This is a genomic window from Psychrobacter sp. Rd 27.2 (genome assembly GCF_001921755.1).
Classification (GTDB): Bacteria; Pseudomonadota; Gammaproteobacteria; order Pseudomonadales; family Moraxellaceae; genus Psychrobacter; species Psychrobacter celer.
The window spans coordinates 115,344-230,686 of sequence record NZ_MRYB01000003.1 but is presented as its reverse complement, the minus strand read 5'-3'; the positions used below and the strand labels follow the sequence as shown (position 1 = coordinate 230,686).

Annotated in this window: 90 protein-coding genes and 1 tRNA gene (2 of these 91 cut by a window edge); 30 read left to right on the top strand and 61 right to left on the bottom strand. The window is 46.9% G+C overall.

Features of this window, described 5'->3' with window-relative positions; all coding sequences use genetic code 11:
- Nucleotides 1-205: the 5' end (the start) of an OmpA family protein gene (locus BTV99_RS04680; RefSeq protein ID WP_075101207.1), read on the bottom strand. The gene continues 752 nt to the left of window position 1, outside the view; only the first 205 of its 957 coding nucleotides appear in the window; it begins with the start codon at nucleotides 203-205; its stop codon lies beyond the left edge, outside the window.
- Between the two features lie 406 nt (nucleotides 206-611).
- On the opposite strand from BTV99_RS04680, the gene BTV99_RS04675 reads away from it, so the two are divergent.
- Nucleotides 612-1,271, top strand: coding sequence for a hypothetical protein (locus BTV99_RS04675; RefSeq protein WP_075101206.1), 660 nt, complete (start codon nucleotides 612-614; stop codon nucleotides 1,269-1,271).
- 251 nt (nucleotides 1,272-1,522) lie between these two features.
- Here BTV99_RS04675 and BTV99_RS04670 read toward each other — a convergent pair whose 3' ends face one another.
- From BTV99_RS04670 to BTV99_RS04650, 5 genes are all read right to left on the bottom strand, one after another.
- Nucleotides 1,523-2,692 carry an HlyD family efflux transporter periplasmic adaptor subunit gene (locus BTV99_RS04670; protein WP_075101205.1) on the bottom strand — a complete coding sequence of 390 codons (1,170 nt, stop codon included), beginning with the start codon at nucleotides 2,690-2,692 and terminating at the stop codon, nucleotides 1,523-1,525.
- A gap of 11 nt (nucleotides 2,693-2,703) precedes the next feature.
- Complete coding sequence (locus BTV99_RS04665) at nucleotides 2,704-4,941, bottom strand: type I secretion system permease/ATPase (RefSeq protein ID WP_083608528.1); 2,238 nt, start codon at nucleotides 4,939-4,941, stop codon at nucleotides 2,704-2,706.
- A gap of 47 nt (nucleotides 4,942-4,988) precedes the next feature.
- Complete coding sequence (locus BTV99_RS04660) at nucleotides 4,989-6,437, bottom strand: TolC family protein (protein ID WP_075101203.1); 1,449 nt, start codon at nucleotides 6,435-6,437, stop codon at nucleotides 4,989-4,991.
- A 292-nt stretch (nucleotides 6,438-6,729) separates the two neighbouring features.
- Nucleotides 6,730-7,401 carry a cupin domain-containing protein gene (locus BTV99_RS04655; protein WP_075101202.1) on the bottom strand — a complete coding sequence of 224 codons (672 nt, stop codon included), beginning with the start codon at nucleotides 7,399-7,401 and terminating at the stop codon, nucleotides 6,730-6,732.
- 45 nt (nucleotides 7,402-7,446) lie between these two features.
- The gene (locus tag BTV99_RS04650) at nucleotides 7,447-8,310 is read right to left on the bottom strand and encodes a universal stress protein (RefSeq protein WP_075101201.1); all 864 of its coding nucleotides are present in this window, start codon (nucleotides 8,308-8,310) and stop codon (nucleotides 7,447-7,449) included.
- Nucleotides 8,311-8,552: 242 nt separating this feature from the next.
- Between BTV99_RS04650 and BTV99_RS04645 the strand changes: the two genes are divergently transcribed.
- Nucleotides 8,553-9,086 carry a DUF2058 domain-containing protein gene (locus tag BTV99_RS04645; protein WP_075101200.1) on the top strand — a complete coding sequence of 178 codons (534 nt, stop codon included), beginning with the start codon at nucleotides 8,553-8,555 and terminating at the stop codon, nucleotides 9,084-9,086.
- A gap of 123 nt (nucleotides 9,087-9,209) precedes the next feature.
- On the opposite strand, the gene BTV99_RS04640 is transcribed toward BTV99_RS04645, so the two are convergent.
- From BTV99_RS04640 to speB, 4 genes are all read right to left on the bottom strand, one after another.
- The gene (locus BTV99_RS04640; RefSeq protein WP_083608526.1) at nucleotides 9,210-10,709 is read right to left on the bottom strand and encodes an aldehyde dehydrogenase family protein; all 1,500 of its coding nucleotides are present in this window, start codon (nucleotides 10,707-10,709) and stop codon (nucleotides 9,210-9,212) included.
- Between the two features lie 90 nt (nucleotides 10,710-10,799).
- A complete protein-coding gene (locus tag BTV99_RS04635) occupies nucleotides 10,800-12,206 on the bottom strand; it encodes a YjiH family protein (protein WP_075101199.1) in 1,407 nt (468 codons plus the stop codon).
- 136 nt (nucleotides 12,207-12,342) lie between these two features.
- Nucleotides 12,343-14,046, bottom strand: a complete 1,704-nt coding sequence (locus BTV99_RS04630) for a 5-guanidino-2-oxopentanoate decarboxylase (RefSeq protein ID WP_075101198.1) — start codon at nucleotides 14,044-14,046, stop codon at nucleotides 12,343-12,345.
- A gap of 85 nt (nucleotides 14,047-14,131) precedes the next feature.
- Nucleotides 14,132-15,100: an agmatinase gene (gene speB, locus BTV99_RS04625; RefSeq protein ID WP_075101197.1), complete on the bottom strand. Its 969-nt coding sequence runs from the start codon at nucleotides 15,098-15,100 to the stop codon at nucleotides 14,132-14,134.
- A gap of 185 nt (nucleotides 15,101-15,285) precedes the next feature.
- Here speB and BTV99_RS04620 point away from each other — a divergent pair, with 185 nt between their 5' ends.
- Nucleotides 15,286-16,203, top strand: coding sequence for a LysR family transcriptional regulator (locus tag BTV99_RS04620; protein ID WP_075101196.1), 918 nt, complete (start codon nucleotides 15,286-15,288; stop codon nucleotides 16,201-16,203).
- Here BTV99_RS04620 and BTV99_RS04615 read toward each other — a convergent pair.
- Together BTV99_RS04615 and BTV99_RS04610 are read right to left on the bottom strand one after the other, a co-directional pair.
- Nucleotides 16,200-17,990, bottom strand: coding sequence for a potassium/proton antiporter (locus tag BTV99_RS04615; RefSeq protein ID WP_075101195.1), 1,791 nt, complete (start codon nucleotides 17,988-17,990; stop codon nucleotides 16,200-16,202). The two genes, BTV99_RS04620 and BTV99_RS04615, sit on opposite strands and share 4 nt — an antisense overlap.
- A gap of 443 nt (nucleotides 17,991-18,433) precedes the next feature.
- Complete coding sequence (locus BTV99_RS04610; RefSeq protein ID WP_075101194.1) at nucleotides 18,434-20,104, bottom strand: alpha-keto acid decarboxylase family protein; 1,671 nt, start codon at nucleotides 20,102-20,104, stop codon at nucleotides 18,434-18,436.
- Between the two features lie 282 nt (nucleotides 20,105-20,386).
- On the opposite strand from BTV99_RS04610, the gene BTV99_RS04605 reads away from it, so the two are divergent.
- A tRNA-Gly gene (locus tag BTV99_RS04605) sits at nucleotides 20,387-20,461 on the top strand.
- 497 nt (nucleotides 20,462-20,958) lie between these two features.
- Here BTV99_RS04605 and BTV99_RS04600 read toward each other — a convergent pair.
- The 6 genes from BTV99_RS04600 to BTV99_RS04575 form a co-directional block, all read right to left on the bottom strand.
- A complete protein-coding gene (locus BTV99_RS04600) occupies nucleotides 20,959-21,636 on the bottom strand; it encodes a hypothetical protein (RefSeq protein ID WP_075101193.1) in 678 nt (225 codons plus the stop codon).
- A 49-nt stretch (nucleotides 21,637-21,685) separates the two neighbouring features.
- Nucleotides 21,686-22,510 carry a M23 family metallopeptidase gene (locus tag BTV99_RS04595; protein ID WP_075101192.1) on the bottom strand — a complete coding sequence of 275 codons (825 nt, stop codon included), beginning with the start codon at nucleotides 22,508-22,510 and terminating at the stop codon, nucleotides 21,686-21,688.
- Between the two features lie 96 nt (nucleotides 22,511-22,606).
- Nucleotides 22,607-24,103, bottom strand: a complete 1,497-nt coding sequence (locus tag BTV99_RS04590) for a hypothetical protein (RefSeq protein WP_075101191.1) — start codon at nucleotides 24,101-24,103, stop codon at nucleotides 22,607-22,609.
- Nucleotides 24,104-24,121: 18 nt separating this feature from the next.
- The gene (locus BTV99_RS04585; protein ID WP_075101190.1) at nucleotides 24,122-24,892 is read right to left on the bottom strand and encodes a hypothetical protein; all 771 of its coding nucleotides are present in this window, start codon (nucleotides 24,890-24,892) and stop codon (nucleotides 24,122-24,124) included.
- Between the two features lie 31 nt (nucleotides 24,893-24,923).
- A complete protein-coding gene (locus tag BTV99_RS04580; protein ID WP_075101189.1) occupies nucleotides 24,924-26,402 on the bottom strand; it encodes a DUF2345 domain-containing protein in 1,479 nt (492 codons plus the stop codon).
- Between the two features lie 248 nt (nucleotides 26,403-26,650).
- Nucleotides 26,651-26,926 carry a hypothetical protein gene (locus BTV99_RS04575; protein WP_075101188.1) on the bottom strand — a complete coding sequence of 92 codons (276 nt, stop codon included), beginning with the start codon at nucleotides 26,924-26,926 and terminating at the stop codon, nucleotides 26,651-26,653.
- Nucleotides 26,927-27,038: 112 nt separating this feature from the next.
- On the opposite strand from BTV99_RS04575, the gene BTV99_RS04570 reads away from it, so the two are divergent.
- A complete protein-coding gene (locus tag BTV99_RS04570; RefSeq protein ID WP_075101187.1) occupies nucleotides 27,039-28,025 on the top strand; it encodes an SUMF1/EgtB/PvdO family nonheme iron enzyme in 987 nt (328 codons plus the stop codon).
- Nucleotides 28,026-28,045: 20 nt separating this feature from the next.
- On the opposite strand, the gene BTV99_RS04565 is transcribed toward BTV99_RS04570, so the two are convergent.
- Nucleotides 28,046-28,264: a hypothetical protein gene (locus BTV99_RS04565; RefSeq protein WP_075101186.1), complete on the bottom strand. Its 219-nt coding sequence runs from the start codon at nucleotides 28,262-28,264 to the stop codon at nucleotides 28,046-28,048.
- 112 nt (nucleotides 28,265-28,376) lie between these two features.
- On the opposite strand from BTV99_RS04565, the gene BTV99_RS04560 reads away from it, so the two are divergent.
- Nucleotides 28,377-29,360 carry an SUMF1/EgtB/PvdO family nonheme iron enzyme gene (locus BTV99_RS04560; RefSeq protein WP_075101185.1) on the top strand — a complete coding sequence of 328 codons (984 nt, stop codon included), beginning with the start codon at nucleotides 28,377-28,379 and terminating at the stop codon, nucleotides 29,358-29,360.
- A gap of 22 nt (nucleotides 29,361-29,382) precedes the next feature.
- Here the strand turns inward: BTV99_RS04560 and BTV99_RS04555 are convergent, their stop codons facing one another.
- Entirely contained in the window at nucleotides 29,383-29,598 is a 216-nt protein-coding gene (locus tag BTV99_RS04555; RefSeq protein ID WP_075101184.1) for a hypothetical protein, read from the bottom strand.
- 112 nt (nucleotides 29,599-29,710) lie between these two features.
- Between BTV99_RS04555 and BTV99_RS04550 the strand changes: the two genes are divergently transcribed.
- A complete protein-coding gene (locus tag BTV99_RS04550) occupies nucleotides 29,711-30,694 on the top strand; it encodes an SUMF1/EgtB/PvdO family nonheme iron enzyme (RefSeq protein ID WP_075101183.1) in 984 nt (327 codons plus the stop codon).
- A gap of 22 nt (nucleotides 30,695-30,716) precedes the next feature.
- Here BTV99_RS04550 and BTV99_RS04545 read toward each other — a convergent pair whose 3' ends face one another.
- The 8 genes from BTV99_RS04545 to BTV99_RS04510 form a co-directional block, all read right to left on the bottom strand.
- Nucleotides 30,717-33,812 carry a hypothetical protein gene (locus BTV99_RS04545; protein ID WP_075101182.1) on the bottom strand — a complete coding sequence of 1,032 codons (3,096 nt, stop codon included), beginning with the start codon at nucleotides 33,810-33,812 and terminating at the stop codon, nucleotides 30,717-30,719.
- On the bottom strand, nucleotides 33,812-36,742 hold the full coding sequence (locus tag BTV99_RS04540) for a contractile injection system protein, VgrG/Pvc8 family (RefSeq protein WP_075101181.1): 2,931 nt from the start codon (nucleotides 36,740-36,742) through the stop codon (nucleotides 33,812-33,814). Before BTV99_RS04540 ends, BTV99_RS04545 begins: the two co-directional genes overlap by 1 nt.
- Before the next feature lie 325 nt (nucleotides 36,743-37,067).
- Nucleotides 37,068-38,096, bottom strand: a complete 1,029-nt coding sequence (locus BTV99_RS04535; protein WP_075101180.1) for an ornithine cyclodeaminase family protein — start codon at nucleotides 38,094-38,096, stop codon at nucleotides 37,068-37,070.
- Nucleotides 38,097-38,245: 149 nt separating this feature from the next.
- Nucleotides 38,246-39,532, bottom strand: a complete 1,287-nt coding sequence (locus BTV99_RS04530) for an FAD-binding oxidoreductase (RefSeq protein WP_075101179.1) — start codon at nucleotides 39,530-39,532, stop codon at nucleotides 38,246-38,248.
- A 12-nt stretch (nucleotides 39,533-39,544) separates the two neighbouring features.
- Nucleotides 39,545-41,005 carry a Na+/H+ antiporter NhaC gene (gene nhaC, locus BTV99_RS04525; RefSeq protein WP_083608524.1) on the bottom strand — a complete coding sequence of 487 codons (1,461 nt, stop codon included), beginning with the start codon at nucleotides 41,003-41,005 and terminating at the stop codon, nucleotides 39,545-39,547.
- Between the two features lie 151 nt (nucleotides 41,006-41,156).
- Nucleotides 41,157-42,647, bottom strand: coding sequence for an aldehyde dehydrogenase family protein (locus BTV99_RS04520; protein WP_075101177.1), 1,491 nt, complete (start codon nucleotides 42,645-42,647; stop codon nucleotides 41,157-41,159).
- A 155-nt stretch (nucleotides 42,648-42,802) separates the two neighbouring features.
- Complete coding sequence (locus tag BTV99_RS04515) at nucleotides 42,803-44,242, bottom strand: VOC family protein (RefSeq protein ID WP_372046473.1); 1,440 nt, start codon at nucleotides 44,240-44,242, stop codon at nucleotides 42,803-42,805.
- A 343-nt stretch (nucleotides 44,243-44,585) separates the two neighbouring features.
- Entirely contained in the window at nucleotides 44,586-45,533 is a 948-nt protein-coding gene (locus tag BTV99_RS04510) for a LysR substrate-binding domain-containing protein (RefSeq protein WP_075101175.1), read from the bottom strand.
- Between the two features lie 246 nt (nucleotides 45,534-45,779).
- Here BTV99_RS04510 and BTV99_RS04505 point away from each other — a divergent pair, with 246 nt between their 5' ends.
- Nucleotides 45,780-47,009 (top strand): SIP domain-containing protein, encoded by a 1,230-nt coding sequence (locus BTV99_RS04505; RefSeq protein WP_083608523.1) that lies wholly within the window; start codon nucleotides 45,780-45,782, stop codon nucleotides 47,007-47,009.
- A gap of 40 nt (nucleotides 47,010-47,049) precedes the next feature.
- On the opposite strand, the gene BTV99_RS04500 is transcribed toward BTV99_RS04505, so the two are convergent.
- From BTV99_RS04500 to BTV99_RS04455, 10 genes are all read right to left on the bottom strand, one after another.
- Nucleotides 47,050-47,700: a glutathione S-transferase gene (locus BTV99_RS04500; protein ID WP_241900661.1), complete on the bottom strand. Its 651-nt coding sequence runs from the start codon at nucleotides 47,698-47,700 to the stop codon at nucleotides 47,050-47,052.
- 195 nt (nucleotides 47,701-47,895) lie between these two features.
- Nucleotides 47,896-49,215: a short-chain fatty acid transporter gene (locus BTV99_RS04495; RefSeq protein ID WP_075101173.1), complete on the bottom strand. Its 1,320-nt coding sequence runs from the start codon at nucleotides 49,213-49,215 to the stop codon at nucleotides 47,896-47,898.
- A gap of 97 nt (nucleotides 49,216-49,312) precedes the next feature.
- On the bottom strand, nucleotides 49,313-50,452 hold the full coding sequence (locus tag BTV99_RS04490) for a CaiB/BaiF CoA-transferase family protein (protein ID WP_075101172.1): 1,140 nt from the start codon (nucleotides 50,450-50,452) through the stop codon (nucleotides 49,313-49,315).
- Complete coding sequence (locus BTV99_RS04485) at nucleotides 50,445-52,628, bottom strand: 3-hydroxyacyl-CoA dehydrogenase NAD-binding domain-containing protein (RefSeq protein WP_075101171.1); 2,184 nt, start codon at nucleotides 52,626-52,628, stop codon at nucleotides 50,445-50,447. Before BTV99_RS04485 ends, BTV99_RS04490 begins: the two co-directional genes overlap by 8 nt.
- 64 nt (nucleotides 52,629-52,692) lie before the next feature.
- On the bottom strand, nucleotides 52,693-53,907 hold the full coding sequence (locus BTV99_RS04480) for an acetyl-CoA C-acetyltransferase (RefSeq protein ID WP_075101170.1): 1,215 nt from the start codon (nucleotides 53,905-53,907) through the stop codon (nucleotides 52,693-52,695).
- Between the two features lie 101 nt (nucleotides 53,908-54,008).
- Nucleotides 54,009-55,178, bottom strand: a complete 1,170-nt coding sequence (locus tag BTV99_RS04475) for an acyl-CoA dehydrogenase family protein (protein ID WP_075101169.1) — start codon at nucleotides 55,176-55,178, stop codon at nucleotides 54,009-54,011.
- A 199-nt stretch (nucleotides 55,179-55,377) separates the two neighbouring features.
- Nucleotides 55,378-56,013 (bottom strand): hypothetical protein, encoded by a 636-nt coding sequence (locus tag BTV99_RS04470; protein ID WP_075101168.1) that lies wholly within the window; start codon nucleotides 56,011-56,013, stop codon nucleotides 55,378-55,380.
- A gap of 340 nt (nucleotides 56,014-56,353) precedes the next feature.
- Nucleotides 56,354-56,938, bottom strand: a complete 585-nt coding sequence (locus BTV99_RS04465; protein ID WP_075101167.1) for an alpha/beta hydrolase — start codon at nucleotides 56,936-56,938, stop codon at nucleotides 56,354-56,356.
- A 65-nt stretch (nucleotides 56,939-57,003) separates the two neighbouring features.
- Nucleotides 57,004-57,918, bottom strand: coding sequence for a hypothetical protein (locus BTV99_RS04460; RefSeq protein WP_075101166.1), 915 nt, complete (start codon nucleotides 57,916-57,918; stop codon nucleotides 57,004-57,006).
- Between the two features lie 721 nt (nucleotides 57,919-58,639).
- Nucleotides 58,640-59,344: a hypothetical protein gene (locus BTV99_RS04455; RefSeq protein ID WP_075101165.1), complete on the bottom strand. Its 705-nt coding sequence runs from the start codon at nucleotides 59,342-59,344 to the stop codon at nucleotides 58,640-58,642.
- A gap of 339 nt (nucleotides 59,345-59,683) precedes the next feature.
- Here BTV99_RS04455 and BTV99_RS04450 point away from each other — a divergent pair, with 339 nt between their 5' ends.
- The 3 genes from BTV99_RS04450 to BTV99_RS04440 all read left to right on the top strand — a co-directional run bounded on the left by BTV99_RS04450 (nucleotide 59,684) and on the right by BTV99_RS04440 (nucleotide 63,470).
- Nucleotides 59,684-60,883 (top strand): sugar transporter, encoded by a 1,200-nt coding sequence (locus tag BTV99_RS04450; RefSeq protein ID WP_075101164.1) that lies wholly within the window; start codon nucleotides 59,684-59,686, stop codon nucleotides 60,881-60,883.
- A gap of 314 nt (nucleotides 60,884-61,197) precedes the next feature.
- Nucleotides 61,198-62,460: an MFS transporter gene (locus BTV99_RS04445; RefSeq protein WP_075101163.1), complete on the top strand. Its 1,263-nt coding sequence runs from the start codon at nucleotides 61,198-61,200 to the stop codon at nucleotides 62,458-62,460.
- Between the two features lie 425 nt (nucleotides 62,461-62,885).
- Nucleotides 62,886-63,470 (top strand): TetR/AcrR family transcriptional regulator, encoded by a 585-nt coding sequence (locus BTV99_RS04440; RefSeq protein ID WP_075101162.1) that lies wholly within the window; start codon nucleotides 62,886-62,888, stop codon nucleotides 63,468-63,470.
- Nucleotides 63,471-63,557: 87 nt separating this feature from the next.
- On the opposite strand, the gene BTV99_RS04435 is transcribed toward BTV99_RS04440, so the two are convergent.
- Nucleotides 63,558-64,412 carry a CoA ester lyase gene (locus BTV99_RS04435; RefSeq protein WP_075101161.1) on the bottom strand — a complete coding sequence of 285 codons (855 nt, stop codon included), beginning with the start codon at nucleotides 64,410-64,412 and terminating at the stop codon, nucleotides 63,558-63,560.
- 125 nt (nucleotides 64,413-64,537) lie between these two features.
- On the opposite strand from BTV99_RS04435, the gene BTV99_RS04430 reads away from it, so the two are divergent.
- Nucleotides 64,538-65,734 (top strand): amino acid aminotransferase, encoded by a 1,197-nt coding sequence (locus BTV99_RS04430; protein WP_075101160.1) that lies wholly within the window; start codon nucleotides 64,538-64,540, stop codon nucleotides 65,732-65,734.
- A 192-nt stretch (nucleotides 65,735-65,926) separates the two neighbouring features.
- On the opposite strand, the gene BTV99_RS04425 is transcribed toward BTV99_RS04430, so the two are convergent.
- The 4 genes from BTV99_RS04425 to BTV99_RS04410 all read right to left on the bottom strand — a co-directional run bounded on the left by BTV99_RS04425 (nucleotide 65,927) and on the right by BTV99_RS04410 (nucleotide 70,693).
- On the bottom strand, nucleotides 65,927-66,691 hold the full coding sequence (locus BTV99_RS04425; protein ID WP_241900660.1) for an SDR family oxidoreductase: 765 nt from the start codon (nucleotides 66,689-66,691) through the stop codon (nucleotides 65,927-65,929).
- Nucleotides 66,692-66,861: 170 nt separating this feature from the next.
- On the bottom strand, nucleotides 66,862-67,644 hold the full coding sequence (locus tag BTV99_RS04420; protein ID WP_075101158.1) for an SDR family NAD(P)-dependent oxidoreductase: 783 nt from the start codon (nucleotides 67,642-67,644) through the stop codon (nucleotides 66,862-66,864).
- A 3-nt stretch (nucleotides 67,645-67,647) separates the two neighbouring features.
- The gene (locus BTV99_RS04415; RefSeq protein ID WP_075101157.1) at nucleotides 67,648-68,667 is read right to left on the bottom strand and encodes an NADP-dependent oxidoreductase; all 1,020 of its coding nucleotides are present in this window, start codon (nucleotides 68,665-68,667) and stop codon (nucleotides 67,648-67,650) included.
- 220 nt (nucleotides 68,668-68,887) lie between these two features.
- Complete coding sequence (locus BTV99_RS04410) at nucleotides 68,888-70,693, bottom strand: acyl-CoA dehydrogenase (RefSeq protein WP_075101156.1); 1,806 nt, start codon at nucleotides 70,691-70,693, stop codon at nucleotides 68,888-68,890.
- Between the two features lie 201 nt (nucleotides 70,694-70,894).
- On the opposite strand from BTV99_RS04410, the gene BTV99_RS04405 reads away from it, so the two are divergent.
- Nucleotides 70,895-71,917 (top strand): GlxA family transcriptional regulator, encoded by a 1,023-nt coding sequence (locus BTV99_RS04405; RefSeq protein WP_075101155.1) that lies wholly within the window; start codon nucleotides 70,895-70,897, stop codon nucleotides 71,915-71,917.
- Between the two features lie 27 nt (nucleotides 71,918-71,944).
- On the opposite strand, the gene BTV99_RS04400 is transcribed toward BTV99_RS04405, so the two are convergent.
- Complete coding sequence (locus tag BTV99_RS04400; RefSeq protein WP_075101244.1) at nucleotides 71,945-73,174, bottom strand: LD-carboxypeptidase; 1,230 nt, start codon at nucleotides 73,172-73,174, stop codon at nucleotides 71,945-71,947.
- Between the two features lie 337 nt (nucleotides 73,175-73,511).
- On the opposite strand from BTV99_RS04400, the gene BTV99_RS04395 reads away from it, so the two are divergent.
- Nucleotides 73,512-73,988 carry a YkvA family protein gene (locus tag BTV99_RS04395; RefSeq protein WP_075101154.1) on the top strand — a complete coding sequence of 159 codons (477 nt, stop codon included), beginning with the start codon at nucleotides 73,512-73,514 and terminating at the stop codon, nucleotides 73,986-73,988.
- Nucleotides 73,989-74,148: 160 nt separating this feature from the next.
- On the opposite strand, the gene BTV99_RS04390 is transcribed toward BTV99_RS04395, so the two are convergent.
- Both BTV99_RS04390 and BTV99_RS04385 read right to left on the bottom strand, forming a co-directional pair.
- The gene (locus BTV99_RS04390; RefSeq protein ID WP_075101153.1) at nucleotides 74,149-74,454 is read right to left on the bottom strand and encodes a hypothetical protein; all 306 of its coding nucleotides are present in this window, start codon (nucleotides 74,452-74,454) and stop codon (nucleotides 74,149-74,151) included.
- Nucleotides 74,455-74,610: 156 nt separating this feature from the next.
- Complete coding sequence (locus tag BTV99_RS04385) at nucleotides 74,611-75,162, bottom strand: hypothetical protein (RefSeq protein ID WP_075101152.1); 552 nt, start codon at nucleotides 75,160-75,162, stop codon at nucleotides 74,611-74,613.
- Between the two features lie 477 nt (nucleotides 75,163-75,639).
- Here BTV99_RS04385 and dnaQ point away from each other — a divergent pair, with 477 nt between their 5' ends.
- The 8 genes from dnaQ (at nucleotide 75,640) to BTV99_RS04345 (ending at nucleotide 84,856) form a co-directional block, all read left to right on the top strand.
- Entirely contained in the window at nucleotides 75,640-77,229 is a 1,590-nt protein-coding gene (gene dnaQ, locus BTV99_RS04380) for a DNA polymerase III subunit epsilon (RefSeq protein WP_075101151.1), read from the top strand.
- Nucleotides 77,230-77,391: 162 nt separating this feature from the next.
- Nucleotides 77,392-79,074: a hypothetical protein gene (locus BTV99_RS04375; RefSeq protein WP_075101150.1), complete on the top strand. Its 1,683-nt coding sequence runs from the start codon at nucleotides 77,392-77,394 to the stop codon at nucleotides 79,072-79,074.
- Nucleotides 79,075-79,244: 170 nt separating this feature from the next.
- Nucleotides 79,245-80,195 carry an NAD(+) diphosphatase gene (gene nudC, locus BTV99_RS04370; RefSeq protein ID WP_075101149.1) on the top strand — a complete coding sequence of 317 codons (951 nt, stop codon included), beginning with the start codon at nucleotides 79,245-79,247 and terminating at the stop codon, nucleotides 80,193-80,195.
- A 410-nt stretch (nucleotides 80,196-80,605) separates the two neighbouring features.
- A complete protein-coding gene (locus tag BTV99_RS04365; RefSeq protein ID WP_075101148.1) occupies nucleotides 80,606-81,448 on the top strand; it encodes an RnfABCDGE type electron transport complex subunit B in 843 nt (280 codons plus the stop codon).
- A gap of 55 nt (nucleotides 81,449-81,503) precedes the next feature.
- On the top strand, nucleotides 81,504-82,199 hold the full coding sequence (gene nth, locus BTV99_RS04360) for an endonuclease III (protein WP_075101147.1): 696 nt from the start codon (nucleotides 81,504-81,506) through the stop codon (nucleotides 82,197-82,199).
- Nucleotides 82,200-82,691: 492 nt separating this feature from the next.
- Nucleotides 82,692-83,858 carry a methionine adenosyltransferase gene (gene metK, locus BTV99_RS04355; protein WP_075101146.1) on the top strand — a complete coding sequence of 389 codons (1,167 nt, stop codon included), beginning with the start codon at nucleotides 82,692-82,694 and terminating at the stop codon, nucleotides 83,856-83,858.
- A 143-nt stretch (nucleotides 83,859-84,001) separates the two neighbouring features.
- Complete coding sequence (locus BTV99_RS04350; protein WP_075101243.1) at nucleotides 84,002-84,298, top strand: DUF3144 domain-containing protein; 297 nt, start codon at nucleotides 84,002-84,004, stop codon at nucleotides 84,296-84,298.
- Between the two features lie 204 nt (nucleotides 84,299-84,502).
- Nucleotides 84,503-84,856 (top strand): hypothetical protein, encoded by a 354-nt coding sequence (locus BTV99_RS04345; RefSeq protein WP_241900659.1) that lies wholly within the window; start codon nucleotides 84,503-84,505, stop codon nucleotides 84,854-84,856.
- Between the two features lie 190 nt (nucleotides 84,857-85,046).
- Here BTV99_RS04345 and BTV99_RS04340 read toward each other — a convergent pair whose 3' ends face one another.
- The 12 genes from BTV99_RS04340 to BTV99_RS04285 all read right to left on the bottom strand — a co-directional run bounded on the left by BTV99_RS04340 (nucleotide 85,047) and on the right by BTV99_RS04285 (nucleotide 102,085).
- Nucleotides 85,047-86,699 carry a BCCT family transporter gene (locus BTV99_RS04340; RefSeq protein ID WP_075101145.1) on the bottom strand — a complete coding sequence of 551 codons (1,653 nt, stop codon included), beginning with the start codon at nucleotides 86,697-86,699 and terminating at the stop codon, nucleotides 85,047-85,049.
- Nucleotides 86,700-86,962: 263 nt separating this feature from the next.
- Nucleotides 86,963-88,591, bottom strand: a complete 1,629-nt coding sequence (locus BTV99_RS04335; protein WP_075101144.1) for a BCCT family transporter — start codon at nucleotides 88,589-88,591, stop codon at nucleotides 86,963-86,965.
- A 196-nt stretch (nucleotides 88,592-88,787) separates the two neighbouring features.
- On the bottom strand, nucleotides 88,788-90,437 hold the full coding sequence (locus BTV99_RS04330) for a BCCT family transporter (RefSeq protein ID WP_075101143.1): 1,650 nt from the start codon (nucleotides 90,435-90,437) through the stop codon (nucleotides 88,788-88,790).
- Nucleotides 90,438-90,524: 87 nt separating this feature from the next.
- Nucleotides 90,525-91,793, bottom strand: coding sequence for a PQQ-dependent sugar dehydrogenase (locus BTV99_RS04325; RefSeq protein WP_075101142.1), 1,269 nt, complete (start codon nucleotides 91,791-91,793; stop codon nucleotides 90,525-90,527).
- Nucleotides 91,794-91,997: 204 nt separating this feature from the next.
- On the bottom strand, nucleotides 91,998-94,595 hold the full coding sequence (gene clpB / locus BTV99_RS04320) for an ATP-dependent chaperone ClpB (RefSeq protein WP_075101141.1): 2,598 nt from the start codon (nucleotides 94,593-94,595) through the stop codon (nucleotides 91,998-92,000).
- 263 nt (nucleotides 94,596-94,858) lie between these two features.
- Complete coding sequence (locus BTV99_RS04315; protein ID WP_075101140.1) at nucleotides 94,859-95,437, bottom strand: murein L,D-transpeptidase family protein; 579 nt, start codon at nucleotides 95,435-95,437, stop codon at nucleotides 94,859-94,861.
- Between the two features lie 99 nt (nucleotides 95,438-95,536).
- Nucleotides 95,537-96,313 carry an SDR family NAD(P)-dependent oxidoreductase gene (locus BTV99_RS04310; protein WP_075101139.1) on the bottom strand — a complete coding sequence of 259 codons (777 nt, stop codon included), beginning with the start codon at nucleotides 96,311-96,313 and terminating at the stop codon, nucleotides 95,537-95,539.
- A gap of 180 nt (nucleotides 96,314-96,493) precedes the next feature.
- A complete protein-coding gene (locus BTV99_RS04305; RefSeq protein WP_075101138.1) occupies nucleotides 96,494-98,191 on the bottom strand; it encodes an AMP-binding protein in 1,698 nt (565 codons plus the stop codon).
- Between the two features lie 304 nt (nucleotides 98,192-98,495).
- The gene (locus tag BTV99_RS04300; RefSeq protein WP_075101137.1) at nucleotides 98,496-99,656 is read right to left on the bottom strand and encodes a DNA topoisomerase IB; all 1,161 of its coding nucleotides are present in this window, start codon (nucleotides 99,654-99,656) and stop codon (nucleotides 98,496-98,498) included.
- 193 nt (nucleotides 99,657-99,849) lie between these two features.
- Nucleotides 99,850-100,134 carry a pyrimidine/purine nucleoside phosphorylase gene (locus BTV99_RS04295; protein ID WP_075101136.1) on the bottom strand — a complete coding sequence of 95 codons (285 nt, stop codon included), beginning with the start codon at nucleotides 100,132-100,134 and terminating at the stop codon, nucleotides 99,850-99,852.
- Nucleotides 100,135-100,177: 43 nt separating this feature from the next.
- Nucleotides 100,178-101,273, bottom strand: a protein-coding gene (gene prfB / locus BTV99_RS04290; protein WP_143507060.1) for a peptide chain release factor 2 whose coding sequence is annotated in 2 segments (ribosomal slippage) — nucleotides 100,178-101,200 and nucleotides 101,202-101,273 — 1,095 coding nt in all. Because the reading frame shifts where the segments join, the coding sequence is not laid out codon by codon here.
- 104 nt (nucleotides 101,274-101,377) lie between these two features.
- Complete coding sequence (locus BTV99_RS04285) at nucleotides 101,378-102,085, bottom strand: HAD family phosphatase (RefSeq protein WP_075101135.1); 708 nt, start codon at nucleotides 102,083-102,085, stop codon at nucleotides 101,378-101,380.
- 165 nt (nucleotides 102,086-102,250) lie between these two features.
- Here BTV99_RS04285 and BTV99_RS04280 point away from each other — a divergent pair, with 165 nt between their 5' ends.
- Nucleotides 102,251-102,697: a hypothetical protein gene (locus BTV99_RS04280; RefSeq protein ID WP_143507058.1), complete on the top strand. Its 447-nt coding sequence runs from the start codon at nucleotides 102,251-102,253 to the stop codon at nucleotides 102,695-102,697.
- A 98-nt stretch (nucleotides 102,698-102,795) separates the two neighbouring features.
- Here BTV99_RS04280 and BTV99_RS04275 read toward each other — a convergent pair whose 3' ends face one another.
- Nucleotides 102,796-103,332, bottom strand: a complete 537-nt coding sequence (locus BTV99_RS04275) for a gamma carbonic anhydrase family protein (protein ID WP_075101133.1) — start codon at nucleotides 103,330-103,332, stop codon at nucleotides 102,796-102,798.
- 447 nt (nucleotides 103,333-103,779) lie between these two features.
- Here BTV99_RS04275 and carA point away from each other — a divergent pair, with 447 nt between their 5' ends.
- The 7 genes from carA (at nucleotide 103,780) to BTV99_RS04235 (ending at nucleotide 114,417) form a co-directional block, all read left to right on the top strand.
- A complete protein-coding gene (gene carA, locus BTV99_RS04270; RefSeq protein WP_075101132.1) occupies nucleotides 103,780-105,012 on the top strand; it encodes a glutamine-hydrolyzing carbamoyl-phosphate synthase small subunit in 1,233 nt (410 codons plus the stop codon).
- Nucleotides 105,013-105,164: 152 nt separating this feature from the next.
- Nucleotides 105,165-108,428, top strand: coding sequence for a carbamoyl-phosphate synthase large subunit (gene carB, locus BTV99_RS04265; RefSeq protein WP_075101131.1), 3,264 nt, complete (start codon nucleotides 105,165-105,167; stop codon nucleotides 108,426-108,428).
- Nucleotides 108,429-108,838: 410 nt separating this feature from the next.
- Nucleotides 108,839-109,318 (top strand): transcription elongation factor GreA, encoded by a 480-nt coding sequence (gene greA, locus BTV99_RS04255; RefSeq protein WP_075101129.1) that lies wholly within the window; start codon nucleotides 108,839-108,841, stop codon nucleotides 109,316-109,318.
- A gap of 347 nt (nucleotides 109,319-109,665) precedes the next feature.
- Entirely contained in the window at nucleotides 109,666-110,550 is an 885-nt protein-coding gene (locus BTV99_RS04250; RefSeq protein ID WP_075101128.1) for a hypothetical protein, read from the top strand.
- Nucleotides 110,551-110,757: 207 nt separating this feature from the next.
- Nucleotides 110,758-112,026 (top strand): putative DNA modification/repair radical SAM protein, encoded by a 1,269-nt coding sequence (locus tag BTV99_RS04245; RefSeq protein ID WP_075101127.1) that lies wholly within the window; start codon nucleotides 110,758-110,760, stop codon nucleotides 112,024-112,026.
- A 12-nt stretch (nucleotides 112,027-112,038) separates the two neighbouring features.
- On the top strand, nucleotides 112,039-112,911 hold the full coding sequence (locus tag BTV99_RS04240; RefSeq protein WP_075101126.1) for a TIGR03915 family putative DNA repair protein: 873 nt from the start codon (nucleotides 112,039-112,041) through the stop codon (nucleotides 112,909-112,911).
- Between the two features lie 39 nt (nucleotides 112,912-112,950).
- Nucleotides 112,951-114,417: a glycosyltransferase gene (locus tag BTV99_RS04235; RefSeq protein ID WP_241900657.1), complete on the top strand. Its 1,467-nt coding sequence runs from the start codon at nucleotides 112,951-112,953 to the stop codon at nucleotides 114,415-114,417.
- Nucleotides 114,418-114,430: 13 nt separating this feature from the next.
- Here BTV99_RS04235 and BTV99_RS04230 read toward each other — a convergent pair whose 3' ends face one another.
- Nucleotides 114,431-115,222, bottom strand: coding sequence for a cupin domain-containing protein (locus tag BTV99_RS04230; protein WP_083608520.1), 792 nt, complete (start codon nucleotides 115,220-115,222; stop codon nucleotides 114,431-114,433).
- Nucleotides 115,197-115,343: the 3' portion of a gamma-glutamyl-gamma-aminobutyrate hydrolase family protein gene (locus BTV99_RS04225; protein ID WP_075101125.1), read on the bottom strand. 594 nt of this gene lie beyond the right edge of the window; 147 of the gene's 741 nt are visible here — the last part of the coding sequence; the start codon falls outside the window, past its right edge — the gene reads right to left on this strand; it ends in the stop codon at nucleotides 115,197-115,199. The genes BTV99_RS04230 and BTV99_RS04225 overlap by 26 nt, the downstream gene beginning before the upstream one ends.

Genomic DNA, 115,343 nt, shown 5'->3' with positions numbered 1-115,343 from the left:
CATCACGAAAGAACACCACTCGGCTTTCATTAGTTGCCAACACACTATCGTCAGGCGGGCCAAACGCGTCTCCACTGGTAACCCAACTGGCTTGATATATCTGTGTACGGTTTAGCTCTGATGGATTATTTGCGAGAGTTTGACATCCTAATAAGCCAGTCATTGAAAACAACACCGTTGATAACGTCGCTATTCTAATATCCATATCTCCTACTCCTTATTAGCATGTATGATTTCTATCTTAAATGATTTTTGACCGACTCTTTTATTACCATTTATCATAGGTATTTATGTTTTTTGTAAATATCATGACTATAACCTCAGTATAGCGTTACAAAAAAATAATGCAAACCTTGAATAATCATTATTATTCTATCTAAAAAACCCTACTCTTATCATTGCTTTTTTATTTTTATAGAGACTATGATTATATATAAAATTTATTTATATTCGTTTAAAAGCATATATAAAGTACACCATACTTCTTTTAATGACTATCATTTATATTTTTTATACGATACCTTTATAATGATACTGGTAGTAGCCGCAATTACTTAGGGATTTAGATAATACTAGCAAAAACTTTGGCACAAAAAGGTAAGAGCTATAGAATGAAAAGTTTTGATAAGAAGCATCTAAAAGCCCTGTGTCTAGCGATACTGGTGCATATAGCCGTATTCATTGTGTTTTATCTGACTGTACATACACATGACTCAGCAAAAGTGGCTGACAGTAGCTCTAATACAGTTTTTCCTTCTAGGATTAATATTACAGACCCGGACATACCTCCTTTTAAATCAAAGACTTATATATCTACGCTTAGTAGCACACAGACCATCGCGAAAAAAGACAGTGATGTTCAAAACGGTCATACGAAAACCTCTACAAAAAACTCGGAAGCGCCTGATGAACCAAAAACTGATAACACGGCAATCTTGGAGGGCTCTCAAAAGATCATTCATAAAGATAGCGCGGCCTCTGTCTCAGTCAGTCAAAACACACAAGAAAAAGATGCTCCAGATAGCCAAAGCAACGAGAATCTGATGCCTATAAAAAAAGAAGACCTTGCAGAATTAAAAGATATAAAAAATCATGCCGGACTATTAGAGATGGATATCCCTAATACAAAAAATAATATAGTAATAGATGATGAGCATCTATCAATAAAGTCAGAAGTAGAGGAGATAAACAATCAGTTAAGTCAAGCAATCAATGAAATAAAAAATCTAAATCAACAGAAAATTAATGAAATAGAAAAACAAAAAAATTAGCAACTAGCATTTATAAAGAATACTTTTCAGCCACCCTCTTCTATAAACAAAAAAGTAATAAGCATTTAAAGACGACAAATAAAAACCCCAGCATATCGCCGGGGTTTTTATTATATATGGTTAAGTCCTTATAAAGTCGATATTACTTTTCAGTGAGCGGCTTGATAGCTCTGTATCTGTTTTATTTAGAACAGACTATAAATACGTCAGGATAAAAGAGAGGTAACACTGGCATCAGTTAATGTGTCTTATCATCGCTCGCCTAAGCCCTCTGACAAGGTTTTGGTGATAGGCTTGGTCAAGTAAGACAAGACAGTGCGTTCCATAGCCTTGATATCAACTGACGCTGTCATACCAGGTTTGATGACAATCTCATCGCCCCTGCCTGCAAACTCGGCACCATTGATGACAATTAATACTCGATAATAAGGCTCTTCGCCCTTAGGCGTTTTTTCAATAAGCGTATCTGGACTAATATAATTCACCGTCCCTTTCATTGCGCCAAAAATAGAATAATCATAAGCATCGAGCTTTACGGTCGCGTATTGGCCTTCTTTGACATACGCAATATCGGCAGGGCTCACTTTTGCATCAATGATTAGATCACTACTGGTCGGCAAAATCTGCATAATGATCTCGCCTGGCTTCACCACACCGCCGATAGTGGTCACATTGATGTTTTTGACCTTGCCTTCTGTCGGTGCCATCAGACGTTTTTCTTCTAGTACTTGTGAGCGATCTCGTAGCTGCTCAAGCTCCGTATCAAGCTCTTCTTGGGCTTTGGTCATTTCAGCTTGCGCTTCCTCAAAGTATTTATTGCGCTTATTGTTGATTTGCGCTTCGATATCAGCCACTTGACGGCTCAGCTTGATCACATCTGCCTGACTGACATCCCCATACTCTAATAAAGGCTCATTCATGCTCAGCTCCTGCCGCGCCAACACCAGCATTTTTTCAAGAGAAGAGACGTCTTCATTGATCGCCCGGCGGCGTCGATCATAAAGCGCTTTTTGGTTTTGTACGTATTCAGGGTAGCTTTGTAATGCCTTTGGGAAAACTAAAGGTTTTTCGAATATCTCAGCATTTAGTCGCGCCAGCTTTGCTTGTAATGCTGCTATTTTAGACGCGGAGTTATCGACCGCGGCCTTGGCTCGCTCCTCTTCTAACACGACAAGCAACTGACCTTTTTTGACTTCTTGCCCTTCTGCCACAGCAAGCCGAGTTAGCACCCCACCCTCTGAGGCTTGAATTTCTTGTGTACGAGCGCTTGCGATAACGGTAGCTTTGGCACGAGTTACTTGGTCTATTTTGGCGTATGATGCCCATATGATTAAGACAATTATCCCAATTAAGGCAATCCAAATACTTAACCTTGAGCGATTTACATTGGGGGTGGTGGGTGTGTATTTATACTCTGACATGCCTGCTTACCTTAATTGTCTGGTGAGTCTTTATTGATCTGATCGGTCGTTTTTCCTCTTTTTTTGATGGTGTTTTGATGTTGAGCTTGTTCGTTTCTTTTTAAGCTATCAAGCACTGCTTGTTTTGGTCCGTCTATCACTATGCGTTGATTGTCCATGATAATCAATCTATCGACTAAGTCTAAAAGAGCGGTTTTATGCGTAGAGACGATAAAGGTCTGGCCTTTTGTCAGCTCCTGCTTTAGCACTTGTAAACAGCGCTGCTCTTGGCGATTGTCCATGGAGGCGGTGGGTTCATCTAATAAAAACACATCCGGCTTTGTTAGTAATAAGCGAGTGAAGGCAACCAATTGCTTTTGCCCGCCTGATAAGCCTTTACCGCCTTCACTAATGGGCAAATCAAGGCCGCTTGAGTGGCTAGATACAAGATTGATAAGCCCTGTTTTATTTAGGGCGTCTTGTAGGACATCATCATTGGGCGCTGCCATACCAATCAGTAGGTTTTCTCTTAGCGTGCCTTGAAACAGCCTGTGGTCTTGCTGCAAATACCCCACGCGCTCACTTAACGTCTCACGACTGATTTGATGGATATCTAGACCATCCAACAGTACTCGGCCTTTGGTCGGTGCATACAAGCCCGCGAGTACTTTTAGCAAGGTCGACTTCCCTGAACCAATGGGCCCCAAGATCGCAATGCGCTCTCCTGGTTTGATGCTTAGCTTATCAATCGCAAGCGCTGATCTGTCATTGCCTTGGTAATTAAACACCAAACCATCACACTGGTAGTTGCCATTGATACGAGTCGGTGATAAGGGATAAGCGACTCCTTGATTGTCTTGCTCAAGCGAAAACAGCGTTTCGATATTGAGTTTGGCGGCTTTGGCATGAGAATACTGTACCAGTAGGTTGGGTATAGCCATTACTGGAGCCAACACTCGGCCACCCAAAATAGAGCAAGCAATCAGGCCACCCATGGTCATATCACCTTGCATCACGACAAAAGAGCCCACTATCACAATACCCACATAGCTCACTTGCTGCAGCATTTGAGTAAAGTAAGTTAAGTTGTCATTGGTATGTTTCATATCCAAGTCGTTTTTGACGGTGATATTCATCACATCAAGCCAACGAGACAAGAACTTCCAACTGCCCGCCCCCGCTTTTATCGTCTCCACCCCCTCAACGGCTTCTACCAAAAGACCTGTTTTATAATAAGAGGCGGTCGCACCTTCTGCTGCAATGATATCGATGCGTTTACGGGCAAACAGCCCCATCACGATCGCGACTAGTGCAGCCACGACTGGGACGGCCGCGACCAGTGGTGAGCCAATAAAAGCCACCAAGCTGATAAATATAATAGTCATGGGTATATCGACCAAACCAAACAGCGTACTGGCCGTAAAAAAACCACGCACTTGCTCATATCCACGTAGCTGAGCGGCCATAGAGCCGACCGAACCTGGCATCTGATCGATGCGTACCTTTAACAAACGCTGAAACACTTCGCGTGATAAATACTGATCAAGACCAACCACGACTTTGTCCATGATTTTTGAGCGCGAAAACTTCATAAAGGCTTCGAATAAAATCACCAACATGACGCCGCTCGCTAAAATAATAAGTGTGTATTCGCTACGGGTCGGGATAACTCGGTCATAAACCTGCATAGAAAATAAAGACACTGCCAGTGCCAACATATTTATGAGAAAGGTGGCAATCACGGCTTCAAATAACACGCCTTTGTAATTACTGAGATCTGATTTTAATAAATCAGAAAATGAGGCCGTCCGCTGCTTGATATGATCCTCTTTTAGACGGACACGTAAGACAAGCGCTAACTGTTCAGTGCGCGTCGGGGTGCTGGCATCCTCTTGTCTAAACCGCCAGTTTTTTTGTGGGGTTTGGCCATCGACCACCCCCCAGCCCATATCTGGTCGATAAGCAAGCAAAGGCAAAAAAGCAGCATCTGGCTCTTGCAACACCTCAGGAATATCTTTGACGCCAATATCATCAAATATCGCCAACACACCACTTAACTCATGAAGACTTTTACCTTGCCTATCAAACAGCTCCTGATGACGCTCAATGACATCATGCAGACGTATATTATCGACCGGATAGCCTTGCTGACCCAGTAGATGTCTCACCGCATCTATCAGTGTTTTAGTCAACTCACTCTGCACAGGGCTTGGGGCGGCTTGATTTGGCATTACAGATTGGGAGGATGTCACTTGCGAATTTGTGCTCATATTAATCACTTATCTTATCGTTAAGAGATACCTTTATCTAAATCCTTTTAGGGCGTGATAAGGTAATCCTCTTCTAGCATAATATACTGGCCGTTGTTGAGATCATCCTCAGCGCTCGCGGGCAATCTGATATTGATATAGTCCTCTGGTCCTTGTGCTTGATAACCGAGCGCTTTGCTATCTGCGTTTTTACTTTTTTTACCCATCCAGTTGTTGACGCTATCTAATGGTTTAAATAAGTTGACAGGCGCTCGGTTGGCGGCAAATTTTTGCCACGGCATCACGCCAAAATCAATTTGTAACTTATAAAAGGCTCCTAATAAGCTGGCTCGAGTTTGCACCAGCTGTACTTGATAATCATTGTGTTCACGTACAGCATTTAGCACCTCTAGCCATGATTTACGACCAGCGATAAACTGTCTGCGATACGAGCTGACCACGATTTGCGCGCCCGCCGCCGCCGCGACCAGTGAGGTTTCTCGGTCTTTGGCACTGACAAACTGCTGGTACTGCACCTGTATATCTTCTATCACTCGACGGCGCGCCGCTTCTTGGTTTTGAACCAAGCTATTGACTTGCGCTTGAGACGCGCGCGCGAGTGCCAAGTTAGAGAACCCAGCACCTGGAGCATAGTTTAATCCCAAAGAAAACTTGCCTGTATCTGTGTGGTCGTCGTGATAGTAAGCGTGTTCGTATTGCGCATATACTGTGGGATATCGTGCCGCTTGTTGGGCTTCGACGCCTTGTTTGGCAGACTCAATCTGAAAGTGCTCTTTTACAACAGTAGGGTTATAAAAGCTGGATTGGTCAAACGCCATACGCTCAAAACTGGCAGACTGTTGTTTTGCTTGATCCACCAAAATTTTGATCTCAGGTAGGCTCATAGCACTACTGCGAGACAAAGGCTCACCGATGATTTGCTCAAGTCTGGCCACGGCTATACGCTGCTGCTCAATAGCAGCTTGATAAGCGTGCTGCTCTTGCAAAATGCGATTGGTTACCAAATCAAGCTCGATACGCGCTGAAACCCCTTGCTTCACGCGGCGCTGCATCATCGCCTCAAACTCATGCAGCTGCTCTAAGGCATCAGCATGAATACGCTGCTGAGCGATGGCCTGAATGTATCCTTGCCATGCCTCGATGGTTGTTTTGGCAACCAAGTTTTGTTGCTCGTAGATGTGCTCTACGGCAGCTTTGTCATCGAATATGGCTTGATTGACATCCGCTGTCAGCTTACCGGCCGTCCATAGCGGTTGACGTATGGTGACTTGTGACACAAATTCATTATCAAGGTCATAACCTGAAGATATGCTGGGCGTCGGCAACAAGTTTAGCTTAGCGGCATTGATACCTTCTGTGGTTGCCTCCTGTTGCGCCCGGGCTGAGCCTACCAAAGGATGCGTTTCAATAGACTGTTTGATCAGACTATTGATCTGTAAGTCTGTCACTACCGCATAGGAGCTGACAGAAACCCAAGCACCTATCATTAGTAGCATAGCCTGACGACATCGTGCGAAAGTAAAACTGTACTTTTTTTTATCTAAGAAATTTGTCATATAAGGTTTTAGGCATTAGCATTGAATGATATTGATCAATCGTTTGGTTTTATGTCTCAAACCTTACTAAAGCCTATCTGAGAAATCAATCAAAGAATAGCTATTAAAAAGGCCTCCATGACGGAAGCCTGTTTAATATCAGTTTTTAGCATGTATACATCAATAGCTATGTATAATTGTTATTAAATATAGTCATTAAGCGTCTCTCAATCTACAACTACTTTTTAGTTGACTAGCGCACGCCAATGACCTGCGCCAGATGCCCCGTCTTGATATAGACGGTCGCGCCGCTAGGGCCAGATACCATCTCTAATGGCGTTTCGGTCGGCAGGCGTATCCAGCTATAGCGCGAAAAAGTCTCACCGTCAGCGTACAACTCGCCTGCCAGCACCATGATTTCGGCACCGCCGCTGATGGCCTCAGTAAATAGCAGCTCACCTGCGTCCAAGCGCTGCAAGCTGACGTGCTCATAGTCACTAGCAAACAGCTGGCAGACACTGCGCGAGCCTTGACGCTGCCAATTGCTTGCTTTATTGGTATCGATCGCCACATAGCGTGTCTCATCTACTGGCATCTGCCATAGCTTTACAAAGATCATCGCTCCCTCATCACTATAAGGCCTATGACCTGAGGCTGGCGGATTCCGTAAATACCAGCCTGCTGGATAATGTTTGTCATCGGCAGAAAACGTCCCTGCCAGCACAAATATCTCCTCACCGCCCGGATGGCGGTGATGCGGAAAGTCAGACTGAGGAGCATAACGCACAAAGCTGGTGGCACGAGCTTTTTCTGCACCCACACGATCGAGCATGATGCGCTCTATCCCCTTTTGCGGTGATTTTACCCATTGCTGCTGCTTGGGTAGTGAGGTGGCGACGCGAGTAAAATCTGCATTAATCAACATAGTATACTGTCCAAAAACTGCGTATTATCCCAAAAAAACAAACGGCTAACGTAGCAAAACCACAGGCGACAACGTGCTGGCGATAATCTCTGTGGTGGTGCTGCCCAAAAACAACTGCTGTAGTTTTGAATGCCCGTATGCGCCCACCACCATCATATCGATGTCATTGTCTAATTGAAACTTTAATAGACCATCGACCGCATCGGAGGCCGATAAATGATGCGCCTTTACGCTAAAACCCGCCTCTTGTAATTGGGCAGCGGCCGCGCTTAGGCTTTGTTTGGCGGCATCATTATGATTGCCAATCATCACGACATGGCTATCGAGACCTTTTAACATAGGGCTTTTAGCCACCATTTGTACCGCCTTTATGGCAGTCTTGCTACCATCAAACGCAATCATATACGAGCGCGGCTCTTTAAACGTCTCTGAGCAAATCACCACGGGAATATCAGAGGCACGGGCGACCGTCTCTATCTGACTACCAATATTGATGCGGCTATATTTGTGATCTTCTCCGCGGCGACCCATCACGATGGCGCGGTTTGCTGTGGCAAAATGCTCAATGGCTGGCAGTAACTTGCCTCGTCTTTGATAAATAAGCACCTCAAGATCACCAAACTTATTACGAATATGGCTTTTGGCATCCTGCACCAGCGCATTGCTATAGCTATTGACCACCTTAGCTCTTTGCTCGTCTAACTGCGCCAGCTCCTCTAACAAAAACTCACGGCTATTAATCCCTATCGCCCCTGACAGATCACGTCTAAACGACGCTGGCACATCGCTGACATGCAGCAGACCAACGGGTAAGTTTACTCGATTGGCGTACCATGCGGCATAATCACAGACGGATGCGGTCACGGCCGAGCCATCGATACAAGCCAAAATGTGCTGCGATGTTGTCATAATCTGTCCTTAATCATCGTTATTTACCCCGATACCGCTATTTATAGCTATATAGCTCGTTTAATATGGCCAGATGCTAAAACCTCAGCCACTGCCTTGATGATACCCAATTTGGCCTATATCATCCAGCGATGTCTGACAGACTCACACCCCATCTCTTAGCAAATTTTGCTACAATACAGGGCTTGGATGTTGTAAGTGACATATCGCGGTTTCAATGAGTGGATTTAGGTGAGTGAATTATGGCAAAAAACGCCCTTCAGGCTCAATTATTAAAAGCTGGTTTGGTCGATAGCAAAAAGGCCAAAAAAATCAGCAAACAAGCAGAGCATGCCAAACGTACTGGCGACTCAGACAGCGCAGCAGCCAAAAAGGCGCTGGCAGAAGCTCAAGCAAAAAAGCTGAAAAAAGACCAAAAGCTCAATCAAGAAAAACAACGAGCGTTAGAAGAAAAAACACGAAAAGCCAATATCATTCAGATGATTAAGCAGCATCAGCTCACTGATACACAAGGTGAGATTACTTATCAGTTTGTGGATGATACAAAAATCAAAAAGATTTATATCACCCAAAAGCTCTATGATCAAATCGTCGCAGGCCATGTGGTCATAGCACGCCTAGAGGACAGCTATGCCCTGATACCACGCCCACTAGCTGACCGTATAGATGCTAAGATGACAGGCTTTATGGTGGTATCAAACGATACTGCCGAAGACGCGTTGGCAGAAGACGATCCTTATGCCGCTTACGTGATTCCAGATGACTTGATGTGGTAGGTCGCAGTTATTCAATTGCTACTGGCTACGCATTAACCAAAACCCCCTATATAGGCGTTCTATACAGGGGGTTTTTTGACAGAGACATAAGAGCATTCATAAAAACAGTCATCAAAACGGCAATTAAGACGGTAGCAAAACATGCTTACTCTTTTGATAAGCAGATAAGCCATCAGTCCCTAATTCTCGGCCGATACCACTTTGTTTAAACCCGCCCCAGCCCGCTTCGGGCACAACGATTTGCTGCTCATTGACCCAAATATGACCGGCTCGAATGTGCCGTGCCATCTCTAACGCTGCATGCTCATCAGCGCTGACAATACTCGCAGCCAAGGCATATTTACTATCATTGGCAAACGCAATCGCCTGCGCGTTATCTGCAAAGGTCGCACTCACCAACACAGGCCCAAACACCTCCTCTGTCCACAAGCGACTGGTCGCTGGTACCTCGGTATAAATGGTCGGCGCAGCAAAATAGCCTTGACGCGCTAAGAGGGTGCCACCCGTTAGGCAGTGCAGGTTTTCTTCAGTTGCAATATCGATATATTTTTTGACCTGCGCCAGCTGCTGAGCACTGACCAATGGCCCCATTTGCGTGTCCGCCGCAAAACCATCGCCTATTTTCAGAGTTTCTGTTTTTGTTTTTAATACTGCAAATAATGACTCGGCAATGTCTTGGTGGACAAGCAGCCTTGAGGTCGCTGAACAAATCTGCCCAGCATTGGTAAAGATACCGCCTATGATCACGTCGCAGGCATAGTCGATATCAGCATCTGCACATACCACGATAGCGGACTTACCGCCCAGCTCTAGGCTGATGTCTTTGATACCTTCTGCAGCTTGGCGCATCACTTTTTCGCCAACGCTATTACTACCGGTAAAGGAAACTTTATCAATCAGCGGATGACTGGTCATCGCAGCGCCCACCTCTGCCGCGCCAGGGAGGATATTGACCACGCCTTTTGGCAGCTGTATAGCGGACAATATATTACCCAGCATCAGCTCTGGCAATAGTGTCACCTCTGACGGTTTGAGAATAACGGTACATCCTGCTGCCAGCGCGGGTGCTAGCTTCCAGGCGGTAGTCACCATCGGAAAATTCCAAGGCACAATAAGGGCGCAGATACCAACAGGCTCGTAAGTTTTCAATAAGCGTATGCCCGTCTCGTCGGTGCTGACCTTAGACCATGTTTCCTGCTCGATGGTAAGATTGGCATAATAGCGATAACAGGTGATGGCATCTCCGACATCTATCGTCGCCTCTGCAATCGGCTTGCCGTTATTCAATACCGACAGTGCAACCAGCTTATCAAACTGCTGCTCCATCGTATCGGCAATCGCCTGTAAATAGCGCGCTCGTGTGCCCACGCTGGTTTGTGACCAAGACGGATAAGCGCGAGCGGCGGCCGTGACAGCCATCTCTACTTGTGCGCTATGACACAAACGAGTCGTTGCGATGACCTCGCCGGTATTTGGGTCATACAAAGCATGATCACTTACTGACTCAGAGGCTTCAACCGTGACCCAATCACCATCGATATAAGCCGCGTTTAACCTTAAATCATTTTTTATGCTTTGCTGAGCGGTGGCTCTTGTTAAAGATAAAGAATTGGTCGTTTCCATGATACTCGGTTGCCTTATATTATTGATAAAACTATCTTTACGCTAAATGTTCGCTGCTTTTTTAATGCCAAATGATGGTTACCATCACGATTAATACAATAGATGCGCCACTGAGGTGATCACCACCAAGCTGATCAGCGTACGTAAGATAAAAATCATAAACAGCTCTAAGACGTTCAGATTAATATTTGATTTTAATATCAGCGCGCCCACCTCAGACATATAAACAACCTGGGTAATAGAAGCCGCCCCGACGATAAAGCGTGTCATCTCACTCTCGATGCTTTTGCCGACCAAGGCTGGCAAGTACATATCAGCAAAGCCCATAATCATCGCTGGCGCAGCTTTAGTCGCCTCTGGAATTTGCAACAACTCAAGCAATGGCACAAGTGGTGCAGACAGCCAATCAAACACAGGGGTGTACTCTGCTAAACCAAGCCCAATGGTACCGATAGCGAAAATCACCGGAATCAAACCAAAATAGATATCAAACAAATTCTTTAGGCTGTGCTTAAACACGCTACCCAAACTTGGCATAGAGTGCGCGCGCGTGACGGCACGATTGACCGCCCATTGGTAAGTAGAATACTGCGCAGGAATGCCTTCATCCAGCATGCTTTTGCCAGAATGATAAGTATCTGGTTTTAGCGATAATGGCGGTATGCGCGGCATAATGATAGCGGCGATAAACCCTGTCAAGGCGATGGTCAGATAAAAGAAGATAAAGTTATTATCGACGCCAATGGTTTTGGCAACGACATAGGTAAAGGCAATGGATGTCACCGAAAAAGTGGTAGCGATAATCGCCGCTTCACGCTGACTATAGTAGCTTTTATTGTACTCCTGCATAGTCACCAGTAAGCCAATAGAGGCCGCGCCAAACCAAGAAGACATGGCATCGACTGCAGAGCGCCCAGGCAATCTAAACAACTTCACAAACACCTTGCTGGCCAAGGTACCCAAAAACTCCATCAGACCAAAGTCAGTGAGAAAGGGTAGAGATAAAATGGCAAAGAAGAATAAAGGAATCAAAATGGGAATTAAGTCTTCAAAAATCACCCCGCCAGTATTGCGATTGATAATAAACTCAGGACCGACTTGTAAATAAATCATCCAGGCAAACAGCGCCCCAAAAAACCGCGCGGCAAGCCAAAACCAATCGACATCAAAAAGCTTTGCCGTCATGGAGTCTGCATGAATCTCTGGTCTAACGAGCTTGACTGCCAGCGCCCCAACCAAAGACAAAGTCACAATGGCCAGTGCAGCATACACCACGTAGTCCCCAAGTGAGGCCTGCAGAGTATCTGTCAGCACGCCCAATAAAATGGTGACCTTACCCTCCCATTTAAACGGGATGATAAACAGCGCCAAACCCAGCGCAGAAAACAGTAAAAACTTCCACATTGAGGCGCGCCACCGCTCCCCTTGTGGAGTGGTAGGTTCGACAGCATCATTGCCCAATAGCGGCTGCTGCGACTTATCGATATAGTTCGTCATTTAATTCCTCCTTGATAGGCGACGACGCCAGCTTTCCTTTCTGCTGCCTGCCCGGTCCCTCGTTTCAGCGAAAAAACAGCGTGATACGGTTTTGTTGGTTATTTTTCATTCATGCAAATGACTAGCCAAAAGATGATTAGCCAAAATAGGTAAAGTCTTGACTCATTTTTGACAAAAACGCATCGCTTTCATCCACCTCATAAACCATTGGCTGCTTGCCACTTATGTCTGTTTGCAAAGCCTCTAATAACTGCTGCTTATCGGTAATTCGGCGATAGCCTGCGCCAAACCCTGCGGCCAATGGCTCAAACTTTGGTGTTTTGATATTGACCCCAATCAGTGGCAGCCCGCCCTCCTCCATATAGCGGCGAATCTCACCATATCCTTGATTGTTCCAAAGTAGGACGATCAATGGCAGTTCAAGCTCGGCGGCGCAGATAAGCTCGGCAATGGTAAACTGAATGCCGCCATCGCCGATAAGGCTAATAACGGGCGCACTTGAGCCAATCATGGCGCCAATGGCGGCAGGCAAGCCATAACCCAAGGTGCCAAACCCCGTCGACGAGTTAAACCACTTACGGGTCGCCAATGCCTCAAAGCCAAGGTTGCCGCTATAGACAGGCTGCGTCGAATCGCCAACGAAGATGACATCCTCCACCTCATCTCGAATCAGCTGAAGCAGGGCGTTTTGACCGGCAAAGTCAGGTGTCATCGCTTTGATCAACGCCTGCTTTGCTTCGGTTACGCGTGCGGCGGCTTGATGATTTAGCTGATGCCCCTCTAAACTTGTGCATAGGCCGCTAATGGCCATTTGTGCATCGGACAACACCGCGATATCTGCACGAAATGGCCGCTGCAATTGCTGAGCGTCGCAGTCAATACGAATGAGTGTGCCATTGATTTGGAACTCGCCATTAAAGAACACATCATAATCAGTCTCACCAAGCTCGGTACCGATCGCCAATACCACATCGGCCTCGCTAATGACGGCGCGCCCCGCCTCTAACGACTGATTGCTCCCCAAGCTCAGCGGATGACTAGGTGGCAACAAGCCTTTGGCATTGATGGTCAAAAACGTCGGCGCATCGATAAGCTCTGCCAGCCTTTGTGCATCGTGATCGACATCAACGCAGCCGCCACCGTAAAGCAACACTGGATTTTTTGCGCTCTTTAGCTGCTCAATGATCAAATCAAGCTGCGCAGGATTAGGCAGCGGTCTTGTGATCTGCGGTCGCGCCAAACTTGCTACACTCTTATCATTTTTAGGCGGCTTGGCGACATGACTGGCATCAGCGGTAATCACATCGATAGGTAGCTGAATATGCACTGGTCCCGGACGCGCGCCATCAAACATGGCAAAGGCTTCGGCGATGACCTTAGGCAAGGATTCAGGTTGCCAGATGGTTTTGCTTGCAAGCGCAACCTTACTGACCATACCTTGCTGGTCGTGCAGCTCATGCAAGTGCCCTTCACCGCTGCCCGTATCTTTAACTTTATTGACACTAGAAATCACCAACATTGGAATAGAATCTGCCAAGGCTTGCGCCATTGCTGTCATGATGTTGGTCATGCCAGGGCCGGTGATGATAAAGCACACCCCGACTTTGCCAGACGCGCGGTAATAGCCGTCGGCCATAAAGCCTGCACCTTGCTCGTGACGCGGCGTCACATGGCGGATATTGTTACTCGGCAGGCCACGGTATAGCTCGACCGTGTGCACACCGGGGATACCAAATACAGTCTCCACTCCATAATACGCCAGCCACTGAACGAGTAGCTCACCACAGGTCAGAGACGAGGTGTCTGGCGATAAAGAAGGCGTTTGCATTACTTGGGTCATGAGTCGATCATCCTAAAAATTTCAATAGTATTTACGGCCTAAATATTAATTGGCCTGCAGTAGTATCCTGCCCAACACAGGCCAATTAATATAACGCTTTGACCTTATCGTCATAGCGCACACCTGGCAAGATACAAAGCATCTCAAACAGCAAGTTTGCTGCGAGTACCGAGGTGTTACCAAACGGATCGTAGGGTGGTGACACTTCGACCAAATCGCCACCGACTACGTCAAGGCCGCGCATACCGCGAATAATCTCGATGCCTTGGGTGGAGGTTAAGCCGCCAATTTCAGCCGTGCCCGTACCCGGTGCAAACGCAGGATCAATCCCATCGATATCGAAACTCAAGTAGACAGGGCCATCGCCGAGCTTTTCACGCACTTCTGCCATGAGCGGTGTCAGCGACTTGTACCAGCACTCCTCGGCTGGCACCACGCGAAAGCCTTGCTGAGTTGACCAATCAAACTCTTCAGCACTATAGCCGGTGCCGCGCAGGCCAATCTGCACCACGCGGTTGCCATCGATTAGATTTTCTTCGACAGCACGGCGAAACGGCGTGCCATGGGCGATTTTTTCGCCAAACATCTCGTCATTGATATCAGCATGCGCATCGATATGCACCATCCCGACAGGGCCGTGTTTTTTAGCAAGTGCACGTAGGATAGGCAGGGCAATGGTATGATCACCGCCCAGTGTTAATGGAATCGCGCCATGACTGACGATATTATCGGTGTAAAATTTTTCGATGATGTCGACGCTTTTTTGCAGGTTAAAGGTATTGATAGGTACGTCGCCAATGTCAGCGACTTGCAAAGACTCAAAGGGCGCGGCGCGCGTGGCGACGTTATAAGGGCGAATCATACGCGACTCATCACGAATCTGTCTTGGGCCCAGCCTGGCACCACTACGGTTTGATGCGCCGATGTCTAAAGGCACGCCTACAAAAGCTGCGTCCAAGCCTTTGGCATCTGCTTGCGTCGGCAGGCGCATCATAGAGGCAAAACCGCCAAATCTTGGCATATCGTTGCCGCTTAATGGTTGATTAAATTTCATCACTCACATCCTTGTTTTGATTGGTGTCATAGACAGTTTGTCAGATGCTTTGACAATACCGAAATATCCGAACACAGACCATGGTAAAATTCAGAAGTAAACTTCTGGTTTTTCGTAGTAACTTCGATTTATTCGTTATTATTAGAAGCTTTACCACAAGGATTTGATATGGGAGAGGCGTATATATGCTAGATGAGCTGATAAAAATAGACATCAAAACCTTGCGCAGCTTTATGGCCATTGTAGAGTGCCAAGGGGTAACCGCAGCGCAATCGCGCTTAAATGTGACGCCTTCTGTCATTAGTGGTCACTTAACGCACTTAGAGGATCGTTTGGGAATGACGCTTTGTCATCGCGGGCGCGCAGGGTTTAAGCTGACCGAGGATGGTGCGGCAGTCTATGAGGCGTGTTTGAGCTTCACCGAAGCGGTGGCCAGCTTTCAGCATCAGCTGCATTATATTCGCCAACTAGACTCCGTACGCGGCGGCCATATTCGCCTGTGCCTTATCGATCAGATGCCGACGTTTTTTTATGAAGCGTTACGTCAGTGTTTGGCGGCCAGCTATCGTCATAATCCATTGATACACTTTTCTATCGATGTGCAAAGCCCTGAGAGTATGCTAGATAAGCTGCTGAGTAATGAGAGTGATCTGGGCGTGGGGTATTTTGGCAGTTTTCCGCCTTTACTGACCTTTCAGCCGGCCTTTATTGAGAAACAAGTGGTCTGCTGCGGGCGTGAGCATCAGCTGTTTTATGAGTCAGAAGGCCTGAGTTTTGAGGCGTTGGAACAAAACCATCCTTGGATAAAACGCGGTTATATTACCGACTTGAGTATCAATCATGTCCGGCCAAAAACTTTAAGCGCTACCACTTACCATATGGAGGCGACCGCGCAGCTTATCTTAGCAGGTCATCACGTCGGCTATCTGCCTAATGATTTGGCCAAGCGCTATGAGGAGATGGGCATGATGAAAATACTATTGCCCGAAGAGGCAAGCTACGAGGTCAAGCATCACTGGGCATACCGGCAAAACCTGCATAAGCATGTCGCGGATTTTTTGCAGCATATGATGAGTCTGCTATCACAGCCGGCAAACGACTAAAGCGCTTTTGCTGGCTCGTCATGTTTTAGGCCGATCGTTCTGAGCTTGCCTTTGTCATCGACCTCCTTTATCACCAATGACCATACATCATCGATCTCTACCGTATCCCCCGACACAGGCGCGGTCTCTAAGCTTTGTGCGACATACTCAGCGACCGTCTGCTCCCACATGCTCTCAGTGTTTTTTGGCTTTTTATACTTGAGAGTGTCTGCCAGCGACTCTGAGGTCACCATGTCGGTAAAAAAGGGCAAATCACCAAGCTTGACACTGGGTGATAGCAGCCAGTCACCATAAAAGTCATCGATGGCTTTGCGGTCTAAAGTCGTGTCATTGAAAATCTTGGCGATCTTGCTGGCATGGTTGCCGCGCATGGCATACCAGACGCTATCGCCATATCTGAGTTTGGTGTCCTCCTCGACCACGGCGATTTGCTGACCGCGCACCAAGGCAAACACACTGATCTCATCTGGGCTGATACGGTTGGAGATACCGAGCGGATGGCGACCTATCGCAAACGCCCCTGCTTGTACCTCAAACTCATACAGGGTAATACTGGCCTTGTCTGACACCCAAACTTCATGCTCTTCTTTTGGGTCTTTATTGGTCGGAATACGCACCCGAAACACATTGGCCATAAAAGGAATCGTCGTCCCTTGCAGGATCAATGACAGCACCACTACCCCAAAGGCAATATCAAACAACATAAAGGCATCATCTATGCCAGCCATCACAGGCAAAATAGCAAGGGTAATCGGGACTGCCCCGCGCAGGCCTACCCAAGAGATAAAACCAATCTCTCTGTCTTTAAACTTAAAGGGCTTGACGCTGGTATAGACCGCAACCGGACGTGCCACCAGTATCATAAAGGCTGCAATCGCCACCGAATAATGCCAGACATTGATGACGTTTGATGGCGTCACCAACAGCCCCAGTACCACAAACAAAACCGCTTGCGACAACCAAGCAAAGCTATCCATCACGCGCATGACGTGCTCAGTCGAGCGCACCTTATGGTTACCGATCAGTACGCCCGTCAGATAGACCGCCAAAAACCCACTACCGCCAAGCAGATTGGTCGCAGCAAAGACAGAAAGGCCCGCGGACAGTATCAAAATGGCATACATACCCTCGGCCAGATGCACTTTTGGCAACAGACGCGCTAGCAGGTAGCCAAATAACAGTCCCATGCCCAGACCCACGCCCAGCTGCTGCAACAGCAAACCCAAAAAACCAAGCACGGTCTGACCTGCCGGATCGACATTTAAAGCAATCAGTCCTGTCACCAATAAAATGGCCAGCGGATCGTTGGCACCCGACTCCAATTCTAGCGTGGCTTGCACGCGGTCGTTTAGCTTGACCCCGCCATTACGTAGTAGTGAAAATACCGCGGCAGCATCGGTCGAGCCAACGATAGCGGCCATCAGCAGCCCAAAACGCCAATCGACATCAAGCAGCCAAGTGACAAAGACCCCAAGCACCATCACTGTCGCCAGCACGCCCCATGTGGCCAACGTCACCGCCGGCTTGAGTCCGACGCGAAATGATTTAAAAGAGGTACGCAGACCACCATCGAGCAAGATACAAGCGAGCGCCGCTTGCCCGACAAAATTGGCAATACCGTACTGAGAAAACTCAATGCCTAAGATACCCTGCTCGCCTGCCAGCATGCCAACTATCAAAAACAACAATAATAATGGCACACCCAAACGCGCGGATAACGTGCTTGCCATGATACTGGCAAAAATCAACAATGCTCCTACGAGATACAGGATATTTAAGGTATCCATCTATTTTAAGCCCTATGGTTATCGGTGATGACAAGTATTGCACGTGCGATAGCACTGACCTGACGATATGGTGACGCGATCGGTGATACTGCAAATAAAATGCTCAAAGCACCTCTAAGAATAACATCTACGAGCGAGAGCAAAAATCCTATTTTAAAAAATACTTTCATATCTGTTTATTTTAGTCAGCCATACCTTCAATTCATCCATAAGCATTTTTAGCCAAATCATGATATGGCCTCTCCTATCATCTGTTAACCGTCTAATTTATCATGATAATACCCACCTCGCTCACCATACCTGATAATAAATCATGACTACCGGCACGTATCGATAAGCGCACAAAAAACCCCACTCAGCACAGATGCCAAGTGAGGTCAGGTAACGAGTAAATACAAGCGAGCAGATGACTGCTTTAGCTATCGTATAGCATCACCATGCCATCAGTCATTTTTTGGTTTTAGCGCCGCACTGATATCGGCCAATAGCGGGGGAATATCATGCTTATCAGCCATCACCTCTAGCATCACCAGCTTATCGGTGGTGGCAGCCGCTTGCTTGAGCGCGGCTTTTAGCTCACCTGCCGTGGTGACTTTGAGCAGTAAGCTGTTGTCTTCGGTTGCACCAAAGGCTTTTGGCATCATCTGCCAATCACAGCGAGGGATATCATTGTAGCACTGGTTTTCGCCATGGATAGCGCGCTCAACGGTATAGCCATCATTATTGATCAGCACAATCACCGGATTGATGCGCTCTTGAATCATGACAGCGATTTCTTGTACCGTCAGCAAGGCCGAACCATCACCGATGAGCAGCACGCTACGCTTATTTGGTGAAGCAATGGCAGCGCCTAGGCTGGCCGGCAGCGTATAACCAATGGATCCCCACATCGGCTGGCCATAAGAAGTCACCCCTTCTGGCAAGCGCACATCACTGATGCCAAAATACGAGGTGCCTTGATCCGAAAACACCAGATTATTATGATCTAAATGATCAGCGATGATATGCCACAGATCATCTTGACGAATAGCCTCATCATCTTTGCCATTTTGCTCATGCGGTGTCATCTCTTTACAAAATGGCTTGGGTACAACTTCGATACCTGATGTCATCACTTCATGCAGCACTTGCAACGAGTCCTTTAGCGCAATCGGAGCAAAGTTGCGACCACTGATAGACGCCCGCTCATAGTGCAAATCGACCACTGTTTGTTGATCGATATTTTGGCTAAAGCCTGCCGTCGTCGTATCAGTATATTGCACGCCAATCTTAATCAAACACTCACAGTTTTCTACGGCGTCCTTTACCACAGGACGTGAGGCGACACCAGCATAAGTACCCGCCCAGCGCTCGCTGTTTTCATCAAGCAGTGTTTTACCCCATGACAGCGTAGTATAAGGAATCTCGGTCTCAGCGATTAGCGCTTTTAGCTGGTTTTGTAACCCCAAACGATGCACCATCAAATCTGCCATAAGCGTGGTGGTCTTGTTGGGCAAAAACTCTGCCAGCGCTTGCTTGAAGTCTGCCAGCGCCGATTGACTGGTGATGTCTTCTTGACTGTCATCGAGCTTGGTCGTCGGCGGATAAATCGGCATTTTTGCCACGTCTGGCGACAACAGAAGATAGCCTGGGCGGTGTTTTTTGAGGATCACGCGGATCACACGGTCGATCTCTGAGGCGGCGTTTTCTGGCGTAATCTGTGCCCGTGCGACGGTCACAGGCTCTACCATCTTGATAAAGTGATTGAATACCCCGTCTCCAAGCGTATGGTGAATACGGCGTTTGGCATCTTGCAGCGCTGTGCTCGGCGCACCGACGACGTGCAGCACTGGCGCATACTCGGCAAAAGAGCCTGCCGTGGCATTTATCGCTGATAACTCACCCACCCCAAAGGTCGTCACCATGGCCGCAAAACCACGCTCACGTGCGTAGCCATCAGCGGCATAACCTGCGTTTAGCTCATTGGTATTGCCGACCCAGCGCAGCTTGTCAGAGGCGATGATATTGTCTAAAAACGTGAGGTTAAAATCCCCTGGTACACCGAATATATCACTTGCACCCGCTTCTGCGATGCGATCAAACAAATAATCTGCGATGGTATATTGTTGACTCATTTCCTTATCCTTATGACCTGTCATTATAAGTATGTATGATTGGTAGGTATCTATGATGAAAACCATCATAAAAACAAACTATAAAATGCATCCCAGCTTATTTTTCAATGCAAATCTTTTGGAATGCATATTATAAGAAACCGTTATAACATACATTTATGAGCAGATGACATACCTGTCTTGCTAACTTTTACTTTTTTTCGTCAAGGGTGTTGACACCTCAAAAAAACTGCGTATAATACGCCTTCATCATCTGATGATAGTTAATCAAACGATGAATTAGCGGGATTAGCTCAGTGGTAGAGCACAACCTTGCCAAGGTTGGGGTCGAGAGTTCGAATCTCTTATCCCGCTCCAAATATTTAAAAAGCCTCACTTAACAGTGAGGCTTTTTTTGTCCATTTTCCGGGGCTTGTAGCGATATTTCATGTTGGTTTATTAATCTAATTATTAAGCTTGTCTAACATATTAAAAGCTCAAAAATCAGCACCGTGACCAAAACGTGACCATTTCGTGCCCAAACCGTGCCCTGCCCTAAAGCTGCGAATACTGAATTGACCCCAAACTAAAAAATAATTGATCAGAGTAAAACAATTAATATCGTCATGTAAATACCCCATTCTTAACACAACATCATCGTAGAATAATTAAGCCACCTGCCTGTATTCAGCAGGTGTCATATCATCAAGTGAATCATGGGAGTTTAGTCCTTTATCCTTTGGGTATAAACGAGTAAACTCACAAGAGCAATTTAAACTTGTTTTTATCTTACTAATAATTTTTATAATGAATGCAGTATATCTATCTATTTCTAATACATTTAGATTATTGCTGATTTATTATGCCAATACAAACTAACATTGAACAACAATCTCCAAAGCGACGGCTTTTTCATCTAGAAAGTATAGATAAAATAAATCATCACTATTATTTTCCCGTAAACTAAATAAAGTGTCGTAAACTGTTTCTATATCTGTAAATTCAATACCTATTATCTCTTGTGACGAATTAAGTTCATTTTTAAAGATTTCAAAGTCATCATAGTTTAAATCCTTGGACGTGAAATTGCTGTCAACTACAAGTCCTTTGTAATTAAACTTAAAGTTATCAGGAAACCCAATGACTTTTGATACAACCGCTTGATCGTTCATTACGTTTACTGCCATATTCCCATATTGAAGGATACTTTCATATTCACTTTCTTCTTGAGCAAGAAAGCCTCCACAGTCCTCAACAACTGATATTTCTTTTAGCTCATTTTCAAAACTAGATATACTTTTAATACTATCCAAACTAATAATTTCACCTACTTTAACTTCATTTGTAATAGGGGGCTTCTGTTGACCTGGTAATTTAGTGTTTTGAGTTTTTGGATGTTGTTGAATTTTTGCTTCACCACCTTGAAATTCCTGATAAAGTTTTTCAGTTTGAATTTTGGTAGTTTGGACATCTGGGTTTTGCGTAGTAGCGTTATTATTACATGCGCTAATTAATATAGTAAAAAACATTGTAAAAGCGATTCTATATTGCATAATTAACTGTCCGAAATTTGAAAGAGCTATTAGTAATACATTCAATCCACTATGCAGGAGGGATTTTTGGAAAAAATGGTAGAGGATCAAACCTACCAACTAACCCTCTTCCAGGGCTACCTGTAGAGACATGCCTAGCTTCAAAATGTAAATGTGCGCCCTTAGCAATAGTGGTCATACCTCTAGCATTGCCACTAGCTCCAGTTTTACCTAATACTGTACCAGCTGAGACTTTCTTGTTCTTATACTTGGTATTGATCTGACTAAGATGAGCATAAAAAAACCATACTTTATTACCTTTAACATTTTTTTTAGCATGAGATCTTTGAAACTCTGGTAATGCATTAAGTTCGCATTCTAATACTAGATATGCTCCGAAATTAGATTTGCTGCTATAAGATTCATTAATTATAATAACTTTTCCTTCAGCAACCGCTTTGATAGGTACGCCAGGAACTGCACGAAAATCTACACCTTGGTGGTTTCGTGTACCACCGTTTCTAACCTTTCCGTATGTAGCAGATTTTCTTGATGCTAAACGAGCAGTTCTAACTATGCAGCTATCTAATGGATTACACCATGTTGTCTCAGGCTTCTTAGCCTTATAAACATAAGGAATATCATTTCGATCGGCACTTGCTGTAATGACATCTTTCTTAACTTCCTTACCGTCTTCATACACCAGTACGGTTATATCAACACCTACTAGCGAATTGTGTGCTCTACCTCTTGTACCATCACCACTCGTTACTGATGGATTTTTACCGTATTTATCTGATTGCGTCCAATACGAGAGTCCTGATAAGGGCTTATTCGTTGCTTCATCAACGAACTTTATTGTGATTTTAGCCTCATCTGAGGAAACCTCAAGCATCGGCCCTGTTTCTGTCTTTTTTTCAACCTCTGTTACTTTTGGCTTTTCTACTTTGATGACAGGGTTTTGCTCTGTTTGAGGTTTTGGCTTGTCCTCTTATTTACTGGCCTCTGGAGTAGTCGATGCTTCTTGACTCAAGGTATCGCTGATATCTTCTTCGGTGATGTCTGTGCCTATGATCATAGTCCATTGTTTAGAGCCATAGGTAACGATGGCGGTTGTTTGAGCTCTATCTTGTCCATCGATAACGGTAAGCTTTTGACCAGCAAGGGCTTGTATAGTGCTAATACCTTGACGGTTGGCTCTTTTTATAGCAGATTTTCTGCCACGATATAGGGTTTTAAACTCGTAACGGGGTATGGGTTGATTGTTGTTGTCGACAAATTTGATGCTAAAAGAAACGACAGGGACTTTGATTACTTTAGTCCGTCCGTTTAAGTCGCCTGTTACGGGAAATGACATGCTGTAGATGGATTGCTTTTTACCGTCGTCGTCATCAAGATAGACACCGATAGACTGGCTAACATCAGCTGTTACACCTGATTCGATACCTGAGCTATCGGTTTTATGGGGTTTGATATTGTTTTTATACTCAAGATAATAGGTTGTATTGGGTAGGGGCTTTCCTGTATCGCCTTCGACTAGTTTGATGTTGAAAGTCACACTATCTACTTTCGACTGATTATCACTTTCAGTTTCAATTAGCTGATTAGAAACAGTATTATCTTTATCTGGTTCACTTGAATTTTTATCATTTGGATTATCAACTACCTGATGCGGTTTGGTATCGGTATTAAATTTACAGTTAGAATTGACCAAAGTAGTAGATTTTAATTTTTTATCCATTAATAATTTATTTCTACAAGTTCGATTATTAATTTTAAATTCTAAAGTAGAATTGAGAGGAGCATATATATATGGAATTACTCCCTCTTTGTTAGTTGTAAATTTTTGTGAAAAGCTCGAGTCTTCAGCAACAGTTATTTCAATCAATGAGCCAGGAACTGACGCTTCTCTAATATCAATCAAGCTAACTGATAACACTGAATACCCGTCTATGTCATTGACAACTGAGGGGATTTTTAAGCTCCATTCTTTAGCAATTTCTGCAGTGTTTGTTGTTTTAAAATCTCCATTTACAATTTGTCTTGCATAATAGTAAGAAAGACCATCTCCAGTAATCCAGCCCTTATCACCATCAAGCCATCGTTCAAGTCCTAGCCCAGTGAACCAACCATCTCGCATACCTATTACAGCCGTTTTAGCTGCTATATTAGGATTGGTAGCATAGTCTAAATTACGAGTCAGTTTTCCGCCAAGACCAAGTTTACTATCTGCTTCTTGATAATTATCTATGTGAGTTAAATGTATGTACCCTCTTCCAAAATATTCAATGCCCCCTCTATATCCCAATAATTTCGCTTGACTTCTACCATTAATTTCCTCTGAATACAAGAAATTCAGAGTTTCATGTTGGCAATTAGCTAATACACATGCAATTTGAGCATGCTGGGTTACTTCATTTTCAAAGCAAGTTTTTATAAGAAGTCTGACAGACTCAGCTTTTAAAATCTCAAATTTTTTAGTAGCCATATTTCGACCTAATTGACATTAATCAGTATATTCATCGTAACTTATAGAAGACGTCCATTCATTATTACTATTCAAAACTTTAGTAGTCGTCTTTAAATATATTTTGTCGGCTTTACTTATATAATCTCGGCTAATAACTTTAAATAGCTGTGGTTCATTAGATTTGATATGGTAGTAGCTCGAAAGGTTTCCAGATCCATTTTTTTCAGAGGATACTATTTCCTTTTGAACGTAATTGAAGTCTGGCACTGATCTACCTTGAGTAGTTAACTCAGAAAATTGTAAATCGGATTCATAAGTTTTTTTATTTTGATTATATAGGTAAAAAGTATAAGAAGGGCTTCCATAATTTCCTAGTAATCCTGATATATAGGCAAAATCTGTATAACCGTCATAATTAAAATCACCAAATATAAAAGTGTATCTTTCATATTTAGAGTATTGTCTGGTACGAGTATCTGAAGATAGCCTAGTGTTCATTTCTTGTAAGGAAGGCACAGCAGTATTAATATTTATCGTCTGATGCCAATTAGAATCAAACCTATCTTTTATTTCAACTGATACAGGTGTAAAACAATAATCCCAAGTATTGTTAGAACAAGTTATAGCTCGAATTTTAAACGTTTTTGCGTTGCCTGAGTTATTTAAAACATAGTTTTTAAAATTTTTATTTGATTGGGCGTTAGCTTCATACGTTAATAGCACAAGTGTAAGAAATATCAAACTTGTCATTATCTTATATATAATAATTATCAAATTAATATCTCTGTATTTATTAAAAGTTTCCATGTTCTTTTCCTAAACGGCTAATTATCAGAGACTAACAACCACAGTCACCGTCATCATAATTATATTCATCATCTAAAGGAGTTAACTCGAAACTGTCATCTTCTCTAATTGAAATACTATCTAATATTAACTCAACCTTCTCAGCCTTATCGCCAAATACACTTAAGGTCTGACCCTCTTCATCAAGCTTACCTTCAATCTCTGTACCTTTCGAGTGATTAATAAGCTTATAGCTGATGCCTTGATCTATTAAGTCTTGCGGTAACAGCTTTTTAAGATCAAACGCTTTACTAAACAACCCCGACGTTGGCAAAGCAATCATCGGCGCATTGACTTTAGCTCCCATCACCAAGCTCTTCTTCACCGCATTCACCTTAATCTCCCCCGGGCAAACGAGCTTAATCCCGCTCTCATCAATCGTCAGCGACGCCCCCGCGCTAGTTTGCAGCTTGATGCGTTTCGGACTTGCGATATTCACTTGTCCCGACTCGCTACCGATGGTCATGGATTGCTGGCTATGCAGTTGCAGCTCACCGCCCTGTGCTTGTATCGCTACTGGCTTGGTATTAGCACTGATATGCAGTCCTGATAGCGCAGCCTGTCCGGCTATCCCTGATAGCGACTCGATAGTATCTGCCGTCAAGGTATAGTTGCCTGCCACCACATCCGATTGGGTAGCGCCTGATTGGCGTACGATGGTCTTGGCTATCCATAGGGTATTGTTGCTTGATGCCAAAATACTGTCTTTGCTGACTACTAGTACATCGGACGCACCTAAGACTTCAGTTTGTAGGGTCTCATCGATCACCTGCGCTGCGGTTTCAAAGGCTTTTATAGACGCGTTCGCACTACTGATCTCTTGGGTGGATTGCAAGTGCGCTTGTTTGGCTTCCATCAGGGTCTCACTCAGCTCAGCACCCAGTTTCAGCTGGCGTTGTCCTGCGTCGTTGACCCACGCCGATTCATGCTCGGAGTGGCTGTGCCGGATCCCAAAGGTAGAGAGCAGCATGCCACTGTCTGCTGTGGCTTGCAGTCCATGATCGGTGGCAAGGTTGACCCCTTGTCCGCTGCTTGTCGATTGATGGTTGCTGTAGCGATGGCGTAGGACACCAAGCTCGAGGATGTGCTCATCTGGGGCAAAGACTGCTTTGTTGGTGGTCGTTGGGTGCTGTGCGTTAGCATGGGCATTGGTATTGACACTCCACTGCATGCCGATCTGGTTTGGAGTGTCATCAAACAGTAGGTTGACTTCACTATTAGAGGTCAGCCCGTATTGAGCGATACCGGTTATCCAGCCGCTATGTGCGTCGTCATCCTTGATTTGTGAATGTCCCAGACCGCCACCATGCCATCTTGGTGAGGATCCGTTTTGTAGGTTATGCCGGTTGGAGAGTCCGCTATCACGGGAAGTGATGTCTTTATCATCAGTGTCGCCCATGCCGATACCGTTATAGAGGCTGCGGCTGATCAGCGGGCTATCCTTGTCGCCGTACCAGTGGTTAAGCAGCACCGACTGTCCGAGTCTTGGGGTAAACTGCCAACCGTGAGTCGCACCTGAGGACAGTTGTAATGCTCTAAGCGGCGGGGTGATGCCATCATCATACGGGCTGATACCAGCAGATACAGGCGTAGTGATGGTGCGCTGCCCATTTGGTGCCCAAACCGTGCCCTGCCCTAAAGCTGCGAATACTGAATTGACCCCAACCTATACAATTTACATCATCAAAATTAATGACACCTAACGCAAAAGGTTAAGTGTCACCTTGACTCTGAACCCAACTTCGATTTGGCAAAAAATATATTTTTAGACTCTTTTTTATTTGCATGATAGATATTATTATTTTGCCTGCTCAACAAGACATCTTGTGTATCAGTAAAGACTGACTGATCATACTGGTCTGGATTGGCAGCAGCGTAGAAGGTTGGACCAGTATAGTCATCAAGTTTGCTATCAATAGCATAGTTAGCGTCAGTGTTCTTGACCACTTCGATGCCTTTAAGGTAGATCAGGATAAACTCGCCCCATTGATGCATTTTATCAACCCTCCCTATCTCAACTGTTGTTTAATATAACGACTTAGACAATAGACCAAAATTATGAGTATAATTACCTGAAATTATCAACAAAAACTCACTGTAGCTCATTATGAATCTAAAACCTCTATTCGTATCTTTGTTTATCTTACCTCTATTTTCTATCACCGCCTGCGCCACTGAACCTACACCGAAGGTAGATAGCGATGGCATTCCCCAAACTCGAAATGATCTAACAGCAGATGAACAGCAGCAATTAAATGACTTCTTAGCTCAGCAAAAAGAAAATATGCGCTTTATCGAAGGCGGCAGCTTTGAGATGGGTGACTTCGGGCATAAGCTCGACTGGACGGATGGTCTACCATTGACAGGACAAGCTGATAATAAGCCTTTGCATCCTGTGACGCTCGATAGCTTTAGTATGAATGCGTATAAAGCCACTTATGGTGACTTTGATATCTATAGTATGGCAACGGGGCAAGAGAAAGTAAGCACACAGAAAAATAATCTTAAAATACGCCAACCTGATGCTGCGGCGGGTATCAATTGGCAAACCGCCCAGCACTATTGTCAATGGCTGGGGCAAAAGTTAGACGTACCAATGGATCTGCCAACCGAAGCCCAGTGGGAGTATGCGGCGCGTAATCGCGGAGAATATGTCTTATTTCCAACCGATACAGGAGATATAGATCCTGGACGTAATATGTGGACATATGAAGAGCAGCGTAAGCTGAGCGATAAGTATAATTCTTTCGTCCTTACAGTTCCTATTGTCGGATTATATCCACCCAATCCTTTAGGGCTTTATGATCTATCTAATCAAAACTACGAATGGATGATAGATTGGTACGATCCTGAGTATTATGCTAATAGTCCAAAAAATGATCCACGAGGCCCAGAAATAGGTACAGATAAAGTATTGCGAGGTGTAGATGCTACTGAAGGGTCAGCTGGTAATGTACGTGCTGGAGGTGCCGTTACTATTAAACGATTTCAAAGAGAGCCGAATCCACCTTTAATTTCTGATAATTCTAATATAAATCAAAATAGAGCAACTTCTGCCCGCTGCGTAGCTAATTCAAGCAAGCCCATGTCTTAAAAGTATTAAGGTTTAATTAACTAGACATTATAAGTATCATCATCATTTCTCTGGATTGGTGCTGCATCTCTATAGCCATCAAAGACTGACTGATCATACTGGTCTGGATTAGTGGCAGCATAGAAAGTTGGACTGGTGTAGTCACCCATCTTACTGTAGATATCGTAATTAGCATCGGTATTCTTCACCACCTCTATGCCTTTAGGGCTGATCAGGATAAACTCGCCCCATTGATGCATTTTATCAACCCTCCCTATCTCAACTGTTGTTTAATATAACGACTTAGACAATAGACCAAAATTATGAGTATAATTACCTGAAATTATCAACAAAAACTCACTGTAGCTCATTATGAATCTAAAACCTCTATTCGTATCTTTGTTTATCTTACCTCTATTTTCTATCACCGCCTGCGCCACTGAACCTACACCGAAGGTAGATAGCGATGGCATTCCCCAAACTCGAAATGATCTAACAGCAGATGAAAAAAAGCAGCTAGATGATTTCTTAGCTCAGCAAAAAGAAAATATGCGCTTTATCGAAGGCGGTAGCTTTGAGATGGGCGACTTTGGGCATAAGCTCGACTGGACGGATGGTTTGCCATTAACTGGACAACCTGATAATAAACCCCTGCATAAAGTCACGCTTGATAGCTTTAGTATGAATGCCTACAAGGCAACTTATGGTGATTTCGATGTCTATAGTATGGCAACGGGGCAAGAGAAAGTAAGCACACAGAAAAATAATCTTAAAATACGCAAACCAAATGTGGCAGCTGGCATTAACTGGCAAACCGCCCAGCATTATTGTCAGTGGTTAGGAAGTCAGCTTGATGTTCCTATGAGCCTGCCAACTGAAGCACAGTGGGAGTATGCGGCGCGCAATCGCGGACAATATATACTATTTCCAACGGACACAGGAGAGATCGATCCGGGGCGCAATATGTGGACTTATGAGCAAAAGAATGCCATGAGCGAAAAATATGATACCGTTGCTCCAGTCCCTATTGTAGGTCTATACCCTCCTAATCCTTTAGGGCTTCACGATCTATCCAATCAAAACTACGAATGGATGGTGGACTGGTACGATCCTGAGTATTACGCTAATAGTCTAGAGCATAATCCACAGGGACCAGAAACAGGTACAGAAAAAGTCTTGCGAGGCGTGGCTGCTGGAGAAGGATCGGCACACAATCAACAAGTCGTGGGTGAGATCACTGTCGGACGATTTCAAAGCGATCCTAATCCACCTTTAGTGATGGATATAGATCGTATTAATCAAAATAGTAAAACTTCTGCACGTTGTGTTGCTAATTCTATAAAGCCTATATCTTAGAGAGGTGTTACGCTCTAATTTACTAAACGTTATAAGTATCATCATTCTGTTTGATGGGCACTGTATCTGTAAAACCACTAAAGACTGACTGATCATACTGGTCTGGATTGGCAGCAGCGTAGAAGGTTGGACCAGTATAGTCATCAAGTTTGCTATCAATAGCATAGTTAGCGTCAGTGTTCTTGACCACTTCGATGCCTTTAAGGTAGATCAGGATAAACTCGCCCCATTGATGCATTTTATCAACCCTCCCTATCTCAACTGTTGTTTAATATAACGACTTAGACAATAGACCAAAATTATGAGTATAATTACCTGAAATTATCAACAAAAACTCACTGTAGCTCATTATGAATCTAAAACCTCTATTCGTATCTTTGTTTATCTTACCTCTATTTTCTATCACCGCCTGCGCCACTGAACCTACACCGAAGGTAGATAGCGATGGCATTCCCCAAACTCGAAATGATCTAACAGCAGATGAACAGCAGCAATTAAATGACTTCTTAGCTCAGCAAAAAGAAAATATGCGCTTTATCGAAGGCGGCAGCTTTGAGATGGGTGACTTTGGGCATAAGCTCGACTGGACGGATGGTCTACCACTGACAGGACAAGCTGATAATAAACCGCTGCATCCCGTGACGCTCGATAGCTTTAGTATGAATGCCTACAAAGCCACTTATGGTGACTTTGATATCTATAGTATGGCAACTGGACAACCAAAGGAAGGAATGCAAAGTATAGGAATAGAGATACGTCAACCTAATGCTGCGGCAGGTATCAACTGGCAAACGGCGCAGCACTACTGTCAATGGTTGGGTCAACAGCTTGAAGTGCCAATGAATTTGCCAACTGAAGCACAGTGGGAATATGCGGCGCGTAATCGCGGAGAGTATATCCTATTTCCAACGGACACCGGAGAGATCGATCCAGGCCGTAATATTTGGACGTATGAGGAACAAAGGACAATTAGTGGAAAATATGATCCTGTTTTTGCAGTTCCCTTAGTAGGATTATATCCACCCAATTCTCTAGGACTTTATGATTTAATCAATCAAAACTACGAATGGATGATGGACTGGTACGATCCTGATTATTATGCTAATAGTCCAGAGCATAACCCGCAAGGTCCTAAGACAGGCATAAGGAAAGTACTACGAGGTGTAGAAGCCAATGAAGGATCAGCTGGTAATGTACATGCGGGAGGTGCCGTTACTATTAAAAGATTTAAGAAAGAACCAAACCCGCCTCTAATCTCTGATGATCCTAATTTAAATCAAAATAGAACGACTTCCGCTCGGTGTGTTGTTAACTCAAGCAAACCTATATCCTAAAGGAAAATTACTATTTGATGGGTTAGACATTATAAATATCGTTATTACTTCTTTTGACTGGTGATACATCTCTATAGTCATCAAAGGCGGAATGATCGTACTGGTCTGGATTGGCAGCGGCGTAGAAGGTTGGACTAGTATAGTCGCCCATTTTGCTGTAAATATCATAATTAGCATCGGTATTTTTGACCACTTCGATGCCTTTAGGATATGTAGGCTTGATTTTTTGACGCATGGTTATATAGACATTAACATAATGGCTACCAGTATTAGGCTTCGCTGTACTGTTTGAATTAATCATTGCTAGCACAGCGGCTTCATCTGCCATTCCTGTACCGTAGTTAAGCAGTCGAATAACATCGCCTTCGTTTTTACCCAAATTTCCTTTTGCTCCGTTAACAGTCATATGCTGTAGCGTATTGCGCCATTCAGGAGAGGTGGTAATGGTAGCAAAGATGATAATAATAGCCTGTTTACGATACTCTAAGAGATCAAAATCAATATCGATAGGTATTGTACTTCTAACACTAGCAGTAGGCAGGTCTTCAGTATGACTTAACCAAGCGAAACGAGTCAGTTGATAGAGGAGCATTCCTTTGGCTTCAGGGGTCGCATATTTAAGCCAATCGTCATCCCGTTTACTAATAATACGTTTAGCAAGGGCTACTCTTGCTTTATCAGTATCAATATAAGTTAAGAATTTCCTAAAATCGTCCGTTATTTTTTGTAATGATTGGGTAAATTGAGAATTCTGACCAAGCATCAACACTGACAATTGACTTATTGCTGTAAAAGCGGCTCCTTGGATATAAACTAAAGTTCGAAACCCTGCATGTAAGAGCTGATAAGACAACCAGCGTATAAATTCGGCAATCAATGCAGAATCTATCTCAAACTCCATACCACCTTTACCACCAAGTCCAAAACACAGTGCCGCTTGCGCCCGTACTTTAAACTTACCACCTTGGTAGAAAATATAGAAACTACCACTAAAGCCAACGCCCGCACTGCCTGCGATCGTACCTGATACCTTAGCAAAAGATCTAAAGTCCTTCACCTCAGGATTGAGCCATTCGATACTGCCAGCAGGTGTGACACCTACCTCAGCACCAGCAAAGGCATCGACGCCGATATCCGCTTTAGTATTAGAGTTGGCATCCATAACCTCAACTGGCTCGTAGCTGCGTTCGACATCGAATTTGCGCTGCTTATTTGCCGCATCCCACATATTCGCCGCCGTCTGTCTCGGTACACGGCTGGCGGATACGAGCTTTTGCGAGCCGCCTTCAAACTTAATGGAGGCAGAGCCTGCAATGCTCGCTTTTACGCCTGTGAACCCATAAAAGTCGCAAGACACTATAAAGCGTATCGCACCTAAGTCTATTTTACCAGCAGCTTCAAACTCTGCATGTAATCGCCAGCCGTCTTTTGAGGGTATCGCCATTCTCGTCTCGATATTCCCTTCGCAAAGCACTAGCTTGCCACTGACGTCAAATCCACCACTAAGCTCTATATCACCTTCTTTAGGATTCCATTCCGCTGAGCCACTAGCTGATGCTCCGCCAATGGCACGTAACCACTGAGCAGTGGCATCAACATCCAAACTTTCGGATATCTGGATAGAGCGACTAAGCTCATTAGCAGAGCTTATGAGACTATCACTTAAAAATCTTAAATCTAAATCTTTACTATACTGCTCAGATTCCCATTCTTTCTCAACGGATAAAGAGATATTCTTGATACTATCGACGAGTCCGGCCACATCTAATGACTCAGGACTGGCCGAAATACCGACACCACTACCTGTCTCAAGACTGATACTATAATCTGTCTGATTAATACGATTATTACGGTACCGTAGATAAGCATCATTTTCTAGATAACGTCTGACTAAGCGAGTATTACCTCTACCTCTGTCGTTTCCAGCGTAGCGCTCTACTAAAAACACTTCTTTTAAGTCAGATTTCGTGGCAAAGCTACTATTAAGCTTCTCTTTAACTGCGTCTTCCGCGATGCCTAGTGCGTCCTCTATGTCTTGTATCTCTTTAATCGATCTACCCTGCTGATAAGCTCCCTCTAGTCTTGCTCGCTGCTGATAGGTCATTTGCACCAGCTTGCCAAGCTCAGCAGATATTTCATCGAACTGCTTAAAGTCTTTTGGTTTTAAGATCAATAGTTCTTTTTTTGCAAGATCATAAACGATAGGCAGCTTGCTTTTACTTCCAAGCATAGCCTCAATATCCGGTTTATCTGGCACCGTACTACACATCATGGTTTTTATTTCAATAACATGATAAGGGTCTTCGCCTTGATGCTTGGGAATGACTATCTCTTTTTCTTTTAAGGTCAGCTCACAACCTGCAAGAGATACTTTGACGCTGCGGACAAAGTTTTGAATAAAAGGGGCGATACGTCCATGTTTATCAGTCGTTTTTACAGCTCCTTTCTTTTCGCCATTCTCATCGATCAGCCATACTTTAACGTTGGGAATGCCTTTATTTTTATTATTGACCACTTTAAACCCAACAAAAGTTTCTAAGCATACAGCATAGCTCGAAGTCTTCCCATCATGTTTTATGATTGAACTCTGAGTGCCTTGATATTTCTTACGAACCTTGGCATTTAAATATGAAGAAGCTCCTTTTGGTTTAATTTTAATCTGGTAACCTTGATCTTTTATTCCTTGGAACGGTGCAGTCATACCGTTCTCATCTGTTTTACCGATTTTTATGACTTTACCTTTATTATAAATCTTGTAGTCCAGTTCAGAGATCCAATCGCCTTTTGTAGATCCATCTTTATCAAAGTATTCATATAGTATTAAGAAACTTAATGGGTTTTCTGAGCTAACTTTTAGCAAATGTATATGACCAATGGACTGAGTATCTTGATTTAAAACTTTAGGATAACCTTGCCCACCATCATAATAAAAAAAAGTATTTTTTGGAGATAGTTTAGATATCTTAATACCAGTTTTGATATTACCATCGGCATTTGAGGTAAAGGTTTTCTCCTTTATTCCACTTTTAGTTTGGTACGCTATTACAACCTTTTCATATTGAGCAGGTTTACCATTGTTGTAAATAGCCTTTATTTCTAAGTTTCTATCTAAAGCCATTACTCATCATCCCCAAAACTCAATGTAAATCCCTCATGCTCATCACCAACGATATGTATACCCACTTCTTCAGGCGTGTCTGTGACGATCTGTTCAGTGCGGCCTTGCGCATCGGTTTTACCTTTTTTAACCGTACCGTCGTCCATAAACAGCAGGTATTCAGTATCAGCGATAGGCTCTCCGAACGTGTCCTTGGCGACATAAGTTAGATAAGATTTGATCTCTGAGCCACCTAGAGATGGCAGGGTTGGCGTAATATTCGCCCCGCCCACCAAGCTCTTCTTCACCGCATTCACCTTAATCTCCCCCGGGCAAACGAGCTTAATCCCGCTCTCATCAATCGTCAGCGACGCCCCCGCGCTGGTTTGCAGCTTGATACGTTTAGGACTTGCGATATTCACCTGTCCCGACTCGCTACCGATGGTCATGGATTGCTGGCTGTGCAATTGCAGCTCACCGCCCTGTGCTTGTATTGCTAGCGGCTTTGTGTTGGCGCTGATATGCAGTCCTGATAGCGCAGCCTGTCCGGCTATCCCTGATAGCGACTCGATACGATCTGCCGTTAAGGTATAGTTGCCTGCCACCACATCCGATTGGGTAGCGCCTGATTGGCGTACGATGGTCTTGGCTGTGGTTAGGGTGTTGTTGCTTGATGCCAAAATACTGTCTTTGCTGACTACTAGTACATCGGACGCACCTAAGACTTCAGTTTGTAGGGTCTCATCGATCACCTGCGCTGCGGTTTCAAAGGCTTTTATAGACGCGTTCGCACTACTGATCTCTTTTGTCGGTTGCAAGTGCGCTTGTTTGGCTTCCATCAGTGTCTCGCTCAGCTCAGCACCCAGTTTCAGCTGGCGTTGTCCTGCGTCGTTGACCCACGCCGATTCATGCTCGGATTGGCTGTGCCGGATACCAAAGGTGGAGAGCAAGACTCCGCTATCCGCTGTGGCTTGTAGCCCGTGATCGGTGGCAAGGTTTATACCCTGTCCGCTGCTTGTCGATTGATGGTTGCTGTAGCGATGGCGTAGGACACCAAGCTCAAGGATGTGCTCATCTGGTGAGAAAGTAGCACTGCTGGTGCTGGTGGGGGTTTGGGCGTTGGCACGACTAGCAGTGTTGACCGACCACTGCATGCTGATCTGGTTTGGAGTGTCATCAAAGAGAAGACTGACTTCAGATTGATCGTTAAGTCCGTATTGAGCGATACCGGTTATCCAGCCGCTATGCGCGTCATCATCCTTGATTTGCGAATGTCCCAGACCGCCACCATGCCATCTTGGTGAGGATCCGTTTTGTAGGTTGTGGCGATTGGAGAGTCCGCTATCACGGGAAGTGATGTCTTTATCATCGGTGTCGCCCATACCAATACCGTCATAGAGGCTGCGGCTAATGACGGGGCTGTCTTTATCACCGTACCAGTGGTTGAGCAGCACCGACTGTCCGAGTCTTGGGGCAAACTGCCAGCCGTGAGTGGCACCTGAGGACAACTGCAAACTGCGCAGCGGTGGCGTCACCCCATCGTCGTGCGGGCTGATACCAGCAGATACCGGAGTGGTGATGGTGCGCTGCAGACCGTCATCGGTCACCTGTGAGGCGTAGCTTGGACTCGCTGAGGTAGTTTGATCACCGGTACGGGCTTGGGTAACGCCTGTATAGGTACTGCTGACAAAGGCGAGTTTGCTGGGATAGGGACAGTATGGAATAGCAGAGTCTAATAGTGTGGCGGTTACCCAAACTCCGGTGTCTTGTGCGATGTCGATACCGTATTGGGGAATGGCTGCATACGACTGATGGACGGTGCTGACCGTATACAAGATGTCGGTTTGCTGTTGGCTGCTTTGATGGGCGTGCTTACTAGTACGAGTGAGCCAGTCCGCTATAAAAGAAGCATGATGGTAAGAGACGCTGTCGCTATCTGGTTCGATGCCGATCATAGTAAGTGCGGTGCAATAGCTTGCTAAAGTGTGAACAGTCGATAAGTTATCGATATGCACGCGATTGCCGATATGCATGCCGCGCATCGAACCAGCAGCGGTGTAATACTCTCTATTGCAGGTATTAGCAGCGACCCACTGCTTGGCCATACGAGTGGCAGCAGCATCGCTATCGACTCGAGACGGCGCCCCTAATAAGACGGTCTTATCTTGCATAGCCAGTGCAGAATCGTCATAAGCTTGGCCTTCATAGAGAGTATCCGCTGACAACCCATCAGCGCGTACTGCCACAATAGAGGTGCCGCGTTGCTTGGCTCTGATCTGTAGCTCGTCCACGATATCACTACCGGACTGTACGGAAGACGCAGCATAGCGGTAGCTTACTGGCTCAAGCGTGCTATCCTCTAAAGTGTTGATTAGCTGCCAGTGACCAAGATTGTCGGCTGAGTCGCCGTTTATCCATAAAGCCGATATGCCGATATCTGCCAGTAATCCTGTGATAAATTCATAGTCACTCACATCAAATTGGCTGCGCATGGCGAGTGGTGCGGTCAGCTGTTCTGATGATAAGAGTGGGTCTGAGAGCTGCCATTCAAAGTCATAATCACCAAGGATCGCGGTGATGATATCGAGCGTAGACTGGTTCACAAAGCTGCGGGTATGGATAGACTGAGTGAGTTGCCAATCTGGGCTGGCAACATCTAAGCTATAAAAGTGAATAGCACCATCTGAGTGCTGGTAGTGGACGGCTCTGATATGTCCACAGCGATAAGTGGGTTTGCGAGCGGCGGTAAGCGTGGTGAGACAAACTGGTGTGCCGATGAGTGATAAACAAGCGTCGCTATCCAAAAAACACTGAGTATAAGCCAGTATACTGCCCACCGCGTGTTGATGGATACTACTCTGCCATAAAAAGGTGACTGGGTATAAGGCGTCAAAAGGCAGGACATCTGCACCTACATAGAGCTGATGCAGACGAGCGCGTTGTGAAAGCATAACTGGGATTCTCATCGTAGTTAGGTTGAGCGTAAAACAACAGCATTATCAACAAAAGTTATGGGCTGCCACGTGAGAAAAGTATAGTGCTTATTGAAATATTGTCAACTCTTAAGCCTATGATTATCAATAGCCATTGATAAAGTCAGGAGAATATAAAAGGTAAAAAGAGTTACGGATATTTTATAACGGCCATTTTTATCTCTTTTAGATGACTATTGATTGAGTTGAGGACACTTAAGTTCACTTATTTTAAAATACGGACATGACATGGTGTGTGTCAGTGTTACGTTGGATTGATTGTATAAGGATAAATACTCAGCCCTTATAGCGTGACACATTGACCCAAGCTTTTTGCTTTGGCTTTTTTTGCTACCTGTAAAGCGACGGCTGCATCAAAGCTGGCTGCGCCCACTGATTTAAACAGCGTCATACCTTTATCTTCCTTCACATCGAGGCTAATTTTTTTATTGATCAAGTCCCCTAATGTGCCAGTGAGCCTATCCCATGTCCAAGCACTATCACTGTCTTCATGCGCTTGTATCAAATCCCCTGCTTCATGTAAGCCGCCTTCAGCATCGTCAATGATCACAGAGTCGCAGGCCTCTATCACTGAGTTGCTAACTTCCTTCATCGTGGCCTGATAAGCACCCACCGCATTGATATGAACATTTGCCTTTATCTGCGCCGCTTCAAATAGTCCTGCCGTCGCGCGTGTGGCCAGATTGATAATATCTGCGTCTCTGATCGCCTCTTCAATATGCTCACAAACTTGAACATCAACTTGCCATTGTGGATACTCTTGTATAAACCTGTCTCGAAACTGATGCGCCGTCTGCGCCGTTCTATTCCATAGTTTTACGTGCGTGATATCTGGACGTACTGTGAGAATAGCGTTTAGCTGCTCATATGCCATCCCGCCTGTACCGACCACTGCTGCCACCCGACTGTGTGGATTTGCCAGATGTTTAGTCGCTATCCCCGACAGCGCGGCGGTACGCACTTGGGTGATATATATTCCGTCCAAAAAAGCCAGCATATCGCCTGTCTCATTATTTGAGACAGTGATGGCGGCCATGGTGGTTGGTTTATCGCGCTGAGGATTGTCGGGACAGATGGTGACCAGCTTGACGACTGCATACTCGTTTTCACCATCAAAAACCACTGACGGCATCGACAAATGCGAGCCTGAGGTGTGTGCATCACTCTCCTGAAAAGTAGGAATGACTAGGCGCTCAGGTGTTTTAATCCAGCTCGGATGCTCGCCTTGTCTCTTCAGCAGCTCCTCGATAGCACTGATGGCCATCGGCATGGTTAGCTGTTTTTTTACGGTATGAATGTCTAAAATCTGCATAATTATCCTTAATCTGTTTTGTTATTTTACTATGAACAATTCTTAAATGTGACATTAAAAAAGCTAATAAGCAACCCACCATTTTTAGAGCTTTTATCACGGTTTATCATTTTAACTAAATCAATAACCTCACTATGCAAATAACCAAACTATCTGATGATCTTGAGACATTGACCAGCGTGATACAGTGTGAGGCCAAGCTCTGTAAACCCAGACTTGATACCGCCAAAAGTCACCTTTGCTTCCTCTAAAGTCTTGAAAGGCAGAGGAATGCTGTCTCTTTTTCCGGTCACGATATAGTCTGCAAAGCATTTACCCATAAGCGTACCAGTGGTAATGCCGCGACCATTATAAGCCGTCGCCATCAGCAAGCCTTCGTCTGGCTCCATCACGCGAAAGATATGATCTTGGGTAAAGCCAAAGCTACCGCACCATTCATACTGCCAGTCAAACGCGGGCAGATCTGGATAGTAGCTTTTTTGCACCGCATTGGCCCACGATTGATAAAAGGATTTGGGCTTCATCTGCATGCCACCGACGGTACCTAATAGCAATCGACCATCGTTATCACGGCGAAAGCTAGATAGCGCCAGACGTGTGTCCCAGGCACCTGTTTTGTAGGGTAATATGCGCTCTGCCGCTGCACCGCTCAGCGGTTCGGATGCAATCTGATAGTAATAAACCAGATAAAAAGTCTTGGCGATATCTGTCCATTCGCCTTCGGTATAAGCGTTGGTTGCTATAATCACACGCTCAGATTTGACACATGCTTTGGCCGTTCTGGCGTACCAATGACCGCCTACTTTTTCTAGTGATTCAACAGCAGAGTGTTCATAGATCGTCACGCCAAGACTTGCAGCGACTTTGGCAAGCCCTCGGACATAAGCCAGTGGATTGATAGTACCCGCGCGGTGGTCTAATAAGGCTTTATTGATACTGGTGGTACCGCAGTATTCATGACACTTACTGCCTGTCAATACCTCCACATTAGCACCGCGGCGACTGAGCTGCTCGTATCTGATATCGACATCAATCTCGCCTTTGGCATTGTGCGCCATATGAATGTTGCCCGCTTGGGTCGCTTGCGCGTCGATATCATAGCGTTTGATTAAGTCAAACACCAAACCCGGCGCTTGACCAAGCGCTTCGGTCAAGCGCTCACCATCTGCCTCGCCTAGGCTAATGCTCAAGTCATCAGGGCGCGCCCACGTACCCGCATTGACCAGACCCACGCTTTTCCCTGAGCCGCCACTACCGATACTTTGACTCTCAAGCAAGACGACTTTGATGCCTTTTTCAGCCAGATGAATCGCTGCAGACAGTCCAGTATAGCCGCCGCCAATGACGCAGACAGCCGCTTGGGTATCGCTACTCATTTGGCTATATGCGTCAATAGTAGGCGTCGTTATGTTCCACAAACACTGCTCTTGCAACATACTAGACTCCCTTTAGCATACTTCACTTAGTGAAGCATTGGTGTCGAGCTTTGCTGTGGCCGGCTCTTCACGCGGTATGAACTTATCAAGGAACGCCCAAAGCAGGCCAAATAAAGGCGACAACCAGCAGGCAAAGGCAAAAGGCGCATAGGTCAAGGTGGCGATACCGAGTGTCGCTGCCACAAAGCTACCACCCATGTTCCATGGGATAAGGGGCGACAAAAGCGTCCCCGCGTCTTCGATAGAGCGCGTCAATGTCGTACGTTTATAGCCCATCTCTTTATATTTGTCTTGCAACAAACGGCCTGGCAAAACACAAGTGGTATAAACATCACCGATGAGTGTCCCGACACTAAGCACACTGCCGTACGTAGTAAACACCAGACCCAGACGCGATTTTACAAAGTTATTAATCTTTGCCATGATAGCCCTAAGCGTGCCGTAGTGCTCAAGCGCACCGATAAAACCCAAGGCAAAGATGGTCAAGCTGATGACCCACGTCATCGACATGACACCACCTTTTGACAGCAGCTGATCCACTACCTCAAAGCCTGTCTCACTGACAAAGCCGTTTTGTAACACATCAAACACCTCACTCACCGCCACACCCTGCATAAACACAGCAATCACAGAGCCTACCAGCACCCCGCTTAACACCGTCGGTATCGCAGGCATTTTCATCACAGCGGCGACAATGACCACTAACGCTGGTAGCAAAGTGACGATGCTTAAGTTGTAATTGGCCGCAAGGTTGTCTTGTAATGCGCGGATAGACGACAGGTCAATACTGTCATCACCATACCCCATGCCTATCCACGCATAGATAGCCAAAGCGGTAATCATGGCGGGAACGGTCGTCGGTAACATACCTTTGATATGATCCCAAAGATCGACGCCAGCAGCAGCAGGCGTTAGGTTGGTGGTGTCTGATAGCGGCGACATTTTGTCACCAAAAAAGGCCCCTGAAACGATCGCGCCGCCCGTTAGGTGTGCTGGGATACCAAGCCCCAAACCGATACCCATCATCGCAAGACCCACGGTACCTACAGTCCCCCATGAGGTACCCGTAGCGACAGAGATAATGGCGCAAATGATACAAACAGAAAATAAAAACGAGGAAGGGGAAAAGATACTAAAGCCGTAATACAAAATGGTCGGAACCGTCCCAGCGATAATCCATGCACCGATGAGCATGCCCACGCCCATCAGGATAATCATCGCAGGTAAACCAATTTTGATGACTTTTAAAAAACGCTCTTCCATACCTTGCCAATGACGACCACGCAGCTTCATAAATAAGCCGGTGATTAATATGCCGCAAGCGAGAGGAATGTGAGGGGTAAAATCTTTAAATACAAAGAACTGTATCATCAGAATGATAGCAGTCAGTAACAGAGGGGCAATATCAAGCAAAAAGTTAGAAGATGGGCCATAGCCATCTATATCGGGGTCGTGCGATTTATCATCGATCATGATAGTTCTACCTTCCTTAGTAGTCGTCGATGGGAGTGGCAACCAATCCATGATTGCTTATTATTTTTGGCCTGCCAAGCTTCTATAAATTAGGCTTGGCAGTTTATTTATAAATACATCAGATTAGCAAAAGTCTGTACTCACCTTTTTATCAACCAAAGCTAATGCCTTGGGCAAGTGGCAGCTCTTTTGAGTAGTTGATGGTATTGGTCTGGCGGCGCATATAGACTTTCCACGCATCAGAGCCAGATTCACGGCCACCGCCGGTTTCTTTTTCACCGCCAAACGCCCCGCCGATCTCAGCGCCACTGGTACCGATATTGACATTGGCAATACCGCAATCACTGCCGCGATCGCTGAGGAAGGTTTCCGCTTCACGCAAGTCATTGGTAAACACGCATGATGATAGGCCTTGTGGCACATCGTTTTGCATCTCAATGGCTTCATCAAAGTCTTGGTAGGTCATGACATACAGAATCGGCGCAAACGTCTCGCTTCTGGCGACATCGTTTTGCTCGTCAAACTCGACAATGGCAGGCGTTACGTAATAGGCGTTAGGATACTTGTCTGCAAGGACGCGCTCGCCGCCTGTGACCGTGCCGCCTGCTTCTCGCGCTTTTCTCAATGCTGCTTGCATATTATTAAAGCTGTCTTCATCGATCAGTGGACCGACCAGATTGCCCTCTAGTGGATGACCGATGCTGACGGTTTCATAAGCGGACTTGATGCGCGGTAAGATATCGTCTTTGATAGATTCATGGACAAATAGACGGCGCAATGTCGTACAGCGCTGGCCTGCCGTCCCAACCGCGGAGAATAAAATACCACGTAAGGCTAAATCTAAGTCCGCAGTCGGAGCCAAAATCATGGCGTTATTACCACCAAGCTCAAGCAAGCATTTGCCAAAGCGGTTGGCAACTTTTGGCCCGACTTCTCGGCCCATACGCGTACTGCCGGTGGCGCTCACCAAAGTCACGTCTTTGTGCTCAACCAAGGCGTTACCGACATCGGTTTTACCGAGTAAGACTTGTGATAGATGCTCTGGCGCATCGCCAAATTTGGCTAAGGCTTTTTCAAACAGTGCCTGACAGGCCAAAGCGACAAGCGGGGTTTTTTCTGAGGGCTTCCAAATCACAGGGTTACCGCAGACGATAGCCAGCGCGGTATTCCACGACCAAACCGCAACGGGAAAGTTAAAGGCAGAGATGACACCGATCACCCCGAGCGGATGCCATGTCTCGCGCATGTGGTGGCCTGGGCGCTCTGACGCAATCGTCAAACCATAAAGCTGACGCGACACCCCAACGGCAAAGTCGCAAATATCGATCATTTCTTGCACCTCGCCTAGGCCTTCCTCTTTAATCTTGCCGGCCTCATATGACACCAGCATCCCTAGATCTTCTTTGTGCTCGCGCAGCACTTCACCAAGCAGACGCACCAGCTCACCGCGTCTTGGCGCAGGCACCACGCGCCATTCTTTAAAGGCTTTTTTGGCATTGGCAATCTTGGTATCGACCTCATCAACGCTGTCCAAGGTTATGCTGCCAATCACCGAGCCATCAATCGGGCTAGTTACCTCAAAGTCACCATTTTGATATTGCGCTTCTTTGACACCCATCGCGGCCATATACTGCTTTATCATAATCAATCCTTTTATATTGGTTTATGCTTCCTTGATAGAGTTATTAACTTAACTTGCACCTAGGCAAGTTGCAAAATAATTAATTTCTTACTGTCATTCCTTTTTGGAATGGCAGGCAAACCTCTGGGCATACCCGCCCTGCTTACTGTCTTTTTTTATTCAGCAAGTTGCATCAGCCTGTGTAGACATGCTTTGAGACTCTCTGCTTGCAGCGTTTGATAAAGCGCGAGCTCATCGTAAACCTGAGCGCCCAAAGCTTTCTCAAAGGCTTCTTTATTTGAATAAACCTCTCCCTTGCTTTGCTTGCCTCTGTTTTCGTCGTTTTCATTGCTGTTTGCACTGTCGTTTGTGCTGTCGTCATGCAAATTGGACTGAAAAATCCCCGCCGCACTGACGGGCAAAAAATCCTCGTAGACAATCGGCTCAAGACGAATAGCCCCTTGCTCAAGCAAATCAGTAACCACTTGCTTTGATAAAGGGTCATTTACGTTTTCTACGTCTATGTTTTCTACGTCTATAGAATCTAGCGTTTGCGCGTTATCTGTATCGCTATCGACCGCTTGATAGTAAAAATACGCCAACCCTTCATCGTGTAGCATTTGATAGTCATCAGGGAACGCTGCAAATGCACTTTCTAAAATCTGATAATACTCCAAGGCGTTATCGGCATTTGGCGTCGCCCCTAACTGGCGGCGTGCTTGGCTAAGCAGTTGGTCATACAGCGCTCGGCCCTTGGGCGTTAAAGCCACACCGCGCTGCTCAATCTCGCCAAAGCGCGCAGTATGATGCCCCGTTTGATAGCCGCCTTTTGGATTTTTAAAATTAACCGCTTCTTCTAATGCTCTAAAACTGGTCTGACGTAATAAAATAGGACATCGCCGTCTTGGCGGCCCTTCTATAATGGCTTTTGGCGGGATACCTTTTGCTCGCATACCAGCTTGTACCGCATCGATATCTAAGGTTCGGGGTGTCAGATGATTGATATGCGGGCCTTTAAAACCGACGACGTCGGCGATAAGTCCATGCTGGCTTAATAGCTGCTGATAAAGCGCTTTTGACACGGGCGTTTTGTCATGCCAGCGAAAAGTCTCTAACGCTTCTTTAACAAATTGCTTAGCGTCTGCCGCCATCAGCCCGCCCTGCTCCTCAAAGCGCTCAATCAAGCTAATAACGTTATCTGTAAAGATTTTGCGTTTATCTAGCGCCGCCATCGCCTCTTGCCGTAAGGCCTCATCATCGATCAAATCTAAGCGCAGTAAAGAGGTAAATACGCGAAATGGGCTTTTATTTAATGACGATGCCTCAAGCGCTCGAAACGCCGTAGAATGCACAGGCACGCCAGCAGCCGCCAAGTCATAATAGCCTACAGGATACATACCCATCACCGCAAATAGCCTGCGCATCATGCTTAGCTCAGCGGCGGTGCCCAATCTAATCGCACCGTGGCGCTCCATACCTAGCCTATCAAGCTCTCCGGTGTGCACAAGCTGCTGCCTGATATCAGGCTGTTTATTTAATACGTCGGTATTTACCTCGCTCACCAAATCGATGAGGTCACCATATAACGGCACTTCTTTTTGGTACATCTCTGACATGGCGATAGAAAAATTGTGGCGAATATCATCGCTACTGATAAAGGTATGGCTCACAAGTATGTATCCTTTATTATTCAGGTGTTTTTGCTGCTCCATGGCTGTCTCTTATCTTCCTTGACTAGATAGATATAATTTGAGCAAACCCGCCTATCATCAGCAAACGAAGAATAGTTGTGGCATCATTCCTTTTTGTCATTGGCATAAAAAACCGGCCATAAGTCGGCCGGTGGTCAGGCAGGTAGCAAGCTGGTAGCAGCACCTGCTTAGCCCATCGATTATCAAACCTCATCAACAAAGCATTGACAATGAGCTGACACCCAAAAGCATGCATTTATTTTTTAGCTTACCATGCACACTCTATGTCCTGCTGAGGGTCGTTTGAGTGTTGCAGGTAAGTTGAGATCCACTCTACAATAACTTTGACTTTGTGCGAATTACCCAAAGATAATGGATAAGATATATAGTAAGCACCCCGACCCTTTGCTGCATAATTCCATGCACGCACCAAGGCCCCTGACTGCAGCTCTGGTGCCACTAGGCGCAGTGGCACCAAGGCGATACCATAGCCGAGTAATGCCGCCGAAATAGTCGTATGAAAAGTATCAAAACGTGGACCGACAAAGGTGCCCTCGATACGAATATCCTGCTGTCTAAAATACTCATACCAAGCGCTGGGGCGAGAGCTGAGCTGTAGTAAAGTGCACTGAGCGATGTTGCTCGTACAAGGCGCTTTGCCAGCCAAATAATCCGGATGACAAACCGCCACATTATACTCATCAAACAGCTTGATGGACTCCATCCCTCCCCAAATCCCATCACCATACAAAAACGCCACATCGACATTTTGATCTTCAGAAAAAAACGGCCCCGCCAGCTCTTTAATATTTAGATTAATCAACGGATGAGCCCTGCCAAAGCCGTTGAGCGCAGGCATCAGCCAACGCGAGCAAAAGGTCGGATGCGAGACGATTTTCAGCACTTCTGAATTATCATTGTTTGACATTAGACTAGTAGTCGCCGCCTCGATATGTTTGAGAATCTCTAACACCTCTAAATAGTAAGTCTTGCCAGCGGGCGTCAAGGAGATGCGGTGCGGCGTCCGATAAAACAGCGACAGGTTCAGCATCTCCTCTAATTGCGCGACTTGCTTACTGATAGCGCTTTGCGTCATGTGCATCTCTTGCGCGGCGTTGGTAAAGCTCAAATGCCGAGCTGCCGTCTCAAAACACTGCAAAGCGGTCGTCGATGGATATCTTCTAAAAGTCAAAGGGGTCTTAACATCAGTGCTCATAACTTATGGGTTCTCATTCGACATATCAGTAAAAGAGGTTTCTAAAATAAACATAGCCATGTATCTGATTTATTTAGATTTGACTACAACCACATTATCCCAGTTATAAGAGACGATATAAATCGTTTTACCTGCCAGTCTGTCTACTTTTTAGAAATTTAGTAAATTCAACTCGTAAATGATAACAAAAACAATTATCATTACCTTTAATATAAGTACTTTTTTGAATGTTTGTTGTTTGTGAGTATGTCTATGACCCCCGCCTTTTCTTTTGTAACCACCCCCGACTTAGACGATCAAGTCCGCCCTTATACCGATCTAAACGACCCTGAGATGGCAGGCATCATCGCTCACATCAATGAAGAACACATCGATGAGCTGCTTGGGTTTTTGCGGGCATTTAGCCCATTATCGGCAGCTGAGCTTGAGCATACAGAGGCGCAATTAACTGCGATTTATGCAGAAGGTATCTGCCTGCAAGCCAAACCCTTGGCGACGCGGCCTATCGACTCCAAAGACAGGCACCGGCAACCACAGTCTTTCTTTATTGGTTTTGCCGCCCCTCTCACGCAAGTCGATGAGCTACAAGAGCAGTATATTTTGCTGAGGCAGCGAGCAGATAAAAAACTGGGTAAAAAAACCATCAAGCTGACTCGGCAAGTCTTTGTCGTAGAACGCAGCTATAAAGTCAGTGAAAACATGCTGCGTCTTGAGCTTAGTATGGACTCACAAAACCATCGTCATGACAGCTCTAGCCCAGATACCGTGCCTACAAACGAGGCAGGCTACGCGTATTTGTTCGATTTGGCGCATAACGCGAGGACAGCCAGCAGCAGCCAGCCTAGCAAAAACACCACGCAGCCTGCTAGAGCGCAGGTCTACTACACCTTAAGAAAAGCATGGCGGAGCGCTGATGGCGTGCGAGCATGGGTCGATGTTTTTTTGCATGGCGATACTTCAGGCGGCAATTGGGCCATGGCACTGCAGGCAGGTGACACCGTGGTCACCAAACGAGAGTTTCCTGAAAAAGTGGCGCATTTACACACAGGACAGACACTACTGATCGTCGATGAGACCTCCATGCCCACAGCAGCACGTTTATTAGAGCTATGGGACAACCCAACGCCGCCGCTGATCATTTGTGTCACCCAAGATGCCGCTGACCAAGAGTATTTTGATGACATCACACTGAGCATCGATGCCAGAGACAGCAGCAAAAACAGCGCCCGACGTCATATTGATCGTCACTTTACCGTACTGCCTATGATAATGAATCCTGCCTCGGTAGGGCAAAACGTCGCACCGCAGATCGACAGACAACTGGCGGATTATTTAACCAAGCAGCCATTGCAGATCGACAAAGTATGGGGCGCGCTAGAGGCAAAAACCGCAAAGGCGCTCCGCCCTTTATTACAAAAAAGGCTGGGGCTTGAGCGTACTGATGTGGTGGTCAAGGTATATTGGCGACATGACTAAATCCCAGACTAAAACTGGGCTTGGACAAAGCTAAGATGAGCTAGGATGGGAAAATCACTACCTCGTCTCCTTCTTGCCATGGCTGATATTTCGTCATCACTTGCAAAAACAGCGGATGCGCCAGCCAATGCTTCAGCCAGCGCTGCAGGTGTGGATACGGCAAGTGGTAAAATACTTCGCGATTCACATGGGCGAACTGACGGACAAAGGGCATGATACCAATATCAGCAACGCTGATGCCATCTCCGAGTAGATAAGTGCTATTGGTCAGCTGCGTCTCCAATATCTGCAAAAACGCCTCGCCGCGCTGGCGATACTCTTCTTGGCTCATCTCAGGATGACGATCCGCATACTTATAGCGATCCAGCCAATGCTTAAACTCATTATCGTTTTTATCGATTAGGGCATTGGCCTGAGACAACATCTGAGCGTCAAGCAAGCAGTTTGGATCATGCTGGCCTAGCGCCCACATCATGATATCAAAGCTCTCTTCAATCACAGTACCATCAGCAAGCTGTAGCACAGGCACCGTGCCTTTTGGGCTAATCGCTAGCATCTGCGGCGGCTTGTCTTTTAGGACAATCTCGCGCAGCATCACTTGCTGCTCTGCAAACACAAGGCCAAGCCTAGCACGCATAGCATAAGGACAGCGGCGAAAAGAATATAAGAGCGGCAAAGAAGGTCTCATCATATTTCTCACAATAAAATCAAAATCACTGGGCATGTCATCACTTAGACAGCGAGGCTTAGTCGTTTTGTTTTCAAGCGACTATACGTGCTAATCGATGACACGCCCTAGACTAACATAAAAAAGACCTCACCCCTAAAGCAGGTAAGGTCTGGCTTTATTTATACTTTATACAAACGACATTTATAAAAGCAGCATTTACAAAAACAATAGGCCAAGCCCAATCACCACACCACTGACAAGCAGCACGATGACACAAAAACCCATGATGTCTTTGGCTTTGAGTCCTGCAATGGCTAAAGCCGGTAGTGCCCAAAACGGCTGAATCATATTGGTCCACGCATCGCCCCATGCCACCGCCATCGCCACTCGTGACGGATCACTGCCCAGCATGTCGGCCGCCTCTAACATAATGGGCGCTTGCACTGCCCATTGCCCGCCCCCTGAGGGGACAAAAAAGTTGACCAATCCTGCACTCAAAAAAGCAAAAAGCGGTAGCGTCTGCGCCGTCGACACACTGACAAAGGCCTCTGATATCACCCCTGCCAGCCCAGAGGCAGTCATCATCCCCATGATGCCGGCATAAAACGGGAACTGAACGATGATACCGCCTGCACCTTTGACCGCCTCCTGAATAGAAATCAAGTAGTTGCGGGGCGTTCCGTGAAATATGATGCCGAGAAATAAGAACATAAAGTTCACCAAATTTAACGTTAGGGCAAACCCATTTTGGACAAAATAATAAACAATAAAAGCAATACCTAACACACCGATAACCATCGATAAAACCCAGCTATTCTCCAAACGCTCAGCAGGTGTCATATCTGATTTATCTGGTAGCGTCTCACTGACAGGATCCACCAGCAGCTTTGGATCGACCGTAATCGTGTCCTCTTTTTTTGGCATCATCATGCGGTTTAGTAGAGGCACGATAATCACCAATGCCGCGACGATAATTAAGTTGTAGCCAGCAAAGATGGTGGCATTCGTTGGAATAACACCAATGGTATCAACAAACGGATGCCCTTCTGTGGCAATAGACAACGGAATCGATCCTGAAAACCCAGCGTGCCAGATGATAAAGCCTGAGTAAGCGCTGGCAATCAATAAACGATAATCGACATCATGAACCCGCTTTGCCAATTCTTTGGCAAATAGCGCGCCAATCACCAAACCAAAACCCCAGTTGATCCAGCTTGCTGCCAGAGACACGAGGGTGACCAATATAATCGCACTACTGGGTGAATGCGCAAAACCGGCAATGTGACCCAAGCCTTTTTTAAATATTGGACTACTTGCCAGCACAAATCCTGTGACCAGCACCAGCACCATCTGCATCGAAAACGCCAGCAGCGCCCAAAATCCATCGCCCCAATATGTGACCATCTCTATAGGAGATGACTCAGTGAGCCCTAAGCCCATCACAAAAATCACTAAGGTTAATATCAACACAAACAAAAATGGATCAGGTAAGTATTTTTCCATCAAGCTATTGGAAAAACGGGTAATTGCTTTCATAAGTAAACTCCTTTTTATTTAAAGACGTCCTTGGTCACTGTTATTTTTATCTAGCCTATCGTTTATCTTCCCCAACCGCTACACATTGCATACAGTCTCACTCGACCAGCTGCCACCCAGGCGTTGAGTAGTACTTGTCTTGATGGACAAATAACGGATGCGCTTTGGCTTCTTGTAAGCTAAGCACTGGGGTAACGCAAACATCAATGGGTGCGAAATGCCGCTGCCAATGGGCGAGTGTCTGACTGGCAAAGGCATCGCTCACAGCCTTTGCTGCTGCTTGGCTCTCAGGGGAGTTTGGCATAACGCCAAGCTGCCAATGGCTGTCTTTTAGTGCTGGCAGTGCCAACGCCTCGCACAGCCCTTGCCAAAATTTCAGCTCCAATGAGCCAACAGCCATATAGCGATTATCAAGGGTTCTGTACAAACGATAGCAAGGCAATAGCCCGCCCAAAAAATCAAGATGCGGTGCAGGCATGTCTCCTGAAAAGCTTTTGACCAGCGCGCCCGTTTCCTTGGGCATGACCAGATGCTGGTATAAGCTATGGGTCATACTGACCGCGATATGACGACCCTTGCCGGTACGCTGCGCGGCAAACACTGCAGCGAGCAGCGCAATGACAGCAGTATCACTGCCGCCTGCCAAGTCTGCAAATTGTACATTGGGCATGGCCTGCTCGCCACTTGCGGTTTTTAGTTGGTCAAGGACACCACTCATCGCCATAAAGTTGATATCGTGGCCAGCTTTATGCGCCCAATCATGACTGGCTCGTGGGTGATTGATCGCACTCGCATCTATCGCAGCGCTCTCATTGGACGCTTTAGCCGTCACGCCGTAGCCAGTGATTGATACCATCACAAGCTTTGGATTAAGCGTATACAGCGTTTTGGCATCCAATCCCATGCCTGCTAACACACCAGGACGAAAGCTATCGAGCATGACATCGGCATCTTTGATATGCGCTTTGATAGCCGCAATGCCTTTGGGGTCCCGAAAGTCGTGTCTTTCGGTAGTTTTGCCATGGTTTAATGCGGCAAACAGCTCACCGAAGGCTCTAGCAGGGTCGCCATTTTTGGGTTCGATCTTGATGATCGTTGCACCCAAATCGGCCAGCAGGCGCGTGGCAAATGGCCCTGGTAAGTTACGCGTCAAATCGACCACTCTCAGCCCTTGTAAGCAGTCTGCCATGGAGTTTAAGATTGAATCAGTCGTTAAGTCAGTCGTTACATCAGTCATCAGAGAACACCTCACCTTTAGCCGCCATATCGAGCACTATTTGCGCTGGCTGAAAACGCTCGCCGTATTGCTCAGCAAGCTCACGACTGCGCGTGATAAACGCCTCTAGCCCCATGGCATTGATAAATTGAAGCGTACCACCGTGATGCGGCGCAAAACCCCAACCAAAGATAGCGCCGATATTGGCATCCGCGACAGAGCGCACGACATTTTCTTGATAGCATTTAGCCGACTCATTGGCTTGAATAAACATCAAGCGATCGATTAGCTCTTGCTGGGCTGGCTGCTGGGCGCGTGGTGGATATAAATTCAGCAACTCAGGCCACAGGTATTTATCGCCCTCATCAGGATATTCATAAAAGCCTTTGCCGGTCTTTTTACCTTGGCGCTTGTGGGCTTTGACCAGTGTTTTGAGTATCTCGTACGAAGGGCGCACGGATACGGGCTTACCTTCGGCAGCCATATCTAGCTGCTGCTGTTCGCTCACGTGCAGCGCTAGACTGAGCGACACCTCGTCTTGCAACGCCAGTGGCGGCATCGGCATACCTGCCTTTAGGCCAGCGACCTCGATACTGCGTGGATGTACGCCCTCACCTAGCATAGCGATACCCTCTGACACGTAAGTGCCAAATACCCGTGAGGTATAAAAACCGCGACTGTCATTGACGACGATCGGTGTTTTGCCGATTTGCAGCACATAATCAAAGGCTTTTGCCAAGGTGGCATCATCGGTCTGCTCGCCCATGATGATCTCCACCAGTGGCATCTTGTCGACTGGCGAGAAAAAATGCAGCCCGATAAACTGCTTGGGGCGCGTACTGGCCTGAGCCAATCCAGTGATCGGTAATGTCGAGGTATTAGACGCATAGACAGCCGACTCAGCAATCACCGCGTCACTTTGCTGGGTACATTTGGCTTTAATCTCACGGTTTTCAAACACCGCTTCAATGACAAGGTCACAGCCTGCTAAGTCTTCATAAGAAGTGGTCGGCGTGATGCGATTTAGCAGTGTCTGCTTTTTCTCAGCTGTCGAGCGCCGACGGCTAATGGCTTTATCCAAAATGGTGGCAGAATAGGCTTTGCCTTTTTCAGCCACTGCGAGATCGGTATCGAGCAGTACCACGTCGATGCCCGCTTTGGCAGTGACATAAGCAATGCCCGCGCCCATCATGCCCGCCCCTAATATGCCAACTTTTTTGGTGATCGTGCGATCAAAGCCATCAGGACACGACTGACCTTTTTTGATACTGTTTAGCTGAGTCCAAAGGGTATTGATCATATTTCTGGACTCACTTGATAACACACAAGCAGCAAAAAAACGTGATTCAAGCTCAAGGCCAGTGTCGATGTCTACAAGGCCGCCTTCAAACACAGAAGATAAGATATGGGTAATCGCTGGATAATTGCCGTGGGATTTTTGATTGGCTATAGCCGGCGCTACAGAAAATAGCTGCACGTTTTTGGGATGCTGACTGTCGCCGCCTGGGATTTTAAAGCCTTTTTTATCCCACGGCTGCTGCGCCTGTGGATTGGCTTTTATCCAGTCTTTGGCCTGCTGTAGCATATCTGCTTGATCAGTGGCAATCGTATCGATCAGACCGATGCCTTTAGCAGCAGCTGAACGTAACGCTTTATCTTGGGTCATCAGCTCAAGCGCTGCCGGAATACCGATCAAACGCGGTAGGCGCTGAGTACCGCCGCCCCCTGGTAGCAAGCCGAGCTTCACTTCTGGCAGACCCAGCTTGGGTTTAGGTGAGATCTTGGGATCGTCAATCGCGATGCGATAATGACAGGCCAATGCCAGCTCCAAACCGCCACCCAGCGCTGTGCCATTTAACGCGGCAACGACTGGCTTACCTGAAGTTTCAAGTTTGCGTAAGCTGTCTTTGAGATGTTCGGCCAATTCAAAGACTTGCTCGGCAGTTTTCATACTCGCCAACTGGTCGATATCAGCGCCCACCACAAAGGTTTCTTTTGCTGATGTCAGGATCAAGCCTATAGCCATCTCGTCATTGATAAAGCTATCGGTCAGCACAGCAAAGGCGTCCGTAAAGCCATCACCGATGACGTTCATTTTGCGGTGGCTTTGGTCGATTGTGACAGTAACAACTCCATTATCAAATTCGGCAGAAAAGTGCTTCAGTGCATTGATGGCATCTATGCTGTTTGTGATCATATTAAGTCCTTTTAATATTATTCTACTTCGATATAAATCCCTAAAAACCTATCGGCGCTATTTATCAAGACGATACACGCTCGATGATGGTGGCAATACCCATCCCGCCGCCGACGCATAGGGTAACCATCGCGGTGTTGAGATCACGGCGTTCTAACTCATCAAGGACGGTGGTCATCAGCATTGCGCCCGTGGCTCCAAGCGGATGACCCATGGCGATCGCGCCACCGTTGACGTTGACGATATCCAGAGAGATACCCAAGTCATCGGCAGTATTGAGTGGTATGGCAGCAAACGCCTCATTAATCTCCCACAAGTCGATATCGGAGGCTTGCATGCCCGCCTTTTTGAGGGCTTTTTGGCAGGCAGGCGTCGGCCCTGTCAGCATAATGGCTGGCTCTGAGCCAATGACTGAGGCCATGGTGATTTTGGCACGGGGTTTGAGTCCTGCCTTTTTACCAGCGGCAGCGCTACCGACCAAGCAGAGCGCCGCACCATCGACGATACCTGACGAGTTGCCTGCATGATGCACATGATTGACAGCTTCGATGGTGGTGTATCTGTCCAAAATCACACTATCAAAGCCCATCTTGCCAAATTTCGCAAAGGAAGGATTGAGAGCCGCTAGCGCCTCAGTGCTGGTATTTGGGCGAATGGTTTCGTCTTTCGCCAATAGCAGCATGCCATTGATATCAGAGACAGGGACGACAGAGTGGTCATAATAGCCATTTTCCCAAGCGTGCGCGGCCCGTTGATGCGACACGGTGGCAAAGGCGTCGACGTCGCTGCGGCTAAAGCCTTTTAGCGTGGCGATGGTATCAGCGCCAACGCCTTGCGGCACATAATGCGTCGCCTCATTGACCCTCGGATCCATATACCAAGCACCGCCATCAGAGCCCATCGGCACGCGGCTCATGGATTCTACGCCGCCTGCGACCACCATATCCTCCATACCTGACATGACTTTGGCGGCAGCTAAGTTAATAGACTCAAGGCCCGAGGCGCAAAACCGAGATAAGGTCACGCCCGCCACATTTTGCGCCCAGCCAGCATCTATCACCGCGATACGTGCAATATCAGAGCCTTGCTCGCCAACAGGGGTCACGCAGCCAAGCACCACGTCATCGACTAGGCTGGTGTCTAAGTGATGACGCTGCTGCAGCGCCTGCAGTAACGTGCGTGTCAGCCAAATCGGTGACGCTTGGTATAAGCTGCCATCCTTTTTGCCTTTACCACGCGGGGTACGAATCGCATCATAAATATACGCAGTCTCAGTCATAAAAATCCCTTTTTTATTGTTAAATCCTTAACAAATCTACATCTGTCTTTATCTTAAATACACCCAGCCATAAACCCAGATTGAGAATAAGTGACCACCATTTACATAAAACGTGAGGCCAGCTCTTTCATAATCTCATTTGTGCCGCCGTATATTTTTTGCACGCGAGCATCAGCATACAGGCGCGCGATGGGGTATTCGGTCATATAGCCATAGCCACCAAACAGTTGCACGCATTCATCAATCACCTCACACTGCTTTTGGGTGACCCAGTATTTGATCAGTGATGCATGCGGTACGGTCAGCTTGTCCTCCAGAATGGCATCGACAGCAGCATCACACATACTACTGGCAGCGAGATAATCTGCGTAGCACTCGGCCATCTTAAAGCGTGTATTTTGAAAGCGCCAAACCGGCTTACCGAAGGCTTCACGTTCTTTGACATAGTCCAACGTCAAATTAATTGCCAGCTTCATCGCGCCTACCCCAGATAAGGCAATAATAAGCCGCTCACGTGGCAGCTCCTCCATCATCTGGATAAAACCTTTACCCTCAACAGCGCCCAACAAATTGCGTTGTGGCACACGGACATTGCTAAAAAACAGCTCTGAGGTATCCTGTGCGCTCATACCGATTTTGTCGAGATTGCGACCACGCTCAAACCCTTCGGCCTTGTCGGTTTCTACCACGATGAGCGAGACGCCTTGCGCGCCTTTTTCGCGATCCGTCTTACAGGCTAGCAAGATAAGGTTGGCATGCTGACCATTGGTGATAAAGGTCTTGGAGCCATTGATGATATAGTCGTTGCCGTCTTTGACTGCGTAAGTTTTGATGTTTTGTAGATCAGAGCCTGTGCCAGGTTCGGTCATGGCGATGGCCGCGACATACTCGCCCGTTGCCATTTTAGGTAGCCACTCTGTCTTAGGTAGCCACTCTGTCTTTTGCTCAGCAGTGCCATGCTTTAAGATATACGGCGCGACGATGCCCGAATGCACCATGCCGCCAAAGCCTGGCTGGTTGGCCTCTGCCTGTGCATACAGCAGCGCGGCCTCATGACCAAAATCACCGCCACCGCCGCCATACGCTTCGGGTATGGATGCGCACAAAAACCCCATCGCCCCTGCTTCTTCCCACGCAGCACGGTCTATCATGCCGTTTTTGCGCCATTCCTCGTCCTTTGACTGCCAACTTTTAAACATTTTAAGCGCACTGTCATAGACCATCTGATGCTCTTCGGTCATCCAGTTTGGGGTAAATTTTTCGATACTCATGGTGTCTTCCTTGACATGGTGGGTGGTTTATATTGAATAAATAAAGGTAAAACTCGTACCTTTTGGCTTTGGCATGAGACTCATACTAGGCCACTAATAGCACTTGCGCAAGACACTACGAACAAGTCAGTGCCACAAAAAAACCCCACCATTTAGTGAGGCTTTATGCAAACTATTTTCGAGATTATTGAGTAAATTCTTACACACTGCTAGAGGTCGGCAGTCCATAGGCTACTTTTTCGATGACCTCATCTTGCTGCAGCACCATCAGCTGATAGCCCTGAATCACCCCGTTGTAAGGCAGATGACCATCAAACTGCCGATAATGCTCACGGATACTCTGCTTGATCGCCGCCTTGCGCTCGCGCTCATCTAATGTCACAAACCCACTTGGCAAATGCACCTCAGTTGCCAACGCCGCCCCCCATCGAGACAGCCAATTGGCCCCGTCAACAAACGCAAAATCGACCTGCGCTCGCAGGCGGTAGTGAGGCAAAGTATCAGAGCGTTGCGCCACTTGAGCTTTAATCTGGGCGATATCTTCTGCAAATGGCTCATAAGGTAGCTCAAGTATCTCAAACAGCGTGGCCAAAAACGCATCAGCACTAAAGTATCTGTCCATATAACTGTCATCAAGCCCAAGATGACGATGACACAAGACATGGCGCAAGCGCTCACAAGCAGGTATGGTATGGCCTAACGGATAGCCCATGGCTCTAATGATATCTGGCGCACGCATCTCTAAGGTGTTGATTTGATTAACAATATACTGAGAAAGCGGGTGCTGCGGGCGATAGTGACGAGTGTATTTAGAAAGATGAGATGAGTGGCTCATGATGGTGGACACCTTAGATTCCTATAACTCCGACGAAAAATAATAAAATCAGGCACAAATGAGGATGTCGGAGTACAGGCTCATGCGCTTTACCAGAGTTGTTTTATATCGTGCTGGAAGTTGCAAGGGTTGCACACCATCATTCAACTGACATCATCGTCGTCAGTAGCGATTGGCAATACAAAACTGTTAAACCCACGATAAATCGTTTTATGATGATAGCACATCAGATAAGCGTAAATAAATACGGAACCGTGTGTCTGTTTGTGAATAATTATTTTACCCTCAAATAACTGCTTTTTTTAGATGAAGTCCATCCTTTAACCTTCACCCCCACTCTTTAGTCCTCTCCATAGTAGGTTGCATCATCCATCCAAACAATGGGATCTTCGCATAGGTGAACCAAGTGATACCAGATATCACTACTGCGGGCGATACGGTGATGACCGCCGTCGAAGTAATCGACTTCCCAGCTCTCAGGCAGATTGACCAAGGTTCGTCTGGCCACCGCCACATCCAAGCTTTCATCGTCGACCTCTACCATGACCCGCATCATCTCGGTGTTTGATGTCGGAAAAGACAGCTTTCTATCAGAGATGTTTGGAATACGATCGGCCAACACCTCATTCGGATAGATACAAGGCGCAATCAATAACGCTCGCAAGTTGTATTGATGAGCGAAATGATTGGCAAACCAGCCACCCAGTGAATGCCCTGCCAATACCACGCGCGGATACTGTGTTATTTTTTCACGAATCAAGGCATCATAAATCTCAAATACTTCTGCAAAGTTGTCTCGGTAATTGACCGTTTGGCAATACTTTGGCTCACGGGTGATACAGGTATATTTGCTGGCCTCATTGCTTGAGTCGAGACCATGAAAAAACAACAAAAACGTGTCATTGTTTTCGATAGGAAACATCATAGCGTTCTCCTTTTTTAATAATTATTTAATTTTTTCAACAGCTTGGCTTATAGATTTAAATTAGATTAAACTGCTTTTTGGCTAGCGACTTGCGCTTGGTATAAAGCCAAAATCTCCTCACAAGCCTGTATTGAGATATTTTTTGCAAAACCCTCATTAAACCAAAAGTCATAAACAGCTTGGATAATACCTTTTATCGCTTGCGCATCCTTCGGCTTTTGCTTTTTTAGCTTAAGAGCAATGTCTTGCGCCTGTATATCCGACTCGCTATAAGGCGCACTCCAGCCCACGCAGTAACGATACAGCACATCGTTAATCGCTAAGACAAATATGGCATTGGCCACCCCAAAGGCGTCAATCAGCCGCTCAAACAGCGCACAGCGTTCCTCATAAACACTGGCCTCTATCGGCATTTCAGACTTTTCAAACAGACAATCAGCACTGACTATGTGCGAGGGCTTACTAAAATCCTCCCACAGTAGTGGATAAGACCCACCAATACCGCCTTTCTCCACCACGTTAAAGCGCCAAATGGCGTAATGCGTCTTAGCCCCCTTAAATGGGAGGTGTATCAGCCACTGCATCAGCGCATCACTGTCATAAATGATATGACTGCTACCGATACGCACGCCTTGCATGGGCAGTACATCGGTGTATACACTCGCCATGTCATCACTATAAAGCTTTACTTTATTTAGATTTTCCTCACTGATATCACCGAGCTTGGCCCCTGCCTCTATTATGTTTCGATAGGACATAAATGGCGCGACAAAGCTCAACGTCTCATCGCTATTATTCACAAAGTAAATGTCATCTACATAATTGTCTACCGACACACTTTCGAGATAAAACAAGGGTTTTTTTCGTACTCGCCCTTGCTCATCACTGACCAATGCCGTTAACCCAGACAGTTTTGAGTGACCTGCCCACTGCATATTGTCTACGCGTTTTTGCTCAAATTCATACGTTAACTTTGTCATTGTCATATCCTTATTATTTTAGTTTTGCGTTGCTTGTTGCATAGTTTGTCGAATTGCTGGTTTTATTGTTTGACAGCACTTGGCGATATCCTTGTTTTCGGCAAGCCGAGTCTGTTCACCATTTTATTAAATGACGTCGCTTATCTATCAGTTAGTATTTATAAAGGAAAGTAGATTAATCGCTTTGGTAAAGCAGTTGTTTTATGAAGCGGGTTTTTTGACGCAGTTCGCTATTATCGTATCGTCAACATGTTTGTCAGACTCACGAGCGTTTTTTTAGTTTTATGTGTATTAATAACTAAGTTTTTTTGGATTTTTGCAGGCAAAGGAAGATAAGATAAAACGAAAATAGCATCATTAAAGACAACTCAGTTAAAAAGTGAGGCATTGCGCCCCGAGGGTTCACTGTTTGTCCAGTTGTTGTTTATAGTCAGTTCTAAATAAAATCGATACGCTCATATGAACGGGCAACTGGTATAATTTTTCCTTGCTTGCTGTGTCTACGCTGACAGATGCTGCGCAAAATTCATACCAGCTGCATTGTATCGTTTTTAAAGTGAACCAACTATATCCGGTTATGGTTTTTAGAATTATTGCTGCCTGACTCAATAACTATAATATAAAGATTGATAAAAATACAGTGTATTTATATCATCTGCGACAACGGCTGTCGCGTATTCACACTTACGGTGAGTCATGAGTCACACTCATAAGACAAGACCTACTCAGCGGCATCTATCAGAGTATTTAGCGTGTCTGCCATGTCGTCATCGAGCAGATGATCTTCTATATAATTGAGCAACTGATGGATGGTGTTTAGATCCATCGCTCTGATGCCTAAGCTGGCCAGCGCCTCGTTAATAGATGCTAAAGAAGTTGCTGTATCGTCTAAATCGCCTTCAGACTCACCATGGACCAGCCAGTATATTTTTTCTAGCACGGTGTTTTTTTCGGTCAAGGTAGAATAACCGTCGCCTTGGATAAATAGATTAAAGTGGTATGGTATTTCGATATCATTGATAAAAAACGTACGCATACAGTCTATGGTATAGGCTTGATTGTCTGAGCTGTCATTTGAGTTTGAGCCTTCATTACTGCCTTCGACTTGCTCGTACTCCAGCTGCTCTGTTACCAAGCTACCTAATATCTGATAACCGCCTGCTTTTACCTTGTGATTATAGATAATCGCTGCATCCGCTATGGCATCAAAGATGACCGCAGCGATGTCCAACGTATTATCATCGATATCATAAAATTGCTTTAGTGCGGGCAAAAACTCGCTTAGCTGATCTTCAGGCACGTGCGTGAGAAACTGCTGCTCGTATATTTTTATCATGTCTTCAGGAGCGTAGGTGTTTACGTTGTCGGTCTCGTTTCTGCCAGTGGGTTGTAACGGCAAAAAGTGATAAGGGTTTTCTTTGGTCATGCAGGACGGCCTTGTTGTATGAATTGATGGTTTTATAGCGGCTATTATCTCTTATTTAGAGGTTTTTAGATATACGGTCTAGATGAGCGCGACCGATGCGATATCGTCCGTTCGATATCAAATTAACAATCCTTAGCAAAAAAGCCCTTTAACTAATGCCGCGGTCTTGGTATCTTGCCTCGCCATTCTTATATTGCCAAAGGTGTTTACCACCCAGCATTTTTACCCCATTATTGGCTAATCTTCTTATCGTATTAGAGCGTGTCCTTATTGTTCTTACTTAATTATTCTTGCTCATTGAGTGAGGACGCGCCCTAGCATTTTCTTGTATTGGATCTTATGAAACACAACATTGAGGCGAGCTTAGATGCTCGCCGGACTCAGTATTTTCAAGTGTTTTTGATGGGCATCAGTGCCTTTATCATGAATACCACAGAATTCGTCCCCGTCGCCCTACTCAGTGACATTGCCCAAGATTTTTCTATCACCACTTCCGAGACTGGCTGGATGCTGACGCTGTATGCGTGGATCGTTGCGGTCATGTCATTGCCGCTGATGCTACTGACCAGTCGCTTTGAGCGCAAAAGCTTACTGCTAGGGTTATTTGCAGTATTTATTGCCAGTCATGTACTGTCCGTATTTGCTTGGAGCTTTGATGTGCTGCTGATCAGCCGCGTAGGTATCGCGCTATCACATGCGATATTTTGGTCCATCACCGCGGCGATTGCCATACGAGTAGCACCAGAAGGCAAAAAAGCACTAGCACTAAGCGTGCTTGCAACGGGTACCTCATTGGCGATGGTGCTAGGGGTGCCATTGGGGCGTTTGGTTGGTCAATGGTTTGGCTGGCGCGCGACGTTTGGCGGGATTGGGATGATTGCTTTTGTGGTGTTTGTTCTACAAGCCAAGCTATTACCGACCCTGCCCAGTATGTTTCAAGGCTCTTTTAGAAAAATACCAGAACTACTAAAAAACCCACTATTGGTCTGCCTGTACTTGCTTATCCTACTGGTCTTTACCGCTCACTATAGCGCCTACTCTTATATTGAGCCGTTTATGCGGCAGGTCGGCTCAGTGAGCGAAAACTCAGCGACGGTCATTTTATTGTTATTCGGTGTCGCAGGAATTGCCGGCAGTGTCATATTTAGCCGTTGGGGTGATCGATTTAACACGCGGATTATGCTGGTCTCGACCATACTGATGCTTTTATCTATGCTAGTACTGCTGTATGTGGTGACCTCGATCTGGGCGCTCAGCCTAATTGCCTTATTATGGGGCGCGGCGCTGATGCTACTGATCATCTCCATGCAGGCCAAAGTCATCATGGTCGATGTCAATGCCCAAGACATGCTGATGTCGATGTTTTCGGGTATTATCAACTTAGGAATCGGTACGGGTGCACTCTTTGGTGGATACGCGGTGACGCATCTGTCGCTATCAAGCGTGGGCTATGTCGGGGCGGCCATTGCTAGTGCGGCGCTGCTACTGCTGCTATTTATGATCAAACGCTTTCCTGAGCTGAGTAAAAGACTCGGCTAGTTAAAGCCAGATGATTCGAACCCAAATACAATGCCAGCCTACTAAACGGTCTGGCATTTTTTACGCCAATCATTACCATAGCTTAGTAATTTTCATAAACAGCAGCAATTTTCATAAACTTTTATAACTTCTATTGAACGAGTGTTCAGGCAAAGCTATACTCATTGCTACCGGACTTTTTTTACTGCATTACCCACACAAGGATAAGTGTAAAATGGGCAATATTTTACGCCAGACGGCGGTATTATTTGGTTTGTGTATCATGCGTATGGGACACATAAGCGCCAGTTTCTTCGGTCTTTCGGAGAAACAACATGCGTGAGGACAGCTTGCCATCAGAGCCGCGCAATCGCACGCCGCCGCTTAGATTAGGCAGGTTACATTATGCTTGGGTTGTCGCCGCTATAGGCTCTATAGCGATGTTTTGCGGGCTGGGTTTGGGGCGATTTGCCTTTGGTATGCTGCTGCCCTCTATGTCAGCGTCTTTGGCATTGAGCTACACCCAAAGCGGTATATTAGGTTTTGCCAACCTGATCGGTTATCTTGTCGCTGTGCTTTTAAGTCCGCTTATTCTACCTAGGTTTGGCACTCGCTTAACCAGTACGGCCAGTCTTTTTGTCATCGCAGCCTCTATGCTTGGTATGGCTTTTACCATCAGTTTTCCTATGCTTTGCGCTTTTTATGTGTTCACTGGCATTGGCAGCGGCGGCGTGGTCTTACCGATGATGAGCGTCATGTCACACTGGTTTTTTCCGTCGCATCGCGGGCTGGCATTGGGGCTGGTGATGGCAGGCCCTGGGTTTGGTATTATCCTATCGGGTTTTGTCGTCCCAAAACTATTGCCCTTTTTTAGCTTACTGTCTTGGCAGACGGGTTGGCTGATTTTTGCGCTAATCAATATTGTGGTGGCATGCCTTACTTTTGCGTTGATTCGCAATCATCCAGACGATGTCACGCGCAGCCCTTTCGGGCGTGTACCCACTTCGCCCATGAAAAACAAAAAAAAGCTGGAACGCAGTAACCTCAAGCTACTCGCGCATTTGGGCGTTATCTTTGCTATCTATGGCGTGACTTATATGGTTTATGTGACCTTTATTGTGACCAGTATGGTGGGCGCTTATCAGCTCAGTGAGGCAGCTGCAGGCGGTATTTGGGCATGGATTGGTCTACTGAGCGTCTTTTCTGGCATGCTTTTTGGCTGGATCTCTGATCACATCGGCCGTCGCCTTGGGCTCGCGCTGGCATTTTTCTTTCTTGCCATCGCTTATCTGTTAGTCGGTTTGACGGATTGGCATTTGGGGTTATATTTGTCGATTATCTTGTTTGGTTTCGTGGTCTGGAGCGTACCTGTCATTATGGCCGCCTGCGCTGGTGATTATTTTGGTGCCGCGGCAGCAGCCAGTGCTCTTGCGGCGCTGACATTTGCCTTTTCGAGTGGTCAAGCGCTTGGACCCGTGGCAGCAGGTTATCTTGCAGAGCTGACGGGCGACTTTCACATCAGTTATATGGTCTCTGGTATTGCCGCCTTTGTCGCCATTGGACTGGCTTTATTATTACAGCCGCAAAAACCGCTTTAATTTGTGCCAAAGTTTGACCGCTTGATAAGGCAAATGGCTTTATAATAATGGCGTTTTTTTAGACAAAAATAACCAATAATATAGAGTCAATTCGGTATAAAAACGATACAGTGATACGCTGATGTACTTAGGGCGTGTTGAACAGTCAACCATGGCACTGACAGAGACTATTTTTTAGACGATTTGAAGGTAAAAATAGTAAGCTTAGTCGCTCTAAGCGTCTATTTTTACCAATAAAGCGGCAAGAAAGAGTCCTGTCCCTACGGCTGATGCTAAAATTGCGCCATACTGCGTTGCAAATCTAGCTAAGGCATCTGCATTATCGTCGCTTTGCGCCTTGTCTGGAACAATTTTAGCGATCAGCAGTGCCTATTTGTGAACATTCAACACGCCCTAATCAGACAGAGATTTTTAAGGGGAGCCGCATGAGTGCACAAGCCAAGTTCAATCGTGATGAGGTGATCGAAAAAGCCAAAAACCTCTACTGGGAAAAAGGCTATCACGCCACCTCGATGCGAAACCTACAAGATGTCGTCGATATGCGCCCTGGCAGCATCTATGCCGCGTTTGGCAACAAAGACAGCTTGTTTACAGAAGCCTTAAACCGCTATGCTGAGCAAAGCGCGGCCAATCTTGCCAACTGTATTGCCCAAGAAAAAACCGTGCTCGCAGGCTTACAGCGTTTTATTCGAAGCGTCACCATCTGCAGCAAAGGCGGCGCGCCCAGCGGTATCTGCATGGTGGTCAAAACCATCGGCGAGCTGACACAAAAAGATAGTCCAGAATTGCTCACCCACGCGACTAGTATCTTAAAGCAGGTAGAGGCCTCTTTTGTCAACACCTTTGAGCTAGCGATCGACCATGGCGAGATCAGCTGTGATCAAGACCCTGCCGAACTGGCACGCTATTTCCAAATCCAGCTCATCGGCTTGCGTACCTATGCACAGGTCAACCCTGATACAGAGGCTATTGAGCGGTATATTGATACTATGTTTAGGCATTTTTTATGACATGTTTTTGACAGATTTTTGACATGGCGTTGAACATAACTTTTAACATCACTTAAACGCAAGGCCCATGTGATATCAGCATTTTATTTAACGGCTATTTTTTAATAACTGCTGACAGCGCTCAATCACCGGCGCATCGACCATCTCGCCCGCGACCTTAAATACCGCCTGTCCATGGCGCTCGTACTCTGTCACCACTCGCCGAGCGAACTCCATCTCGGCAGCGGTCGGCATCAGCGTGTTTTGTACCACGGCCACTTGTTTGGGATGGATACAGAGCATTCCTTCCATCCCCATCTGCGACCATAACTGCACGCGCGCGGCCAATCCTTTGGCATCCTGAAAATCAGGATACACGGTATCGATGGGCGGCGCTAACTGATGGATTTTAGAGCTAAGGATAAGCTGATAGCGAATCTGATTGGCGATAATATCTGCCGCCGGCGTTCCTACCTGTACGTTCAAATCATTACACAAATCCAAAAACCCATAGCTAAAAGCACGCAGCCCCGACGCTTTTGCCATCGTATCGACTTGATACAGACCACGCGCATTTTCTATCAGTGCAATGACAGACAGTCGAGTTAAATGATGGACGGATTCGATATCTGTGGCCTGTTCCGCCTTGGGCAATATGATGCCAGCGAGATTGGGCATCTGCTCACAGGCTTTTATGTCTTTGGCAAACTCATCACTGCCTGCTTGACTGATACGCACCCACACGGGCCGATAGTCGGCATGAGCATAATACTCTTGTAACGCCTTGCGCGCTGACGCTTTATCCTCTATAGCCACGGTATCTTCTAAGTCGATAATGACAGCATCTGCGCCACTGGCAAAGGCTTTGGCCACTCTGTCCATGCGCGTTGCCGGTACAAATAGCCATGTATTGGCATAGTGAGTGTTTTCGGTATGTGCAGTATCTTCTGTACGTGATGTCATTCCAACTCTCATTAATGTATATTGATACGTATTTTTTCATTATTCGTTCATTCTAACATTGAGTTCAGCGACAATGTAGTTTATGCTTTTGATACCTTATTTTATCTTATTTGTAGAGAATCAAAATGTTTGAACGCGTCGACTATTATGCGGGTGACCCTATCTTGGGTCTAGTAGATAAATTTGTTGCTGATAGCAACCCAAACAAAGTCAATTTGGGCATCGGCATCTATTATGATGAAGATAGCAAACTGCCAGTACTTGAGTGTGTAAAAACCGCCGAGCAACGAATCGCTGACCCCATCTCGCCCAGACCTTATCTGCCGATGGCAGGATTGCCAGGGCATCGCCTCGCCTGTCAAAACCTACTGTTTGGTAAGGACGCCGCGGTGCTACAAGAAAAACGCGTCGCTACCATTGCCACATTGGGCGGCTCTGGCGCGCTAAAAGTCGGCGCTGAGTTTATCCATGAATGGTTTCCTGCCTCCAAGTGCTATGTGAGCGATCCGACGTGGAGCAACCATATTGCCATCTTTGAAGGCTCGGATGTCGAGGTGGGCACCTATCCTTACTACGATACTGCCACCAGCAGCATTAAGTTTGATGAGATGCTAGCTTTCATTGCAAAGTTAAATAAACACGATGTGGTGCTACTACATCCTTGCTGCCACAACCCAACTGGTATGGACTTGACCCATGCCCAGTGGGATGAGCTATTGGACATCATGAAACAGCGTGAGCTGATTGCATTTATGGACATCGCTTATCAAGGCTTTGGGCAAGATATGGACCACGATGCTTATGCCATTCGCAAAGCTGTGGCGCTGGGTTTACCTGTGTTTGTGAGCAACTCATTTTCCAAAAACTTGTCGCTATATGGTGAGCGCGTGGGCGGCTTGTCTGTGGTATGCCCTACGGCAGAAGAGGCCGAGCGCGTCTTTGGCCAGCTCAATTACGCCGTACGCCGTATCTACACCAGCCCGCCATCACACGGTGGCCGCGTGGTCGATATCGTCATGAACGACGAAGCGTTGCACCAGCAGTGGGTCGGCGAAGTTTACGGCATGCGTGACCGCATCAAAGCCATGCGCCTCAAGCTAAAATCCGTACTAGAAGCCAACGTGCCAGCGCGCAATTTTGACTACATCACCAAGCAAAACGGCATGTTTAGCTTCACAGGATTGACCCCCAAGCAAATCGAACGCTTACAAACAGAGTTTGGGGTTTATATCGTCTCAAACTCACGTATGTGTATGGCAGGCCTAAACGTCAACAACGTCGACTATGTCGCCAATGCCATGGCCGAAGTGCTAAAAGACTGATCGCGCTGAGCGAAGTGCTAAGCCATTTACAAACCGTATAAAAAATAAAAACCGCCTAGAGACTCACCTCTGGGCGGTTTTTCACTTTACGTACAAGCTGTGCTGTTATGGCCAATCACTCATTACTATTTAAGACAAAGCTAAGCAAATGACTAATTATTTTCAACTGACTATCAATGACTCAGCAAATAATTAGGCAAGCATACCGCCATCGACAACGACCGTCGCACCCGTGGTATAGCTCGACGCATCAGACACCAGATACAACACCGTGCCCGCCATCTCGTCCGGATCGGCCACGCGTCCTAACGGAATGGCATGTAACGCCATTTTTAAGACCTTATCATTGGTGGTCAAGGCCGAGGCAAACTTGGTATCGGTCAGACCTGGCAGCAGCGCATTGACGCGAATGTTTAATGGTCCACATTCTTTGGCAAAGGCCTTGGTCATGCTAATCACCGCCGCTTTAGTAATTGAATAGATACCTTGCTTATCACCGGCGACCAAGCCATTGACCGAAGCGGTGTTTAAAATCACCCCGCCGCCCTGCTCGCGCATCATCTTGCCCGCCGCCGTCGACATAAAGAAATAACCGCGGATATTGACCTCTACCGTCTTATCAAACGCGCCCAGATCGGTATCTAAAATATGACCATAATAGGGGTTTGCCGCGGCGTTATTGACCAAGATATCAATACGGCCAAATTCACTCTTGATATGCTCAAAAATTGCCTCTATCTGCTCCATATCACCAACATGGCAAGCAAAGGCACTGGCTTTATGACCGTCAGTTTTGATGCTGTCAGCGACCGCTTGGCACGCATCAATCTTACGGCTAGAGACAATCACATGCGCGCCTCTAGATGCCAATAGACGAGCGATAGACTCTCCAATACCGCGGCTTGCGCCTGTCACTAACGCAATCTTACCCGTTAAATCAAATAAATCTTTCATCATTACTCCTTATATTTTGAACTAGCTATTCAGTTTTCAATTTTTTTATCGTAACCACTTCATAAATTATAGTCGAAAAACTGCAAATACATTACAAGGCAGCCGAGCATAGATAGTACAAATAGTACATCGAGCGAGGCTAACGCCGTAATGGTTTGGCAGTTATTTGACTATTAAGCCAACATGCCACCATCAAGGGTAAAGGCATGACCATTCATAAAGCTACTTTCATCACTCGCCAGCCACACAATCGCACCCGCTACTTCACCAACGTCACCCAATCGGCGCATTGGGCTGGCTTTGATGGTTGCTTGTTGGGCGCGCTCATCCATATTTGCCATAGTATTACGCACCATCGGCGTATCGATAAAGCTTGGGCAAACGGCGTTAAAGCGGATATTGACACGCGCATATTCATGAGCCGCAGACTTGGTCAGCCCCATAACGCCATGCTTGGCCGCGCTATAGGCGGATAATAGCGGCGCAGAACGCAAACCAGCAATGGAGGCCACATTAATCACATGACCGCCGCCGTTGGTCGCCATGCAAGCAACGGCAGCACGCATACAATGCCAAACGCCTTTTAGATTTACGGCGATATTACGATCAAAATCATCGTCACTTAGCTCGTGCATTGGTGCTGGCTTATGGTCAATACCGGCGTTATTTATCACCACATCAAGACCACCAAACGTTTCCATAATAAAAGCAAATAGCGCACGCACTTCATCGCCACTGGTGACATCGACCTTTTTGAAGACGATGCTATTGCCCGCGTCTTGCCCTTGCTGAGCAACGGCTGCGCCCATCTCTTCTGCCAAATCGCCAATGACGACTTTCGCACCGCGACTGGCGAGCAGTAGCGCACTGGCAGCGCCAATGCCAGACGCGCCGCCGGTGATTAAAATGCGTTTACCAGTTACGTCTGATGCAATTCCATTTGTATTCACTGTCATGATTTACCCCTCTACCTTAAGTACCAGCTTGCCGAAGTTTTCACCTTTAAACAGCATCATCAAGGTATCTGGGAAGGTCTCGATACCCTCGACAATATGGTCTTTTACTTTAATGTCACCTGACCCAATCCAGCCTGCAATGTCTTTCATCGCTATCGGGTATTCTTTGATATTATCAAAGACGACGATGCCTTCCATACGCGCACGATTGACCAATAATGACAGATAATTTGATGGCCCTTTGACCTCTGTGGTGGTGTTATATTGGCTAATCGCACCGCAAATTACGATACGCGCATGCAGATTAATTTGCGTCAGCACGTCATTTAAAATATCGCCGCCGACGTTGTCAAAAAAGACATCGACGCCGTTTGGACAGGCCTGCTTTAAGCCTTTTTTCACATTTTCGTTTTTATAGTCGATTGCCGCATCAAAACCCAGCTCATCGACTAAGAACTTACATTTTTCACTACCACCAGCGATACCGACGACGCGGCAACCTTTGAGTTTGGCAATTTGCCCAACCAAGCTACCAACCGCGCCCGCCGCGCCAGAAATAACCACAGTCTCGCCAGCTTTTGGTGCGCCGGTTTTTAATAAGCCAAAATAGCCCGTCATACCCGGCATACCGAGTACGCCTAAGTAATAAGACAATGGCGCAAGGTTTGGATCGACTTTATGTAGCCCTGTGCCATCGCTGACTGCGTAGGACTGCACGCCATTATGTCCTACGACATAATCGCCGACGGCAAACTTCTCATGTTTACTTTCGATGACTTTACCTACCGTTCCTGCACGCATTACCTCGCCAATCTGTACGGGCGGTATATAAGATTTTGCATCGTTTAGCCAACCACGCATTGCAGGATCCATCGAAATATATTCAATTTTTATCAGCAGCTCACCATCTGAGATAGTCGGCAAATCTGTCTCGGTATATTCCCACGTATCAGCGCTTGGTGCGCCAACTGGTCTTGCTTTTAAGCGCCATTGTTTATTAATCTGTTTGTTATCAGCTGTCATTATTTATTCCTTTAAAATTGTATAAAAGTTATTGGTATCGTTTGCTTAAAAAGAGTTTATTCAAAATAAGCCAAATATATTAAAAAGCGTTCTTCTGGGATAAATTTTTCTCGCTTGCTGTGCGCTTTGCACTCCAGAGGCTTCGAAAAATTTATCCCAGCATCACTTTTAGCATCCTATTAGTAGATATTGTTATGGTGAAAACTTACCAAACAGTCTCTTAAAACCATTCTACTTGCATATCGGTACATACCGCATTGTCATTATTTAGCAGCTCAATATCGCGATTGATTAACGGCAATTCCCAGTCGATAAAGTATTTTGCCGCTTGGATTTTGCCATGATAGAAGTTTTGCTTATCAACGTCGGCCGTATCATTTAATAATTGCTCCGCCTTACTGGCTTGGCGAATCCAAATCCAACTCACTACGATGGAGGCAAAGATATTCATCAAGGCCTGCGCATTACCCGTCAGCGTCATGGCTTTTTCAGTTTGTAGAATTTTGCTTAGATGTACCAAGACTTCATGCAGATGACCCATATAAGGCATCAATTTACCGGCAAGTTTGGCGGTTTCGGGTGTACTGATACTTTCTAAATCTTGGGTGATTTCACGCTTTAATATTTGAATACCCAGACCACCTTTTTGCCATAACTTACGAAATGACAAATCTAGTGCCTGAACGCCATTTGTGCCTTCATGAATGGGATTGAGACGGTTATCACGCCAAAACTGCTCGGCCTGATATTCACGTGTATAGCCTGCGCCGCCCAATACTTGGATACCTAAATCATTGGCTTTTGGACCATATTCAGATGGCCATGCTTTGAGTACTGGCGTAAGTAAGTCCAATAACTCTGACAGCTCAGCCTTTAGTGTTTCATCTTCACAGGTATTGATACGGTCAATCAGATTTGAGCCATATAGACAGAGTGAAATACCGCCCTCGCTATAGGCTTTTTGCGCAAGGAGCATACGTTTGACATCACCATGCTGAATGATTGCCGTTGCCGCATCTTCAGGCTTATTATTTGGTGCGACTCTGCCCTGCGTTCTGTCTTTGGCATAATCGAGCGAATATTGATAACCGCGATAGCCAATCATCGCCGCACCAAAGCCAACTGCGATACGCGCTTCGTTCATCATTTTGAACATATAGCGCAGGCCAAAATGCTCTTCACCGATAAGATAGCCGTGACAATCGCCTGCATCGCCAAAACTTAACGCCGTAGAAGTTGCGCCGCGATAGCCAAGTTTATGAATAAGTCCAGTTAAATGGACGTCATTACGCTCGCCGACTGATAAGTCATCATTGAGTCGATACTTGGGTACGGCAAATAACGAAATACCTTTAACGCCAGCGGGTCCACCCGGCACTTTGGCTAATACCAAATGAACAATATTGTCAGACAGTTCGTGATCGCCCGCTGAGATATAAATTTTGCTACCTTTGATACGGTATGATCCGTCTTCTTGTTTCACGGCAGTGGTTTTGATATCGGCAAGCGACGAGCCTGCATGTGGTTCTGTTAATGCCATGGTGCCAGTGAATTCACCGGTTAGCATACGCGGCATAAAGGCATTTTTAATCTCATCACTGGCGAAATGAGAAATGACATTAATCGCCGCCGTGGTTAAAAACGGATAAGCGGTGGTCGATGGGTTGGCTGCCATAAAATAGCCTGCTACCGCCGTCATCACGGTTTCAGGTAATTGCATGCCACCATCGTCAAAACTATAACGACCTGCGATAAAGCCTGACTCGCGAAAGGTATCAAAAGCAACCTTTACGTCGTCTATCATGCTGACTTTTTTGCCATCAAACTGCGGCTCGTTTTTATCCGCCACGTGGTTGTGCGGTAAAAACAAATCGGTGGCGATTTTATTGGCAGTGCCTAATACCGCATCAAAAGTTTCACGGCTGTGTTCTGCAAACTTTGCATGCTCGGTTAAATGCTCAACTCCCAATACATCGTAGAGTTGGAACGGTAATTCAAAGTCGTTGATCAGTGTATCTGCTGCCATAGTCATTTTCCTATTATGATAATGATAAATAAGCGGTGATGAATAAGTGATGCATTGATATTAATCTAATTTATCGCCTTACCGTATTGTCATTTATGACATAATTATGGTCAAATAAGACAAAATTAATATGCTAATTTGGGAAAAACTGCTAATAAACTGACATTTTAAATACGTCTTTTCATAGGAAAATAAGCACTTATGCCCTACTTCAAACCCTTTAAAGTCATCATCGTTGGCTTCGATGGCGTGCTTGGCAGCGCTTTGACAGGCGCATTAGATTTATTTTCATTTACTGGTGTCAGCTGGCAGCGCTTTTTGGATGAGACGGTAGAACCAAGGTTTAAGGTGCAGATTGCCAGCCTTGGCGGCGTCGATATCAGATGCAGCAATCGCTTAATCATGCAAGCGCATTGCGATATTCGGCAGGTGACGGACTGCGATTTATTATTAATCCCAACGATTGGCGATTCCATCGATAAAGTGCTGAGTCAGAACGCTGAGTTGCTTGTACATATCAAGCGACTGGCGAGTACCAAAGCCGATATCGCCAGCAATTGCAGTGGCGCATTTTTTTTGGCAAAGGCAGGCTTGCTCGATGGCAAAGTCGCGACCACTCATTGGGGCTATGCCAATAAGTTTAAGGCGGATTTTCCACTGGTGGATTTACAAGAAAACCAGTTTGTTACTCAATCAAAAAGCCAGTCAAAAGAACAATCGGGCAATATATTCTGTGCGGCAGGCGGTAGCGCCTTTTATGACTTGGGATTATTGTTAATCGAGCGTTATTGCGGGCGTGAAATTTCTACCCAAGTGGCAAAAACTCAGATTATTGATAGTAAACGCGGTAATCAAAACAGCTATACCAACGTGACTTTGCATAAGCCGCACGCTGACCAGCTGGTTCAGCAAGTACAAGAATTTATCGAGGAAAATTTTAGGCAAGCGATACAGGTGAGCCATTTGGCCGCCATGGTCAATATCACCCCGCGCACGTTAAACAGACGCTTTCAAGCTGCCGTTACGATGCGCCCGATTGAGTATATTCAAGCAGTGCGTATTGAGCAGGCAAAGCGCTTACTGGAATTGGGCGATGTGACGATAAAATCGCTCGCTGAGCAAGTCGGCTATGATGATATCTCATCATTTACTAGGCTGTTTAAACGCGCCACCGAGCTAACCCCAAAAGAGTATCAAGAGAAGTTTTCACGACTGGCGATTTAGACCTTTATTTTATTATATTTTTAACCACTAAATATTCTGCCACAAGCCTTCGACATGAATGGCATCTGCTTTAATCGTTGGGTAATCACTAAACGTCAATTGATAACCACCATCTGTATTGGCACTAATCTGACACGTCGCGCCAAGTGGAAAGCTGTGCTTTTTCCCAATATGACCAAAACGCATGCCGCTATAAATCGGCAATCCTGTCAGCTGATGCAATTGACGAATCACAGTAGCGACATCATAACGCTTGTCATAACTGTCCTCACCGCTACCCGATAACGCGCCAAATACAATCGCCTGCTGACCTTTAAACACCCCTGCCAAATACAAATCATAAAGCATGCGCTCGATACGGTAGGCTTGCTCGCCGACGTCTTCTAAAAACACAATACCGCCGTCAATACGCGGTAAGTACGCACTACCCGCCAGCGCCGACACCACACTTAGATTGCCGCCCCACATAGTGCCGGTTAGCGTTTTGGGATCAGCAGTTGCTAAAACACTGGGTAGATTAGGACTGGTGAGTGACGCATCTTGTATATCGATAGTCAGATTGGGAGTGGTTAATGCTTCTACAAATTGGCGACAGCTAACCTCATCAGGCTTGGTTTTGCCAAACTCGCTATAGAGCATCGGTGCCGCAAGCGAGCTCATACCACCTTTTGCCAACAGCGCACACTGAATCGCCGTCACATCGCTAAATCCTGCCAGTATCGTGCCGCGCTCCTTCATAATGCGCCCAAGCGTCGGCCAGTCCACCATAGGCAATAGGCGCATAGCACCATAGCCACCGCGTACCCCAAGTAGCAATTTAGGCGCTTTGATTGCACCAGTGGCGATGTTTTGCAAATCACTGGCGCGCTGCGAATCCGTACCCGCAAAGCGCAAATACTGCCGCTCGGTAATGGCAGGGTTATCTACCTGAAAACCCGCGCAGGCCAAGCGCTCTAAAGCCCGCGCATTACGCTCCTGGCTACCTCCGACGTTGGAGCTGGCAAACAGCCGCGTCTCAATACTTGGTGTGATGCAAAGACGATTTGCCGGCAAGCTCTCAGCCATTGCCTTTTCAGCAGCACGCTCCTCTACAGCCGTTGGCAGATCATCTTTGGTCAGTGGCAGGTGGCTCTCTGGCGGGTTCGCCTGTACAGATGAGTGCGCCACGGCACGCGTGACGAGCAACCCCACCCCTGCATAGAGGCTAGCTTGACGCAGGAACTGGCGACGATTGAGGGCGGAGGATATCTTGGTCATAATGCTACCTTTATTGTCATCGATGACGACTTTATTCAGCAATACTTTATTTCGTAATAGTTTATTAAACCGCTATTTTCTTATAACGCAGCTCAAAGCTGCCATTAGATTACAATTGTTAGGTTACAGCCATCAGGTTCTGGCTAGCGTCAGGGTTTTAGGCCACTTGACGTGGCATCTTCAGCTGCGCACACAGTCAACAAAATGATACAGAACCACTCATCGTCTTATTTGGATGACGTCATGACTCTTGCTATAGTAAAGGGTACGACAATAATAGATCAAAATACCATTAGCCAAAAACATCTACCCTAACATTCATATAAGGACTCTTAGTATGGCCGATAAAGAAAAAGACAATAAAAGCCTGATGGATAGTATAAAGCTCATCGTAGGCAAAGAAGACAAACTAAACGACCAACTCAAAAAAGAACAAGGCCTTGAAGGCTATGCCAAAGACTTATTGCTGCTGATGAGCCTAGTAAAAGACTACTATCAGGGCAATTATCGCAACATTCCTTATAAGACCATTTCAGCGGCGGCGGTTGGCTTGCTTTATGTCCTCAACCCCATCGACATCATTCCCGATTTTATCCCATTTATTGGTCATATCGATGACGCCTTGGTACTCAAGTTTTGTCTTAAAATGATAGACAAGGATTTAACGAAATACAAAAAATGGAAGGATGAACAAACGGCTTCTAAAAACGCTACTGAAAACAAATCTGCAGACAAAGACAAGGACTCAAAACCAACCTTCAAAAAGTCAGACACCAAAAAGTCAGACAAAGAACAATCCAGCAAAGATAAATAAATCACAACTACCAGTCATCATGGCTGATAGCTAGCATTTAATAAAACAGGGTCAATGTAAGCGTCATTGACCCTGTTTTATTAAAGCGTGTTTTCATTTGAAAAATAGCGCAGATAATATTGAGATATTAGTCAGCTATTTGAATTTGACACCGTTCCTATCAATCTGGCACCCCATAATTGGCGTTTTCTGGATTTAGGCCAAATGAATACACAAAGGTCGCCACCAAGCTATTGACTATGATAAAAGGCAAATCAATGGCAATATGACCGAGCAAGTAGCGACCTATCAGCCAAGAAACCACCAACATCACGATAAAAAAACTGCCAAGATAGGCTAAAATGGTTGGGTGCTTGAGGTTATAAGGCTGCTCAGATTTGGGCTTTTTATCAAGTATATAGGTTCTGACCGCCCAACCAGCAGCATAAGAAAACCCGCCCAACACCACATAACTAAAAAAATTCATACGACCTGACTCAACTAACTATTCATAATAAAGATACATGATAATACAGCGACATGACGAGCACATTATTGAGAGGTTTGTAAGCGCCTCTATTAACCGTCGTCGCGTGCTTTTAACTGCCCAAAAGACCTCGTTAGAGGCTCTCCAAAGATCGGCTTATCGGCTCTCATTGACATTATCGATGATAATGTTGGCATGCGGATTGGCCAAAATATCTGTATTGACCTCATCACATGCCACCTGATAGATGGTATTGGCGCCGCGGTAAATATAGGACAGATACTCACTATCTAGCAGCGGATCGATGTTGGCATAAGCGGGTTTGGCATGTGCCAAGACCAGTACCCTATCAGGGCGACCGATGACCGCATCGACATTATCAGGATCGATCGAAAAGAACTGCGGGACTTCACTGTTTTTGATGGCTTCTAATGGCTCAGGCGTGTCCCAAACGCGGCCACTGCTTGCCGGCTCTTTCATTTGCATGACCCACGCGCCCGCTTGTTGACTGATTTTTATTTGGGCAGGCTCATCATGACTGACGGTATAGCATCCCTCAAACACCGACAAATCTGCTGGCACTACCGCCGCCGTCTCATCTGACGTGTCGTTGTCGTTACACGCGGTCAAAAACATAGCGCTGCTTACGACAGTGGCAACCAGCAGCGGGGTAAATTTTTTACAAAGATTAGCTGAGCGTAATAGCATGAGGGCGTTATCCTGCATTTATGCGTGAGAGGCAAGGATTAAATAAAGGGGACAATACGTCTTATACCGTTATCCGGCGGTGGCGCGGCTTATTTTAACAGAAAACCAAAAAGATAGCCTAACCATCTAGGGCGTGTCCTCATTTTAAAAATAGCGATAAAAATGAGATAAATCGCCGTCAAACAAGGAAAATAGCGCAGATAATATCGAGATATTAGTCAGCTATTTGACACCGTTTGGCCAGATTTAGCCATTTTTAGCCCATTTAGATGGCTATCGATTGAATTGAGGACACGCCCTAATCTTCAGCAAAGATTTTGTGCCCCAGCACTGCCCATAATTACCCATAGTAAGCTGAGATTTGCTATACTCAGACCCAAAATACGCAGCGCAGTTTTTTACTAAAACGACCAAAACACGCGCTACGTTCTCTTTTTTTATTCTTACCGTTATCATTTATCAGGTTGCTCAGCTTTTATGTCAGACAGTCCGCATTCGATGCTTCATACCCATACCGACCACGCGGCCGATCCGCTCGCGGCCAAAGCAAACACGACGGTTGCCTATACCGATGGTGCGTGTAAGGGCAACCCTGGTGCTGGCGGTTGGGGGGCGCACCTGATATTTAGTGATGGCCGCACCCAAGACCTATATGGCGGCGAAGCACAAACCACTAACAATCGCATGGAGCTAATGGGCGCGATACAAGCCTTAACGCACAGCCCGCAAGCGCATACCCTTGAGATTTGGACAGACTCAAGCTATGTCAAAAACGGCATCACTGATTGGATCGCTGGCTGGAAAAAAAGAGGCTGGAAGACGGCGAGCAAAAAACCAGTCGCCAACCAAGATCTCTGGCAGCAGCTAGATGCGCTCTGTCAACAGCGCGATGTCGCTTGGCACTGGGTCAAAGGACATGCTGGACATGCTGGCAACGAAAAAGCCGACGAGCTGGCCAATCTGGGGGTGACCTCCAGCAGTGAGGTACAGGCAACAACTGAATTGCCTAAAAAAAAAGACTCCTTGATGGTTGAGGCAAGCCAGCGCCGCCATGACGATTGGCTAACCTTTGACCCCTTAGGGTTTGATATGATCGATGACGATACAGATGAGACGCCAGCGGACAGCTCGCAAAGCCAAGATACCCATAGCCTCGCTGACCATCCAATCATCTCTAGCCACACTCAGCGACCAACAGAGCAAGCAACCATGACTGACGCCAACCCAAACATGCACATGCCAAATACTGACACCGCCTCAGTCAGCCAAGCTGACACACAAACAGCTAGCGCAGAAGAGATGCCCAAGTTTGATGGCGATACCAGTCGTGCTAACCCTTACTTCAAGCCACTATTGCCAAAGCCCATCCACCGCCATGACTCTGATCGTCAGCTTATCATGGATACTGAGACCACAGGTCTTGACCCTCTAAAGGGTGACCGCATCATCGAAGTGGGTATCGTCGAGCTGGTCGGCCGTAAGTTTACGGGCGAAAAGCTCCACGTCTATATCAATCCACAGCGCGGGATGGACGAAGAAGTGATTCGTATTCACGGTATCTCTGAGGCGTTTTTGGCAGACAAGCCGACCTTTGACCAAGTCGCACAAGCACTGTATGATTTTATGGATGGCGCTGAGGTCATCGCTCATAACGCCACCTTTGATATCAACTTCTTGAGCATGGAGTTTGCCAAAGTTGGCTTGCACGACTTCGCCGAGCGCATACAGGTCACTGACTCTTTGGCGATGGCCAAGCAGCAATACCCAGGACAAAAGAACACGCTAGATGCGTTGGTGCGCCGCTTAGACGTCGGTAAGCAAGATCGTACTTTTCACGGGGCATTACTAGATTCGGAGATCTTGGCCGAGGTCTATCTGGCAATGACCGGTGGACAGGTCGCTCTCGCCATCGAAGAAGACACACAAACCGACGGCGGACAGACCGGTCATGCCCATTTTTCGGAGCTGGCAGATCTATTACTACAGTCGCCTATGGATGAGAGCGCAAGCCAGCACTGGTATGAGTCACTGGCAGAAGACTTCCCTGCCCTCAAAAACAATATGTAGCGGTCACTAAAACCACTTTCTAATCCGACATTTGTATAATATAGTCTTGATTATTATATTAAGCGTTAAAACATTACTAATAAACGCTTTTTCATTTAAACGCTTTGTTACTTCGTATTTGAACAATCGTTACTCTTATCAGTACGTTATGGAAACACACTTATGGACCAGTCTGCGCAAATGAAGTTAACCGCCCCAACGCTTAGTGTTACTGACTTTAACTTACCTTCACTGCATTTGTTGCATGATGAGATTGTCGTGACGCTCAAAGATACCGAGACCCATCTTAGCGAGTTTAATGATGACAATACTCAAGCGCCTTTATTGCTAGACTCCATCATCGTCCTAAAGCAGCTGTCTTGTATTTTCAAACTCATCTCTTTGGTTGGTGCTGAGGCGCTAAACACCGCCATTGCCAATGGTTTACAGCGCCTATACGACAGCGGCGACAATAACGATGTCGATTTGATCATGGACTTGTCAGAGGCCATCATGACACTAGATCGCTATATCGAGTTTGTCTTATTGACAGAGTCGGTAGAGCCGACGCTATTGTTACCTGTGATCAATAAGCTAAACGCGCATGGCCAGCACGCTCCTATCACCGCTGACTTCTTTTCAGCCTTTGGTAGCAGTAGCGTCATCATTGCCAATCCAGAAAAAAACTTCCAACCACTGCATGAGCTTGGCTTAAACAACGAGCTATTGACAGATGCTTATCGTAGCGGTCTTGGCGTTGCCTTATTAAACCAAGATGGTACTGTCAGCGCAGATGCGCAGCAAAAGCTCAATGCCATGAGCGCGGCCTGCGCGTTGATTGCCTCCAAGACCAGCAGTTTATTTTGGCAAGCGGCCGCTGCGGCCACCACCGACATCGCGGCCATCCTACCGCTCACGTTAAGCCAAAAGCACACGCTGATTTATCTAGAGCAGCAATTCCAAAGCTATCTGCCTGTGATGGATACGCGTTTTGCTGATTTGGTCAGCTTTGCTTGTCAGCGCGATAACAAAGCGGCACAGCATCTACGCGAGCAATATGCGCAAAACCGGCTAGAAGAGCCGCAACTTGAGCAAATGAGACGGTTTTTATTTGGTCCCAACCGCGCCCTTACTGATACGCTAAACACCATTATTCAGACGCAGATCAATACCATCAAAGAAGAGGTCGATAGCTACGCGCGCGGCGACTCTGTCAATAGCGCTGAGATGCAAACAGCCAAAATCATAGAAGACTTAGCAGCCTTAGGCTCAGCACTTCGTCTGCTTGGATTGTCAAATGCTGCCGACAGTTTGCGCGCTGCAGCCGAGGAGGTCGGCCGTTGGCAAGCACCCTCGCCTGAGGACTTCGATCGTCTATTGCTGGCACTCATGCATGCCGAAAACGCCACCATCGCCATGGCCGAGATGCACACACCAGGGGCGATTTACTTACCGCTAAATAACCCTCACATCTCTTTGCATCAGCTAAATACAGCCAATGATACTTTGATACAAGAAAGCCGTATGGCCATCGCCAATGCAGAGCAAGCCATCAATGACTATCTGGCCGAGCCTGAACGCGATATGCTAAATATCCAAAACATCCCTGAGATGATGCGCCAAGTGGCCGGTGCTGTGCGCTTCTTGCAGCTGCCGACCTCTGCTAGCATGCTCAGTCAATTGGCCAACTATATCGAGCAGCGTATCGAGAGTGGCAGACGCATCGAAGACGGTACGCTGGCATGTATTGCAGATGTCATCATGGCAATCGATCACCATTTAGATGGGTTTGAACATAACCGTCCTGTGAGTAAGCAAGCGCTTGATGTCGGACAGCAAAGCCTAAGCCAGCTGCTAGCAGCCTAGCCTAACCTAGTCAAGACAAGCTGGCTGCTACTCATTACCTACTGCCCTTATGCTGTGCTTTCCCGCTTTATGATTAGGTAAAATAGACCGTTATTTCTGTCTTATAAGTCTGTATCTCATCAGGTACAGACTTGTTTTTATTTGCTTTCGCGATCGCTTGGAACCCTGATATGACCTGCGCTTTTATCTTTAGTGATGATACGGTATTGTGCCGTCAAACGCCTGAGGGGTGGTGGCCGTGGCACGTTGACTATCTGGCATCTGGTACCGCGGCCACCGATGATGTAGCAGTGCCCGCCTATCAGCTCGGATGTGTCACACTGCTTGAGAGCCTCGCGCCCAGTCATTGGCAAGCGGATGACAACCGTCATAACGCCAACGCCAATAATACGACGCTTAATAAGCCAACTCATGCGTTTACTGCGCGCGCAACCTGCGCCATGACCTATGAGTATGCCACCGCGCATCATATCGCCTTACCTCTCATCGCTGAAAGTAGTGGTAATGCCTTTATCCCGTATCGCCAGCTGCTCACCCAGCTACCCATGGCCTTGAGCGACCAACTCAGCCAAGCCATACAGCTGCTGCGCTGGCAAGCTGACACGCAGTTTTGTAGCCGCTGCGCCTCGCCAGTCGTTCATGCGCGACTGGGTGAGCGAGCGATGGTCTGCCCGACTTGCAAGCTGCGCCAATACCCGCGTGTCCAGCCGTGCATCATCACTGCCATTACCCGCCCCAACCCGCAAACAGGTGCAATGCAAATTTTACTGGCGCATCATCATCGCTATGGTCAACAAAAGCAGCCGCTGCAGTATGGCCTGATTGCAGGGTTTGTTGAGGTGGGAGAAAGTCTTGAGCACGCTGTGGTGCGCGAGGTGTATGAAGAAGTCAATATTCACCTGACAGATATCCGCTATGTCAGTAGTCAGCCGTGGCCATATCCGTCAAACTTGATGCTCGGATTTCGTGCTACGTATGCAGGTGGCGAGCTGATTATTCAAGAAGATGAGCTGTCACATGCAGACTTCTTTGATCTCTCAAGCCTGCCCAAGATACCTGCGAAAGGCAGTATTGCTTATGAGCTGATTGAGCAGATCCTCCGTGAGCAAGGCATGGCTTAGCCATCATAGGTGATTGCGTTCATCATTTAGCCCAATGTATCAACGCGCTAATGTGTCAATATGCCAATGTGTCATCAACGCGCCAACGTGATAGTGACGCATGACTACCAGCGTCTTTGACCAGATTTGACCTTGACCAGTGCTCTATAACCTTGCCTGCCCATCTCGGCAAAACTTTTTGGCAAAGATGATGCGCGGACGAGGATGCGCCAATATTGTGATTTTGTTATCATCCATTTAAAATGACCGCCTGAACGCAGCGATGATCATTTATCACCCACCAATAGCCATACTTTCATCACGCTCATAAAGGCAGGCAAGCGAAACGCTCGTAAACCAGCCAGCAGCGTTATGAGAGATCAACTATATACCAACACCCTTTTTGTACTGGTGTTAAGGTTTTTAATAACATGCAAAGTAACGCCCCTATCCGTCTGATCAATCTGCCCATATTGTTTGATGGCCTACAAATTGACACGCTGCCTGCTGATGTCTCGTCGCAGATTGCAGCGGTGGATGCCTGCCTGCCACAGACGCAGTGCGGCCTGTGCGAGCATCCCGACGGCTGCTTGCCATACGCGGCCGCCATCGTTGTAGATGGCGAGCCATACAATAAATGCGTGCCTGGCGGCCAGCCCGTGACGGATGCGATCGCACAAATTGTCGATACAGAGCGTTATCAGCAAGGCCAAACCCCCGCCGCTGCTCCTTCACAGTGGCCGATAGATGCCAGCTCCGAGCGCCCAACTGAGGTGCGGGCTGTCATTCGCGAAGAGGACTGTATAGGCTGCACCAAATGTATCCCTGCCTGCCCCGTCGATGCCATCGTCGGCACTGGTAAACACATGCATACCATCTTTACCGACTTGTGCACGGGCTGTGAGCTTTGCCTAGCGCCCTGCCCCGTTGACTGTATCGATCTGGTCACTATCGAGCGTACGCTTAGTGACGCTGAGCGGCAGGCTGAGCAAGAAGATTTGCGCCAGCGTTATCATACGCACTTAGGCCGCGTCGCGGAGCAGCTAAGCGATAGCAGCAACACCAAGCCGGTAGTCAGTATGGTCGAGGCCAAACTCAATAACGCCACCAGCCAAGCTGTTGACATCAGCGAAGCTCAAGCAAAAAACACCATTGCCGCGGCCAAATTACGCACCAAAATCAAAAAGTTAGAAAAGCAGCTTGCGGTGCGCGCCAATGACAAAAAACAAGCCGAGCTTGAGACATTACAAGCCGAGCTGGCACAATTATGCTAATGAATGATTCGATCATTCACGCCCAACAACAACATATCAAATAAAGTCAAACACCATGAGTAAAACGGTCAAACACAAAACGGCTGAGACCCCGCCCTCCAGACGTATGCCCAATCGCAACGTGCGGCCTTTTTTTGAAAAGCTGGCCGAGACGATTAAGGAGCCCGTCACTGAGCTCAATTACGACAGTAATTTTGAGCTACTCATTGCCGTGATTTTGTCCGCACAAGCAACGGATGTGAGCGTCAATATCGCCACCCAGCAACTATACCCTGTGGCCAATACGCCTGAGGCCATACTCGCGCTTGGCGAAGAAGGGCTAAAGTCTTATATCAAAAACATCGGCCTGTATAACTCAAAAGCCAAAAACGTCATTAAGACCTGCCAAGACCTGATTGAAAAGTTTGATAGCACTGTCCCTGATAACCGCAAAGATTTAGAGTCTCTGGCAGGGGTCGGCCGTAAAACCGCCAATGTGGTGCTCAACACTGCCTTTGGTCAGCCGACAATGGCGGTCGATACTCACATCTTTCGAGTGGGTAACCGCACAGGGCTGGCCACGGGCAAAACCGTATTAATCGTCGAAAAAAAGCTCATTGAGCGTATTCCAGAAGATTTTATCGTCGATGCTCATCATTATCTGATCTTACACGGGCGCTATACTTGCCAAGCACGCACACCAAAATGCGGTGCTTGCCCGGTTTATGATGAGTGTATGTTTAAAGACAAAGCCAAATTTGTAGAGCTATAACCCCTTGGCATGAAACAGAGGATCATACCAATAGCCATGACTCTGTCGTTTGATCGCCCCAAACCTTTTATTGAGCATTTCTTATGTGACAGCAAACGTCGCTCACTAGAGTTTTGCGACGTTTCAAGGTAGAATACCCTTATTTTTGTGCTAACAGATGACAACGACGGTGACCGTCAGTAGTAGAGGGCACAGGCGTGACTGCTCAAGCGTTGAGATGATAAGCGTGGCACGTCTATGTGCCTGTGTTTTTGGGCGGTTCAGTGCCATTTATGCTATTCATCATTTATGCTATCCATAATGACTGCTCGATGGTTAACGCTATGCGGCGGCAAACTGATTTTAATAAATATTACGACCGATATTGATTGTCAATTATTTAGCAATACCCATTATCCGCCAACTGAGCAATCACGCGGCCAATATGAATGAAAGCCACGCTAAACCGTGCCGCTTTTCCTACCTTTATCGATTCAATTAAGCGATCTAATTATGCGCGAATACAACTTATTTACCTCAGAATCTGTGAGCGAAGGCCACCCAGATAAAATGGCCGATCAAATCTCAGATGCCATTCTTGATGCCATTTTACAGCAAGACCTAGACGCCCGTGTGGCATGTGAGACCTTGGTCAAGACAGGAGCGGTGATATTGGCCGGCGAAGTCACCACCACCGCAAACATCGATGTGGAGCGCATCGTTCGTGATACGGTCAATGGTATTGGTTATCATCATTCAGATCTAGGGTTTGATGGCGAGACCTGCGCTGTCATCAACATGCTGGGTAAACAGTCGCCTGAGATCGCGCAGGGCGTCGATCGCAGCAGCCCTGAAGAGCAAGGTGCCGGCGACCAAGGATTGATGTTTGGTTATGCCAGTAACGAGACCGACGTCTTGATGCCAGCACCGATTGAGTTTGCTCATCGCCTGATGGAGCGTCAGTCCGAGCTACGCCGCGCAGGCGAGCTGCCTTGGTTGCGTCCAGACGCCAAAGCACAAGTCACGCTAAAATATGACGGCAATCTTCCGGTGGCGATCGATGCGGTGGTATTGTCCACGCAGCACGACCCAAGCATCTCGCAAGTAGATCTGCAAGAAGCCGTTATGGAATCTATCATCAAGCAAGTGCTACCAGCCGACCTACTGCACGCGGGCACACGCTACCACATCAACCCCACAGGTAAGTTTGTGATTGGTGGGCCTGTCGGTGATGCAGGACTGACGGGGCGTAAAATCATCGTGGATACTTACGGTGGTATGGCACGTCACGGCGGTGGTGCCTTTAGTGGCAAAGATCCATCAAAAGTCGATCGCAGCGCGGCCTACGCGGTACGTTATGTCGCCAAAAACATCGTGGCCGCAGGATTGGCTGATCGCTGTGAAGTACAAGTCAGCTACGCCATCGGTGTCGCCGAACCTACCTCAATCTCCGTCAACACCTTTGGCACCAGTAAGATCAGCAACGAAGAGATCATTCGTCTGATTCGCACACACTTTGACTTACGTCCTTATGGCATTACTCGTATGCTCAACTTGTTGCAGCCGATGTATCAGCAAACCGCCACCTTTGGTCACTTTGGCCGTCCAGGCTCAGAAACTGCCTTTACGTGGGAAAAAACCGATAAAGCTGAGATATTAAAAGCAGACGCAGGCTTATAATCGCCGACTGAGTCGCATTGATATATTGATATTATCCATTTAAAACCACCGATACTTATTAGGAGTCGCTTATGTCTCAAGATACCAATCCAGACAACGCTCAAGACAACACTGTTGATGCAAGCCTTGAGATTACCCCTGAAATGCAGGCGTTTTATCAGCGTGCTGATGCCATCATCGGGGTTGCCAACAGCCAGCTAGGCCCCAATGCTCATTCCGGCCAAGTCGGCGCTTCTTTACTATATGCCGCCGCCCGCTATAGCGCGTCGGTTGCGTCTATTGGCTTTGTGAAGGGTGAAGATTTTGCCAAAGAAAAAGACGATATCGTCGAGTTTTATGTCAAGCAGTATCGTCAAATGCTCAGCGACAACCTCACTGACTATGCCCAAAACTTCGATAAATATGTGCAGCTAAATAAAGATGACCAACCAGCGGAATAATCATCACTTGGTTTTATCATAATCATAAGTACCAGACCCAAACTGGATCATCAGTTTGGGTTTTTTATTGCCTATATATTTTTTCAGGTCTATCGGCTGGATGGTTGATGATAAATACGCTACTATAAACGGTAGACAACAAACGGTAGACAACGCTACCACGTAAGACAATCGGACGTTATTGCACTTATATAAGGAGATATAATGATGCCCCCCTTCATGAGCAACGCTTGGGCTTTTATAGCAAAGCGGCCACTTATCAAATATATGCTCGGCCTGCCATTACTACTTGCCTTAGCAAGCTGTAGCTCTTTGCCTGATATAACAATTCCTGAGAGCACACCAGCCCAGCCTACCCGCTCTCATCAACTACCCGATGGTGTGTTTTCGCAGTGCCCACCCTTTGACCCTGAAAAAACCATGTGCACCGCGCAGTACGATCCTGTTTGTGTGAAGGGTAAAACTGGCAACTTGATAAGCTACCGTACCGCTGGCAACGCTTGCTCTGCCTGTAGCACCCCTGAGGCGATAGGCTATGTCAAAGGCGAGTGTTTATAAACGACGGTTTTATGATGACGTTATGACGATGTTGTCAAAATACCGATAGGCACCGTGCCCCTCACTTCACTACTGGCACTTCACTGTTGGCTATTAATAACGGCAGCCATAAAAATACCCAGCTTTTGCTAAGCTGGGTGTTTGTAAAACAATAAGATATGCTTAAAAGGCAAATAGTCGCGCACGAAGATCAGTCTTCTCGCTTTAGCTCAATCGGACCTTTTAAAAAATCCTCATCAGGCAGCTCATTTGCTGAGTTGTGCTCGGCTGACTCTTCGGTAAGAAACCACTGCTGTTGACGATAGAGAATCAGATGGTCTCGGCTTAATCCACGTAATAGCGAATACATCATGACCAAAATCACCACAGCAAAAGGTAAGCCTGACACGATAGACGCGGCTTGTAGCGCGGTCAACCCCCCTGCCGCCAGCAGTACCGCAGCGATAACCCCTTCTGTACCTGCCCAAAACAAACGCTGAACTTTTGGAGGATCTGTATCACCGCCTGAGGTCAGCATATCTATCACAAAACTGGCCGAGTCAGAGGAAGTGACAAACCACAATACAATCATCACGACAATCAGTAAATTAAACACCGACGTCAGTGGATAAGACTCCATCAACTTAAATATCGCACTACCAGTATCGGCTCTGACCGCCTCCACAAGACCTGGGCTGAGCAAATCAGGACTGGCCGCCGCTAGTAGCTCCATATGAACAGCAGAACCCCCAAAAGCGGTAAACCACAAAAACAATATGGCCACCGGAATCAATAACACCCCTAAGGTGAACTCACGAATGGTACGGCCACGAGAGATACGTGCGACAAACACACCCACAAATGGCGACCAGCTGATCCACCATGCCCAATAAAAAATCGTCCAAGAAGCCTGCCAGTTTTCTTGCCCTTCATAAGACTCCGTCCAAAACCCCAATGGAATCACTTGATGTACATAGTTACCGATGTTTTCTACAAAGCTATTAAAAATAAACTGCGTGGGCCCTAAGATAATCACAAAGCTCAATAAGATAATGGTCAAAAAGATATTGATATCGCTTAGACGCTTGATGCCCTTATCCAAGCCTAAAAACAGCGACATCCCTGCCAAAACAGTGATGATGGCAATCAAGATAATCTGGACACTGGTGTTATTTGGAAGGCCAAACAAACTCTCAAGACCAGAGTTAATCTGCAGCACCCCAAGCCCTAAGGTCGTCACCACCCCAAACATCGTACCAAATACGGCTAAGGTATCGACTGTATGACCCCAGCCGCCATAGATTCTTTTGCCCAATATAGGATATAGAGTCGAGCGGATAGCCAGCGGCAAGCCGCGGCGATAGTGAAAGTAAGCCAAAGCCAGAGCCACCATGCCATAAAGCGCCCAAACATGAATACCATAGTGTAAAAACGAGATATTCATCGCAAGCTTAGCTGAAGCGACTGTCTCCCCTTCGCCCAGCGGCGGCGCCATATAATGATATAGCGGCTCAGCGGTGCCCCAGTACAGCAGCCCGATACCGATACCTGCTGAAAACAGCATGCCTATCCACGAGAGCAGTTTGTATTCAGGCTCCTCATTTTGATGCCCCAAACGAATATCACCATATCGACTGAGTATCATATAGACACTCATTAACAAGGTAGTATTAATCACGACAATAAAGAACCAACCAAAACGCAAAGACACAAAGGCTTTTGCTTGGTTAAACACCGTTTCTGCTTGCTGATTAAACAGTGCGCCAAAAATAATAAATAGCGTGATTAAAACGACTGAGGTCAAAAAAACAGGTTTGCTTACTCGCGGAAAAGGGCCGACTCGGCCAACTTTCACATGATCCATAGATCTTTCCAAAATTAAAAGAGCGTCACCATATCAAGGCGTCGATGAATTATCAAATCTAATGCTGCTAAGATGCCCTTGTATATAAATAAAATATGATGCCGTGCTAGGGGGTTTTTGCCCCTATTTTGCTAACAAAACTAAAAACAAAACCCCAGCTTCCAAAGAGACTGGGGCTTTAATGCGTATTAAAATATTTTTATTCCATATAGAGCATGTATTACGGGCACGCCCTAGTCACTTCTCGCTCAATAAGCGATCATTTAGTCACCCTTAACAATTTCTGGCGGACCTTCTAGTAGCTCTTCATCCGCAAACTCATTGGCGGTATTGTGCTCAATCGACTCATCAGTGATAAAGCGCTGTTCGGCACGATACAGTATCAACTCATCACGGTTGAACCCACGTATCATGGCATACAACATGACAAATACCACGATAGCAAAGGGAAACCCTGCGACGATAGCCGCCGCTTGCAAGGCGCCAAGCCCGCCCGCTGCCAATAAAATAGCTGCTACCAGACCTTGCATAATGGCCCAAAACAAACGCTGAATCTTAGGCGGATTGGTATCGCCGCCAGCAGTCAGCATATCAATGACAAAGCTGGCCGAATCTGATGATGTCACAAACCACAGTACAATCATCAGAACAATCAACATCGTCGTGGCTTTGGTAAATGGATAAAACTCCATCAGCTTAAAGATAGCGCTACCATAATCGTTTTGTACCACCTCGATAAACCCAGGGTTACCGAGCAGCTCCATGTCTACTGCGACACCGCCAAAGGTCGTGAACCAGAAAAACAAAATAATCATCGGAATAAATAACACGCCGAGCAAAAACTCACGAATGGTACGACCACGAGAGATACGCGCGATAAACACCCCAACAAATGGTGACCAGCTGATCCACCATGCCCAGTAAAATATCGTCCATGAAGACTGCCAATCACCTTTACTATAGGCCTCACTCCAAAAGCTGAGCTGGACGATGTTTTGTATATAGTTGCCGGTGTTTTCGACCAAGCTGTCCATGATGTACTGTGTGGGCCCCATGATAAAAGCAAACCCTAACAACACAAAGGTCAAAACAATATTGGTATCACTTAGGCGTTTGATACCCTTATCCAAGCCCATTAGCAATGAGCCGCAGGCAAGCATGGTGATAAAGGCAATTAAGATAACCTGCATGGTGACAGAATTAGGTAAACCAAACAACCCCTCTAGTCCAGAGTTAATCTGAAGTACGCCAAAACCCAAGGTAGTAACCACGCCAAACATGGTACCAAAGACCGCTAGTGTATCGACCGTATGTCCCCACTTGCCATAGATCTTTTGGCCCAATATCGGGTAGAGACTAGAGCGAATCGATAGAGGCAAACCACGGCGAAAGTGAAAGTAAGCCAATGACAACGCCACGATGGCATAAATGGCCCAAGCGTGTATCCCATAGTGCAAAAACGAGATATTCATCGCTTGTTTGGCAGCCTCTACTGTCTCAGCCTCACCCAGTGGCGGCGCCATAAAGTGATAGACAGGCTCTGCGGTGCCCCAGTACATGATACCGATACCGATACCCGCTGAAAACAGCATACCTATCCAAGATGGCAGGCTATATTGCGGGGTTTCGGTTTGATGACCTAAGCGGATATCACCGTATTTGCTAAAGATTAAATACAAACACAGCACCACGGCCACGTTCATCAGAATAATAAACATCCAACCAAAGCGGTTGGTGATAAAGCTTTGTGCACTAGTAAATATCGTATCTGCTAGCTCTTGAAACAAAGCGCCGAATATAATAAACCCCACAATCAATATTGCAGACGCAATAAATACCGGTTTATTTACTCGCGGAAAAGGCCCTAAGCGACCTATTTTGAGTTCACTCATCTTAGTTATCCAATATGTTAGGGTGAGTTACCTTAACAATATGTTACCCATTTATCAAACCTCGCCCTCGATTGTTAAGTTTTGATACAAAAAAATAGCCTTGAACTCTCAGAGCTATTGCGGCATGACTGTTTAATAGGTGACTTAACACGGTGAATTAACACTGTTTTTCGCGGCGCTAGCCTGCACATAAACACTAGTCACCTTTGACAATCTTTGGCGGACCCTTTAGTAACTCTTCATCGACAAACTCATCAGCGGTATTGCGATCGATAGACTCATCCGTAATATACTGCTGCTGCGCGCGGTACAAAATCAAGCGATCACGGCTCAAACCGCGCCATAACGAATACATCATCACAAAGATGACCAATGCAAATGGCAGACCTGCAACGATGGCAGCGGCTTGTAATGCGTCCAATCCACCTGCAGCCAACAAAATCGCCGCGATTAAACCTTCCATCGTCGCCCAAAACAAACGCTGAATCTTGGGCGGATTGGTATCGCCGCCAGCAGTCAGCATGTCGATGACAAAACTGGCCGAGTCAGAGGAAGTCACAAACCACAGGACAATCATGATGACGATCAACAACGTAATTGGCTTGGTCAGTGGGTAGTACTCAATCAGTCTAAAAATTGCACTGCCGAAGTCTGCATTTACCGCGTCGACCAATCCTGGACTCACCAAAGCGGGATCAAGGGCGGCGAGCAGCTCCATATGGATGGCCACCCCGCCAAAGGTCGTAAACCAAAAAAACAAAATCGTCATGGGAATGAGCAGCACGCCAAGGGTAAACTCACGAATGGTACGACCACGGCTAATACGCGCGATAAACACCCCAACGAACGGCGACCAGCTAACCCACCATGCCCAATAAAAAATCGTCCAGCTACTTTGCCAATCGGTATTGCTATACGCCTCGCCCCAAAAGCTCAGTGGCACCATCGCGGCCAGATAGTTTCCGACGTTTTCAAAAAAGCTATCAAAGATAAATAGTGTCGGGCCCAAAACCACCATAAACGCCAGTAGCAAGCCTGTCAGACCCATATTGATATCACTTAAGCGCTTGATACCTTTATCAAGGCCCAACATCAGCGAACCACAAGCCAGCAGCGTGATAAAGGCAATAATGGCAAACTGCACACCGACACTGTTAGGAAAACCAAATAGGTTTTCGAGGCCTGAGTTGATCTGCATCACCCCCAACCCCAGCGAAGTGACTACCCCAAACATCGTGCCAAACACCGCTAAAACATCGACAGTATGGCCCCAGCGTCCATAGATTTTTTGCCCCAATATCGGATACAGAGTCGAGCGTATAGACAGCGGCAACCCCCGTCTAAAGTGGAAGTACGCTAAAGATAGCGCCACGATGGTATAAATCGCCCATGCATGCAGCCCCCAATGCAAAAACGAGAAGTTCATCGCTTGCTTGGCCGCCTCCACGGTCTCAGCCTCACCCAGCGGTGGTGCCATAAAATGATATAATGGCTCGGCGGTGCCCCAATAAACCAGCCCAATACCGATACCTGCTGAAAACAGCATACCTATCCAAGAGACCAAGCTATATTGCGGACGCTCCGTCTGTTTACCCAAACGTATATCACCATAACGACTCGCGATCAGATATAGGCAAAATACCAGCGCCACGTTCATCAATAGGATAAAAAACCAACCGAAGTTGGTGGTGATAAAGCTTTGTAAAAACCCAAATAGAGCGCCTGCCGCTTCTGTAAAGAGCGCCCCAAATATAATAAAACCAACAATCAAAATACTTGATGTGATAAAGACTGGCTTATTGACCCTTGGGAAAGGCCCCATTCTTTCAACTTTTACGTCATTCATCCGTTAATATCTCACCTCCTAAAGAAGCCTACCTTAACAAACCAACCTTTATTTATCAATTCATTACACAATTTCACTCAACACACCCTAAAGAGGTTGCCGACTGACCAACTGTAACAGCTTGGCATCCTTGCCGTCTTCGAGCAGCCAAACTCGCCCATCGACGGCCAACACACTACGCACCCGCTCCCCCATATCGTACCGATAGCGCTCACCTGCCTTCTTACTGCCATTGTTGCTGTCAAGGTGCACCACCATCAGCGCTTGTGAAGACAAGCCACTGATAAGCGCATGCCCTTGCCATGCAGGAAAGTCGTTATGACGGCCAGATGCGTAAATGCTCATTGAGGACGGTGAGATAACAGGCGTCCAAGTGATGTGAGGCGCAGCAAAATCAGGCCGCGTATCATGATCAGGAATATCAGTCCCATTATAATTGCGGCCGTTTGAGACGACCGGCCATCCATAGTTACGACCTTTTTTGATCAAATTAAACTCATCACCGCCGCGCGGCCCCATCTCATGCGCCCAAAGTCTGCCTGCATCGTCAAATACCATACCAAGGACATTGCGATGACCTATCGACCAAAACTGCTTGGCAATCTCGTACTTATCATCGGTAAACGGGTTGTCCTTTGGCACAGAGCCATCTGGATGTAGCCGTATGATTTTTCCCAAGTTGCCACTCATGTCCTGCGCGGGGGCTTTTTGTTGGCGATCACCCGAGCTGATATATAGATACTGACCATCAGGGGAGAAGAGCAAACGATGGCTATAGTGGCCTTGACCGCGTACCTTTGGGGCTTGCTCCCAGATAGGCATCAGCGCTTGTAAGCTTGGCGTCTCAGTATCCAGCCCCGTTAGTGCCGCTTTGATAACTTTTGCCCCAAACTTGCCCCTATCGCCGCCTGTACCTGCCTCAGCATAGCTGAGATATATCTGCTTAGAGGTAAAAAAATCAGGCGCTAGGACAACGTCACCCAGACCGCCCTGCCCGCCATACGCTACTTTTGGTATACCCGCTACGGCTGTCTTGCTACCCGTGGCAGTATCAACGACAAACAGCTCGCCGGTCTTTTGGGTCACCAAGAGCTTGGGGGACTGATTATCCGCCGTTGGTAGTGCTGTCATTGCCCAAGGCTCATTAAAGCTGGCGAGCGCTTTTGTATCAAAGATAGGTCTTTCGGTATTGGCCGCCAAATCGCGCGCTGCGGCTTGGCCGTCCTTGTATTCTGTCAGATCGGCATCGGTATTGACGGCTGCAGGATTGGAGCATGCAGAGGCACTAAACAGCAGTGACGCTACCACGAGCGATAGTAGCCACGGCGTTTTTATTCTTTTTTTAATAATAATCATCCTGATTTACCTCCTTAATCTTGCCGTCTTTTTATGTGCTTTATCATTATTTATACCACAATCAAGGTGTGTAAACGGTAAATAATGTTGGCACAAAAAAAACCCCTTACCTGACCATATAAAAATAGGCAGATAAGGGGTTTTGGATTTTTCATTAGCTAGCAGAGACCGCTAAACTAACTCAATGAAAAACAAGCGCTTGATTTAGCTCATTCTGAGCTTATCAAATGTCAGCTGATCATCTGCGCCGACATCGACTTTGATGATATCACCTGCGACAAAGTCACCAGCCAATAGCTTTAATGACAGTGGGTTTTCGATCTCTTGCTGGATCGCACGTTTTAGTGGACGCGCGCCATAGACAGGATCGTAACCGACAGCGACTAGTTTGTTCATCGCATCGGCTGACAGCTCGATATCCATCTCACGCTCTTGGATACGCTGACGTAGACGCTGCAACTGAATGTCAGCAATACCAGCCATCTGCGACATGCCAAGCGGATGGAATACCACAATCTCATCGATACGGTTGACAAACTCTGGGCGGAAATGCTGTCCGACCGAATCCATCACCTCAGACTTGATGTCTTCATAGCTCTCGCCGACCATCTCTTGGATTTTGTGTGAGCCTAAGTTACTGGTCATCACAATCACTGTATTTTTAAAGTCGACCACGCGGCCTTGTGAGTCGGTCAAACGTCCATCGTCTAACACTTGTAGCAAGATATTAAACACATCAGGATGCGCTTTTTCGACCTCATCAAACAATATCACGCTATAAGGCTTACGGCGTACCGCTTCGGTCAAGGTGCCGCCTTCTTCATAACCGACATAGCCTGGAGGCGCGCCCACTAAGCGGCTGACGCTGTGTTTCTCCATATACTCACTCATGTCGATACGGATGATGGCATCCTCACTATCAAACAAGAAGTTGGCCAGTGATTTGGTCAGCTCAGTTTTACCAACCCCCGTTGGTCCAAGGAACAAGAACGACCCTGAGGGACGATTCGGATCCGATAAACCAGCTCGGCTACGGCGCACCGCATTGGCAACGGCTTCGACCGCTTCATCTTGACCGATGACGCGCTCATGCAGCTTGTCTTCCATCGCTAGCATTTTGTCACGCTCGCCTTGTAGCATTTTGCTGACAGGAATTCCCGTCGCGGCTGCCACCACCTCTGCGATCTCGTTATCCGTGACTTTATTACGCAGCAGTTTGGCACCGCCATTATCACCTGCCAGCTCTTTTTGCTCGGCCAAATCAGACTCTGTAATACGGCGCTCAAGCTGCGGAATCGTCTCGTACTGCAGCTTACTCATGGTCTCGTAGTCGCCTTCGCGGCTGGCCTTGTCATAAGCGATACGCGCTTTGTCCAGCTCGTCTTTTAGCTGCTGAGAGCCTTTAACCAGCGCTTTTTCCGCTTGCCAAACCTCATTGAGATCGGCGTACTCTTTTTCTAGCTCCTCGATTTGGCTATCAAGCACTTTACGCTCTGCTTGTGCGCCGGCATCTTCTTCGTTTTTGAGTACTTCTCGCTGCATTTTTAGCTGAATCAGACGGCTATCTAGCTTACCGAGCGCTTCAGGCTTGCTGTCCATCTCCATGCGCAGGCGACTGGCTGCTTCATCAATTAAGTCAATCGCTTTATCAGGCAGCTTGCGATCGGTGATATAACGATGGCTCATGCGCGCTGCCGCAATAATCGCGCTGTCTTGAATATCGACACCGTGATGCAGCTCATAACGCTCTTTTAGACCACGCAAAATCGCAATGGTGTCTTCAACCGTTGGCTCATCGACCAGCACTTTTTGGAAGCGGCGCTCAAGCGCGGCATCTTTTTCGATGTATTGACGATACTCGTCCAAGGTCGTCGCGCCGACGCAGTGTAGCTCACCGCGCGCCAGTGCAGGCTTTAACATATTGCCTGCATCCATCGCGCCTTCTGACTTACCAGCGCCGACCATGGTGTGCAGCTCATCAATAAATAAGATGACGTTGCCTTCTTGCTTGGCCAAGTCACTTAGCACCCCTTTGAGACGCTCCTCAAACTCACCGCGGAATTTTGCCCCCGCAATAAGCGCGCCTAAGTCTAACGACAGCACTTCCTTACGGCGCAGTCCTTCTGGCACATCGCCATTTATGATTTTTTGCGCCAAGCCTTCGACGATGGCTGTCTTACCGACACCCGGTTCACCGATGAGCACGGGGTTATTTTTGGTGCGGCGCGAGAGCACCTGAATGGTACGGCGAATCTCTTCGTCACGGCCAATGACAGGGTCTAGCTTACCCAGCTCAGCCTGCTCAGTTAAGTTGATAGTATATTTGTTTAGCGCATCACGCTGATCTTCGGCATTTTGATTGTCCACCGTCTCGTCTCCACGTAACTTTTCGATCACAGCCTTTAACTGACTGGCTGTCACGCCTGCATTTTCAAAGATTTTTTTGGTCTCGCCTTGTTCAGCAAGTGCCAATATCACCCATTCAGTGGCAATAAAGTCATCACCTGCCTTCTGCGCTTGGCGATCGGCTAGGTTTAAAATCTTCACTGAGTTTGGGTTTAGGTTGACATCACCTGTCGGCTCGCTAATCGTTGCTTGATTATCGAGCGCCTTGGCAACGCCGTTTTTTAGCGCTGGAATAGACGCGCCGGCCTGCTGACAGATAGATAAGTTAGACTCATCTTGTAGCAATACGGCCAGCAAATGCACAGGGTCTATGCCTGTGTGATCACGTCCTAGAGCCAGGCTTTGCGCCTCGGAGATGGCCGTTTGCAGCTTTTGGGTAAATTTCTCAAATCTCATCGATTTATCCTTTGATATTTCTATATGTTATTGGTCAAAATGGCAGCAGACTGTTATAAGTATTAGACTCGCCTACTCGCCTTTAGTTGATATTTATATAGGGTATAGTACCTTGTATTTCAAGGTATAAACCAGAAAAACCTTACTAATAGCAATGATATAAACTTATCCTTATTCATAAGGTTTTATACCGTGCGCTTCAAGACATCACTTCTTAAAAAAAAGCCGTTATACACATGGTCGTATGGTCGCCAAGTAGGAGTTTATTCCACGATTTCGATCGGTGTATCGATGGCAACTAATGCCATAATTTCATCCATCTCATCGTTGGTCACCGCGATACAGCCATTCGTCCAATCACGCTGCTGGTTGAGCCACGCCAAATGACCAAAGCCATTCATCTGACCGTGAATCATAATATCACTGCCTGGATTCACCCCTTTATTTCTAGCACGCGCAGAGTCGGTGGCATTCGGGTAGCTGATATGAATAGAGCGATACGCAATCGAATGCTCATTTTTATAGTCCAAAGTATAATCACCAGTCGGCGTACGCTCATCGCCTTCTTGTTGTTTATGTCCGACTGGATTATCCCCTAACGCAATGGCATAGGTTTTGATGACTGCGCCTTGACTCATCAGCTTGAGTACGCGCTCGGACTTATCGACATAGACTTTGTCAATCGTGATATTTGCAAGGTCAGTTTGATGGCCTTTGTCAGAGTGATTTGCTGCAGCGAGCGCTTTGTAGCCTGTCAGGCCGGCCCAGCCAGCGCCGAGCAAAATAAGCATCGCCAAGGACAGCAGGATGATTTTTTTGGGGTATAAACGAAAAAATGACACAGTCTTTGCCTTTTATAATCCACCAGTAATGGGTTTTTATAAAATAACAAAAATTTGTGTCAAATATGTGCAAAAAGTATGAATACGCTAAAAGCGCGATTACACCATGCGAATCGCGCCATCAAGGCGAATCACTTCGCCGTTTAGGTAGGCGTTATCAATGATATGAGTGACCAATTTGGCAAACTCGTTTGGAGCACCCAAACGCTTAGGATACGGCACACCTGCTTCTAACTGTTCACGCGCCTTTTCGGGAATGGTATCCATCATCGGTGTGGCAAATACACCAGGCGCGATGGTCATGACTCTGATGCCGTGGCGCGACAGCTCGCGTGCAAGCGGCAAGGTCAGCCCGACCACCCCAGCTTTTGATGATGAATAGCTGGCTTGCCCAACTTGTCCATCAAAGGCGGCGATAGAGGCGGTATTGATGATAATACCGTTGTCTGCGTTTGACGCGTCAGCGCCTGCTGCCACGCGCTTAGCGATGCTAGCCGCTACCAAACGCGCGACGTTAAAAGACCCCACGAGATTGATATGAACCCCGCGGCTAAACGCCTCGAGATCGGCAGGTGTATTTTCACGATCGAGCAGCTTTTGTACCACCGCAATGCCCGCACAGTTGATAGAGCCTTGCAGACCACCGAAGGCTCGTTCGGCCGTGTCTACTGCTGCTTGCACCTCCTCGCCGCTGGTGATATCACAGCGTACAAAACGGCTATTTGCGCCCAGCTCATCAGTCAATGCCTGTCCTGCCGATTCATTTAAATCGGCGATGACCACCTTGCCGCCTTGAGCGACGATCGCCCGTACCACGGCTTCGCCAAGGCCTGATGCACCGCCCGTTACCAAAAAGCTGTGTTGTTCAATTTGCATAATCCTTCCTTTTATTTGTCTGGTATTCTTTGCATGGTAGTCTTTATATTGTACGGAAAAATATTTGAGACAGTGCATGATGCAGTGCTCATCTTAAGCTAATATAGCTAATAAGGCGGCGACTGACGTACAGTCGCCCTTAATATGGCCGCGTCTTGATATCGTCGCGTTTTTCTTGGCTTATGCCGCAGACAAACTACGCAGCAAAAAGCGCTGAATCTTGCCACTTGGGGTCTTGGGCAATGCTGCCACAAACTCAACGTCACGCGGATAGGCGTGTGTCGATAGACGCTTGCGTACCAGGGCTTGTATTTCTTTGGCCAGCTCATCTGAGCCTTCGATACCGTCCTTTAGTACCACATACGACTTGATGGTATGACCGCGCACTTCATCAGGTACGCCGACGGCAGCCGACTCTGCCACCGCATCATGCTCCAGCACGGTGTTTTCGACATCAGTCGGCCCCACACGGTAGCCTGCGGTGATGATAATGTCATCATCACGCCCTGAGAACCAATAGCTACCGTCACTATGACGTTCGACCACATCGCCTGTTAGGTAGTAATCACCGACAAAGGCGTCTTTTTCATTCCAGCTATAACCACGGAAATAAAACGCGGGCGACTGACTGACCACCACTGCCAGCTGGCCTTGCTCACCATCAGGCAAGACATTCATGTCATCATCCAACACGACGAGGGTATGCCCTGGAAGCGCCATACCCATTGAGCCGACAGGACACTCATGGGTCAAAGCATGGTGCTCGCAGCACGTCATTCCCGTCTCAGTTTGTCCATATTGATCACAGACTTTGCAGTTTAGATAGGTCTCCACCCAGTTGACGACCTCGGTATTTAGGGTCTCGCCTGCCGAGTTGGCGCAGCGTAGGGATAGCGCGGCATCGCTATCGTCATGCGCCCGCTCAAACACGCCGCTGGATTTCATCATACGAAAGGCAGTGGGCGAGGAGGCCAAATTGGTAATCTTATGACGCACCATAAAGTCGCGCGTGTTTTCTGCATCAAATCCTGACTCATTAAAATGGGTGGTGATGCCCATCAGCAACGGCCCTGTAATGGCATAATACAACCCATAGGCCCAGCCAGGATCGGCCATATTCCAGTAATTATCATCGGCGCGCAAATCGATGGCATAACGCATATATAGATAAAAAGCCGAGAGCGCGCTGAGAGGGACGCTGACGCCCTTAGATTTACCGACGGTCCCAGAGGTAAACATCTGCAAAAACGGCGCATCTGTCTCCAAGAGCACAGGCTCCGCTGTAGATGACTGCGCTGCTACCACCTCCTCATAAAGATCGTCACCCCAGCCATGGTCCTGCTGGCTATCGTTGCCGCCCACCAAGACCATTTTGGCTTGCTCAGCCAAATCCTCAAACTTGCCGCGGTTCTCAAGGTTGGTAAATACCACTTTGGTATTGGCTTTATCCATACGGTACTTGATCGACTCATAGCCAAAAGCGGTAAATAACGGCTGATACACGGCACCAATACGCCATGTCGCCAATACAATAGTCAGCAGCTCAGGTGTGCGCGGCAGCATGGTCGCCACTTGATCGCCAGCTTGCACGCCATACGACTGGAGCAAGTTGGCAACGTGACCACTGGCCTTATCAAGCTCAGCGAAACTTAGGCGCGTGACGTTGCCTGCTGTGTCTTCGTGTACAAGTGCGAGATGCTCACCCCGCCCATCACGCACATGGCGCCCGCAGCAGGCCATGTAGGCATTTCGCTGGTCGTCCAGATGCTCGCCATATATTTCGGTCAATAAGTTATTGATATTAAAGTTTTGATAATAATCGCGGTAGTGTTGGCGCGTATCGGTGTGAGTTGTCGTGGGGGTCGATGAGGTAGTCATAAGCCAATCCTTTAGCACTTGCAGGTCATTGATGACAAGTGACAACAGCGGCGCATGACATCATGGGTAAAAATGCTCATGAATCAAAACACCACTGTCTCACTTGTAAAACCGCCCTATCCTATGGGCGGTTTTTATTGTCTATACGCTATTAGTAACGCATTTTACTTATTATTTCAATACATAGCGTATCATTTTTATATTATTTCTTTATGTAGTCACGACCGTTCAGCGCAATTGCATGTGACTTATCATCGCCATAGCAGGCTTATGCGACATAGCGTCTCATTGCTAAGCTCACAGGTTATTGCCAAGTACACAGGCAGCTTAATAGCGCTTTTTCTTCACAGCTTTGGTGCTTTTTGCTACGGCCGCGTCGGGCGTTTTTGTATGCTTCAAAAAACTGACCTGCCAAAAACCGTTCGATAAGCATCGGATGAATATAAGAAGCACGGCATACCGCTGGCGTATTGCCAAGCTCTTCGGCCACGCTCTTCACCATATCGGTAACCAGCTGCTGACGCGCCTTGCTAGCAGGAGCGCTGGCTAAGACTGTCCGGCCCGCCGAGGTCTGCAGCTCATCATACAGATAGCTCGCTGCCAGTACACTGGCCATCCAAGTACGAAAGTCCTTTGCACTGTACAATCTGCCCGATGTAAGATCCTCCAAGTCATCGCTGCTCGGCTGTTTGTGCGCCTCTGTATCCGCACACAGATGACGGCGCAAGTAGTCATTGACATCGCTGCTATCCACAACTTGCTTGTCACCATTTTCATCTAAATATTTAAAAATCTGATACCCTGGCAGCTCACTACAGGCTTGCACAATCTCAATCAAGCGCTCGTCTTGTAGCTCGATATGGTGCTCTTTGGCACTTTTGCCGACAAAGTCAAATGCCAGACCGTTATCCGTCTCGCTCACGTGCTTACTGCGCAGCGTACTCAGGCCATAGCTTTTATTCATCTTTGCATAGCGGCTATTACCGATACGAATGAGGGTAGTTTCCAATAACTTGACCACCGCGGCTAATACATTGGCGCGTGATAGCGGCGCTGCTTCTAAATCTGTCTCAACTTGCGCCCGCAGCGTGGGCAACGCGGTCGCAAACCCTATCATCGCGGCAAACTTGGCGTGATCGCGCACGCGATTCCATTCGGGATGATACAAGTACTGCTTGCGCGCTTTGTCATCGCGGCCTGTCGATTGCAAATGCCCTTTTTCATCTTGGCATATCCACACCTCTGACCACATCGGCGGGATGACTAGCGCCTCAAAGCGCGCGCGAAGTTTTTTGCATTTGACCGTGTTGCCGATGGCATCTTTATAAGTAAAACCGCGACCCCAACGCCTGCGCGTAAATCCCGGCTCATCGTCGCTGACGTAACGCAGGTTTGCCAAGCGTGCTAAATGTTCATAATCATGGCGTACATCTTGCGGGGTTGTTTGCTGGTCTAACTTCGCCATAAAAAATACTCGATTGATAAAATAGACGCTTTAGCATAATGAATTGCGGTTATTTTTGCTGTTTGTTTGCCACAAGCAAAGTGTAATTGATGTGTAAATAGCCGTCCAATTACCATAAAAAAAACGCCAAGCATTTAATACTTAGCGTTTTTTATGGCTAGTGTCAATATGACGACGACAAATCTAAAAAGCTTTATTTACCATAAGTGCATAAATAAGCGGTCTCAACCTCAACTTTGACTTGAAATTTTTTATCCGCTTCAATAGTAAACTGTTGACCGGCGTCAAAGGTCTGCCATTCGCTACTTTCTGGCAGTTTAACGGTCAACGCGCCGCTCACCACACTCATGGTCTCAAACTCACTGGTGCCAAATTCATACTCCCCAATTTCCATCACGCCGACAGTCGCTGGCAGAGTAGCTGTCTGAAAGGCGATCGACGTGATTTTATCGTCAAAATAACTATTTACGCTTGGTATAACTTTTCCTTAAGTAATGGTGTTTAAAATGTGTTAATAAGCCTTATAGTCCAGATTTAAGGCTGGCTTCAATGAATTGATCGAGATCACCGTCGAGTACCGCGCTGGTATTAAACGTCTCAACGCCAGTACGCAAGTCCTTGATACGTGAGTCATCGAGCACATACGAGCGAATTTGACTGCCCCAGCCGACGTCAGACTTATTGTCTTCGACCGCTTGCTGTTTTTCCATACGTTTTTGCATCTCAAGCTCATAAAGCTTGGCACGCAGCATTTTCATGGCAGTGGCTTTGTTGCCATGCTGGCTACGCTCGTTTTGACACGTGACCACCACGCCAGTTGGCTCGTGGGTAATACGCACCGCAGAATCAGTGGTGTTGACGTGCTGACCACCCGCGCCCGATGAGCGGTAGGTATCGATACGCAGATCGGCTGGATTGATATCAATCTCGACGTTGTCGTCAATCTCAGGCGAAACAAAAACAGCGGCAAACGACGTATGACGGCCATTGTTGCTATCAAATGGTGACTTACGCACTAGGCGATGCACACCAATCTCGGTACGCAGCCAGCCAAACGCATAATCGCCTTTGATCTCGATCGTCGCTGATTTAATCCCAGCGACGCTACCAGACGACACTTCAATGACCTCGACCTTAAAGCCATGCGACTCCGCCCAGCGCGTATACATCCGCAGCAGCATCTCAGCCCAGTCTTGTGCTTCGGTGCCGCCACTACCCGACTGAATGTCTAAATAGCAGTTGTTTGGGTCCATCTCGCCGCTAAACATCCGGCGGAATTCTAAATCTGCCACACGTTCTTCAGCATCGTCGAGCTCTGCTTGCACATCGCTCAGTAGTGACTCATCCTCTGCTTCTACTGCCAGCTCGAGCATGGCAGAGGCATCTGCCAAGGTAGTCTCAAGCGATATCACCACATCGATGACACCATCAAGCTGACTTTTTTCTTTATTAATCTTGGTCGCGCGCTCAGGATCGTTCCATAGCTCGGGGTTTTCTAATTCCAAATTAATTTCTTCTAGGCGCTCTTGCTTACCATCGAAGTCAAAGATACCTCCGAAGGTCCTGTCCTCGCTCAGATAAGTCTTTGATTTTTTCTTGATACGGATTGATTTCCATAAATAGTCCTGTTTTTTGCTAAAAAATAAAGGTCGCACTCGGGCGCTATTTTAAATGAGATTACGGTTACATAATGGATTAATTGTGCGCTGCCTGGTAGCGGCTCATTGACCAGCCTCAATCGACCAATCTTCGACCGCCCAGCGATGCGCCAGCGCATGAGCATGCAGCGCGTCATCAGGAGACACGCAGACTGCGACGTCCGCCCATTCTAGCAGCGGGATGTCGTTTTTAGAATCTGAATACGCATAAGTTTTTTCAAAACGAACGCCAGCGAGCTGCTGCTTATTTAACCACTTATCGAGATGATAAATCTTACCTTCTTTAAAGTTTGGCTTGTCGGTGAGCTTGCCGGTATAGCGGGCGTCCTTTATCTCAAGCGGCGTCGATAATACATTGCCAGCCTCGACCCCAAAACGCTTTGCGATGGCAGACACCACAAAATCATTGGTCGCGGAGATTATCACCACATCATGCCCTTTTTCCACATGCTGACAGAGCACCTCCATTGCTTTTGGGCGGATGTGCGGCTCGATCTCAGACTTGATATAGTCTTCGCGTAACGCGTGTAGCCTCTCCATCGGCAAGCTGCTCAAAAACTGGGCGACAAACTCATTGTACTCAGTGGCATCGAGCGTGCCTTCGATATAGTCCTGATAAAACTTTTGATTGGCCGTACGATATTCGGCCTCATCGACCAGATTGTGCTTGACGATATACTCGCCCCAAAGATAGTCGCTATCGACATCGAGCAAAGTATGATCCAAATCAAAAAGCGCCAGTTCTTTTGCTATCGGTTGTGCTGCCTGCATAATAAAACCTTATGGTGATTTATAAAAACGATGATTGGTAAAGAAGGGTTAAAAGTTGGGTGATAGTTGGTGACACCCTATCTTCCATGATTCGGTAATATTTGGTGAATACTACTGTTTAGCAAACAAAATTATGCTAACTTTATAATAAAAACAGAGAACCTTATGAAAACGCCCAATCCCCAGTCCACCACCGCTCGTCGACCGAGACGCCCTGCCCGCTCTATCAAAGAGATTAGACGGCGGCAACGAGGAGAGGATTATCAGTCTCCGATGGCACGTATCTTATATGCGCTCTTGACAGCTTTGCTGTATGGCGCTGGCGGATTATTTATCGATCTTGCTATCGTCGTGATTCGCTCTTTATTCAATCTAGGCACGGGTGATATTTTCTGGTTATTTACGCCCATCCTGCTGGTTTTGGGTGCCATTATTGGGTTTTTTGTCGGCAAAAACGCAGGTGCCGAGAGCGTCAATGCCTTACACAATCAGCAAGCTGGCAATAACGCTTATCTCGACGACTACTCTATACGCCATGATATCTTTCGAGGTCTGATGATCGGTATTGCTATCTTTGCGGTTATTTGGCTGGTCATGATGCTCATGACGTAAATACGCGCAACCACAATGTCAGCGAGGATAAGACGAACAACGGATAAAACGAGAAACGACAAAATGAGCCACTCATATCCGCCATTTATTACTTCTTATCATTCAGGCATGGCTATTTCTTTGAGGCCAGTTTTAAACTTCTGACAGCGCTCACTATAGTGCATGGCCGATAGTTTTAACATCGCTGCTTGCTCATCCGTTAGGGTTTTCACCACTTTGGCCGGTGCGCCCATGACCAGTGAGTTATCTGGAATCTCCTTCCCTTCTGTGACTAAGGCTTTGGCACCGATGATACAGTTTTTACCGATTTTGGCATGATTGAGCACCACCGCACCGATTCCGATTAAGCTATTATCGCCAATCTCGCAGCCGTGCAACATTGCCAAATGCCCAATCGTCACATAGTTGCCTATTTTGACTTCGATACCTGCATCGGTATGGATGACGCTGTTTTCTTGTACATTACTATAGTCACCGATATGGATGCGCTCGTTGTCACCGCGAATCACCGCACCAAACCAGACGCTGGCTTGATGGCCCAAATACACATCACCAATCACTTGTGCGCTATTAGCCACCCAGCCATGAAAGGGGCTAGCAAATTCAGGGGTCTTATCTATATACTGGTAAATCATAACGGTTCCTTGTCCTACTAAAAAACGCTGTGGTTAATTGGTCGATGTTACGGCTCATGATGTTACGACTCATTGTGGCAAAGACAACTGTAGAAATCCAGCGCTATTCTTCGAGCCGCTCGCCATCTGGCCAACTTAATTCTGACAACTTGGCACAGCGCTTGCACTGTGTTAAAAAATCAGCTGGCTATCTGCGTCTATATTGTATATAATGCGCAAAATCTGTGCCTAAGCGAGCGGACATGATGCAAGTTACCTATTCACTACCTAGTGAGTTTTGTAGTTTCCATCGATAATGTCTTCTCGCTTTTTTGTGGGCAATTTTTGTGTACGGCCTATATTTTTCTTGAGACTTATTATCTCCAAGGCTTTGAAAATAAAGGATTTACACCGACAGCCAACCACAAGCATCGTCACAGAACTCACAAATAATAGCGGAGGCAAACCTTGAATTCATCGGCAGAAATACAAGCAATTTTGGCACTAGCAGACGGTACAATCTTTCGCGGTGTCAGTATCGGTAGCCTTGGTCATCGTGTCGGTGAGGTGGTGTTTAATACAGCCATGACAGGGTATCAAGAAATCCTAACTGACCCAAGCTACGCGCGCCAGCTGGTCACCCTTACCTACCCGCATATCGGTAATACTGGTACCAACAGCGAAGACACCGAGTCTGGCAACGGCCACCAAGTCTGGGCCGACGGTCTTATCATCCGCGATGCCACCATGGCAACCTCCAACTTCCGTAATTCTCAGTCGCTCAGTGACTATCTACAAGCCCATGACACCGTCGCCATCGCTGAGGTTGATACACGCCAGCTGACCCGTCTACTGCGCGATAAAGGCGCACAAAACGGCTGTATCATGACCGCCTCTAACGGTGAAACAATCAGCCGCGATGATGAGCAAAAAGCCATTAAACTGGCACAAGAGTTTGCCGGTATCAAAGGCATGGACTTGGCAAAAGAGTGCTGCACTAAAGAAAACTTCGAATGGACAGCAGGGACGTGGGATTTGTCCGACACACTGCTAAACCGTGACGCACCTGGTAGCCATGATAGCGGTACAGGCGGTTTTTTTAAGCAGCTTGGCACTCACATCGACTCTAAATACAACGTCGTCGCTTATGACTTCGGTAGCAAAACCAACATCCTACGTATGCTAGTCGATCGCGGCTGTCATGTGACGGTGGTACCAGCACAAACGCCTATCGCAGACGTACTGGCGATGAACCCAGACGGTATCTTTTTATCCAATGGCCCCGGCGACCCTGCCGCCTGTGACTATGCTATCGACGCGGTACGTCACATCATCACCGAGACAGATATTCCGACCTTTGGTATCTGCCTAGGCCATCAGCTGATCGGTCTGGCCAGCGGCGCTAGCACCATCAAGATGAAAACTGGACATCACGGTGCCAACCATCCTGTACAAGATTTGGCCACAGGGACGGTGATGATTACCAGTCAAAACCATGGTTTTGCTGTCGATGAAGACACGCTACCTGACAACGTCAAATCGACTCACCGTTCACTGTTCGATGGTACCAACCAAGGTATTGAACTGACCGACAAGCCAGTGTTTAGCTTCCAAGGTCACCCAGAGGCCAGCCCTGGCCCGCATGATGCTGCGCCACTGTTTGATAAGTTTGCCGAGATGATGGCAGCGGCCAAAGATTAAACGCTTAATATTGACCCATAAATAATAAATATAACGCTTGAAGCACTAAGGGTGGTTCAAGCGACACCATATCAAACACGATAAGCTGAACTGATAATATCGTTACATTATAGATTACTCAAAATATCACCCAAACGAAGGTAGCCCTAACTATGCCAAAACGTACCGACATAAAAAGCATTCTTATCATTGGCGCAGGCCCTATCGTCATCGGCCAAGCGTGTGAGTTTGACTACTCAGGCGCGCAGGCGTGTAAAGCGCTACGCGAGGAAGGCTACCGCGTCATCTTGGTCAACTCAAATCCTGCGACCATCATGACCGACCCTGTAATGGCAGATGCCACCTATATCGAGCCGATTACTTGGCAAACAGTCGAGCAAATCATCGCCAAAGAGCGCCCTGATGCTATTTTGCCGACGATGGGCGGCCAAACGGCGCTGAACTGCGCGCTGGATTTGGACAAGCACGGCATCCTCACCAAATATAACTGTGAGCTGATTGGCGCGACCAAAGACGCAATTGAGATGGCAGAGGATCGTGAGCTGTTTGACCAAGCTATGAAGCGTATCGGCCTTGAGTGCCCACGCGCCGAAACCGCTGAAACCATGGAAGAAGCCTTTGCTACCCAAGAAAAAATGGGTTACCCATGCATCATTCGTCCGTCATTCACCATGGGCGGCTCAGGCGGCGGTATCGCCTACAACCGCGATGAGTTTATCGAAATCTGCGAGCGCGGTTTTGATTTATCACCCAACCATCAGCTGCTTATCGATGAATCACTCATCGGCTGGAAAGAGTATGAGATGGAAGTGGTGCGTGACAAAAACGACAACTGCATCATCATTTGTGCGATTGAGAACTTTGACCCCATGGGCGTACACACGGGCGACTCTATTACTGTCGCGCCTGCGCAGACTCTGACCGATAAAGAATACCAAATCATGCGTAATGCCTCTCTTGCGGTACTGCGTGAGATTGGCGTCGAAACTGGCGGCTCAAACGTGCAGTTCGGTATCAACCCAGACACGGGCCGTATGGTCGTCATCGAGATGAACCCACGCGTATCACGCTCGTCTGCCCTTGCCTCAAAAGCCACAGGCTTCCCGATTGCCAAAATCGCTGCCAAACTGGCTGTTGGTTATACCTTAGATGAATTGCAAAATGACATCACAGGCGGCAAAACGCCAGCCAGCTTTGAACCTGCGCTTGACTATGTCGTCACTAAAATCCCGCGTTTTAACTTCGAAAAATTCCCACAAGCGGACAATATCCTCTCGACGCAAATGAAGTCAGTCGGTGAAGTCATGGCCATCGGCCGTAACTTCCAAGAGTCGATGCAAAAAGCCCTGCGCGGCATGGAAACAGGCTCAGACGGCTTTGATGAGCAAATAGATTTGGCAAAAGTACCGGCTGATAAAGCGCGTTCTGAGGTTATCAACCATCTAACCATCCCAACGCCTGAGCGTATTTACTATCTAGCTGATGCCTTCCGCGTCGGTATGAGTGTCGATGACGTCTTTAACTACACCAAAATTGACCCATGGTTTTTGGTACAGATCGAAGACATCGTCAAAACCGAAGCCGAAGTAAAAACCTTAGGCTTTGGCGGCTTAACTGAACAAAATATGCGCCGCTTTAAGCGCAAAGGTTTATCAGACCTGCGTTTGGCCAAACTACTCGGCGTGTCGCAAAAGCAATTACGCAAAAAACGCTGGGACTTAGCCGTTTATCCAGTCTACAAGCGCGTCGATACCTGTGCGGCAGAGTTTGCCACCAGCACCGCCTACATGTACTCAACCTATGACAGCGAATGCGAGGCCAACCCAACCGATAAGAAAAAAATCATGGTCATCGGCGGCGGTCCTAACCGTATCGGTCAAGGGATTGAGTTTGACTATTGCTGTGTACACGCTGCCCTCGCCATGCGCGAAGACGGCTATGAAACCATCATGGTCAACTGTAACCCAGAAACCGTCTCGACCGATTATGACACCTCAGACCGCCTCTACTTTGAGCCAATCACGTTAGAGGACGTGCTAGAGATCGTCCGTATCGAAAACCCAGACGGCGTCATCGTGCAGTTTGGCGGACAGACGCCATTGAAACTGGCGCGCGCATTAGAATCTGCTGGCGTAAAAATCATCGGTACCAGCCCTGATGCCATCGACCGCGCTGAAGACCGTGAGCGCTTCCAGCACATGATTCAGCAGCTAAACCTCGTGCAGCCATCAAACGCGCTAGCGACCAGCCTAGAAGACGGCTTGGTGAAAGCCAAAGACGTCGGCTATCCGTTAGTCGTTCGCCCATCATACGTCTTGGGTGGCCGCGCAATGGAAATCGTCTATAACGAAGACGAGCTAAAACACTACTTGCGTACCGCTGTACAAGCATCAAACGAAGCGCCCGTCCTATTAGACCGCTTTTTAGATGATGCCATCGAAGTCGATGTCGACTGTGTGTGTGACGGCACTGATGTCGTTATCGGCGGTATCATGCAGCATATCGAACAAGCAGGCGTCCACTCTGGCGACTCGGCATGTTCATTACCGCCTTACTCATTATCAGATGAGCTTTGCGATACCATGCGTGCGCAGACGGTAGCGATGGCAAAAGAGCTTGGCGTGGTCGGCCTAATGAACGTCCAATTCGCAGTAAAAGGCGAAACGGTTTACATTCTAGAAGTGAACCCACGTGCCGCTCGTACCGTGCCGTTTGTCTCCAAATGTATCGGCACCTCACTGGCGCAAGTGGCAGCGCGCTGTATGGCTGGCACTTCATTAAAAGACCAAGGCTTTACGACCGAGATTGTTCCTTCGTTTTACGCAGTAAAAGAAGCGGTCTTCCCGTTTGCCAAGTTCCCAGGGGTTGATCCTATCTTGAGCCCTGAGATGAAATCGACTGGTGAGGTCATGGGCGTTGGTAAAACCTTTGGCGAAGCGTTTTATAAGGCCATTATCGGTAGTAACGAGCGCCTGCCAGGCCTTCCTGTTGAAGGCGAAACCAAAACGGCCTTTATCTCGGTTCGTGATAGCGACAAGGCACAAATCGCCCCTATCGCGCGTCAGCTTGCTGATTTTGGCTTTAATATCGTCTCAACGACGGGTACGCAAAAGGTGCTCAGCGAAGCCGGTATTGCCAGCACTCAGATCAACAAAGTCACCGAAGGCCGTCCGCATATCGTTGATGCCTTGAAAAACGGCAAAATCGACCTTATTATAAATACGACCGAGGGCAAGCAGGCGCAAGAGGATTCGTTCTCTATCCGCCGCAGCGCGCTACAGAATAAAGTGTTTTATGTCACAACCTTAGGTGCAGCGGATGCTGTTTGTAAATCTTATGCCATCGACTTGCCATTTGATGTCTATAAGCTACAAGATTTGCACGAGCAAGCAAAGGTGGTTGACGCGGCCCAATAATTTCAGTAGATTAAGCATTATCGTCAAGCAAATAAAACGCAGCGACAAAACGTGCCAAGCGTTTTGATACGACAATAATGCTTGAGAAGACGTTTACCAAGATAGACCCAAAAAGCATAGTGGCTAAACTGCGACTATGCTTTTTATTATGTAAGATCATGCGCGCATCTTCCCGTTGGTAAATGCGCCGACCCATGATCTGTTTAGCCTTTTCGTATCGTGTATAAAGACCAGCCGAGCCAGTCAGACATGAGCAAGGACTACCCGTCGTAGCCTGCGCTGCGTTTGCCACCGCTCATCGTATCTTTATGCTTGATACAATATAACTCTTTAATATATCAAACCCATTGCAACAACACAGACACCATCTCATCTGAGGTGGTGTGGTGTTATTGGTTTAAGGAAAAAACATGCAACGTTACCCCATGACTCCCCAAGGACACGCGGCGCTAGAAGCCGAACTAAAACAGCTAAAAAGTGTCGATCGCCCTCGTATCACCGCCGCCATCGCCGAAGCCCGCGAGCACGGTGATCTAAAAGAAAACGCTGAATACCATGCCGCACGCGAGCAGCAAGGGTTTTGTGAAGCGCGTATTCGCGACATCGAAGCCAAGCTCGGCGCCGCACAGGTCATTGACCCGACGACCTTGCCAAACGATGGCCGAGTGGTATTCGGTGTGAGCGTGGTCATCGAAAACATGGATACCGAAGAAGAAAAACAATACAAAATCGTCGGTGACGATGAAGCGGATTTTAAAGCAGGCAAAATCTCTGTCAACTCACCCATCGCTCGCGGTCTGATTGGCAAGTTTGAAGGTGATGAAGTACGTATCGAAACGCCAAAAGGTGTGGTGGAGTACGAAATCATGAAAGTCATCTATGACCAATAGTGCCCATTTTTATCTGCTTCATAAATAGCAGATATTATAGACACCTTTTTATAGCAGTTACACAATGCCACTTTTATACTCAATTTGTTTTGCCGCATAATCATGACAAGTTTGCGTGCAAATCCCCAATATAGTGGCTCATTGATGCACCATTATTCAAAATAATGACGGCTTGATAGTCAAGCAGCGCAGTTATAAGCGTGATTATAATTGACTGTCATCAATACTCGATACCCCCGCTATTTGGCATGCGTTACCGTGTCATTTAGCGGGGGTTTTGTTTAGGCCGTTATCTTTTGCCACTTTACGATTGGTGATATTGACTGTTATTTTTTAAGGAGTCTTTTATGAGCTTGACATCGATACCTGTGGTTACTACCCACAAAACCCTCTCCCAAAAAGCATCTGTAGCGATGGCGGTTGCTCTTTTTTTTACCGGTGCATTGCTTGCGGCCAACTTAGTACATGCTGCGCCTGAAGTGACCATTAATTCATCTGCTGGCAATAGCACGACCGTCGTTGAGCAGTACGCTGATGGCAAAACAGCCACCATTACAGCAACGCCCAATGGCATTACGATGAAAGACGGTCTGCCCTATGCGGTCACGCAAGTGACCACAGTGCCACGCTATACGGTGCACCAAAGTGGCAACGACACGGTCGTGACCCAAGGCCGCACCACGGTCACTAGCGTACCTGTCAGCGATCAGCTGACCCAAAAAACCAGCCGCGTCGATGTCATCACCGCTCCTACGACCACCGTCGTGACTAACCCGCCAGCAACGACCCAACCACGCGCAACGACGCAAATCGTATCCACCTCTGTAGATACCTTGCAATTGACGCCCACATTTAGCACGCCTGGCATTGTCAATGCACAGACCAAGGTTATGAAGATATTAAAAAACAGTGACGGCCGCGAAATAGCCGTACCTGCCAACCATATCACCCCAGGCGATGTGATTGAATATCACACCACTTATCTCAATACCACCGCACAACCCGTCACTGACATCAATGCCATGGTATCGCTGCCAAATGGCGTGCAATTGCTATCCTTAAATAGCCCGCTACCCACGCAGGCCACCACTGGCGGCGACAGCTATCAGACCATCCAGCAAGTTGGCAATACCGTGGTCATCAAAGAAAACTATTCTGGTCTTAAGTGGAATTTGGTTGATCTAAGCCCAAATGCTGCTCAAACTGTCGTTATACGTGCGAAAGTTCAGTAAAGACTAGATTTTAGAGTCTGGTTATTTGATCACTCTGAAAATGATAAAAGGTCTTGCTGGCTCATTTTATAGTCGGCAAGGCTTTGTTTATGACGTATCTTGCGACACTACCTGACGTGTTGTTTTATATATTATCCTATAAATACAACGACTTAAGCCTGATTTTGCTAAAATACATACCTATAAATGATTTGGTAGATCACGCTTATGGCAACCATCAATTATGAACGACTACAAGGCAAGCTTAATATTTTAGCGGACGCCGCTAAATACGATGTCTCTTGCTCCTCCTCTGCTGGCACGCGCAAAAACCAAGGCGGCGGTCTGGGTGATGCTTCAAAGACAGGCATTTGCCACAGCTATACCGAAGACGGTCGCTGCGTTAGCTTGCTCAAAATTCTGCTGACCAATCACTGTATATACGACTGTGCTTATTGTACGTCACGTAAAAGTAATGACACCCCGCGCGCCGCTTTTACGGTGGAAGAAGTGGTGGATTTGACCATGCAGTTTTATCGCCGTAACTATATCGAGGGGCTGTTTCTCAGCTCAGGTATCTTTAAAAATGGCGACTACACCATGGAGCGACTGGTCGAGGTCGCCAAGATACTGCGTACTCGTGAGCGCTTTAACGGTTATATTCATTTAAAGACCATCCCTGGCGCGTCAAAAGCGCTATTGTTAGAAGCGGGGCTTTATGCAGACCGCTTGAGCGTCAATATCGAGATTCCTACCAAATCAGGGCTGGCGTTGCTTGCTCCAGAAAAATCTCACGACGAGCTAAAAGCGCCGATGCAGACGGTAAAAGAAGAGATCGTCACGATTCGTGAGAGCCGTAAAACGCACAAAAAAGCACCAAAGTTCACTCCAGCGGGTCAAACCAGTCAAATGATAGTTGGGGCGAGCAACGAGACCGACTTACAAGTGATTCAGTTATCAAGTCACTTTTATAAGCAGTATGATCTTAAACGCGTCTACTACTCAGGGTACGTGCCGATGCTCTCTGACAATCGCCTGCCAGCGATCGGTACGCCGGTGCCTATGGTCCGCGAAAACCGCCTATACCAAGCGGATTGGCTAATGCGCTTTTATGGTTTTGGCGCGCATGAAATCGTAGAGCCTGAGTCGCCATTTCTTGATTTAGACTGTGACCCAAAGCTCGCTTGGGCGATACGCCACCGTGAGCATTTCCCTGTCAATATCCAAACGGCAAGCTACGAGATGATTGTACGCATCCCAGGTATCGGCACCAAAACCGCCAAAAAGATTGTGACAGCGCGTAAGTTTAATCAGTTGACCCTTTATCATCTCAAAAAAATGGGCGCGGCGGTCAATCGTGCCAAATACTTCATTGCCACCACTGGTAAAAACGAGCATCTCGCCCATCTGACCCGTGACAACTTTCGTCAATATGTGCTGGCGCAAACACAGACCAAATATAAGGATCAGCGTAGTGGGCAATTAGCACTGTTTTAAAAAGGAGCATATATGCCAGAGCTGACCCCAAACACCGCGTACCCTGTTGATCAATTGACACCCAGTATTGTGCTTTATGAGCCAAGTTTTGAAGGTTGGTTAAGTGCTGTCTTCTATGTTTATGCTAATAAATTATATGACGATGAAGCACTACAATTAATTGCCCAAGACTGTTATGTACCCTCATTGATTGCTCAAGCAACCAGCGTTGTGCCTAATGAAGAACATGCAGAGCGCGTGCTAGTCAAGCTAACCCAGCTGCTCGGCCGCTCAGGTATACGCAACTTACTTTGGGGGTTTCTATCAGAAAAAGAGCACATCGGCACGACGTTATTTTGGGTGGTCAAATACGCCATCGATTATCCCAATCGCCATATCATGCAGGATGTCGGCAATTTGCATGTGCTCGAGCTGGTGCAAACGGTCAAATCTGTCGGCCGTGAAAAACACCGTATGGAAGCCTTTGTGCGCTTTGAGCACACCACCGATGATATTTACTTCGCCCGCGTGGAGCCGGACTTTAATGTGTTGCCACTCATAGGTGAGCATTTTCGGCAGCGCTATCAAGACCAGTATTGGGCGATTTATGATATAACGCGCGGCTACGGCATTTATTATGACAAAAGCAACAGTACAGCCACGCGCCCTGCCGCCTTGCAGACCATCACTGATCTAGATGATGCCGTCCTGCGCCGCCCTGCCAGCATTCATAGCGCAGATGAGCGGCGCTATCAGCAGTTTTGGCAAGGCTACTTTACCAACGTCAATATAACTGAGCGCAAAAACCCACGCCTGCATCGGCAATACTTACCGCAGCGCTACTGGAAATACTTGAGCGAAAAACAAATACCACCCAATGCCGAGCATATCCAAAAGCGGCGCTAATGTTTTTCGGTCCCATCCTTTATCTTCGTGGTTGAGTTTTTGCCACTTTTAACTGACAATAGCAACTTCATATTTGATTTGGTGACCCTCGCTGCTATGAAAGTGATGCGCTTATTATCGTCTTTAAAGCATGATGAATCCGAGCGTGGTATTTTTCATCTTGGCCGCGCCTTGGTCAAAAACGGTCACACCTCTATCATCGTCTCAAGCGCCGATGAAGAAAACGATCTGGTCAAACGTCTCAAGCGTGATGGCAACCATTATCATCAGCTACATATGAACAAAAAATCGTGGCTGTCGTTGCTGCGCGTCAACGCCCTACGCCGTCTGATCGAAAAATACGACCCCGATGTGATACATTTGCACTCGCGTACGCCTGCATGGATACTACATCTGGCCTTGCGCCGCGCGCGCCTAAAGCGCATGCCCAAACTGGTGTCGACCATGTACGGCTTTTATCCGATCAACAAATACTCCCAAGCGCTGCTCGATGTCGACATCATCATTACTGTCTCCGATAGTGTCACCAACTACCTAAAAAAAGGCCTGCGCCGAGAAGACGCAGGACCCAAGGTCATCAAACGTATTTACCGCGGCGTCGACACCCGCCGTTACCCTTATCGGCACAATCCGTCTGTCTATTGGCTACGGCACACCTTTGCAGAGTATCCTGAGCTTGAGCACAAAAAATGGCTGGTGTTTCCCACCATCATTGGCAATGAATATGGTCAAGAGTGGCTGATTGATATTTTGGGCAATTTGCAGGAGCAGTTCCCCAATATTCATGTCATCATCATGGACGATGATTATAGAGATGGTGACGTGGCACACGAGGACTTTCGGCAGCGTACCAATACACTTGGGCTGGCCGAGCGCATCACCTACGTGGGTAGCAAGCGCAATGACATGCGCGAGTGGCTATCAGCGGCCAATATCGTCATGGCGCTCGCCAATGAGCCTGAGTCCATTGGTATCAACGCCCTACAAGCGATTCACCTAGGCACCCCCGTCATTGGCTGGGATCAAGCGGCATTCAGTGAGATACTACAGCCGTTATATCCGCAAGGGCTGGTCAAAAAGTACAATGCCAAGGCGCTTTGTAAAGCGGTTCGCAATCAGCTAGAGAGTGTCACGCGCCCTGAGATGACCACCAAATTTACCATGCGTGAGATGATTGAGGCGACTCTTGAGGTTTATCAATCACTCTATGACGCAGCGCTGGCTGAGGAGCAAGCGGCACAGGACGACGCAGCGGTCAAACGAATCAATAAAAGCCTTAAGCGAGTAGCAAAATCCATTCCTGAGTCTACTTATGTAAAAATCGACCCAATCGATAACCATACAAAAATTAAGCTGAGTAAAGAAAAACCCAAGCTGAAACCAGAAACACAGTCACAGCCAGAATCAGAATCAGAGCCGACCACTTTAGATTCAGACACTTTACGTTCAGACACTTCAAGCGCTAAGGCAGCAGACGACACAGCATCAAACAACAACCCACCATGATAGCAGCGCTGACTTAGTAAGTCGTCGGCGTGTGCGCACTGACGATACGGGTGATGCTGTCGCTTGGGTTAATAAAAGTATGCGGCTTCATCGTATCGATCACATAGCTGTCGCCTTGATTGAGCAGATAGGTGGTCTCTTCGACACGGATCAAAATCTTGCCTTCAATAACCGTGCCGATCTCCTCGCCCTCGTGGGCGATTTTTTCTTCTGTCGAGCTATTGGGCTGATAAGTCTCAATCAAAAACCCCAAGTTTTTTGTGGTGCTGCAGTTATACACTTGTTTTAGCGACACCCGACTACCCGCCTCACTCAGCTCTAGCAAGTCTTTTGGTGTGACCACCACACGGGCTTTTGGCTCTTTCCACTCATCACTAAAAAACGTGGTCAGATCAGAGCCAAGCACAGTCAAAATCGCCTTTAGCGTATTGACCGCTGGGCTAACTTTGTTGCGCTCGATAGAGCTGATAGAGGTATTGGTCAGCCCTGACAGCTTGGCCAGCTTGCGCTGTGAGTAGCCTTTGGCCAAGCGTAATTGGTTGATTTTTTTGCCGATATCTTCTTCAGCAGACGCCTCTGTCTCGGCGGGCGCGGCGCTCGGCAGACTTTCGTCTCCTGCATCATCATCGCTGCAAACACTGTCGTCATCGGCCCCCTTATCATCGCCTTCATTATCGATTCCTTTACTGGCAGCGGCATCGTTATTCGCCTCATTGTCGGTATCGGTACTGGCGTCACAGCTGGCATCGGGGGTGTTGGTATCTCTATGATCTTCTTCGTTATTCAGTGCGTTGTTTGCTGGCATAGTGAATAAATTCCGTGAATAGAAACTTGGACAAGTTGTCTTTTTCATAGTTTAACTCAGGATGCCACTGCACACCAATCATAAATGGATGCTCAGATAAGCTGATCGCCTCGACTAGGCC

Excerpts from the sequence above, each read along its gene's own strand:
- BTV99_RS04675 (WP_075101206.1), top strand. The coding sequence starts at position 612 with ATGAAAAGTTTTGATAAGAAGCATCTAAAAGCCCTGTGTCTAGCGATA.
- BTV99_RS04670 (WP_075101205.1), bottom strand. The coding sequence starts at position 2,692 with ATGTCAGAGTATAAATACACACCCACCACCCCCAATGTAAATCGCTCA.
- BTV99_RS04665 (WP_083608528.1), bottom strand. The coding sequence starts at position 4,941 with ATGAGCACAAATTCGCAAGTGACATCCTCCCAATCTGTAATGCCAAAT.
- BTV99_RS04660 (WP_075101203.1), bottom strand. The coding sequence starts at position 6,437 with ATGCTACTAATGATAGGTGCTTGGGTTTCTGTCAGCTCCTATGCGGTA.
- BTV99_RS04655 (WP_075101202.1), bottom strand. The coding sequence starts at position 7,401 with ATGTTGATTAATGCAGATTTTACTCGCGTCGCCACCTCACTACCCAAG.
- BTV99_RS04650 (WP_075101201.1), bottom strand. The coding sequence starts at position 8,310 with ATGACAACATCGCAGCACATTTTGGCTTGTATCGATGGCTCGGCCGTG.
- BTV99_RS04645 (WP_075101200.1), top strand. The coding sequence starts at position 8,553 with ATGGCAAAAAACGCCCTTCAGGCTCAATTATTAAAAGCTGGTTTGGTC.
- BTV99_RS04640 (WP_083608526.1), bottom strand. The coding sequence starts at position 10,709 with ATGGAAACGACCAATTCTTTATCTTTAACAAGAGCCACCGCTCAGCAA.
- BTV99_RS04635 (WP_075101199.1), bottom strand. The coding sequence starts at position 12,206 with ATGACGAACTATATCGATAAGTCGCAGCAGCCGCTATTGGGCAATGAT.
- BTV99_RS04630 (WP_075101198.1), bottom strand. The coding sequence starts at position 14,046 with ATGACCCAAGTAATGCAAACGCCTTCTTTATCGCCAGACACCTCGTCT.
- speB (WP_075101197.1), bottom strand. The coding sequence starts at position 15,100 with ATGAAATTTAATCAACCATTAAGCGGCAACGATATGCCAAGATTTGGC.
- BTV99_RS04620 (WP_075101196.1), top strand. The coding sequence starts at position 15,286 with ATGCTAGATGAGCTGATAAAAATAGACATCAAAACCTTGCGCAGCTTT.
- BTV99_RS04615 (WP_075101195.1), bottom strand. The coding sequence starts at position 17,990 with ATGGATACCTTAAATATCCTGTATCTCGTAGGAGCATTGTTGATTTTT.
- BTV99_RS04610 (WP_075101194.1), bottom strand. The coding sequence starts at position 20,104 with ATGAGTCAACAATATACCATCGCAGATTATTTGTTTGATCGCATCGCA.
- BTV99_RS04600 (WP_075101193.1), bottom strand. The coding sequence starts at position 21,636 with ATGCAATATAGAATCGCTTTTACAATGTTTTTTACTATATTAATTAGC.
- BTV99_RS04595 (WP_075101192.1), bottom strand. The coding sequence starts at position 22,510 with ATGCTTGAGGTTTCCTCAGATGAGGCTAAAATCACAATAAAGTTCGTT.
- BTV99_RS04590 (WP_075101191.1), bottom strand. The coding sequence starts at position 24,103 with ATGGCTACTAAAAAATTTGAGATTTTAAAAGCTGAGTCTGTCAGACTT.
- BTV99_RS04585 (WP_075101190.1), bottom strand. The coding sequence starts at position 24,892 with ATGGAAACTTTTAATAAATACAGAGATATTAATTTGATAATTATTATA.
- BTV99_RS04575 (WP_075101188.1), bottom strand. The coding sequence starts at position 26,926 with ATGCATCAATGGGGCGAGTTTATCCTGATCTACCTTAAAGGCATCGAA.
- BTV99_RS04570 (WP_075101187.1), top strand. The coding sequence starts at position 27,039 with ATGAATCTAAAACCTCTATTCGTATCTTTGTTTATCTTACCTCTATTT.
- BTV99_RS04565 (WP_075101186.1), bottom strand. The coding sequence starts at position 28,264 with ATGCATCAATGGGGCGAGTTTATCCTGATCAGCCCTAAAGGCATAGAG.
- BTV99_RS04560 (WP_075101185.1), top strand. The coding sequence starts at position 28,377 with ATGAATCTAAAACCTCTATTCGTATCTTTGTTTATCTTACCTCTATTT.
- BTV99_RS04555 (WP_075101184.1), bottom strand. The coding sequence starts at position 29,598 with ATGCATCAATGGGGCGAGTTTATCCTGATCTACCTTAAAGGCATCGAA.
- BTV99_RS04550 (WP_075101183.1), top strand. The coding sequence starts at position 29,711 with ATGAATCTAAAACCTCTATTCGTATCTTTGTTTATCTTACCTCTATTT.
- BTV99_RS04545 (WP_075101182.1), bottom strand. The coding sequence starts at position 33,812 with ATGGCTTTAGATAGAAACTTAGAAATAAAGGCTATTTACAACAATGGT.
- BTV99_RS04540 (WP_075101181.1), bottom strand. The coding sequence starts at position 36,742 with ATGCTTTCACAACGCGCTCGTCTGCATCAGCTCTATGTAGGTGCAGAT.
- BTV99_RS04535 (WP_075101180.1), bottom strand. The coding sequence starts at position 38,096 with ATGCAGATTTTAGACATTCATACCGTAAAAAAACAGCTAACCATGCCG.
- BTV99_RS04530 (WP_075101179.1), bottom strand. The coding sequence starts at position 39,532 with ATGTTGCAAGAGCAGTGTTTGTGGAACATAACGACGCCTACTATTGAC.
- nhaC (WP_083608524.1), bottom strand. The coding sequence starts at position 41,005 with ATGATCGATGATAAATCGCACGACCCCGATATAGATGGCTATGGCCCA.
- BTV99_RS04520 (WP_075101177.1), bottom strand. The coding sequence starts at position 42,647 with ATGATAAAGCAGTATATGGCCGCGATGGGTGTCAAAGAAGCGCAATAT.
- BTV99_RS04515 (WP_372046473.1), bottom strand. The coding sequence starts at position 44,242 with ATGTCAGAGATGTACCAAAAAGAAGTGCCGTTATATGGTGACCTCATC.
- BTV99_RS04510 (WP_075101175.1), bottom strand. The coding sequence starts at position 45,533 with ATGAGCACTGATGTTAAGACCCCTTTGACTTTTAGAAGATATCCATCG.
- BTV99_RS04505 (WP_083608523.1), top strand. The coding sequence starts at position 45,780 with ATGTCTATGACCCCCGCCTTTTCTTTTGTAACCACCCCCGACTTAGAC.
- BTV99_RS04500 (WP_241900661.1), bottom strand. The coding sequence starts at position 47,700 with ATGATGAGACCTTCTTTGCCGCTCTTATATTCTTTTCGCCGCTGTCCT.
- BTV99_RS04495 (WP_075101173.1), bottom strand. The coding sequence starts at position 49,215 with ATGAAAGCAATTACCCGTTTTTCCAATAGCTTGATGGAAAAATACTTA.
- BTV99_RS04490 (WP_075101172.1), bottom strand. The coding sequence starts at position 50,452 with ATGACTGATGTAACGACTGACTTAACGACTGATTCAATCTTAAACTCC.
- BTV99_RS04485 (WP_075101171.1), bottom strand. The coding sequence starts at position 52,628 with ATGATCACAAACAGCATAGATGCCATCAATGCACTGAAGCACTTTTCT.
- BTV99_RS04480 (WP_075101170.1), bottom strand. The coding sequence starts at position 53,907 with ATGACTGAGACTGCGTATATTTATGATGCGATTCGTACCCCGCGTGGT.
- BTV99_RS04475 (WP_075101169.1), bottom strand. The coding sequence starts at position 55,178 with ATGAGTATCGAAAAATTTACCCCAAACTGGATGACCGAAGAGCATCAG.
- BTV99_RS04470 (WP_075101168.1), bottom strand. The coding sequence starts at position 56,013 with ATGAGCCACTCATCTCATCTTTCTAAATACACTCGTCACTATCGCCCG.
- BTV99_RS04465 (WP_075101167.1), bottom strand. The coding sequence starts at position 56,938 with ATGATGTTTCCTATCGAAAACAATGACACGTTTTTGTTGTTTTTTCAT.
- BTV99_RS04460 (WP_075101166.1), bottom strand. The coding sequence starts at position 57,918 with ATGACAAAGTTAACGTATGAATTTGAGCAAAAACGCGTAGACAATATG.
- BTV99_RS04455 (WP_075101165.1), bottom strand. The coding sequence starts at position 59,344 with ATGACCAAAGAAAACCCTTATCACTTTTTGCCGTTACAACCCACTGGC.
- BTV99_RS04450 (WP_075101164.1), top strand. The coding sequence starts at position 59,684 with ATGAAACACAACATTGAGGCGAGCTTAGATGCTCGCCGGACTCAGTAT.
- BTV99_RS04445 (WP_075101163.1), top strand. The coding sequence starts at position 61,198 with ATGCGTGAGGACAGCTTGCCATCAGAGCCGCGCAATCGCACGCCGCCG.
- BTV99_RS04440 (WP_075101162.1), top strand. The coding sequence starts at position 62,886 with ATGAGTGCACAAGCCAAGTTCAATCGTGATGAGGTGATCGAAAAAGCC.
- BTV99_RS04435 (WP_075101161.1), bottom strand. The coding sequence starts at position 64,412 with ATGACATCACGTACAGAAGATACTGCACATACCGAAAACACTCACTAT.
- BTV99_RS04430 (WP_075101160.1), top strand. The coding sequence starts at position 64,538 with ATGTTTGAACGCGTCGACTATTATGCGGGTGACCCTATCTTGGGTCTA.
- BTV99_RS04425 (WP_241900660.1), bottom strand. The coding sequence starts at position 66,691 with ATGATGAAAGATTTATTTGATTTAACGGGTAAGATTGCGTTAGTGACA.
- BTV99_RS04420 (WP_075101158.1), bottom strand. The coding sequence starts at position 67,644 with ATGACAGTGAATACAAATGGAATTGCATCAGACGTAACTGGTAAACGC.
- BTV99_RS04415 (WP_075101157.1), bottom strand. The coding sequence starts at position 68,667 with ATGACAGCTGATAACAAACAGATTAATAAACAATGGCGCTTAAAAGCA.
- BTV99_RS04410 (WP_075101156.1), bottom strand. The coding sequence starts at position 70,693 with ATGGCAGCAGATACACTGATCAACGACTTTGAATTACCGTTCCAACTC.
- BTV99_RS04405 (WP_075101155.1), top strand. The coding sequence starts at position 70,895 with ATGCCCTACTTCAAACCCTTTAAAGTCATCATCGTTGGCTTCGATGGC.
- BTV99_RS04400 (WP_075101244.1), bottom strand. The coding sequence starts at position 73,174 with ATGACCAAGATATCCTCCGCCCTCAATCGTCGCCAGTTCCTGCGTCAA.
- BTV99_RS04395 (WP_075101154.1), top strand. The coding sequence starts at position 73,512 with ATGGCCGATAAAGAAAAAGACAATAAAAGCCTGATGGATAGTATAAAG.
- BTV99_RS04390 (WP_075101153.1), bottom strand. The coding sequence starts at position 74,454 with ATGAATTTTTTTAGTTATGTGGTGTTGGGCGGGTTTTCTTATGCTGCT.
- BTV99_RS04385 (WP_075101152.1), bottom strand. The coding sequence starts at position 75,162 with ATGCTATTACGCTCAGCTAATCTTTGTAAAAAATTTACCCCGCTGCTG.
- dnaQ (WP_075101151.1), top strand. The coding sequence starts at position 75,640 with ATGTCAGACAGTCCGCATTCGATGCTTCATACCCATACCGACCACGCG.
- BTV99_RS04375 (WP_075101150.1), top strand. The coding sequence starts at position 77,392 with ATGGACCAGTCTGCGCAAATGAAGTTAACCGCCCCAACGCTTAGTGTT.
- nudC (WP_075101149.1), top strand. The coding sequence starts at position 79,245 with ATGACCTGCGCTTTTATCTTTAGTGATGATACGGTATTGTGCCGTCAA.
- BTV99_RS04365 (WP_075101148.1), top strand. The coding sequence starts at position 80,606 with ATGCAAAGTAACGCCCCTATCCGTCTGATCAATCTGCCCATATTGTTT.
- nth (WP_075101147.1), top strand. The coding sequence starts at position 81,504 with ATGAGTAAAACGGTCAAACACAAAACGGCTGAGACCCCGCCCTCCAGA.
- metK (WP_075101146.1), top strand. The coding sequence starts at position 82,692 with ATGCGCGAATACAACTTATTTACCTCAGAATCTGTGAGCGAAGGCCAC.
- BTV99_RS04350 (WP_075101243.1), top strand. The coding sequence starts at position 84,002 with ATGCAGGCGTTTTATCAGCGTGCTGATGCCATCATCGGGGTTGCCAAC.
- BTV99_RS04345 (WP_241900659.1), top strand. The coding sequence starts at position 84,503 with ATGATGCCCCCCTTCATGAGCAACGCTTGGGCTTTTATAGCAAAGCGG.
- BTV99_RS04340 (WP_075101145.1), bottom strand. The coding sequence starts at position 86,699 with ATGGATCATGTGAAAGTTGGCCGAGTCGGCCCTTTTCCGCGAGTAAGC.
- BTV99_RS04335 (WP_075101144.1), bottom strand. The coding sequence starts at position 88,591 with ATGAGTGAACTCAAAATAGGTCGCTTAGGGCCTTTTCCGCGAGTAAAT.
- BTV99_RS04330 (WP_075101143.1), bottom strand. The coding sequence starts at position 90,437 with ATGAATGACGTAAAAGTTGAAAGAATGGGGCCTTTCCCAAGGGTCAAT.
- BTV99_RS04325 (WP_075101142.1), bottom strand. The coding sequence starts at position 91,793 with ATGATTATTATTAAAAAAAGAATAAAAACGCCGTGGCTACTATCGCTC.
- clpB (WP_075101141.1), bottom strand. The coding sequence starts at position 94,595 with ATGAGATTTGAGAAATTTACCCAAAAGCTGCAAACGGCCATCTCCGAG.
- BTV99_RS04310 (WP_075101139.1), bottom strand. The coding sequence starts at position 96,313 with ATGCAAATTGAACAACACAGCTTTTTGGTAACGGGCGGTGCATCAGGC.
- BTV99_RS04305 (WP_075101138.1), bottom strand. The coding sequence starts at position 98,191 with ATGACTACCTCATCGACCCCCACGACAACTCACACCGATACGCGCCAA.
- BTV99_RS04300 (WP_075101137.1), bottom strand. The coding sequence starts at position 99,656 with ATGGCGAAGTTAGACCAGCAAACAACCCCGCAAGATGTACGCCATGAT.
- BTV99_RS04285 (WP_075101135.1), bottom strand. The coding sequence starts at position 102,085 with ATGCAGGCAGCACAACCGATAGCAAAAGAACTGGCGCTTTTTGATTTG.
- BTV99_RS04280 (WP_143507058.1), top strand. The coding sequence starts at position 102,251 with ATGAAAACGCCCAATCCCCAGTCCACCACCGCTCGTCGACCGAGACGC.
- BTV99_RS04275 (WP_075101133.1), bottom strand. The coding sequence starts at position 103,332 with ATGATTTACCAGTATATAGATAAGACCCCTGAATTTGCTAGCCCCTTT.
- carB (WP_075101131.1), top strand. The coding sequence starts at position 105,165 with ATGCCAAAACGTACCGACATAAAAAGCATTCTTATCATTGGCGCAGGC.
- greA (WP_075101129.1), top strand. The coding sequence starts at position 108,839 with ATGCAACGTTACCCCATGACTCCCCAAGGACACGCGGCGCTAGAAGCC.
- BTV99_RS04250 (WP_075101128.1), top strand. The coding sequence starts at position 109,666 with ATGAGCTTGACATCGATACCTGTGGTTACTACCCACAAAACCCTCTCC.
- BTV99_RS04245 (WP_075101127.1), top strand. The coding sequence starts at position 110,758 with ATGGCAACCATCAATTATGAACGACTACAAGGCAAGCTTAATATTTTA.
- BTV99_RS04240 (WP_075101126.1), top strand. The coding sequence starts at position 112,039 with ATGCCAGAGCTGACCCCAAACACCGCGTACCCTGTTGATCAATTGACA.
- BTV99_RS04230 (WP_083608520.1), bottom strand. The coding sequence starts at position 115,222 with ATGCCAGCAAACAACGCACTGAATAACGAAGAAGATCATAGAGATACC.